This window comes from Streptomyces sp. NPDC045287, from assembly GCF_056432325.1.
The window spans coordinates 1-94,020 of the sequence record NZ_JBWKJG010000025.1 but is presented as its reverse complement, the minus strand read 5'-3'; the positions used below and the strand labels follow the sequence as shown (position 1 = coordinate 94,020).

Sequence of the window (94,020 nt, the reverse complement as noted above, 5' to 3'; positions counted from 1 at the left end):
CAGATCCGTTTTCCGTCTCCGCCACCCGCTGGACCGGGCTGCCGATCCGTTCTCCGCTTTCGCGTTTCCCTTTCCGGCGATTCCGACTCTATCAGGGATTTCCCGACCCTCTGACCACGCCCCGGCCAGCCACACACAGAGGTGTAGACCAGTAGTGGTGTAGACCAGTTAGGATCTCGCCCTGACAGGCGCCGCTGCCGAACCTCGGCGTCGTCGCGCCGGGCGTCAGGCAGGGCTACGACAGTACTCCTGCCCGGCAGTTGAGGCAAATCGTTCCCGCAACCCCGAGGTCTACCAACGGGGGCCTCTCGTGCGGAACCCGGACTTTCTATGACATACGCTCTGAATAGTACGCCGTCCAGGACAGGCAGCGACGGCGACACTCAATCTCCGCCCCCTGGGAGGCCCTCCATGACCACCGTGACGTCGCCCCTCGCCGGACGCGCCATCGGACTCGCCGCCGTACCCGACCCGGTGTTCTCCGGGGCCATGGTCGGACCGGGCACCGCCATCGACCCGGTGCGCGAGCCGTCGACGGCCGTCGCGCCCGTCGACGGGGTCGTGGTCTCCCTCCACCCGCACGCCTTCGTCGTCGTCGACGGCGAGGGGCACGGCGTGCTCACGCACCTCGGCATCGACACCGTCCAGCTCAACGGCGAGGGCTTCGAGCTGCTCGTCAACAAGGGCGACACCGTCACGCGCGGCCAGGAGATCGTCCGCTGGGACCCGGCCGCCGTGGAGGAGGCCGGCAAGTCCCCGATCTGCCCGGTCGTCGCGCTGGAGGCCACGCCGGACGCCCTCGGTGAGCTGCGCGAGGACGGTGACCTGAAGGCCGGCGAGACGCTCTTCGTATGGCAGTGACGTCACCGCCGTCCACGTGGCGGCGTTGAACGGGATGTTCCCTAAACGGTGGCTTCGGCCGCCGCTCGATCGGAGACGGGTGAAGATGGAGACAACGCTGCGCGGCGTCGGTGTGAGCCACGGTGTGGCGATCGGCGAGGTACGGCACATGGGCACGGCGGTGCTGGAGCCGCCGGCCAAGCAGATTCCCGCCGAGGAGGCGGAGCGGGAGCAGGGGCGCGCCCGCCAGGCCGTCGAGGCGGTGGCCGCCGACCTGATAGCGCGGGGCAACCTCGCCGGCGGTGAGGCCCAGCACGTCCTTGAGGCGCAGGCCATGATGGCGCAGGACCCCGAGCTGATGGCCGACGTGGAGCGGCGCATCGCCGTGGGTTCCACCGCCGAGCGGGCCGTGTACGACGCGTTCGCCGCGTACCGGGCGCTGCTGGCGGGTGCCGGGGAGTACCTGGCCGGGCGGGTCGCGGACCTCGACGACGTACGGAACCGGATCGTGGCGCGGCTGCTGGGCGTGCCGATGCCGGGCGTGCCGGACAGTGACGAGCCGTACGTGCTGATCGCGCGGGACCTGGCGCCGGCGGACACGGCGCTGCTGGACCCGTCGCTGGTGCTCGGGTTCGTGACCGAGGAGGGCGGGCCGACCAGTCACAGCGCGATCCTGGCGCGGGCGCTCGGCGTGCCGGCCGTGGTGGCGCTGCCGGGGGCGTGCGAGCTGGCGGAGGGCACCGTGATCGCGGTGGACGGCAGCACGGGTGAGGTCTTCGTCGACCCCGGCGTCGAGAAGCGTGCCGAGATGGAGCGGGCCGCGCAGGAGCGCAAGGCCGCTCTGGCGGCGTCGACCGGTCCCGGCGCCACGTCGGACGGGCACAAGGTGCCGCTGCTGGCGAACGTCGGCGGTCCGGCGGACGTGCCCGCGGCGGTGGAGGCCGGGGCCGAGGGCGTCGGGCTGTTCCGTACGGAGTTCCTGTTCCTGGACGACAGTGAGCGGGCGCCGTCCGAGGAGAAGCAGGTCGAGGCGTACCGGAAGGTGCTGGAGGCGTTTCCGGAGGGCCGGGTCGTCGTGCGCGTGCTGGACGCGGGCGCGGACAAGCCGCTGGCGTTCCTGACGCCCGCGGACGAGCCGAACCCCGCGCTGGGCGTGCGGGGCCTGCGGACGCTGCTGGACCACCCGGAGGTGCTGCGGACGCAGCTGACCGCGCTGGCGAAGGCGGCCGAGGGGCTGCCGGTGTACCTCGAGGTCATGGCGCCGATGGTGGCGGACCGGGCGGACGCGAAGGCGTTCGCGGACGCCTGCCGCGAGGCGGGGCTGCGGGCCAAGTTCGGCGCGATGGTGGAGATCCCGTCGGCGGCGCTGCGGGCGCGGTCGATCCTGCGGGAGGTGGAGTTCCTGTCGCTGGGCACGAACGACCTCGCGCAGTACGCGTTCGCGGCGGACCGGCAGGTGGGCGCGGTGTCGCGGCTCCAGGACCCGTGGCAACCGGCGCTGCTGGACCTGATCGCGATGGCTGCCGAGGCGGCGCGTGCCGAGGGCAAGAGCTGCGGCGTGTGCGGTGAGGCCGCGTCCGATCCGCTGCTGGCGTGCGTGCTGACGGGTCTGGGCGTCACTTCCCTGTCGATGGGTGCGGCGTCGATTCCTTACGTGCGGGCGACGCTGGCGAAGTACACGCTCGCGCAGTGCGAGCGTGCGGCCGCCGCGGCGCGCGCGGCCGACTCGGCGGAGGAGGCGCGGGTCGCCGCGCAGGCGGTGCTGTCCGGCGAGTGAGGCCGGTGTGCCGCCGGTGAACCGGGGTGAGGGGCCTTCCCGTGGTGCGGGAGGGCCCCTTTCGCCTTTCTCCCGGTCAGTGGGTCTGTCTCCCGGTCAGTGGTGGTGGGTGGAGCGGCCGTCGTCGGGGGCAAGGTCGAAGCCCGCGCGGTATTCGACGCCCGGTTCGGGCGGGAGGGGTTCGCCGGTGTCGGCGTCGGTGCAGTAGGCGCTGAAGACCTCGGCCTCGGTGAGGGGGACGAGGCGGCCGTGGTCGAGGCGCCAGCCGCGGAGGCGGTCGGGGGCGTCGGGGCCGCTGGTGCGCAGGACGAGTCCGCCGGGGGTGGCGCGCGCGATGCCGGCGGCGAGGACGGTGAGGAACTCCGTGGCCTCGGCGGAGTCGAGGCGGGCGGGCTCGGTGGCCGTGCGGTCGGTGCGGAGGACGGCCAGGAGGTGTTCGTCGGCGACGGGGACGCTGCAGACGAGTTGGTGCGCGCCGGGTCCCGCCTGGTCGAGGATGCGCAGGACGGCGCGGGACGCCTGGTCGAAGGCGGCGCGGCCGATGTCCTGGCCGCAGTCGGCGCACTGGCCGGTGTCGTCGAGGAGGAGGGCGGCGTACTCGCGGGTGGCGTGGCGTACGGCGGCGTCGACGAGGAGGGGGACGAGTTCGCCGATGGGCTGCCCGGTGTAGGTGACGCGGGCGCCCCGGGCGGCGGTCACGGCGGTGTACCGGGTACGGCTGGCGCGGGTGTCGGGGTCGAGGCCGGTCTCGGCGCAGTAGGCGGCGTAGTCCTCGGGGTCGAAGAGGGTGACGGTGGTGTGGGTGCCGCCGGCGGCGAGGGTCTTGAGGAGGCGCTCGGCCTCGCGGAGGTAGGTGGTGTGGTCGTCGAAGGTGAAGGAGCGGTAGCGGCGCATGGCCGCGAAGTCCTGCTCGTCGGTGAGGAGGCCGAGCGTGCTCGGTGCTTCGCGGCGCAGCGCCTGCCGCAGGGATGCGGTGTTCGTGGTGTGGGCCATCGGTCCCCCTGGTGATCAGTTGTTGCCAGATGCTCACTCAGCGTAATCAGGGGGACTGACAGTGGCGGGTGGGCCGGTCAGTTCGCGGGGCGCTGGGCGCGCCGGCGGGCGAGGTCCTCGTAGAAGCGGAGGAGGTCGGCGTCGTCGATGGAGCCGGGGTTGACGGCCTTGTCGAGGGGGGTGCCCTGGAAGAGGCGTTTGACGGGGACCTCGATGCGCTTGCCGGTGAGGGTGTGGGGGACGCCGGGGACTTCGATGATCTCGTCGGGGACGTGGCGGGGTGAGAGTTCGGTGCGGATGGTCCCCTTGATGCGGTCGGTCAGGGCGTCGTCGAGGGCGGCGCCGTCGGCGAGGTGGACGAAGAGGGGCATCCAGTAGCCGCCGTCGGGCTCCTCCAGACCGATGACGAGGGACTCCTTGATCTCGGGGAGGCGTTCGACGGCTTCGTAGATGTCGGCGCTGCCCATGCGGACGCCCTGGCGGTTGAGGGTGGAGTCGGAGCGGCCGTGGATGACGACGGAGCCGTGGTCGGTGAGGGTGATCCAGTCGCCGTGGCGCCAGACGCCGGGGTACATGTCGAAGTAGCTGCCGTGGTAGCGGCTGCCGTCGGGGTCGTTCCAGAAGCGGATCGGCATGGACGGCATGGGGTTGGTGACGACGAGTTCGCCGACCTCGCCGACGAGGGGCTTGCCGTGGGGGTCCCACGCCTGGAGGTCGGTGCCGAGACAGGGGGCCTGGAGTTCGCCGATGTGGACGGGGAGGGTGGGGACGGCCCCGGCGAAGCAGCTGCACACGTCGGTGCCGCCGCTGACGGAGGCGACGTACAGGTCGGCGCCGTTCTCGGCGAACTCGTCGTGGAGCCAGCGGAAGCCGTCGGGCGGGAGGGGCGAGCCGGTGGTGGCGACGCACTTGATCCGGGACAGGTCGTGGTCGCGGGAGGGGTGGACGCCGGCCTTGCGGCAGGCCATGACGTAGGCGGCGGAGGTGCCGTAGAGGGTGGCTCCGGTGCGTTCGGCGACGCGCCACTGGGCGTCGGTGGCGGGGTAGCCGGGGCTGCCGTCGTAGAGGACGACGGTGGTGCCGGTGAGGAGGCCGGAGACGAGGAAGTTCCACATCATCCAGCCGGTGGAGGTGTACCAGAAGAACACGTCGTCGGGGCCGAGGTCGCAGTGGAGGCCGAGCTGCTTGAAGTGTTCGAGGAGGATGCCGCCCTGGGACTGGACGATGGCCTTGGGGAGGCCGGTCGTCCCGGAGGAGTAGAGGATCCACAGGGGGTGGTCGAAGGGGACCTGCTCGTACTGGGGGGCGGCGGTGCCCGCGGTGAGGGCGTCCCACTCCAGGGTGCCCTCGGGGGCGGCGGTGCCGAGGAGGGGGATGTGGACGACCGCGCGGAGCGTGGGAAGTTCGCGGCGGAGTTCGGCGACGGTGTCGCGCCGGTCGTGTTCCCTGCCTCCGTAGCGGTAGCCGTCGACGGTGAACAGGACGACGGGTTCGACCTGTTGGAAGCGGTCGAGGACGCTGCGGGCGCCGAAGTCGGGGGCGCAGGAGGTCCAGACGCCGCCGACGGCGGCGGTGGCGAGGAGGGCGGTGACGGCCTGCGGGATGTTGGGCAGGTAGCCGCTGACGCGGTCGCCGGGGCGTACGCCGATGGCGCGGAGCTCGGCGGCGAGGGCGGCGACCTGGCGGCGGAGTTCGGCCCAGGTGACGGGGGTCGGCTCGTGGGTCTCGTCGACGTGGAGGAGTGCGGGCGCGTCGGGGCGTTCGTCGGTGGCGCGGAGGGCGTGTTCGGCGTAGTTGAGGGTGGCGCCCGGGAACCATCGGGCGCCGGGCATGGAGCGGTCGCCCAGTACGCGCGCGTAGGGGGCGGTGAAGTGGACGTCGAACCACTCGGTGACGGCTTGCCAGAAGGTGTCGAGGTGGTCGATGGACCAGCGGTGGAGTGCCGGGTATCCGCCGTTCGCGGGGGCCCCGTGGCGCTCCGCGGCCCACGCCTGGAAGCGGGTGACCGCGGCGGAGGCGATGCGGTCCTGGTCCGGCTGCCAGAGCGGCTCGGGTGGCTCGGAGTGCGCTGTCGCTGACGTCGATGTCATGGGGTGTGCTCCCTGGCTGTACGCGGATCTGCGTGTGTCCCGCGCTCGGGCTGGATGTGCGCGTGACGCGGCTGACAGGGACGATGCCACGGGAGTGTGTTTCGCACCAGGTGTCCCCACCCATGGTCGGCGGACTGAACATGTGGTGTCACCACGGGTGAACGGTTGTTGAACGTCTCACGGGGGCGCCTCGGCGGGTGGCAGGGTGCTCGGCATGGACGGTCGCGAGTTGGTGCGTTCGATGTGGGTGTTCGGCAGGGTGCGGGGGCCTCGGGCCCTGCGTTCGGAGTGGCGGCGGCGGAGGGCGGACGCCGCGGGGCTGCCGCGGCGGGGTCCGGAGCGGGCGCGGGTGCCGGGCCGGGTGGTGGGGGTGGAGCCGCTGCCGGGCGGGGGGATCGTACGGTTCGCGCGGTCGGAGCTGCGGGTGTGCGTGACGGGTGGGGCCGCGGTGTTCTGGGGGTGGGACGGGGCGGAGCCGTCGCCGTCGTACGCGCTGGCGGGTGAGGTGCCGGAGCCGGACGCGCGCGTGGTGCTGGAGCCGGACACGGAGGGCGGCTGGCGGGTGGTGGCCGAACGGGTGACGGTCGCCGTGTCGCGCAACGGGGCGGTGGAGGTGCGCACGCCGGGCGGGGTGGTGCTGCGGCGGGACCTGCCGCCGCGGTGGTGGGAGCCGGTGGACGGGGGCGGGGCGCGGTGGGTGCAGCGGTCGGAGGTGCCGGCGGACGCGCGGTTCTTTGGACTCGGGGGGCGGGCGACGGGGCCGCGGCTGCCGGACGGGACGTACCGGCTGTGGAACACCGATCCGCGGGGGGCCTTCGGGCCGGGGACCGACCCGCTGTACATCACGATGCCGGTGCAGTGGGTGGTGGCGGACGCGGGGACGCACCTGGCGTTCTACGACAGCACGTGGGACGGGCACGTGTCGCTGCGGGAGGGCGAGGAGGGCGCCGGGTCGGGGCACGACCGTCCGGGGCTGAGCGAGGTGCGGATGAGCGGGGGCCCGCTGCGCTGCTGGGTGGTGGTGGGTTCTCCGGCGCGGATCGCGCACGGCTGGACGCAGCTGACGGGGGCGCCCGCGGTGCCGCCGTCGTGGGCGCTGGGGCCGCAGCACGCGCGGTGGGGGTTCGGGAGCGCCGAGGAGGTGCGGCGGGTGGTGGCCGGCTACCGGGAGCGGGGGCTGCCGCTGTCGGCGCTGCACCTGGACATCGACCACTACGACGGGCACCGGGTGTTCACGGTGGACCGGGAGCGGTTCCCGGACCTGCCGGGCCTGGCGGCGGAGCTGCGGGAGCGGGGCGTGCGGCTGGTGTCGATCGTGGACCCGGCGGTGAAGGCGGAGCCGGGCGGGTCGGTGTACGAGAGCGGGGCGCGGGTGGGGGCGCGGGGCGCGTTCGTGCGGGACGCGCGCGGACGGGTGGTGCGGGGGGTCGTGTGGCCGGGTGAGTGCGTGTACCCGGACTTCACGGACCCGGCGGTGCGGGAGTGGTGGGGCGGGCTGTACGGGGAGCGGCTGGCGCAGGGCTTCTCGGGGGTGTGGCACGACATGAACGAGCCGGTGTCGTTCACCCCGTTCGGTGACATGACGCTGCCCCGGTCCGCGCGGCACGCGCTGGAGGGCCGGGGCGGTGACCACCGGGAGGCGCACAACGTGTACGGGCTGGCGATGGCGCGCGCCGGGTACGAGGGGCTGGTGCGGGCGCGGCCCGAGGAGCGGCCGTTCCTGTTCTCCCGGTCGGGCTGGGCGGGGATGCAGCGGTACGGCGGGACGTGGTCGGGGGACGTGGCGACGGGCTGGGCGGGGCTGCGGGCGTCGCTGGCGCTGGTGCTGGGGCTGGGGCTGTGCGGGGTGCCGTACTCGGGGCCCGACGTGGGCGGTTTCGACGGGCACCCGTCGCCGGAGCTGTACCTGCGGTGGTTCCAGTTGGGGGCGTGGCTGCCGCTGTTCCGTACGCACGCGGCGATCGACGCGGGGCGGCGGGAGCCGTGGGAGTTCGGGCCGAAGGTGCTGGAGTACGCGCGCGCGGCGCTGGAGGAGCGGGAACGGCTGCGCCCGTACTTCGTGACGCTAGCGCGGCTGGCCCGGCTGACGGGGGCGCCCTACGCGCGGCCGCTGTGGTGGGCGGCGCCGGAGGACCGGCTGCTGCGGGAGTGCGGGGACGCGTTCCTGCTGGGGGACGCGCTGCTGGTGGCGCCGGTGCTGGTGCGGGGCGCGGAGCGGCGGGAGGTGCTGCTGCCGCGGGGCCGCTGGTACGACAGGGTGACGGGGCGGGCGTACGAGGGGCCGGGGCAGGCGCTGGTGGAGGCGCCGCTGTCGCGGGTGCCGGTGCTGGTGCGGGCGGGTGCGGTGATTCCGGTGCGGGGTGGGGACGGGGCGGTGGAGCTGGAGGTGTGGGCGCCGGCGCCCGGCCGGTCGGGCGGTGGCCTCACCGTGCGGGACGCGGGTGACGGGTGGGAGCAGGCGGAGGTGGAGCGGTACGTGTCGCGGTGGGAGGGGGACGAGGTGCGGGTGGAGCGCGTGACGGACGAGGGTGCCGTGACGGTCGGGCCCGAGGGGGTGCGGGTGCGCGGCCTGGGCGGGCGGACCTAGGCCGTGCGGAGCCGGTCGTACTCGCCGGCGAACCATCTGCGGACGGCCTCGGTGTGCAGCGGGAAGGCGAGGGGCGCCGGGGCGTACAGGACGTGGTGGCCGGTGGTCTCGGCGGTGGGCGCGGAGGGCGGGAGGGAGCTCGCGGGGCGTTCCGGGAGGAGGCCGAAGAGGAGGAGGTGGCCGCCGGGCGAGCTCATGGCGTCGGCCAGGCGCACGTCGCGGGCGAAGGCCCCGACGCCGGTCTCCTCGCGCAGTTCGCGTACGACGGCGTCCCGCCAGTCCTCGGCGTGGTCGATGAAGCCGCCGGGGAGGGCGGTGCCGCCGCGTTCGGGTTCGACGTCGCGGGTGATGACTAGGAGGCCGGTGCCCCGCGGGCCCGTGGCGGGGAGGAGGGCGACCGCGACGGGAAGGGGGTTGCGGTAGGTGACGGCGGCGCAGGCGGGGCAGGTGCGGGGCCAGGAGCCGGCGGGGTCGGCGAAGGGGGCGCCGCACTGGGCGCAATGGGTGTTCTGCACGGGGCGCACTGTACCGATCGGCGCGGGACTGGTAGACGGTGTGTGTGACGGGACGTACCGCCGGTGCGCGGAGGGTGGCCGCCGCCCTCGCCGCGGGGGCCCTGGCCCTCTCCCCCGCCGTCCCCCCGGACGTGGTGCCGGCCGCCGCGGCGCGCGGGGAGCCGCCGGTGCCGCGGGAGTTCACGGAGCTGCGGGCGGTGGACCCGACGATCCTCCAGGAGATGCGGTACGCGACGGAGCACACCTTCGTGGGCGGGCCGGTGGACGGGTACCGCGAGCCGGTGTGCCTGCTGACCCGGCCGGCGGCGCGGGCGCTGCACCGGGCGCAGACGCGGCTGCTGCGGCGGGGCCACTCGCTGAAGGTGTACGACTGCTACCGGCCGCAGCGGGCCGTCGACCACTTCGTCCGGTGGGCGAAGGACCCGGCGGACGAGCGGATGAAGGCCGAGTTCCACCCGCGCGTGGACAAGTCCCGGCTCTTCGCGGACGGGTACGTCGCGGAACGGTCCGGGCACAGCCGCGGGTCGACGGTCGACGTGACGCTGGTGCGGCTGCCGGCGGCACCGACGCGGCCGTACGTACCGGGCGAGCCGCTGGTGGACTGCGCGGCGCCGCGGGAGGAGCGGTTCCCGGACAACTCGGTGGACATGGGGACGGGGTTCGACTGCTTCGACACGCTGTCGCACACGGACGACCCGCGCGTGCGGGGGGCGGCGCGGGCCAACCGGGACCTGCTGCGGGGGGTGCTCGCGGCGGAGGGGTTCGTGAACCTGCCGGAGGAGTGGTGGCACTTCACGTACGAGCCAGAGGAGTTCCCGGACACGTACTTCGACTTCCCCGTCGAGGCCCTCAGGTGGCGGCCGGCTCCGGGGTCGGCTCCGTGAACGTCATCGCGTGCCGGACGACCGCTACCAGGACCTCCTTGACGGACTCGCGCAGCCGCGCGTCGGTCATCAGCAGCGGTACGCCCGCGTCGAGGTCGAGGGCGGCCCGTACCGTCTCGGCGGGGTGGACGTCGGCTCCCTCGAAGCAGTTGACGGCGACCGCGAACGGTATGCGGCGCCGCTCGAAGTAGTCGATGCAGGCGAAGGAGTCCTCCAGGCGGCGCGTGTCGACCAGGACCACCGCGCCGAGGGCGCCCTGCGCGAGCTCGTCCCACAGGAACCAGAAGCGGTCCTGTCCGGGGGTGCCGAACAGGTACAGCACCAGGTCCTCGCGGAGGGTGATCCGGCCGAAGTCCATGGCGACGGTCGTCGTGGACTTGGACTCGACGCCGGCCAGGTCGTCGACCGGCCGGCTCGCCTCGGTCAGGTCCTCCTCGGTGCGCAGCGGCCGGATCTCGCTCACCGCCCCGACGAGCGTGGTCTTGCCCACCCCGAACCCGCCCGCTACCAGGATCTTCAGCGTCACCGGCTCGACCGGTGGCGGACCCTTGCGGCTAGAGCGCCCGAAGGCCATTGATCACCTCACGCAGAATGCTCTCGTCCGGCAGTTCGGCCGGCGGAACGGGACGGGTTACGTGGACGAGCTCCTCCTCGACGAGGTCGCCGACCAGGACGCGGACCACGCCCACGGGCAGGTCCATCCCGGCGGCGAGCTCGGCGATCGACTGGGGGAACTCGCTGCAGCGTTCGACGATCTCCACGTGCTCCGGGGAGAGCGTCTGGTCGCGGCCCGGGTCGTCCGCGGCGGGTTCGGGCACGACCACCGCGATCAGGTCGAGTCGGTGACGGGCGGGGGTGGTGGTGCGTCCGCGGGTCATCGCGTACGGGCGCACCACCGGTCCCGCCTCGTCGTCGAACCAGTGGTGCGCGTCGCCGGCGGGGCGTCCGCGACGCATCTGTCCGACCGCTGCGTCGCTCATCGCATCCCCCCTCACCCGCCGGTGGTCAGACCGGACCGGGGGGCGGTCGCCAGGTGGGCGCCGACGCGCTTGACCATCAGCGTCATCTCGTAGGCGACGAGGCCCACGTCGGAGTCGGAGTCCGCGAGGACCGCGAGGCAGCTTCCGTCGCCGGCGGCGGTGACGAAGAGGAAGGCGTCGTCCAGCTCGACGACGGTCTGGCGGACCTGGCCGGCGTCGAAGTGGCGGCCCACGCCCTTGGCGAGGCTGTGGAAGCCGGACGCGACGGCCGCGAGGTGCTCGCTGTCCTCGCGGCTGAGGTCCCTGGAGCCGCCCGTCGGCAGGCCGTCGCTGGAGAGGACCAGGGCCTTGCGGATGGAGCCGACCCGCTCGACCAGTTCGTCGAGGAGCCAGTTGAGCTCGCCGGTTGAGTTGGATGGTGCGGCGTTCGGTGCGGTCATCGACCGTCCCCCTCCGGTGTCGTTCCTGGTGCTGTCTCACTGCGGGCGCGCTGCCAGCCTCGCTGCATCGCGGCCATGCGGTCGCGTACCTGTTCGGCGTCGCGCTCCGTGTCCTGGGGGTCCGCGGGGCCGGGGCCGGCCGGGGCGGGGGGCCGGTCGGCCTGGTCCCTCAGCTGGGGGACCAGGCTCGCCTGGCGTACGCGGCGGGGAAGGCCGCCGAGGGTCGGGGTGGTCCCGTCGGGCGCGGTGCCGGGGGCGCCGGGGCCGGGGGCGGTGCCCGGGGCGCCGGGGGTGCCGGCGGGGGCGCCGGGGGCGCCGACGCGGCGGCCGTGGCGGGCGACGAGGGCCGGCTTGCGGCGGGGCAGCGGGACCGGGCGCGCGAGGTGGTCGGCGGGCGCGTCGGGCACCTGCCCGTACGGGGCGTGCTCCTCGCGCTGCCCGTACCGTTCGCGCTGCTCGCGCGCGGGGGTGTCGGCGGGACGCAGGGGCGGGCGGGGGCGGAAGAGGCCGTGCCCGTCGTCCTCGTCGTCCTTGCGGTCGAAGCCGCCGGCCGGTTCCCCGAGGAGGTCGAGCGGGCCGTCCGGTCCGATCGGACCGTCGGAGGCGGAGGACACCCGCGTGAGCGCGGCCCGCCGGGCGGCGGGCTCGGTGCCGGAGCGGCCGGGGGTCCCGCGGTCCAGCCGGAAGCCGGCGCCCTGCGTGTCGGGAGCCTCGGTGAGCAGCGCGGCCGGGAGGAACACGACGGCGGTCGTGCCGCCGTACGGGGAGGGCTGGAGCGAGACCCGGACGTTCTGGCGCCGGGCGAGGCGGCTGACGACGAAGAGGCCCAGCCGGTCGGTGTCGGACAGCTCGAACTCGGGGGTCTCGGCGAGGCGGAGGTTCGCGTCGAAGAGGTCTTCCGGCGACATGCCGAGGCCCCGGTCGTGGATCTCCAGGGTGAAGCCGTTGGTGACGCGTTCGCCGTGCACCTGGACCACCGTGTGGGGCGGCGAGAAGGCCGTGGCGTTCTCCAGGAGTTCGGCGATGAGGTGGGTCAGGTCCGCGACGGCGGGGCCGGCGACGCCGATGCGCGGCAGGCGGCGCACCTCGACGCGCTCGTAGTCCTCGACCTCCGCGACCGCCGCGCGGACCACGTCCATGAGCTGGACGGGCCTGCGCCACTGCCGGGAGGGGGCGGCTCCGGAGAGGATCACCAGGCCCTCGGCGTGACGGCGCATGCGGGTGGTCAGGTGGTCGAGGCGGAACAGGTCGGCGAGTTCCTCGGCGTCCTCGGTGCGCCGCTCCATCGTGTCGAGGAGGGTGAGCTGGCGGTGGAGGAGGACCTGGTTGCGGCGGGCGAGGTTGACGAAGACCTCGGAGACGCCGCGGCGCATCCCGGCCTGTTTGACGGCGGCTTCGACGGCGGCCCGCTGGAGGGTGTTGAGGGCCTTGCCGACCTGGCCGATCTCGTCCTTGTCGTACTCCAGCCGCGGGACCTCGGTCTCGACGTCGACGTGCTCGCCGGCGGCGAGGCGGCGCATCACGCTGGGGAGCCGGACGCCGGAGACCTCCTGGGCCTCCTTGCGGAGCCGGGTCAGGTCGCGGACGAGGCCGCGGCCGACGCGTACGGAGACGACGAGGGAGCACAGGACCGCGAGGAAGCCGAGGATGCCGGCGATGCCCGCCTTGAGGAGGACGCTGTACGCGGCGGGCTCGACGCGGTCCTGGTAGCGGTCCCCCGCCAGGCGGTTCTCGGCGGCGAGGCCGCCGAGGACGGTGTTCGCGGCGTCCTGCCAGCGGGCGGTGTCGGTGGCGCGCGGGTCGTCGGCGGGCCCGGCGGTGATGACGGCTTCCTCGGCCTGGCGCAGCGGCTGCGTCTCGGGGCTGCTCCAGTACGCCTGGTAGGCGTCGCGCTCGGCCAGGGGCAGCACTTCGAGGCTGGTCTCGTAGAACTGCCGGCGGCGGGCGACGAGGTCGGAGACGAGGCGGACCTCCTCGGCGGTGAGGCGGTCGCTGACGAGGGAGGAGACGACGAGGGCGTCCTCCCGGGCGAGCATCTCGCGCGCGCGGGCGAGGCCGACGAGGGCGCGACCCTGCTTCTCCATCTCGACGTTGTCGATGGCGTGGAGGTGGACGAGGAAGCTGTAGCAAGGGTCGATGAGCCGGTTGTAGAACTCCAGGGCCTGGAGGCGGCCGACCGCCCTCGTGTCGATGGAGTGGCGCAGCGTCGCCAGCCCGTCGAACGCCGCGAGGAGGGAGGTGAACCGCTGGGCCGCGGTGTCGTGCATGGCGTCGACGACGCGCGGGTCGCGGGCGTGGGCGCGGATGGCGGCGACGGTGCGGTCGGTGGCCGCGCGGTCGCGGCGCAGGGTGCCGAGGGCGTCGGCGGTGCGCGGGTCGGCCAGGTAGAGGAGGCTCTGGCGGCGTTCCCGCTGGATGACGTGGACGGTTTCCTCCAGGGGGTAGCCGACCTTCTGCATGATCTGGCCGACGTCGAGGAGGTGGTCGGCCTCGCGGCCGGTGATGAAGGTCGCGAACCCCCACAGGCCGGTGAGGGACAGGAGCGGGACGAGCAGCAGCGCCACGATCTTCCTGCGGATCGACTTCCCGCGAAAGCCCATGGCCTCCCCCAGCCCGCCCGGCCGCCCGGCGCGGCGCGAGGTGCACACATCGACTCACCAGCAAACGGAGCGAGCCTACTACTGCCGCCAGGCCGTCTCGAAGGCCCGTCCGGTCGTTTTTCGGCCTCCGCGCACACTGTTGATCACGCCTTGCCCCGGTATCAAGGGAGTTGACAAACCGGACCGTGACGGAGGACACCTGGCGAGGTGTCACTTCTCGCGATGTGTCGGTTGGCTGGAATTGCACCTTCCGGGAATCTTCCCGTGCGCCAACGCGTCTAGTCGTACGGGGCGGCGGGTTCTGTCGGCGTACATCGGTCCGAGGCGGGCAGTCACCCTGATGTCGGTCGAGTGGCGGGGAGGGACGGCGGATGAGCACGGGGCGGCGCGAGCTGTGGGTGGAGGAGCCGGTGGGTCGGCGCAGGTTGCCGGACCCGGTGCGCACGGTGGCGGTGCGGGCCTGGCTGATCGCCGCGCTGACGCTGATCCAGGCGGTCGCGGCGTACCTGCTGACGCTCGCCGGGTCCTGGCTGGCGCTCCCCCTGGTGCTGAGCAGCATCGGCAGCACGGTGGTGGCGACCTGGTCGGTCCTCGACGTGTGGGTGACGCGGCAGGTGTGGAAGCAGCGGTACGGGGTGGTGTCCGAGCCGAGCAGCACGGCGCGGCAGTTGCGGCGGGAGCGGCGCACGGCCCGGCGGGCCGCCCGGCGCGCCGAGCGCATACGGAGGCGGCAGGCGCGGTCGGCGCGCGGTGCGGACGGGCCGGCCCCCGCGACCCCGGCCGTCGACGTGCCGGCTGTGGAGGTGCCGGCCGTCGACGTGCCCCGGGGGGCCGCGCGGGACGTGCCGGGGCGGCGGGGCGCGCGTGCCCCGCAGCCGGGACGGGGAGAGCTGTCCCGGGCGTGACGGCCGCGGTGCCCGGCGCCGCGGCCGGGCCGGGCGGCGCGGCGCCGCCGGTCAGCCGGCGCTCGGCTGGGGCGCCGGGGCCGTGCTCCGCTTGAACATGCGGGTCGCGGTGATCTCGCCGTGCACCGCCGGCTCGCCCTCCTGCGCGGGCTGCGGCAGGCCGGGCCGCAGGTGCTCCTCGACGCTGATGTACTTCAGGCCGGCCCGCAGGTCCGCGTCGTTGCGCAGCCGGATCACCAGCGGGAACTCGGCGAGCGCCGTCGTGTCGAACAGGCCCGTCGTGTACAGCAGTTGGACCCCGAGCGCGTCGGACACGGCGCGCTGGAGCTCCAGCAGGTAGGTGGCGTTGGCGCGGCCGATGGGGTTGTCGAGGAACAACGTGCCGGCGTGCCGGTGCTTGTCGCGGCCCCGATCGTTGCTGCGGAGCGCGGCCATCGTGCAGTACAGGGCGATGGCGGCGGTGAGCAACTGGCCGCCGGAGAACACGTCGCCCATCTGCCCGACGGGGACGCGCTCGGCGCGCAGCACCGCGTCCGGCTTGAGGATCTCGACGGCGACGCCCTTGGGCTGGAGGGCCGCGTGGACGCCGCGCAGCAGCAGGGACACGCCGTCGCGGCGCAGGTCGGAGTTCTTCCTGACGGCGGCGCGGGTGGCCTCGTCGACGACCTCGCCCAGCCGTTCGACGAGCGTCGTCTGGTCCGGCTCCTCGAAGCGGATGCGGAGGAACTCCTGGCCCGACCACTCGCCGAGCCCCTCGGGGAGGCGGGACAGCCGCTGGGCCGAGCGGAGCGTCGTCAGCGCCGACTCGACGAGGCCGCGCAGCCGGTCGACGATCGAGTCGCGGTTGCGTTCGAGCTGGGCCAGTTCGTCGGTGAGGACGCGCAGGCGCGGCGCGAACGCCTCGGCCCACCGGGCGGCGTGCTCCGGCAGCGCGGACGCCGGCAGCTCGCGGATCTGCTGCCGGGCCGGGGTGCGCACCTGCTCGTAGCGGGTGGAGTTGGCGTGCCGTACGAGGACGTCGCACGCCTCCCGCACGGCGGTGTCGGCGGCGGACAGGTCGGCGGCGCAGCCGCGCAGGGAACGCCGGGCCTCGGCGGCGGCGCGGCGGGCCTCCTCCAGGGAGTCGGCGTAGGGCTGCGGCTCCTGCGGGTCGTCGTCGGCCTGGTCGCGCAACAGGTCGCGCAGGAGCGCCGCCAGCTCGTCGAAGGCGCTCGCGGCGTCCTCGGCGGCGCGGTGGGCCCGCAGGAGGTGCGCGTGGGTGGCGCGGGCCGTCTCCAGGTCGTCGGTGCGGGCGGCGAGGTCACCGGTGGCCGTGCGCAGCAGGGACTGGGCCTGCTCGGCGTCGGCGGGGACCAGTTCCTCGGGCAGGTCGGTGTGCGCGTCGCCGTCCGTGGGGGCGAGCCGCTCGGCCTCGCCGCGCAGCCGGCCCAGTTTCTCGCTGGCCTCGGACGCCCGGGACTCCAGCAGTTGGACGAGCGCCTCGGCGCGGGCCGCGGCGGCCTGGCGGGACGGGCCGTCGGCGCCCTCGGGGCTGTCGAGGAGCTGGGCGGCACGGGTGCGGACCTTGTTGGTGAGCCGGTCCAGTTCGGCGAGGGCGGCGCTCTCGTCGCTCTCGGCACGGGCCTGCTCGGCGCGCAGGTCGGCACCGACGCCCACCTTCTCGTACAGCTGCGACGCGGCCCGGTACGCCTCGCGGAGGGCCGGCAGGGAGGGGCGGGGGACGCCGCCGTCGAGGAGGGCGGTGCCGTCCGGCTTCTCCTCGGGGAGGTTCTCGGGGGCGCCGGCGATCTCGGCGCGTTCGGCGCGCAGGGCGCGGGCGGTGCGGTGGGCGTCGTCGGCGGCGCGCTGGGCGGTGCGGCGGTCCTCGTCGGCGGCGCGGGCCCGTTCGAGGCACACCTGGGCCCGGGCCTCGGCTTCGGCGGCCTCGTCGGCGAGCTCCCGGAGGCGGGCCTGCCAGCCGGCCCGTTCGCGGAGGCGGAAGGCGAGGCCGGAGAGGGCGTCGGCGGCGCGGCGGGCGCGCTGGGCGGCCTCCTGGCGCTCGTCCCGTACGCGGGCGGTCTCGGCGGCGGCCTCGTCGGCCTCGGCACGGGCGGTGCGGGCCTCGGCGAGGGCGGCCCGGGCGGTCTCGGCGGCTTCGCGCGCGGTGGCGGCGGCCTCCGCGAGTTCGGCGAGCATGCCGGGCGGGCAGTCGGCGCGCCAGGAGCCGATGCGGGCGGCCAGCGACCGGTCGCCGGCGAGGCGGGCGGCGAGGGCGCGGATCTCCTCGTCGCGGGCGGCGGCGCGGGCGCGCAGGGCCTGGCGCTCCTCGTCGGCGGCGTGTTCGTCGTGCATGGCCGGGTTCGGCGGGACGAGGAACACCTCGCTGTCGCCGTCCCCGGCCCGGGGCACCGGGGCGAGAAGCGCGGCGGCGGTGCCGACGGCGACGGCGGAGCGCGGGAGGAGGGCGGCGCCGGCCAGCGCCTCGCGGGCGCGGACGTACGACTGGGGGTCGGTGACGACGACGCCGTCGACCAGTTCGGGGCGGGCGGCGAGGACCGCCGCGTGGTCGGCCGGGTCGACGGACTGGGCGAGGTAGCGCCAGCCGGGCAGGGCGGGGACGCCGTGCTCGCCGAGGAACTCGACGGTGGCGAGGACGTCGGGGCCCGGCGGCAGGAGGCCGCCGTCGCCGAGGGCGCCGAGGATGCGGGCGTCGTCGGCGGCGGCCGTGCGCAGGTCGAACAGCTTGCGTTCGGCCGAGGCGATGTGCTGGTCGAGGAGTTCGCGCAGCTCGTCGGCGTACCGGTCGAGGTCCTCGGCGGTCAGCCCGCCCTGGGCGGTGCCGGACGGCGCGGCGGCGCCGGGGGCCGCCGGGGCGTCCTCGCCGGTGTTCTGCCGGGGGACCTGGGGCGCCTTCCGGGCCCCGGGGAGGCCGAGGAGTTCGGCGAGGCGCTCGTCGGCGGCGATGGACCCGGCGGCGCGCCGCTCGGCCTGGTGGGCGTGCTCGGCGGCCTGGGCGGCGTCGGCGGCGCGGGCGGCGGCCAGTTCGGCGCGGGACTCGTCGGCGGCGGCCTCGCGGGCCCGTTCGGCGGCGAGACGGGCGGCTTCGCGGGCGGTGTCCCAGGCGGCGACGGCGGTCTTCTCGGCGTCGCTGGCGGCGAGGGCGGCGCGCGCGGGGTCCGCGTCGGGGGCCGTGTCGTCGAGCCAGCCGGCCCGTACGGCCTCGGCGGTCTCCTGTTCGACCTCGGCGAGGCGCTGGCGCAGGTGGCCGGCCTCGCTGCGGGCGCGCTGGGCCTCGGTGGCGGCGGCGGTGGCGTCGCGGTGCGCGGTCTCCGCGGTCTCCTGGAGGACGGCGGAGCGCCGCTCCTCCTCGTCGGCGTGGCGTTCGCCGTCCTCGGCGGCGGCGTGGAGGGCCCGTACGAGGTCGGCGGCGGCCTTGGCGCGGGCCGCGAGGGCGGGGGCGGCGTCCCGTTCCGCCTCCTGGATGGCGGCGGCCACGCGCGCGGAGCGGTCGGCTGCGGCGCGGTGCCGGAGGACGGCTTCGGCGGCCTGCCAGGCCGCGTGGAGGGTACGGGCGTCGGACAGCTCGCGGCGCTGGGCGGCCGCGCCCTTCTCGGCGGCGGCCAGGGCCAGGGAGGCGTGCCGGTAGGCGAGCTCGGCGGCGACGAGGGAGCTGCGGGCGCGGGCCCGTTCGGCGGCGGTGACCGTGTCGGCGGCGGTGGTGACCTGCTCGGCGAGTTCGGCGGAACGGCCGCGTTCCTCGGCGGCGCGGGCGGAGAGGCGGCGGGCGAGGGTGCGGGTGCGGCGCTCGGCGGCGGCGTGGACGTCGCGGGCGCGGGCGCGGGTGTCGGCGGCTTCGACAATGCGGCCGAGGAGGTCGACGGAGCCGGCGGTGAAGTCGCGTTCGGCGGTGAGTTCGGCGCGGCGGCCGAGCTTGCTGCCGAAGCCGCTGACGAGGTCGGCGAGGCCGTCCGTGTCGCGGGTGTCGGTGACGGCGCGCAGGAGGAGGTCGGTGAAGTCGGAGTCCTTCTTGACCGCGAAGAGGCCGGCGGCCTCGCCCTCGTCGGCGTTCATCTCGCGCTGGTAGCGGAAGAGTTCGGGGTCGAGGCCGAGGTCGCCGAGGTGCTCGTTCCAGCGGTCGTGGATCTCCTCCCAGTACACCTCCAGGTGCGGGTAGGCCCTGCCGGCCTCGGTGAGGGCGTCGCGGAAGCCCTTCATCGTGCGTCGGCGCCCCCGGGCGCCGGAGGCCCCCTCGCCGGGCGGGCGGACGGAGGTGGACTCGGCGACGGGGAGGTTGTCGAGGCTGAGGCCCGGGCCGGGGCGGAAGGAGTACCAGGCCTCGGCGAACTTGCGGGGGTCGTTGGAGACCTGGCGGCCGCGCCACTCGCTGACCTTGCCGACGACGACGAGTTCCCCGGTGAGGGTGTGCTGCCACTCCAGGGCGACGTGTCCGCAGTCGTCGGCGAGGAGGAACTTGCGGAGCACGCCGGAGCTGGCGCCGCCGAGGGTGTTGCGGTGGCCGGGGAGCATCACCGAGAAGATCAGCTTGAGGAGGACGGACTTGCCGCCGCCGTTCTCCAGGAACAGCACGCCCGCGGGGGCGGGGCGGCGGGGCGGGCCGACCGGCTCGTCCTCGAAGAACTCCGCCTGGGTGGGGGCGGGACGGGGCACGGGCGCGCCCACTCCGCGCAGGTCCAGAACGGTGTCGGCGTAACGCGCACCGGCGGGTCCGATGGAGTAGAGGCGGACCCGGGACAGCTCGTACATGGCGGCGGACTCTCGTCGGTGGTTCGGAGGTGCGGTTGTCGGGTTGCCCGGGGGCGGGCGGTGCGGGCGGCGTCAGCCGTGGAACGGAAGGCCCGCGTCGGCGACCAGCTCCAGGTCGTCGCCGTCCGGCGGGGGCAGGAGGGTGGCGGAGCCGTCCGTGACGGGGACGACGCCCAGGTCGAGGAGTTCGGCCAGGGCGGCGCTGCCGGCCATGTCGCGGACCTGGAGCTGGTAGCGGGCGGTCGTGCGGTACGTGCCTCCCGCGTCGTCCCCGGTGCGCTGGAGGAAGCCGGAGTCGGTGAGGAAGGCGACGGCCTTGCCGATGATGCCGGTGGTGGAGCCGGCGAGGCGGCGGGCGTCCTTGGTGGCGCCGGTGGCGCTGCGGCGCGTGTAGACCCGCCAGGCGGCTTCGAGGCCGGGGGCGTCGGAGGCGGGATCGGTGTTCTCGCCCTCCTGCTCGGCGCGCTCCTCCAGGAGGCGGCACGCCTGCCGTACGAAGGCGTCGACGCCGTTGACGGTGACGCGGCCGATGTAGCCGTCGTCGGCGAGGTCCTCGGGGCGGGGGAAGGCCAGTGCGGCGATCGCCAGGTGGGCGAGGCCGTGCAGGAAGCGGTCGGCGGAGTCGGCGGAGGCGCGGCGCGCGTAGTCGCCCATGCGGACGGCGAAGACGGAGTCCTCGCCCGCGGTGACGGCCATGCCCGCGCGCGGGGAGACCTCCAGGACGACGAGGCCGAGGCCGGTGGCGACGGCGTCGGCGAGCCGGGCGAAGGCCGGGTCCTCGCGGTAGCGGCGGAGCAGCTCGGCGTACTCGGCGTCGCGGGCGGGGAGCAGCTTGGGCTGGAGGCCGAAGGAGACGAGCCGGGCGGCGTCGGCCGCGTCGGCGGGGGTGACGCCGCCGGACGGGGCGGGCCCGGGGGCCCGCTCGGCTACGGGCTCGCTCCACGCGTCGGTGTGCTCGGCGTGGTGGTCGCTCACGGCTGGTGCTCCTCGGTGCTGCTGGTGGTCGCGGTCATGTCGGGTCCGTGCGGTCGGCGGCCATGCCCGCCGCGTCGAGCAGGGCCGTGCCGACGATCAGGTCGGCGCCGCCGAACTCGGGGTCGTCCAGCTCCGTGCCGTCGTCGACGGCGAACAGGAGGCGCTCCTCGCCCTGGCGGTAGGCCGTGCCGACCGGGGGGCTGGCGGCGTGGACGGCGAGGAGGGCGACGAGGTACGGCAGGTCGGGGTCGCGGAGGCGGGCCTCGGCGAGGAGGCCGGAGAGGCGTCGGGGCGCGTCGTGCTCCAGGTCGAGCAGGTCCATGGCGGCGGTCAGCTGCTCCTCGCTGAAGCGGCTGTCGTCGGGCGTGGCGATCAGGTCGGGCTCGGGCATCTCGGCGCCGAGGTGCTCGCGCTCCGCGGGCGGGGTGAGGAGCAGGTCGACGAGGTCGCCGACGCGGACGGCGCCGGGGGTGCGCAGGCCCGTGCCGTGCGCGAAATACGCGTCGGTGACGCGGGTGGCCCGCTCGACGGGGAGCGGCAGCAGCGGGGCGACGAGCTGGCCGTACAGGTCGAGGCCGGCGCGGGCGGCGGGTCGCGCGAAGGCCTGGCGGTCCTGTTCGGCGCGGAACAGCGGGCCGGCTTCCAGGAGGCGGGACTGGAGCTGCGTGTGGCGGCGGATGCAGTCCTTGACTATGTCGACGAGTTCGGCGGCGCGCCGCTTGTGCTCGGGGTCCTCGGCCTCGTCCCGGGCCTTGCGGATGTTGGTGAGGATCGCGTTCTCGTGGCGGTACCGGTCCGCCACGTGCGCGAGGGCCTCGTCGATCATGTCGGGGACGGTCTTGAGCCAGTCGACGGCGCGGACGTCGCGCCGGGTCGCCTCCAGGGTCTTGCGGAGGGTCTCGGCGTACTGGACCGTGCGATAGCGGGCCTGCTCGGCGGCGAGCTGGGCGTCGGCGAGCCGGCCGCGGCTGATCAGCACCTCGAGCTTGACCTCGGCGGCGATCTGGGCGCTGGTGACGTCCGTGTCGAGGGCGCCCACCAGGACGTTGACGGCTTCGTCGGTGGTGCGGAGGTAGACGCCGCCGCCGTAGCCGGGGACTTCCTCGACGAGCTTGAAGTCGTAGTCCCTGCGGACGTACACGCCGTCGGGGCCGAAGGTGCCGTAGACGGCGCGGAAGCCGCGGTCGACGCTGCCGACGTTGATCAGGTTCTCCAGGACCCAGCGGGCGACGCGCTCGTGTTCGGCGGCGGGGCGCTCGGGGGCCTGGGCGGCGACGCGGGGCAGCAGGCGGGCGACGATCTGCTCGTGGTCGGCGCCCGTGTCGAAGTCCATGTTGAGCGTGACGAGGTCGATCGCGGCGAGGGCGACCTCCGCCATGGCGTAGACCGAGTACTCCCCCGCCAGGTTCGCCTTGCGGGCGTCCAGGTCGTGCAGGGGCGCGGTGCAGGCGAGCGCGCGGAGGCGCCGCGCCAGTCCTTCGTCGGCGGCCGGGCCCTGCGCGGGCCGCGGCCCCGCGCTGAGCTGGGGCGGAACGAGTTCCGTCGGTTCCGTCGGGGCAGGCGAGGTCACGCTGCACAGAGTAGGTCCTCGCAGTGACAGCGGTCGAAACGGCGCGGGAGGGGCCGGGGGTGGGAGCGCAGGGGCGGGGGCGCGGGAGCGGGAGGGCGGGAGCTCAGGAGCGCGGGGGCGCGGGGGCGCGGGAGCGCAGGGGTGGGGCAGCGGGCGGGCGGCTCAGGCCGGTGCGCCGTCCGCCACGCGGCGGGCGTAGACCTCGACGAGCTGGGCGCGCGAATCGTCGAGGTAGTCGGCGAGGAGGCGCTCGGCCGTGGTGCGCTCCCCGGCCCGCAACGCGTCCAGGATCTCCCGGTTCCGTACGAGGTACGGCTCGTGGAGGGCGTGCGGGTCGTCCACCACGTGGAAGGCGAGGCGGAGTTCGGCGAGGACGCCGCGCATCAGTTCGTCGGTGCGTTCGCTCCCGGCGAGGGCGACGAGTTCGCGGTGGAAGTGGATGTTGGCGGTCGAGACGCCCCTCCAGTCGCCGGCGCGGGCGTGGCGCTCGCCCTCCGCCACGGCGGCGGCCAGGCCGTCGAGGGCGAAGGGCGGGTCGCCCAGGTCGTGCACGACGGCGCACTCGACGAGGTGCCGGGTGCGGTAGATGTCGACGACGTCGTCGACGGCGAGGACCCGTACGAACACCCCGCGGTTGAGCTCGTGGACGAGCAGCCGCTCGTGGGTGAGCAGGCGGAACGCCTCGCGCAGCGTGTTGCGGGAGACGCCCAGCGCGCCGCCGACGCCGTCCTCGGACAGCCGGGTGCCCGGCGGGAAGTACCCCTCGGCGATACGGGTACGCAGGATGTCCGCGACCCGCTCGGCCGTGCTCGTGCGCCCCAGCAGGACCCGGTCGTCCGCCAGTCCACCGCTCGTCGTCACCGGCACCCCTTCCCTCCGTTCGACCCCGGCTCCCGCCCCGGCCCCGCGCCGGGCCGTCCGCGGGGCCCTCGCCGCGGACCCCGTCCGCCGCCGTGGCCATCGTAGAGAACGGGTTGTCCACAGGCCTTGTGGGATCGTTCAACGATCCCCTACCTTCGTCGTCACCGCACGGCTCCACTCAGGCACGCTCCTCACCCCCTGCGAGGTGCAGATGGGTACGACCCGGTCCGAACCGGCCACGACCCCCCGGAAGGCGGGCGGCGAGCCGCCGCTCACCTGGCTGCGCGCCCTCGGGCCACGCGGCCGGCGGGCCTTCACCGGCGCGTTCGGCGGCTACGCCCTGGACTCCTACGACTTCTTCACGCTGCCGCTGAGCATGGTGGCCGTCGCCGCATACTTCGGCCTGGACAGCGGCCGGACCGGGCTCCTCACCACCGTCACGCTGGTGGTGTCGGCGGTCGGCGGCGCGCTCGCGGGAATACTCGCCGACCGGATCGGCCGGGTGCGCGCGCTGATGGTCACGGTCGTCACGTACGCGGTGTTCACCGTCGCGTGCGGCTTCGCGCCGAACTACGAGACGCTGCTGGTCTTCCGCGCCCTGCAGGGCCTGGGCTTCGGCGGCGAGTGGGCGGTCGGGGCGATCCTGGTCGCCGAGTACGCGTCGGCGCGGCACCGGGGGCGCACGCTGGGCGGCGTCCAGAGCGCGTGGGCGGCGGGCTGGGCGCTCGCCGTGGTCGTCTACACACTGGTGTTCCACCTCCTCGACCCCGACACGGCGTGGCGGGTGATGTTCTGGACGGGCGCGCTGCCCGCGCTGCTGGTGGTGTACGTGAGGCGGCACGTCGAGGACGCCCCGGAGGCGGCCCGCGTGCGGCGGGAGAGCGCCGGGCGCGGCTCGTTCGCGGGGATATTCCGGTCGGGGCTGGCGCGGACGACGCTGTTCGCGGTGCTGCTGTCGACCGGTGTGCAGGGCGGCTACTACACCCTGGCCACGTGGGTACCCACGTACCTGAAGGCGGAGCGCGGCCTGACGGTCGTCGGTACGGGCGGCTACCTCACGTTCCTCATATCGGGGGCGTTCCTCGGCTACCTGACCGGGGGGTACCTCACGGACCGGCTGGGTCGGAAGCGCAACATCGTGCTGTTCGCCGTCCTGTCGGCGGTGTGCACCGTGGCGTACGCGAACATCCCGGCAGGGGCGGACGGGCTGGTGCTCGTCCTCGGGTTCCCGCTGGGCTTCTGCATGTCGGCCATCTTCAGCGGCTTCGGGTCCTTCCTGGCCGAGCTCTACCCGACGGCGGTGCGCGGCACGGGGCAGGGGTTCACGTACAACACGGGCCGTGCCGTGGGAGCGTTCTTCCCGGCGCTGGTCGGCTTCCTGGCGGACGGCTGGGGGGTGGGCGGGGCCCTGGTGTTCGGGGCGGCCGGGTACGGCATCGCCGTGGTGGCGCTGCTCGGGCTGCCCGAGACGCGGGGGCGGGAGCTGTGGTGACGGCCGGCGGAGCACGATCCGCTCCGGCGGGTGCGGACAGGGATTTCGAAGGAGTCGACGGACGTGACCCGGGCATCGATCGATCTCAACGCCGACCTCGGCGAGGGCTTCGGCCGCTGGCGGCTGACCGACGACGAACAGTTGCTGTCCGTCGTCAGCAGCGCCAACGTGGCGTGCGGCTTCCACGCCGGGGACGCGGCCACCATGCGCCGTGTGTGCGCCCTCGCCGCCGAGCGGGGGGTCCGGATCGGCGCCCAGGTCTCCTACCGCGACCTGGCCGGATTCGGGCGGCGCGCCATGGACGTGCCGGCGGACGAGCTGGCGGCCGAAGTGGCCTACCAGATCGGCGCCCTGGAGGTGTTCGCACGGGCCGCCGGGGCGCGGGTGTCGTACGTGAAGCCGCACGGCGCCCTGTACAACCGGGTCGTGCGCGACGAGGAGCAGGCGCGGGCCGTGGTCGAGGGGGTGCTGCTGACCGGTGAGCGGCTGCCGCTGCTGGGACTGCCGGACTCGCGGCTGCACGCGTGCGCGCGGGAGGCGGGCCTCCCGGTCGTCACGGAGGCCTTCGCGGACCGGGCCTACGCGGCGGACGGGACGCTCGTGCCGCGGGGGCGGGAGGGCGCGGTCCTCCACGACCCGGAGACGGTCGTCGAGCGGTCGGTGTCCATGGCCCGGTTCGGGACGGTGACGTCGCACTGCGGACGGACCCTGTCCGTCCGGGCCCGGTCGCTGTGCCTGCACGGAGACACGCCGGGGTCGGTGGAGCTGGCCCGGCGGGTGCGGGCCCGGCTGGAGGCGGCCGGTGTGCGGGTGGAGGCGTTCACGTGAGGGCCCTGGAGGTGGGTGGGCGGGCGCTGCTGCTGGAGTTCGACGGCGGCGAGGAGGCGCGGGCGTTCCACGCCGAGCTGCTGCGGAGGCGGGCGGCCGGCACGCTGCCCGCCGTCCGCGAGATCGTGCCGGCCGCGCGGACGGTGCTGCTCGACGGGGTGGCCGATCCGGGGCGGCTGGCCGCGGAGGCCGCCGGGTGGGAGGTGCCACCGCTCGACGCGCACGCGGGCCCCCTGGTGGAGGTGCCGGTCCGGTACGACGGGCCGGACCTGGCGGAGGTCGCCGCGGTGTGGGGGGTGGCGCCCGGGGAGGTCGGCCGTATCCACGCGGCGGCCGAGTACCGGGTGGCGTTCTGCGGGTTCGCGCCGGGCTTCGGATACCTCACCGGGCTGCCGGAGCGGTACGGCGTTCCGCGCCGGGCCACGCCGCGCACGGCCGTCCCGGCGGGCGCGGTCGCCCTGGCGGGCCCGTACACGGGTGTCTATCCGCGCTCGTCGCCCGGCGGGTGGCAGTTGGTCGGGACGACCGACGCGGTGCTGTGGGACCCCGCGCGGGAGCCGGCGGCACTGCTGTCGCCGGGGGTGCGGGTGCGGTTCGTCGAGGAGGGCGCGTGACGGACCGGGCCTTCACCGTCGTACGGGCCGGGGCGCTGACCACGGTGCAGGACCGGGGCCGGTCCGGGCACGCGCACCTGGGGGTGCCGCGGTCCGGGGCGCTCGACCCGTACGCGGCCGCGCTGGTCAACCGGCTGGTCGGCAACGACGAGGGGGCGGCGGTGCTGGAGACGACGCTCACCGGCTGCGCGCTGCGGCCGTGGTGCGGGGTGACCGTGGCGGTGGGCGGAGCGCCCTGCCCGGTCACCGTCGACGGGCGGCCGGTGGCGTGGGGCGCGGCGGTCCGGGTCGCGGCGGGTGCCGTCCTGGAGGTGGGCGCGGCGGTGCGGGGCGTCCGGTCGTACGTGGCGTTCGCGGGGGGTGTGGCGGCCGAGCCGGTGCTGGGGAGCCGGTCCACGGACCTGTTGTCGGGGCTCGGGCCCGCGCCGCTCGCGGACGGCATGACGCTGCCGTTGGGTGCCCCGCCGGAGGATGCCGCCCACTACGAGGGGGCGCCCTGGTGGGGCGTGCCGGAGGAGGTGGTGCTGGGGGTGCGGTTCGGGCCGCGGGACGACTGGTTCACGGGTGGGGCGCTGCGGACGCTCACCACGTGCCCGTACCGGGTCTCGGCGGCGTCCAACCGGGTCGGGCTGCGCACCGAGGGCCCGCCTCTGGAGCGGGCGCGGTCGGGGGAACTGCCCAGCGAGGGCATGGTGCTGGGGGCCGTGCAGGTGCCGCCGGACGGCCGGCCCGTGGTGTTCCTGGCGGACCATCCGACGACCGGCGGGTACCCGGTGGTGGCCGTGGTCCGGGAGGCGGACCTGGTGGCGGCCGCGCAGGCCGTGCCGGGGGTGCGTGTGCGGTTCGTGCGCGTCCGGTGACGCCCGCCGCAGCGTACCGCGCGTACCGCCGCTGCCGGGACGCGCCCAGGCGGGGCGTCCGCTCGAAGTACCGGCCCCCGGCGACGTCCGGTGGGTGCGCCCAGGCACGGCAGGCGCGGCCGGGTGCGACAGGCGCGGCCAGGCTCCGGCAGGCGTGACCGGACTCCCGCGGGTGGGCGGCCAGGGCCACCGCCCGGTGGCGTCCGGTGGGTGCGCCCGGGCCCGGCGGGTGCGCCCAGGCCCGGCAGGCGCGGCCGGGTGCGGCAGGCGTGACCGGACTCCCGCGGGTGGGCGGCCAGGGCCACCGCCCGAAGCATCCGCCACGGGCCACCGCCCGACGACGTCCGGTGGGTGCGCCCGGGCCCGGCGGGCGCGCCCAGGCACGGCAGGCGTGACCGGGCTCCGGCGGGTGCGCCCAGGCACGGCAGGCGCGGCCGGGCTCTGGCGGGCGCGGCCGGACTCCGGCGGGTGGGCGGCCGGGGCCGCCGCCCGGGGCATCCGCCACGGGTCACCGCCCGGCCCGCCTCGACCGCGCCGGCGCCGGCGGGGAGGGGACTGTCGGCGCCGGTGGGGAGGGGGCCGTTGGCGCCGGAGGGGAGGGGGCCGTCGGCGCCGGGGCCCGCCGGGTCAGACGGCCGGCGTGTCGGGGCCGATGCGGCTGCGCACGGCGGTCTGCACCTCGTCCTCCTCCACCGGGTCGGCGGCGAGCCTGCGCAGCCGCTCGGCGACGCGTACGTCCCCGGTCTCGGCGTGCCGGGCGGCGACCTCCCGCGTGGTCTCCTCGCAGTCCCACAGGCACTCGACGGCGAGGCCGGTCGGGAAGGTCGGGTCGGTCGCGGCGAGGGCGCGGGCGGTGCGGCCGCGCAGTTCGGAGGAGGCGGTCTCGCGGTAGACGTGCCGCAGTACGGGGGCGGCGCAGCCGATGCCGAGGCGGCCGGCGCCGTCGACGAGCGGGTACAGCGACGGCGCGTCGGGGCCGTCCGTGCGGACGGCCTGGCGCAGCGCGTCGAGGACGAGGGGGGCGTCCTGTTCGCCGCCGCGGGCGGCCAGGACGCCGCCGGCGGACGTGCCGAGCGCGTCGGGCCGGTGCACCCAGCCGCGCGCGCGGTCGACGGCCGCCTCGCCGCACATCCGCTCGAAGGCGGCGACGGCCGCCTCGGCGACGGTGCGGGACGGGCTGCTCGCGGCGGCCTCGATCAGGTCGAGTACGGCGGGGTCGCGGCCCTCGGCGAGGTAGTGCAGGGCGGCGCAGCGGGCGCCGTCGGGGCCGCCGCGGGCGGCCTCCAGGATCAGCTCGCGGTCGTCGGGGCCCGCCACGGCGGTGAGGCAGCGGGCGGCCGGCACGTGCAGGGCGGTGCCGCGCTCCAGTCCCTGCTGGGCCCAGTCGAAGACGGCCTGGACGCTCCAGCCGGGGCGGGGCCCGGTCGGCCGCATCTGGCGCTGCCAGCGGTCGAAGGAGCCCTGTTCGCGGGCGGCGCGCACGCGGCCGCCCACGGTATCGCGCGGATCCTCGCCCCACAGCCGCCAGGGGCGGGGCTCGTAGGCGTCGCGGACGGCGGCGGCCAGCGCGGCGTCGCCCTCGGGGGTGGTGGGGAAGCGGGCCAGGACGACGTCGGCGAGGCCGCGCAGCGCGGTGTCGTCGTCGCGGAGGGCCAGCTCGTCGAGGGCCCACGCCCAGTTGCTGCCGGTCGCGGTGTAGCGGCGCAGCAGCAACAGGGCGTCACGGCGGCCGTACGAGGCGAGGTGGCCGAGCACGGACAGCGCGAGGCCGGTCCGGCACTCCTCGGTGTCGAGGTGGTCGTCGACACCGAACAGGTGCTCCTCGATCGCCTCGAGTCCGCCGTGCAGGTCCAGGTAGAGGCGCGCGTAGTAGAGGGAGCGGTTCTCCACCTGCCAGTCCTGACGGGGGTCGTGGAGGACGCAGTGGTCGAGGGCGGCGAGCGCTTCGGCGCGTGGCGCGGCCAGCGCGTGCAGCGTGCCGTCGCCGCGGCCCCTCTGCAGCAGGCCGAGCAGGGTGCCGCTCGGCGCTATGACGGGTTCGAACATGGAAAACGCCTCACATCAAGCTGTCGACGCAACGGGCGCGGTCGGGTGTCCCGAAGCAACCGGGTGGGTTGATTGCCGGTGATCGGCTAGGCCGCGCGGCGCCATGGGAGACCGCCCGTCGTCTTCTGCTTGGTGTCGACCATCTTCCTCTGCCTCTGCCTTCTCATCGGTGGCCCCCTGCGGGCCCGTCGTCATGATGACCCAGCGTTTTCGCCGCCGCGACCACATTTACGGCACCGTGTCCGTCCGGGGTTCGCTGCCCGTTCCCGGCTCGTTCACCGGGCGCCGAACAGCTCCAGGAGGTCCGTCTTGCCGAACATCCGGGCGGTGTCCACGGCGGACGGAGTTCCGGCTTCCGGATCGGCTCCGCCGGCCAGCAGGGCGCGGACGACGGCGTCCTCGCCCTTGAAGACGGCGCCGGCAAGGGGGGTCTGACCGCGGTCGTTGGCGGCGTTCGGGTCGGCGCCGCGCGCGAGGAGGGCCTCCACGGCAGAGGCGTGGCCGTGGTAGGCGGCGAGCATCACGAGGGAGTCGCCCTTGTCGTTGGTGAGGTTCGCGGGGGCTCCCGCGTCGACGTAGGCGGCGAGGGCGTCGGTGTCGCCGCGCCGCGCCAGGTCGAAGATCTTCGACGCGAGGTCGACGACCTCGGGGTCGGGGGTTTCGCTCATCGGGGGCCGCCTTTCCTGCTGTTTCCGCTCCGTTGCCGCACGTACGGCGAGGTCAGCCGTACGAGTGAACCGACAGGGTACTGCCCCGTGAGGGCAGAGCCCGACGTGCGCCGGTCAAGTGAAAACGCCGCTAATTCACTCTTTTGCACCTTTTATCACATAGATGCTTCCTGTGAGCCTGGAATGACTCATGGTGACCGTCCCTCCAACCGGGAGAAACTCTCATGATCCTGTCTATCTCCGGCGTGGTACTGCTCGGCGTCATCGTCTTCCTCTTCTTCAAGAAGGACGGGCTCAAGGCGTCCCACGCCCTCGTGTGCGCGCTGTTCGGCTTCTACCTCGCGGGCACCGCGATCGCGCCGAGCATCACCGCGGGCGGGCAGAGCCTCGCCAGCCTCCTCGGCGGCATCAACTTCTGACGCCGCCCGGCCCCCTCCCCTCCGCGGCCCCGCGGCTCCGCACGACTCCGCCCACCTTCCACGACCCCAGGAGACGACGTGGCCCGTCGACCACTCCCCCGCATCCTGAGCAGCGGCAGCGCCTCGATCTCCCGCGGTCGGGAGATCGCACGCACGGCCGCCGACGGCGCCACGGACGTCCTCCATCCTCTGATCACGGTCTCGCGCGGCCTGCGGAGGCTGGCGGTGGCCGGGCGCGCCAGATGGGCGGCGACCCCCCGGGAGCGGCGCGGCCCCACGCTGCTCCTGGCCGCCGTGTGCGTCCTGGGGGTCGTGCTGATGCCGTACGGGCCGCTGCTGGCGCTCGTGTCGGTGATGGGCGCGGCGGCGTGGAAGGGCCGGGAGCGCCCCGCCGCCCGGCCGGGCCCCGACGAGGTCGGGGCGGAGCGGCTGCGGGCGCTGTACGAAGCCCTGGTCCCGCACTTCTCGGTGCCCGACGACCCGAGCCCGCTGTTCGCCCACGGCGGGGAGTGGAAGCGGGCCTTCGGGGACTTCGCGTTCGACGCGGACGGCCGGCCGACCCGGCTGCGCGTCTCGTACCCGGCGTACTTCCCGGACGGCGATCCGGGTTCGCGCGCCCGGATCGAGCGGCTGCTGCACGCCAAGTCGGGCCGTGGCCGCGAGTACCGCTTCGACTGGGACGAGGAGGGGAACCAACTGCTGATGACCGTGCTGCCCGCGCTCCCCGCGTCGGTCGCGGCGCAGCGGTTCGTGACGGTGCCCGGCGAGACGGTGCTGGGCTTCACGGACGCCGACGCCGTGCAGCGGACGGTCCCGGTCCACGACGGCGACGCGACGCGGGACGCCCCGGCGGTGGTGTGGCGCACCGGGCCGCGCTCGACGGAGCCGCACCTGCTGGTGGTGGGCCAGCCCGGCGGGGGCGTCAGCACCCTGCTGCGGTCCGTCGCGCTCCAGGCCCTCCAGCACGGCGGGGAGGTGCTGGTCCTGGAGGGCTTCGGGACCGGCGAGTACGCGTGCCTGACCGGCCGGCGGGGCGTGCTGGGCGTCGAGTGCGGCCCGGCCGGCGCGCTGAACGCCCTGGAGTGGGCGGCCCACGAGACGGAGCGGCGCCTGGCCGCCGCGCACGAGGCCCGGCGGGCGGGCGAACCGGCGCCGGTGGAGGTGCGGCGCCCGCTGTGGATCCTGCTGGACCGGCCGTCCGTCCTCGCCGACCTGGCGGCCGCCGAGGGCCGCACGGGCCCGCAGGACCTCCTCCAGGTGCCGCTGCGGCACGGGCGGGCGGCGTACGTGACGGTGGTGGTGGCCGAGCAGTTCGACACCGTCGACGCGCTCGGCGACGCCGTACGGACCCACACCCGCGCGCGCGTGACGCTCGGTTCGGCCCCCGCCGACCAGCTCGCGGCGGTCCTGGGCACCCCGCCCCACACGACGCCGCCGCCCGAGGTCCCCCCGGGCCGGGGCTACGCGCGCCTGGGCACCGGGCGGGTCGTGCGCCTCCAGGTGCCGGCCACCCCCGACCCGTACGACGAGACGTCGCCGGAGGCCCACCGCCGGGCGGTGCTCGACCTCCTCCCGGAGCGGCCCGTGCGGGAGGCCCCGCTCCCGGCGGACGGGGCGGCCGTCCCCGGCTGACCTCCCCGGATCAGACCACGACCGGATCAGGCCACGAACGTCCGCGGCTCCTCCACCGCCGGCCCGCCGGCCGCCCCCGACCGGACCGCGCGGGCGGCGGCGGCCAGGCGTGCGGCGGCCTCGTCGGCGACCGCCCCGCCCACCGTGAACGGCAGCCGCACGTACCCCTCGAAGGCTCCGTCCACGCCGAAGCGGGGCCCGGACGGGACGCGTACGCCGACGCGCTCCCCGACCTCCGCCAGGCGCGAGCCGGACAGGCCCCCGGTGCGCACCCACAGGGTGAGCCCGCCGAGCGGCACCTCGAACTCCCAGCCCGGCAGCTCGCGGCGGACGGCGGCGACCAGCGCGTCCCGGTTCTCGCGGGCCTGGGCGCGGCGGAGCCCGACCGCCTCCTCCCAGCCGCCCCCGCCCATCAGCCAGTTGACGGCCAGTTGCTCCAGGACCGGCGTCCCCAGGTCGGCGTAGGCGCGGGCAGCGACGAGCGAGCGGATCACGTCGGGCGCGGCGCGCACCCAGCCGATCCGCATGCCGGCCCAGAACACCTTGCTCGCCGAGCCGACCGTCAGCACCGTGCTGCCCGCCGGGTCGAAGGCGCAGACGGGGCGCGGCATCTCCATGCCGTCCTCCAGGCGCAGCTCCGACATGGTCTCGTCGACCACGAGGACCGTGCCCGCCGACCGGGCCGCGTCGACCAGCGCCCGCCGCTGGTCCTCGTCCGCGAGCGCGCCGGTCGGGTTGTGGAAGTCGGCCACGACGTACGCGAGCCGGGGCGCGGCGTCCCGCAGGACCTGCCGCCAGCGGGGCAGGTCCCAGCCGGACAGGTCCTCGGCCATGGCGACGGGCACCAGCCGGGCGCCGGCCTCCCGCATGAGCTGGAGGATGTTGGCGTACGACGGCGACTCCACGGCGACGCGCTCGCCGCGCCCGGCGAACAGGTGGCAGATCGCGTCCATCGCGCCCATCGCCCCGGTCGTCACCATGATCTGCTCGGGCATCGTGGGGATGCCGCGCGCCGTGTACCGGTCGGCGAGGGTGCGGCGCAGCGCGGGCAGGCCCGCCGGGTAGTCGCCGTGCGTGTGCGCGTAGGGCGGCAGCTCCTCCAGGGCGCCCTGGAAGCCGCGGCTGAGCCAGGGCTCGGGCGCGGGGAGCGCCGCGCAGCCGAGGTCGATCATCGAACCGAGCGCCTCGGGCGGCAGCGGTTCGAGGCCGCGGGCGGGCAGGGGGTTGCCGGCGGGCACGGTCGTCCAGCTCCCGGCGCCGCGCCGGGACTCCAGGAAGCCCTCCGCGCGCAGCGCCTCGTACGCCGCGGCGACCGTGGTGCGGCTCACGGAGAGGGCGAGGGCCAGCTCCCGTTCGGCGGGGAGCCGGGCGGCGACCGGGACGCGGCCCTCCAGGACGAGGAGGCGGATCCCGTCGGCCAGGGCCCGGTAGGCGGGCGGCCTGCGCGTCCCGGGACCGGCGGGCCCGGACTGCTGCGCGGTCAACTGACGGGCCAGTTGGGCGGCCCCCACAGCCGAAGTCCACTGAGTCATGATCTCAGTCCACCTTCCTCGAATTGGCCATGGTCGGCATCCAATCGCACGCAAGAGAGTGACACAGGTCAGTCCACCACACCAGCACACCGGGGGTACCCCTTGTCCCGCTCGTCGTCCGCGTCGCACTCCGCGTCCGCCGGCCCGCCACGGGGGCGGCGACTTCCGCGCCGGCTCGTGCAGCTCACCGCCGGGCTCCTCCTGTACGGCGCCAGCTCGGCGCTCCTCGTCCGCAGCGGTCTCGGCCTGGAGCCGTGGAACGTCCTCCACCAGGGCCTGTCGCGGCTCACCGGCCTGTCGATCGGCGCCGTCGTGACGATCATGGGGGCCGTCGTCCTGCTGCTGTGGATCCCGCTCCGGCAGCGGCCGGGCCTCGGCACCGTCGCGAACGTCCTGCTCATCGGGGCGGCGATGGACGCCACCCTCGCCGTCGTCCCGGACGTCGGGGGCCTGCCCGCCCGGATCGCGCTCATGGTGTCCGGCGTGGTCCTCAACGGCCTGGCGACCGGCCTCTACATCGCCGCGCGCTTCGGGCCGGGCCCGCGCGACGGCCTGATGACCGGCCTGCACCGGCTGACCGGCCGCTCGATCCGGCTGATCCGCACGTCCCTGGAGATCGGCGTCGTCGCCGCCGGCTTCCTCCTCGGCGGCTCCCTCGGCGTCGGCACGGTGTTGTACGCCCTGGCGATCGGACCGCTCGCCCAGCTCTCGCTGCGCCTGTTCGCCGTGCCCGGCGCCGCCCCCGGTACGGCGTCCGGCAGCACCGTGGTCGCCTCGGGGACACCCGAACGAGTGATACTGCCGCGGTGACTCGCCTACCGGGCCCCCGACCGGGCCACCCGTACCTGGACCACCCCTCCCCCATTCCGTTCGCCCACCGCGGCGGTGCGGCGGACGGGCTGGAGAACACCGCGGCCGCGTTCCGGCGGGCCGCCGACGCCGGGTACCGCTACTTCGAGACGGACGTGCACACCACGGCGGACGGCCGGCTCGTCGCGTTCCACGACGCCACCCTCGACCGGGTCACCGACGCGCGGGGACGGATCGCCCGGCTGCCGTGGAGCGAGGTCCGGCGGGCGCGCGTGGCGGGCCGCGAGCCGCTGCCCCTCTTCGAGGAGCTCCTGGAGGAGTTCCCCGGGGCCCACTGGAACGTGGACCTGAAGGCCGAGTCGGCGCTCGCCCCGCTGGTCGCGCTGATCCGCCGGACGAACGCCTGGGACCGGGTGTGCGTGGGCTCGTTCGACGAGGGCCGGGTGGCCCGGGCCCGCAGGGCGGCGGGCGAGCGGCTGGCCACGTCGCTCGGGGTGCGGGGCGTCGTCGGGCTGCGGCTGCGCTCGTACGGGATACCGGCGGCGCTGCGCGCCGGCGCCGTCGCCGCGCAGGTGCCGGAGGCGTGGGGCGGCGTCCGCGTCGTCGACCGGCGCTTCGTCCGCGAGGCGCACGCGCGCGGACTCCAGGTGCACGTCTGGACGGTCAACGATCCGGCGCGGATGGACTCTCTCCTGGACCTGGGCGTCGATGGCATCATGACCGATCATCTGGAGACGCTGCGCGCGGTGCTCACCGGCCGGGGAGCGTGGGTCTGACCCGGCGCGGGCCGGGGCCGGGACGAACGAGGGGGCGCGGGTGACCGCCGAGACCGCCGACCGGGGCGCGAACGCCGCCGCGCCGCCGCCCGACCGCGGGCGCGAGCGACGCGGCTGGTACTTCTACGACTTCGCGTGCTCGGTGTACTCGACGAGCGTCCTGACCGTCTTCCTCGGGCCGTACCTGACGTCGGTGGCGAAGGCGGCGGCCGACGCGGACGGTTTCGTGCACCCGCTGGGCGTCCCGGTGCGGGCCGGGTCGGTCTTCGCGTACTCCGTCTCCCTGTCGATCGTCCTCGCGGTGCTGGTGATGCCGCTGGCGGGGGCGGCGGCGGACCGCACGGGGCGGAAGAAGCCGCTGCTGGCGGCCGCCGCGTACACGGGGGCCGGCGCCACGGCGGGGATGTTCTTCCTGGACGGCGACCGGTACCTGCTCGGCGCGCTCCTGCTGATCCTGGCGAACGCGTCGCTGGCCGTGTCGATGGCCCTCTACAACGCGTACCTGCCGCAGATCGCCGAGCCGGAGGAGCGCGACGCGGTCTCGTCGCGGGGGTGGGCGTTCGGGTACGCGTCGGGCGCGCTGGTCCTCGTGCTGAACCTGGTGCTGTACACCGGGCACGCGTCGTTCGGGCTCTCGGAGTCGGCCGCGGTGCGGATCTGCCTGGCGTCGGCCGGCCTGTGGTGGGGCGCCTTCACGCTCGTGCCGCTGAGGCGGCTGCGGGACCGCCGGATGCCGCCGGGCGGCGCGGGCGCGGTCGGGTCGGGATGGCGGCAGCTTGCGGCGACGCTGCGGGACATGCGGCGCCACCCGCTGACGCTGTCGTTCCTGCTGGCGTACCTCGTCTACAACGACGGCGTGCAGACCGTGATCTCCCAGGCGTCCGTGTACGGCTCGGAGGAGCTGGGGCTGGACCAGACGACGCTGATCACCGCGGTGCTCCTGGTGCAGGTGCTGGCGGTGGCGGGGGCGCTCGGCATGGGGCGGCTGGCCCGCGCGTACGGCGCGAAGCGGACGGTCCTGGCGTCGCTGGCCGTGTGGACGCTGATCCTGGCCGCCGGGTACCTCCTGCCCGCCGGGGCGCCGGTCTGGTTCTACGCGCTGGCGGCGGCCATCGGGCTGGTGCTGGGCGGCAGCCAGGCGCTGTCGCGGTCGCTGTTCTCGCACCTGGTGCCGCGCGGCAAGGAGGCGGAGTACTTCTCGGCGTACGAGATGAGCGACCGCGGGCTGAGCTGGCTGGGGCCCCTGGTCTTCGGTCTCGCCTACCAACTGACCGGCAGCTATCGGGACGCGATCGTCTCGCTGGTGGTGTTCTTCGCGGCGGGTTTCGTGCTGCTCGCGCGGGTGCCGGTGCGGCGTGCGGTGGCCGCCGCGGGCAATCCGGTACCCGAACGGATCTGATCGAATGGAGGACCGGTTTAGACGGCGGAGCGAAAGGCCGGTAGTATACGCCTTTGGCCTACCAGGCGGACCGTTACTGCGTGCTCAGATGACGGAAGCACTGGGTGACATCTCCTTTCAGATGTGACAAACCGGGCATTGGTGGGTACAAAAAGGGGCGGCACGACGGGCGACGCATGACCCGCAACGGGAATCTTTACCGCCGACCGGACGTTGACCGGATGACGACGACAGCGACACCTGTCCTGTGGGCGACAAGCCCGGGAGGCACGATTCATGAGTGAGCGAGCTCTTCGCGGCACGCGCCTCGTGGTGACCAGCTACGAGACCGACCGCGGCATCGATCTGGCCCCGCGCCAGGCGGTGGAGTACGCATGCGAGAAGGGGCATCGTTTCGAGATGCCGTTCTCGGTCGAGGCGGAAATCCCGCCGGAGTGGGAGTGCAAGGTCTGCGGGAGCCAGGCGCTCCTGGTGGACGGCGACGGCCCCGAGGAGAAGAAGGCGAAGCCCGCGCGTACGCACTGGGACATGCTGATGGAGCGGCGCACGCGCGAGGAGCTGGAGGAGGTGCTGGCCGAGCGGCTGGCGGTCCTGCGCTCCGGCGCCATGAACATCGCCGTGCATCCGCGCGACAGCAGGAAGTCCGCGTGACGGGTTAGTCCCCGGCCGCACGGGAAAGCCGCGGGGCGCGGTACGCATCGGCGTACCGCGCCCCGCGGCTTTCCCGTGCCTGCGGGCGCCCGGCCGCGCCCCGCCGGGCACACCCGGTGCCGGACGGGCCGCACCCGGTGCCGGGCGGATGCCCGGCCGCGGTGCGGCGCCCCGGTCGTCAGGGGGTGAGCGGCGGGCGGGTGCCCCGGGGGTCCGCCGGGTCCCCGGAGGCGTCGCGGATCACCTCGCCCGGAACCACCTTGCCGTCCGGGCGGTGGATGCGGGCCTGCCGGAGGACCGTGCCCACGCGGCGGTCCAGGGCGCGTTCCGCGAAGCGGGCCGCGGCCGTGCGGACCGGCGGGAGGAGGAGGAGCAGGCCCAGCACGTCGGAGACCAGGCCCGGCAGCATCAGCAGCAGCCCGCCGAGCATCAGCATGCCGTTGCCGGTGCCGCCCTTCCCGTCCGCGGCCGGCGCACCGCCCGTCCGCTGCTGCTGGAGCGTCTCGGTGAGCGCCGTGAACGCCCGGCGCCCGGCCCGCTTCACCACGGCCGCGCCGAGCGCCCCGGCGGCCACCAGCAGGGCGAGCACCGCGAGGGCGCTCGCGGCGTCCGCCACCAGGGCCAGCAGCCAGATCTCCAGCACCAGCCAGGCGGCCAGGCCGAGGGGTATGAGGGTGCGGGCGCGGGAACGCCCACGGGTCGGGGGCAGCAGGGGTGCACCGGTCGTCATGCCTCCAGTGTGCCCGGGGCCGCGGCAGGACGGCGTAAAGGCCCGTCCCCGTCCCGCGTCAGCGGCGCTCGCGGCCCGTCAGGCGACCGGCGCGGGCGGTCACGCCCCAGGCGGTGACCCTCCACAGCGCCTCGACGATGATGTCCCGGCTCATCTTGGAGTCGCCGTGCTCGCGCTCCACGAAGGTGATGGGCACCTCGACCACGTGGAAGCCGGCGGCGACCGCGCGGCGGGCGAGGTCGATCTGGAAGCAGTACCCCTGCGACGCCACGTCCCTCAGCCCCAGCCCCCGCAGCGTCTCCGTGCGGAACGCCCGGAACCCGCCGGTGACGTCCCGGATCGGCACGCCCAGCAGCAGCCGCGAGTAGACGCTGGCGCCCCGGGAGAGGTACTCCCGCGACTTCGGCCAGTTCACGATCCGCCCGCCGGGGATCCAACGGGAGCCGAGCACCAGGTCCGCGCCCTTCAGGGCGGTGAGGAGCCGGGGCAGTTCCTCGGGCCGGTGGGAACCGTCGGCGTCCATCTCGACGAGGACGCCGTAGCCGTGGTCCATGCCCCAGCGGAAGCCCGCGAGGTAGGCCGCGCCGAGGCCCTCCTTGCCCTTGCGGTGCAGCACGTGGACGTGCGCGTCCTCGGCGGACAGCTCGTCGGCGATCTTGCCGGTGCCGTCCGGACTGTTGTCGTCGGCGACGAGGATGTCCGCGTCCGGCACGGCGGCCCGCACCCGGGAGACGATCGGCCCGATGTTCTCCGCCTCGTTGTAGGTCGGAATGATCACCAAGGCTCTGCCCAGCGGTCCGTACCGCCGCTGACTCTGACCGTCGTCTTTCACTACTGCCCCTTACGTCCTAGCGCGGATGCCCACCTTAGCGAGCCTGCGGCGCGGACGACCGGCGGCATCGGGCGGAGCCGGACGGGGTGGCGCGTACCGGTCCGCACGGGGGCCCGGCGTCCTTCGGGCCGACCTTGGGGCCCGCTGGCTGCGGGTCGTCCGAGAGCCGTTGTCTACTGAACGTCCGGGCCCCACCCGGGTCGCACCCCGCCCCGGCTCCCGGGAGCCGGGGGGACGCCCGTCCGGAGACCTCCACCGCCGCGGGGCGCTGGCGCTGAACCTGGCTCCCAGCGGTGGCGCGCCGGTGCGGCGCGCCACCCCGCGATCCAGCGGCGCTCCGCGGCGGCGGGAAGGCTCTGCTCGGCCGGTCGGACGTCCGTGGTGGACGCGGCCGAACCTACCCGCCGTTCACCGTTGCCTGTCAACACCCGTGCCACCTGCGGCGTTTGGGCGAACGCCCAGGTCAGCGACGAAGATCCGCAGGTCGTGGCGGAGCATCCGGCCCGCCGCCCGGGCGGCCGGACCGCCTCCGACTCACTCGTTCGGCCGCACGAAGACCGTGTGCCCGCCGACCACCGTGCGCAGGCACACCGGCAGCGGGGTGCCTGGGGTCAGGTCGGGCAGGCCGGGCGTGCCCGAGCGGGGGTCGGTGGACCAGCGGGCCACCCGGTCGTCGGGTGCCTGGACGACCAGGTCACCGGCCTGCCAGACGGCGTAGTCGGCGGGCGCGCCGGGCACGAGGACGCCGGCGTCGTCGCGGCCGACCGCCCGCCAGCCGCCGCGGGTGTGGGCGGTGAAGGCGGCGCGGACGGAGACGCGGTGCTCGGGCGTCCGGTGGAAGGCGGCGGCGCGGACGGTGCCCCAGGGGTCCAGGGGGGTGACCGGGCTGTCGGAGCCGAAGGCGAGGGGAACACCGGCGCGCAGCAGCGCCGCGTACGGGTTGAGGGTGCGGGCGCGCTCGACGCCCAGCCGCTCGGCGTACATGCCGTCCTCGCCGCCCCAGGCCGCGTCGAAGGCGGGCTGGACGGAGGCGGTGAGGCCCAGTTCGGCGAAGGCGGCGACGGTCTCGGGGGTGAGCATCTCGGCGTGCTCGACGCGGTGCCGGGCGGCGCGGATCCGGTGCAGGCCGACCGTCTCGGCGGCGGCCCGGACGCCCTCCACGACGGCGGTCACCGCGGCGTCGCCGATGGCGTGGAAACCGGCCTGGAGCCCGGCCTCGGTGCAGGCGGCGACGTGGGCGGCGACGGCGTCCGCGTCGAGGTGGGCGGTGCCGGTGTGCGGGGCGTCGGCGTACGGCTCGTGCAGGCAGGCCGTGTGGGAGCCGAGCGACCCGTCGACGAAGAGGTCGCCGGCGGCGCCGACGGCGCCCAGTTCACGGATCCGCCGCGCGTCCGCGGCGCCCGCGACGGCCTCGGCCCAGTAGCCGACGACCCGGGGCAGCCCCTCCTCCCCGGCGAGCCCCAGCAGCGCGGCGAAGTCCTCCTCGTCGGAGATGTCCGGGCCGCCGCACTCGTGGACGGTGCCGATGCCGAGGGACGCGGCGTGGCGGAGGGCGGCGCGCTGGGCCTCGGCGCGCTGGGCCGGGGTGATCGCGCCGTGCGCGGCGGCCCGTACGGCGTGGTGGGCGGCGCCGGTGAGGGGCGCGTCGGGGTGGTGGCCGTCGAGGTCCGCGACGCCGGGGACGAGGTCGAGGAGCGCGGTGGTGACGACGGCGGAGTGCACGTCGATCCGCGGGAGGTAGAGGGGACGGCCGCCGGCCGCCTCGTCGAGTTCGGCGCGGCTCGGGTGGCGCCGCTCGGGCCAGCGCGCGGCGTCCCAGCCGTGCCCCAGCAGGACCCGGTCGCCCGGCCGGGCGGCGGCGAAGTCCCGTACGAGCGCGAGCGCCTCGCCGAGGGTGCGGGCGCCGGACAGGTCGAGGCCGGTCAGGGCGAGCCCGGTGGCGGTCGTGTGCACATGGGCGTCGGTGAACGCGGGGGTGACCAGGGCGCCTTCCAGGTCGATGACCTCGTCCACACCGGAGGCGAAGGCGTCGGCCGCGCCCTCGGACCCCACCCAGGCGACGTGTCCGCGCTCGACGACCATCGCGGTGGCGAAGGGGTCGGCGGGGCTGTGGACGTCTCCGCCGCGCAGCAGCACGGTGGGGGCTCCCCCTGTTCGAGCGGGGTCGGCGGCAGGGGGGAGGTGTTCGCGCTCGGTCATGGTGACCAGCGTAGACAGCGCCGGCGGCCGCGTCCGGCCGGGGGCGGACGCGACCGCCGGGGCGGTCGTGCGGCGGGGTCAGACGCGGGGCGGCCTCGCCTCGTACGGGGTGGAGAGGACCACCGTGGTGCGCGTGGAGACCCCGGACTGGGAGCGGATCCTGGTGAGCAGGTGCTCCAGCTCCAGCGGCGTCGCCACCCGCACCTTGAGGATGTAGTTCTCGTCACCGGCCACGCTGTGGCACGCCTCGATCTCGGGGATGTCGGCGAGCCGGTCGGCGATGTCGTCGGGGGCGCTGGGGTCGAAGGGTTTCACCGAGATGAACGCGGTCAGCGGCAGGCCGACCGCCTCGGGGTCGACGACGGCGGCGTAGCCGCGGATGACGCCGCGCTGTTCGAGGCGGCGGACGCGCTGATGCACCGCCGAGGTGGACAGGCCCGTGGCCTTGCCCAGGTCGGTGTAGCTCATGCGCCCGTCCTTGACGAGCAACTCGACGATCTGACGATCCAGCTCCTCCATGCGGTCAACCTATTGCCCCGGAACCCCTCCGGCCCAGTCGTCCGGTCACCCCGCGGGCACCTGCGGGCGGCATGTGACCAACACCACACGCTTTTGGCCACGGACGTCCGTGACCGGACGGTTATCCGGCGGGCGCGCCGGGAAGTGCTTGGGGTGGTCGGGGCCGCATGCCTGGTCGGCCCGCCTGAGGGGGAGATTCTCCATGCAGGAGCCTGTTGATTCGGTCGAGGCCGATGAGCTCGACGCATACGACATGTTCGAGATGTTCCGGGTCGTCTGCCCGGACTGCGCGCAGCCCATCGCGCTGCTCGCGGACGAGGACACCCTGCCGGAGCACGCGCTGTGCCCGACGCCGTGGAACCCGTTCGTCCTGACGGTGTGCACCGGCTCCGGGCGGCCCGTGGCGGAGGCGCGGCCCGTCGACGACGGGTCGGGGCCGCAGGAGCAGGATATGGGGCTGCTGCTGACGCTCCCCCAGGAGCTCGACTGGCGTACGCAGCCGTTCTCGCACGTGGGCGGGCCGGGGTCCCGCCCGATCAAGGTCCCGCAGATGCGCGGCACCGCCTCGCGGATGGGGCGCGCCGCCTGACCTCCCGCTGATCCGACACCCCGCCCCGGTGCGCACGAGCGCGGCCGGGGCGGCTGCCGTCGGACCCGGGGTACGGCGCGGCACGCCGGCGGGCGGTCCCGCCCGGCCCGCCGCGCGCCGGGGAGCCGCGCCCCGCAACGCGGCGGGCGAGGCCCCGCCGCGGGGCCTCAGCGGCTCTCGGGGCCCACGAGGTGGCGGGCGACGACCACGCGCTGGATCTGGTTGGTGCCCTCGACGATCTGCAGCACCTTCGCCTCGCGCATGTGGCGTTCCACGGGGAAGTCGGCGGTGTAGCCGTACCCGCCGAGCACCTGGACGGCGTCGGTGGTGACCTTCATCGCGGCGTCCGTGCAGAACAGCTTCGCCATCGCCGCCTGCCGGGAGAACGGCCGGCCCGCGTCCCGCAGCCGGGCGGCGGCCAGGTACAGGGAGCGGCCCGCCTCGACCTGCGTGGCCATGTCGGCGAGCAGGAAGCGCAGCCCCTGGAAGTCCGCGACGGGCCGGCCGAACTGGCGCCGCTCCCGCGCGTACGCGACGGCCTCGTCGAGCGCCGCCTGGGCGACGCCGACGGCGCAGGCCGCGATGCCCAGCCGCCCGGAGTCCAGCGCCGACAGGGCGATCGTGAAGCCCTCCCCCTCCTCGCCGATCCGGCGGGAGTCGGGGACGCGGACGCCGTCGAAGTGGAGCTGGGCGGTGGGCGAGCCCTTCAACCCCATCTTCTTCTCGGGCGCGGCGGCGGTGAGCCCCTCCGCGTCGCCGGGGACGAGGAACGCCGTGATGCCGCGCGGGCCCTCGGCGCCGGTGCGGGCCATCACCGTGTAGAAGTCGGCGACGCCGCCGTGGGTGATCCACGCCTTGGTCCCCGTGATGACCCAGTCGTCGCCGTCGCGGACGGCCTTGGTGCGCAGGGAGGCCGCGTCGGAGCCGGAGGACGGCTCGGAGAGGCAGTAGCCGCCGAGGAGACCGCCGCCCAGCATCGCGGGCAGGTGCTCGGCCCGCTGCTCCTTCGTGCCGAACCCGGCGAGGCCGTGACAGGCGAGGGTGTGGACGCTGGCGCCGAGGCCGACGGTGAGGCGGGCGGCCGCCAGCTCCTCCAGGACCTGGAGGTACACCTCGTACGGCTGGTCGCCGCCGCCGTGGGCGGAGTCGTAGGGCAGGCCGAGCAGGCCCGCTTCGGAGAGGACGGAGAAGACCTCGCGCGGGAAGCGCCCGGCTTCCTCCTCCTCGGCCGCCCGGGGAGCGATCTCCCCCTGGACGATGTCGCGCACCAGGGTGATCAGATCCCTGGCCTCCTCCGTGGGCAGCTGGCGGTCCACCGGCTGCGGGGCGCGGTCGGGCATTGCGGCGCTCTCCTCCCTGTCGGGCGCTGCGGCGGGCGCGCGCGAAGGGTTGGGCGGCGCCGCCGGGTCACACTGCTTCGCCGATGCTGCCCCTCCGGGTCACGGAAACGGCAGTTCAGCGGCTGTGGCGGCACGAGTATGCCCGATCGGGTGCCTCCCGTCACCAGCGGAAAGACACCCTTCGGTAACGCTCGTTCACGTCCCGGCGGGAGGGTGCGCCGGGGAACTCAGAGGAGGCCGGCCTGGGTGACGAACATGGCGACGACGACGACGAGGACCCAGCCGAGGACGTGTTCGAGCACCTTGGGGCCGTCGTCCTGGGGGCCTCCGGTGCGGGCACGGAGGAAGGGGGCGGCGGCTGCGTTCGCGGTCATGGCATCTCGCTGTCGTCGTACGGCTGTGACTGTCCCCCCGGCCCCTCCACAGTGCCAGCGGGAAGGCCCCCGTGGGGAGAGACGTTGCTCACTCCCGGCCGCCGCCCCGCATCTCCTGTCCCACGCCGGCGTCCGCGAGCGCCCGGCGCTGGGCCGGGGTCGCCTCGTCGGGCCAGTACAGGTAGCAGACGCCGCCCGTCCCGGAGACGACCCCGCCGGTGGCGTCGCGGCGCCTGGTGCGCAGCCAGACCGTCTCCCACTCGCGCCGCCGGTAGACGCGGCGGACGGCCTGGTTGGTCGGGGACGCCGGGTCGTTGGCGATCACGTCGCCGTCGGCCGTGAAGCCGATCACCGTCATCAGGTGACCGGCGGTCCCGTAGCCGGCCCCCGTCAGCTCGCCCTCCAGGAAGGACTGGGAGGTGATCACGGGGATGCCGGCCCCGACGAGGTTCTCCAGGTCGGTGAGCGAGCGCAGCCGGGTCACGACGGCGTTCATGCCGTCGTAGGTCGCGGCGTAGGCGGCGTTGAAGGACCAGTTGCCGCAGCCCTCGTACTGGCTGTCGTACGTGGCGCGGGCGGCGTGGCAGACCTGCGGATCGGCGTAGGCGGGATCGACCCAGGCCAGTTGACGGGCGGTGGGGCGGCGGCCCCAGTACTCGACGACCATCTGCGAGGAGGTGGGGCTGCACCACGCCTCGCCGCCGTTGTCGTACTCGGGGTACTGGCCGATGTGGGTGTTCTGGGAGTAGCGCGGCACGCTCAGCTCGCGGACCACGCGGTGCTCGGCGGCGGGGACGGTGAAGCGGTCCGGCACGTCGGAGGCCATGGCGCCCAGCCGCCACACGGTCGGCGTGCGGTCGCTCCCGGGTGCGCGGTGGAGGGTGACGCGGAGCCGGTACGACGTGGGGCGCGGCCCGTTCGCCGGGTCGTCGACCGCGACGGTGTCGGTCCAGACGCGGGTCCGGCCGTCGCCCTGGCCGTCGACCGAGGCGCGGCGGATGTCGCCGTCGCCGGCGGCCCAGTGGGCCATCACGTACCACGGCGAGTCGGTGCCGTCCGGGTAGCCGGCGGACAGCTCGACGGTGATCCAGGTCCCGGGGGGCGTGTCGGCGTTCCAGGAGGCGACCAGCTCGGTCGCGGGGGCGGCCGTGGCGTGGCGGGGGGAGGTCCAGGAGGCGTACTCCCAGCGGGCGGTGGTGCCGGTGTGCGGGTCGGTGCGGTCGGCGCTGCCGACGGGGACGTCGATGGCGATGCCGGGGCGGGGGCCCGCGACGGCGCGGACGCCCTCGGCGGTGCCGGAGCGCCAGTCGGCGGGGGTGGTCCAGAAGCGGTTGTCGATCAGCGGGCCGGTCGTGTCCCCGCCGGCGGGGTGCGGGGCGGTGACGGGGCCGGCGGGCGCGGCCGGGGCGGCGGAGGCCGCGACGGTGGCGGCGGAGGCCGTGGCGAGGGCGGCGGCGAGCACGGTCCTGCGCGAGGTCGGTTCGGGCATGCGGGTGGTCCCCCTGTCGGGTCGGCTGCGGTCCGGGCGCACGGGTGGGCGCGGAAGACGGGTCGGCGCCGCCCACTATCGCCGGCGGACCCCGCCTCCGCCAGGCAATCCGCGCCCGCGTCCCCCGGGCGGCCCCCGATGCGCCCGCCGGGGCGTCGGTAGGGTGGCGGCATGTCCCAGGCCGCCACCGAACGCCCCGGCCGCCCCGGCCTCGGGGCGCTCGCCGCCGAGCTGCGCGCCCTCGCGCCGTCGTGCGGGCCCGTGCGGCTCGTCGCCGTGGACGGGCACGCGGGGTCCGGCAAGTCGACGTTCGCCGCGCGGCTCGCGGAGGCCCTCGGCGGGGCTCCGGTCCTCCACCTCGACGACATCGCCACGCACGACGAGCCGTTCGCCTGGACGGGCCGTCTGCGCGCGCAGGTCCTCGACCGGTTCGCGCGCGGCGAGGCGGCGGAGTACCGCCCGTACGACTGGGGCGCCCGCCGGTTCGGGCCGGCGCGGCGGCTGCCGCCCGCTCCGGTCGTCCTGGTCGAGGGCGTGGGCGCCGGGCGCCGCGCGCTCCGGCCCCGCCTGGCGCGGCTGATGTGGATGGAGCGCGCCGCCGAGGAGTCCTGGCGGCGGGGGCGGCACCGCGACGGACCCGCGCAGTCCGCTTTCTGGGACGGATGGACAGTGGCGGAGACCCGCCATTTCGCCCACGACCCCTCCCTGCCGTTCGCGGACACCCTGATACGTGAGTGCCAGGGGGGATACCTGTGGCTGCCGAGGCACTTTTCAGCCGCCGATTCGAAGCCAATCCGTCACACACCGTGACGATCAACGGGGGTCTTCCGCGGGAGTCGGAAATCGGCCGCCCAGACTGCCTCAACTTCGCTTGACCGAGGGGCCGTACAGGTCTTACGTTCTCAATGTGCGGCTTTTCGGAGTCGCCGCAGACGCGAAGCCCCCGGTTGTTCCCCCGTGATCGGGGGCTTCGTTCTGCCCTCGCCGCTCCGGTTCACCCCATGGTTCGGCCGCTTGGCGCTACCCTCAGTAACTGTCGCCGGCGCGCCCGTGAACGCCTCCCGAGCACTGGTCGCGCCCTTAGTCGCGCACCCCGCGCGCGGGTACGATGCACCCCGGTGCGGTCAAAGCCCGTCCACGGGAAGGCGGTCGAAAAGCCTCCGGCGGGCGCCCGCCCGGCGGGACGGCTCCGGGGACACGTGTTGTGGGGGGACCCGATGGACATCGGCACGCAGGGCCCGCAGGCCCCCGCCGACCTCGCCTGGCTGCGCGGTGTCGACGCCTACACCATGGGCGCGTACCCCCAGGCCGAGGAGGAGTTCCGCACCGCCGTGCGGATCGACCCCGGCATGGCCGACGCCTGGCTCGGGCTGCACGCCCTGCGGGTCGACACGACGACCGCGCTGCTGCGGATGTACCACCACCGCGCCCGGTTCGGCGAGCAGCGGCGGCGCCACCGGCGGACGCTGAACTCCTGGTACTGGCTGGGCTGGTGGGTGCAGCCGGTGTTGGAGAGCTCCCGCGACCTGCTGCTCGCCCACGCCTCCCACTGGCTCGACGGCCGGCACGTCCCGGAGCTCGACCGGGCGCTGGCGGGGCTGCCGCCCGTGGACACCGACCCGCAGGTGCGGTTCCTGCACGCCTGCCGGGCCTACCTCGTCAAGGACTGGGACCAGCTCGTCCGGCACACCGAGCCCCTCGTCGACGACCCGCTGCTGGGCATCGAGGCCGGGCTGTTCGGCGGCATGGCGCGGGTGCGGCTGGAGATGTACGGGCAGGCCGAGCCGCTGCTGTCGGCGGCGCTGATGCGGTGCCGCAGCGAGCAGCCCCAGCGCAAGGAGCTGCGCTACTGGCTCGCCCGGGCGCACGAGGGCACCGGGCGCACCGCCGCCGCGCTGCCCCTGTACCGGGCGGTGCACCGGGTGGACCCGGCGTTCATGGACACGGCGGCGCGGCTCGCGGCCATCGCCGAGTACGACGGTTTCGACGGGACGCCCGAGGAGACCGCGGGCCTCGCGGCGGTCTCCCTGGCGGGCGGCGCCGGGGTCGGGGGCGGGGCGGACGGCGGGCCGGGCGCCGACCTGCTGGACCCGGGGTTCGACGACGTCGCGGGCCCCGGCCTCCCGCAGCAGTCCGGGCCGGCCGCGGGGCCGGGCGGGCCCGTGCCGGGGGCGCCGCCCGCCGCGCCCGCACCGCCCGGCGGGGCGCGGGAGAAGGCGGGCGGGGCCGTGCCGGGGCGGCCGGCGCCGCCGTTCCCGGCGAGCCCGACGGACCCGGAGCTGCTGGCGAAGGCGCTCGCCGAACTGGAGCGGATGGTCGGCCTCGATCCGGTGAAACGGCAGGTCAAGGCGCTCTCCGCGCAGTTGGAGATGGCCCGGTTACGGGCGGGCCAGGGGCTCCCCGTCCAGCCGCCGAAGCGGCACTTCGTCTTCTCCGGCCCCTCCGGCACGGGGAAGACCACCGTCGCCCGCATCCTCGGCCGGGTGTTCTACGCCCTGGGGCTGCTCGGCGGCGACCACCTCGTGGAGGCCCAGCGCGCCGACCTCGTCGGGGAGTTCCTGGGACAGACGGCGGTGAAGGCCAACGAGCTGATCGACTCCGCGCTCGGCGGCGTCCTCTTCGTCGACGAGGCGTACTCGCTCTCCAACTCCGGCTACAGCAAGGGCGACGCGTACGGCGACGAGGCGCTGCAGGTCCTGCTGAAGCGCGCCGAGGACAACCGCGACCACCTGGTGGTGATCCTCGCCGGCTACCCGGAGGGCATGGACCGGCTGCTCGCCGCCAACCCGGGGCTGTCGTCCCGGTTCACCACGCGCGTCGACTTCCCGTCGTACCGGCCGCTGGAGCTCACCGAGATCGGGAAGGTGCTGGCGGCGGCCAACGGCGACGTGTGGGACGAGGAGTCGCTCGACGAACTGCACTCGATCAGCGGCCACGTCGTGGAGCAGGGCTGGATCGACGAGCTGGGCAACGGCAGGTTCCTGCGGACCCTGTACGAGAAGTCGTGCGCCTACCGCGACCTGCGGCTCTCCGGGTACGCCGGGACGCCGACGCGGGAGGACCTGGCGACGCTGCGGCTGCCGGACCTGATGCAGGCGTACGGCGAGGTCCTCTCGGGCCGCGGCCCGGGCGGCCGCGGCCCGCAGGATCCCCTGCCCCCGGCGTACTGACCGCACGGCCGCCGGGCACCTCCGCTACGCCGGGAGGGCGTCCGCCTCCGGGGACGGGCGCGGACCCGCGACGCGGACGCGGTGCGCCGGGTCCCGCACCTCCCCCACCAGCATCTCCAGCACGTCCTCCAGTGCGACCAGGCCCAGTACCCGGCCCGACACGTCCGCGACCTGCGCCAGGTGGGCCGCCGCGCGCCGCATCACGGCCAGCGCCTCGTCCAGCGGCAGCTCGGCCCGCAGCGTGGCCATGGGCCGCCAGACGTGCTGCGGCACGGCCCGGTCCGGGTCCTCCAGGTCCAGGACGTCCTTGACGTGCAGGAAGCCGAGGAACGCGCCCCCGCCCTCCGGACGCACCGGGAACCGCGAGTAGCCGGTGCGCACGGTGAGCGCCTCGAGCTGGGCCGGCGTGACCGACGGGGGGACGGTCACCACCGCCGTACGGGGGATCATCACCTCCCGCACGGGCCGCGTGCCCAGCTCCAGGGCGTCCTCCAGGCGCTCCTGCTCGGCCGGGGCGAGCAGGCCCGCCTGGCCGGCGTCCTCGACGAGGCGGTTGAGCTGCTCGCTGGTGAAGACGGCCTCCACCTCGTCCTTCGGCTCGACCCCGAAGACCCTGAGCACGGCTCCGGAACAGGCGCCGAGGGCCGCGGTGACGGGCCGGCACAGCCGGGCGAAGCCGACCAGGGCCGGGCTCAGCCACAGCGCGGTCCTCTCCGGCGCGGCCATCGCCAGGTTCTTCGGGACCATCTCCCCCACCACGAGGTGCAGGAAGACGACCACGGCGAGGGCGATGACGTAGCCCAGGGGGTGGACCAGGCCCTCGGGGAGGCGCGCGGCGTGGAACACCGGCTCCAGCAGCCGCGCCACGGTGGGCTCCGCGACCGCGCCGAGGGTGAGCGAGCAGACGGTGATGCCGAACTGCGCGGCGGCCATCATCTGCGGCAGGTTCTCCAGGCCGTGCAGGACCGTGCGGGCCCGGGGGGAGCCGAGCTGCTCGACCTGGCTGCGGCGGACGGAGACGAGGGCGAACTCGGCGCCCACGAAGAAGCCGTTCGCGAGCACCAGCAGGGCAGCGAAGAGGAGTTGGAGCGCGCTCACCGGGCGGCCTCCGCCACGTCCGCCGTGCGGACCAGCCGGACGCGCCCGGCGCGGTACCGGTCCACCCGGCGGACGAGGAGCCGCCAGCCGGGCAGTTCGGCGCGGTCGCCGGGGGCGGGGATGCGGCCCAGCAGGTCGGCGACGAGCCCGGCGACGGTCTCGTACGGGCCCTCGGGGACCTCCAGCCCTATCCGCTTCAGCTCGTGCACCCGGCAGCTGCCGTTCGCCTCCCAGGCGGGCCGGCCGTCCTCCGGCGCGACGGCGGCGAGTTCGGGCTCGCCGTCCGCGACCGCGTCGTGCTCGTCGCGGACCTCGCCGACCAGTTCCTCGACGATGTCCTCCAGGGTGACCACGCCCGCCGTACCGCCGTACTCGTCGACGACGACGGCGATGGGCTGCTCGCTGCGGAGCCGTTCCAGCAGCGCCTGCGCGGGCAGCGTCTCGGGGACGAGGAGGGGCGGGACGGCGATCCGGCCCACCGGGGTCCGCGGTCGCGCGGGCGCGGGGACCGCGAGGGCGTCCTTCAGGTGGACCATGCCGACGATCTCGTCGATGCGGTCCCGGTACACGGGGAAGCGGGACAGGCCCGTCGCCCGCGTGAGGTTGAGGACGTCCGCGGCGGTCGCGTCGGACCGCAGGGCGTTGACCTTCACCCGGGGCGTCATCACGTGCTGCGCGGTGAGCCCGCCCAGGGACAGGGTCCGTACGAAGAGGTCGGCGGTGTCCTGTTCGAGGGCGCCGGCCCGGGCGGAGTGCCGCGCGAGGGCGACGAGCTCGCCGGGCGTACGGGCGGAGGCCAGCTCCTCGGCGGGCTCCACGCCCATGAGCCGCACCAGCCGGTTGGCGACGGCGTTCAGCAGCGCGATCACGGGGCGGAGGGCCGCCGAGAACGCGTACTGCGGGCCGGCGACGAACCGGGCCACCTGGAGCGGCCGGGACACCGCCCAGTTCTTCGGGACGAGCTCGCCGACCACCATCTGCAGGGCGGAGGCGGCGAGCATGCCGACGGCCACGGCGAGGCCGGACACGGCGCCCGCGGGCAGTCCGGTCGCGGTGAGCGGGCCGCTCAGCAGCCGGGCGAGCGCCGGCTGCGCGAGCATGCCGACGACGAGCGAGGTGAGGGTGATGCCGAGCTGCGTGCCGGAGAGCTGGAAGGACAGCTCCCGCAGGGCCTTGACGACCGTACGGGCGCGCCGGTCGCCGTCCGAGGCGGCGCGTTCGGCGTCGGCCCGCTCCACGGTCACCAGGCCGAACTCGGCGGCGACGAAGAAGCCGTTGGCGAGGATCAGGACGAAGGCCGCGCAGAGCAGCAGGAGGGGGAGGGTCATGCCGCCGCCTCCTCGGGTGCGGAGGGGGCGGCGGAGGTACTACAGGACGATCCGTCCATTGCTGGAGGGGGTCACTCCTCGGGTCGCAGGTGCCCCGCCGGCCCGGTCGCTGCCGTGGGTGCGGGGCGGGGCGCTCCGGGCGCCACCGCGACAAGAGTAATCACGCCGCCCCGGCCCGGGCAGGGTGCCGCGGGCCGGGCGGGGGCCGTCAGCGCTGCTCGGGGCCCGTGCCGCGGTTCTCGGCGAGGGCGCGCAGGGCGCGCGCGTCGCGGATGGCCTGCGCCTTGCCGATGCCCGGCTGGATGCCGAGGGCGGGCAGGCTGGTGCCGTCGCTGAGGTCGAGGAACACCCACGGGTCGCCGACGCGCAGGTTGACGCGGAGGATCTCCGGCCAGGCCAGGCGGCGGCTGCGGGTCAGGTTGACGACGGTGACGCCGTCCTCGTCGGCCACGACCTTCGGGCGGCTCAGCAGGATGAGCACGCCGTAGAAGAGCGCGGCCGTGAGGACGAAGCTCATCCGCTCGCCGGGGTGGAGCCGCTCCAGGACCAGGGCGACCACGGTGATGACGGCGAACATGACGGCGCCGGTGGCGAGGAGCACCGCGCGGGTGCGCCGCGGCCGGAAGGTGACGGGGAGGGCGGGGGCTTCGCTGGGCACGTCGGGCATGGCGGGGCGTTCGGCTTCCGGCTCAGAGGCGGCAGGCGTGGATCTCGGTGGTGAGGATGGCCCGGGCGCCGAGGGCGTACAGGTCGTCCATGACGCGCTGCGCGTCCTTGGCGGGGACCATCGCGCGGACGGCGACCCAGCCCTCGTTGTGCAGCGGCGAGACGGTCGGGGACTCCAGGCCCGGCGTGAGGGCGACGGCCTGCTCCAGGTGCTCGGCGCGGCAGTCGTAGTCCATCATCACGTAGCTGCGGGCGACGAGGACGCCCTGGAGGCGGCGGAGGAACCGCTGCACCTCGGGGTCGTCGGCGGGGGCGCCCGTGCGGCGGACGACGACGGCCTCGGAGGTGAGGATCGGCTCGCCGATGACCTCCAGGCCGGCGTTGCGCAGGGAGGTGCCGGTCTCCACGACGTCGGCGATGACCTGGGCGACGCCGAGCTGGATGGCGGTCTCCACGGCGCCGTCGAGGTGCACGACGGAGGCGTCGATGCCCTGGTCGGCGAGGTGCTTGGCGACGATGCCCTCGTACGACGTGGCGATCGTCATGCCGTGGAAGTCGGCGGGGCCGCTCGCCGTGCCCGGCCGGGTCGCGTAGCGGAAGGTGGAGCGGGCGAAGCCGAGCTCCAGGATCTCCTCGGCGTTGGCGCCGGAGTCCAGCAGCAGGTCGCGGCCGGTGATGCCGATGTCGAGCTTGCCGGAGCTGACGTAGATGGCGATGTCCCGGGGGCGGAGGTAGAAGAACTCGACCTCGTTGTCCGGGTCGACCAGGACCAGCTCCTTGGACTCCTTGCGCTGCTTGTAGCCGGCCTCATGGAGCATCGCCGACGCAGGCCCGGACAGTGAACCCTTGTTGGGGACGGCGATGCGCAGCATGGGACGGGCTTCCTTTGCCTCGGAGTGGTTCTGGTGGGGTGCGGGGTGCGTGCGGGAGGGGCGGGTCAGAGGTGGGCGTAGACGTCGTCGAGGGAGATCCCGCGCGCGACCATCATCACCTGGACGTGGTACAGGAGCTGCGAGATCTCCTCGGCGGCGGCTTCCTTGCCCTCGTACTCGGCGGCCATCCAGACTTCGGCGGCCTCCTCGACGATCTTCTTGCCGATGGCATGGACCCCCTTGTCCACCAGCTCGGCGGTGCGGGAGGTGGCGGGGTCGCCGGCCTTGGCCTTGAGCTCCAGCTCGGCGAAGAGGTCTTCGAAGGTTTTGTTCGCCATGATGACCCAAGAGTACGGGGTGGGGCGCACCCACTCAGCGCCAGGGTTCGCTGACCGTGCGCAGCGTCATGGCGGTGGCGACGGCGGCGGTGACCGCTTCGTGGCCCTTGTCCTCGTTCGAGCCCTCCAGGCCGGCGCGGTCGAGGGCCTGCTCCTCCGTGTCGCAGGTGAGGACGCCGAAGCCGACGGGGACGCCGGTGTCGACGGAGACCTGGACGAGGCCCTGGGTGACGCCCTGGCACACGTAGTCGAAGTGGGGCGTCCCGCCGCGGATGACGACGCCGAGGGCGACGACCGCGTCGTAGCCGCGGCCGGCGAGGACCTTGGCGACGACGGGCAGCTCGAAGCTGCCGGGGACGCGCAGGACGGTCGGCTCGTCGATGCCCAGCTCGTGCAGGGCGCGCAGGGCGCCGTCGACCAGGCCGGTCATGACCTTCTCGTGCCACTGGGCGGCGATGACGGCGACGCGGAGGTCGCCGCAGTTGCTGACGGTCAGTTCGGGTGCGCCCTTGCCGCTCACGTTTCTCCTCGGGTGGTGCGATCGCTCGCTCGGTGGTGGGTGGGGTGGTGCGGTGGTGCTACTGGGTGACGCAGGGGGACACGTCGGCCGGGCCGTCGAGCCAGGGCAGGTCGTGGCCCATGCGGTCGCGCTTGGTGCGCAGGTACCGGACGTTGTGCTCGCCGGCCTGGACGGGCATGGGCTCCCGGCCCGCCACGGTGAGGCCGTGGTGGGCGAGGGCGGCGGTCTTCTCCGGGTTGTTGGTCATCAGCCGGACGCTGCGGACGCCGAGGTCGGCGAGCATGCGGGCGCCGGCGGCGTAGTCGCGGGCGTCGGCGGGCAGGCCGAGCTCCAGGTTGGCGTCGAGGGTGTCGCGGCCCCGCTCCTGGAGCTCGTACGCCCGGAGCTTGGAGAGCAGGCCGATGCCGCGGCCCTCGTGGCCGCGCAGGTAGACGACGACGCCGCGGCCGGCCTCGGTGATGCGGTCCATGGCGGCGTGCAGCTGGGGGCCGCAGTCGCAGCGCAGGGAGTGGAAGACGTCGCCGGTGAGGCATTCGGAGTGGACGCGGACGAGGACGTCCTCGCCGTCGCCGAGGTCGCCGTGGACGAGGGCGACGTGCTCGACGCCGTCGGCCGTGGAGCGGTAGCCGTACGCGGTGAAGTCGCCGTGCGCGGTCGGCAGCCGCACCTCGGCCTCGCGGTGGACGGCCGGGGCCGGGGCGGTCGCGGTGTCGTGGCGGGCGGCGGGGGCGGTGCCGCGGCGGTAGGCGACCAGGTCCTCGATGGAGATGATCGTCAGGCCGTGCTTGCGGGCGAAGGGGACGAGCTCCGGGAGCCGGAGCATGACGCCGTCCTCCCCGGCGATCTCGACGATGGCGCCGGCCGGGCGGAGTCCGGCGAGGCGGGCCAGGTCGACGGCGGCCTCCGTGTGGCCGTTGCGGGCCAGGACGCCGCCGGGGCGGGCGCGCAGCGGGAAGACGTGGCCGGGCCGGACGAAGTCGGACGGCTCCGCGGCGCCGCTCGCCAGGAGCTGGAGGGTGGTGGCGCGGTCGGCGGCGGAGATGCCGGTGGTGACGCCGTGGGCGGGGGCCGCGTCGACCGAGACGGTGAACGCCGTCCGCATCGACTCGGTGTTCTCCTCGACCATCTGCGGGAGGCGGAGCCGGTCGAGCTCGTCGCCCTCCATGGGGGCGCAGATGAGGCCGCGGCACTCGCTCATCATGAAGGCGACGATCTCGGGCGTGGCCTTCTCGGCGGCGACGACGAGGTCGCCCTCGTTCTCGCGGTCCTCGTCGTCGACGACCACGACGGGCCGGCCGGCGGCGATGTCGCGGACGGCCTGCTCGACGGGGTCGAGGGTGAGGTCGGCGGTGTCCCACAGGGGCAGTTCGGGCGCGGTGGTCATGCCGGGGCTCCTTCCAGGGCCTGGGCCGGGGTGCGCGTGCGCAGCCACCAGTCGCGCATGCCCCACAGCACGAGGGCGAAGTAGACGACGTAGACGAGCCCGGAGAAGGCGAGGCCGCTGCTGAAGGCGAGCGGGACGCCGACGACGTCGACGAGCAGCCAGGCGAACCAGAACTCGACCAGCCCGCGGGCCTGGGCGACCATCGCGACGAGGGTGCCGACGAAGATGTACGCGTCGGCCCAGGGGCTCCACGACAGCGACGGGTACAGCGTGAACAGGCCGCCGACGGCGAGCGTGCCGAGGACGGCGCCGGCCAGGAGGAGGCCGCGCTCCCTCCAGGTGGCGAAGCGGACGGCGATGGAGCCGTCCTGGGCCTGGCCGCGGCCGAGGTGCCACTGGCGCCAGCCCCACAGGGCGACGGCGATGACCAGGAGCTGCTTGCCGACGCCGCCGGAGAGCTGGGCGGAGGCGTAGGCGGCGACGAGGACGACGCCGGAGAGCAACTGGGCGGGCCAGGTGAGGATGGAGCGGCGCCAGCCGAGGGCGAGGGCGGCGAGGCCGATCGTGTTGCCGAGCATGTCGGACCAGATGATGCGCTGGCCGAAGGCGGTGAACGCCTCGCCGCCCAGCCAGGTGAGGGCGCTCATCGGGCGGCCCCCCGGGTGCCGAGGAGGCGCTCGACGTACTTGGCGATGACGTCGACCTCGAGGTTGACGGGGTCGCCGGGCTGCTTGTGGCCCAGGGTGGTGAGGGCGAGCGTGGTGGGGATGAGGCTGACGGTGAAGTGGTCGGCGCCGGCCTCGACGACGGTGAGGCTGACGCCGTCGACGGTGATGGAGCCCTTCTCGACCACGTAGCGGGCGAGTTCGGCCGGGAGGGAGATCCTGACGACCTCCCAGTGCTCGGAGGGGGTGCGCTCGACGACGGTGCCGGTGCCGTCGACGTGGCCCTGGACGACGTGCCCGCCGAAGCGGCCGTCGGCGGGCACGGGCCGCTCCAGGTTGACGCGGGAGCCGGCGGTGAGCGCGCCGAGGCTGGAGCGCTTGAGGGTCTCGGCCATCACGTCGGCGGTGAACTCGTCGCCCTCGTGCTCGACGACCGTGAGGCAGACGCCGTTGACGGCGATCGAGTCGCCGTGCTTCGCGCCCCGGGTGACCACGGGGCCGCGGACGCGGAAGCGGGAGGCGTCGCCGAGGGTCTCGACGGCGGTGACCTCGCCCAGTTCTTCGACGATTCCGGTGAACACTCAGTGCTCCTTGGGGGTGGGGAGGGAGGCGGGGCGGGCGGTGACGCGGAGGTCCGGGCCGATGCGGGTGGTGTCGGTGACGCGCAGCCGCAGGGCGTCGGCGACGGTGGTGATCCCGGCGTCGCCGAGCGCGGCGGGGCCGGCGCCGAGGAGGACCGGGGCGAGGTAGCCGACGACCTCGTCGACGGCGCCCTCGGCGGCGAAGGCGCCCGCGAGGGTGGGGCCGCCTTCGAGGAGTACGGAGCGGACGCCCCGCTCGTGCAGGGCGGCCAGCAGGGCCGGTACCGCCAGGCCGCGCCCGGTGGCGGCCCTGGGGAGCCGTACGACGTCGGCGCCGGCGAGGTGGTCGGCGGCGGCGTCCTCGGCGACGGCGATCAGCGTGGGGGCGGCGTCGTCGAGGACGCGGGCACCGGGCCTGACGGCACTCGCCCCGGTGTCGACGACGACCCGCAGCGGCTGGACGGCGCCGTCCACGCCGCGTACGGCGAGGTGGGGGTCGTCGGCGCGGGCGGTGCCGGAGCCGACGACGACGGCGTCCGCCTCGGCGCGCAGCCGGTGGACGTCGGCGCGGGCCTCGGGCGAGGTGATCCAGCGGCTGGTGCCGTCGGCGGCCGCGACGCGGCCGTCCAGGGTGGCGGCGTACTTCCACCGGACGTGGGGCCGGCCGAGGCGCACGGAGGTGAGCCAGGCGGCGTTGCCGGCCGCGGCCTCGTCGGCGAGGAGGCCGCCCTCGACCTCGACGCCGGCCGCGCGGAGCGTGTCGGCGCCGCCGCTGGCCTGCGGGTTCGGGTCGGCGACGGCGTAGACGACGCGTGCGATCCCGGCCTCGGCGAGCGCCTGGGCGCAGGGGCCGGTGCGGCCCGTGTGATTGCAGGGTTCGAGGGTGACGTAGGCGGTGCCGCCGCGGGCGCGGGCGCCCGCCTCGCGCAGGGCGTGGACCTCCGCGTGGGGGCCGCCGGCGCGCTCGTGGTACCCGGCGCCGACCTCGTGGCCGGAGGCGTCGAGGACGACGCACCCGACGACCGGGTTGGGGCTGGTGGAGCCGAGTCCACGGGCGGCGAGCGCGACGGCTCGGCGCATGGCGGTCGTGTCGGCCGCTGTGGCCACCGGGTCCTCCTGCCTCGTCGGGCACGGACTCCGGGGCCTGTCGGTGGCGACAGGAAGCGGGAACGGCGCCTCGCGGGGGTACGCCGCCACGGCGCCGGCCGGCCTCCGGGGGACGCCCGGCCGCCGGCAGACGACGGCGCGCCCCGAGAAGGGTCGCCCGCCGCGCACTGCCTCCCATCCGGACTTTCACCGTCGGTCCAGGAGTTTCACCTGGTCAACCGGCCACTGGATGCGGCCGGGTCGCGGACTGTAACCGCCGGTTCGGAATTGCACCGACCCCGGAGTGCGCTGCTGCTGATACAGGGCCAGTGTGCCACGGCTCCGCGCCGCCCACGCGGGTGATCTCTGTGGGCTGACTCACAGCGGGGGCCGGGCCTCCCTCCCGCGCGCCCCCCGGTTCCTTCTTCCCGCCCCCGTGGAACCAGATTGGTCCAGACCTATTGACGCTTTGGTCTAGTCCTCTTAATGTCTGCGTCACCTCTCCGCGGAGACGGCCCTCCGGTGTGCGCACACCTGGGCCGGGCACGACCCCAACCCCCTGCCAGAAGCCGCACGTTGTGTGAAGCCCGACTCCCCAGGAGGAGCCGACCGTGCTGTCATCCCCCCGTGCGAGAGCCTCGCTGCTCGCATCCGGCGCCGCCGTCGCCGGACTGCTGCTCAGCTCGCTCTCCGGTGGCGTCTCGTACGCCGCCGACCACGAGTCCTGTCGCCCCGACGGCCTGTACAAGACGCCCGGCGTGGACGTCCCCTACTGCTCCGTGTACGACGCCGAAGGCCGCGAGAAGATGGGCGCCGACCACCAGCGCCGCGTCATCGGCTACTTCACCGGCTGGCGCACCGGCAAGGACGGCACACCCGCCTACCTCGCCAGCAACATCCCGTGGGACAAGATCACCCACATCAACTACGCCTTCGCCCACGTGGGCGCCGGCAACAAGATCTCCGTGGGCACCGACGGCCCGAACAACGCCGCCACCGGCATGACCTGGCCGGGCGTGGCGGGCGCCGAGATGGACCCGACCCTGCCCTACAAGGGCCACTTCAACCTGCTGAACAAGTTCAAGAAGCAGCACCCGGACGTCAAGACGCTGATCTCGGTCGGCGGCTGGGCGGAGACCGGCGGCTACTTCGACGACAGCGGCAAGCGCGTGGCCTCCGGCGGCTTCTACTCGATGGCCACCAACGCGGACGGTTCCGTCAACCAGGCGGGCATCAACACCTTCGCCGACTCGGCGGTCGAGTTCATCAAGAAGTACGGCTTCAACGGCGTCGACATCGACTACGAGTACCCGACGACCATGAAGGACGCCGGCAACCCGCTCGACTGGTCGATCGCCAACGGCCGCCGCGCCGGCCTCGTCCAGGGCTACACGGCGCTGATGAAGACCCTGCGCGAGAAGCTCGACCGCGCCGGCGCCGCCGACGGCAAGCACTACATGCTGACCGTCGCCGCCCCCTCCTCGGGCTACCTGCTGCGCGGCATGGAGACGTACCAGCAGCAGAAGTACCTCGACTACGTCAACATCATGTCGTACGACCTGCACGGCGCCTGGAACGAGCACGTGGGCCCGAACGCCTCGCTGTTCGACGACGGCAAGGACTCCGAGCTGGCCGCGGCGAACGTGTACGGCAGCCAGCAGTACGGCGGGATCGGCTACCTCAACACCGACTGGGCGTACCACTACTTCCGCGGCTCGATGCCGGCCGGCCGCATCAACATCGGCCTGCCGTACTACACCCGCGGCTTCAAGAACGTCCAGGGCGGCACGGACGGCCTGTGGGGCAAGGCGGCGGCGGCCAGCTGCCCGGCCGGCTCCGGCCTGACCAAGTGCGGTGACGGCGCGGTCGGCATCGACAACCTCTGGCACGACAAGGACGACAACGGCAAGGAGTCCCCGGCGGGCTCCAACCCGATGTGGCACGCCAAGAACCTGGAGAAGGGCGTCGTCGGCGACTACCTCACCACGTACGGCTTCCCGGCCGGCACGAAGCTGACCGGCACCTACGCCCGCAAGTACGACTCCACGCTGGTCGCGCCGTGGCTGTGGAACGCCGAGAAGAAGGTCTTCCTGTCGACGGAGGACGAGCAGTCGGTGGCCCGCAAGGCCGACTACGTGGTCGACCGCGGCATCGGCGGCACCATGGTGTGGGAGCTCGCCGGCGACTACGGCTGGAACGCCGCGAAGGGCCAGTACGAGCCCGGCTCGACGCTGACGTCGCTGATGTACGACAAGTTCAAGGCGGCCTCCCCCTACGGCGCGAAGGTCTCGAACAAGGCGCTGCCCACCAAGGCCGTGAACATCGGCGTGCAGTTCGGCGAGTTCAAGCTCGGCGACTCCAACTACCCGATCACCCCCAAGGTGAAGATCACCAACAACACGAAGACGACGCTCCCGGGCGGCACGGAGTTCCAGTTCGACTACGCCACCTCGGCCCCGGCCAACGCCTCCGACCAGTCCGGCTTCGGCACGAAGGTGATCAGCAGCGACCACACGGGCGGCAACGTGGGCGGGCTGAAGGGCGACTTCCACCGCGTCTCGCTGAAGCTGCCGGCGTGGCAGACCCTCGCGCCGGGCGCCTCGGTGGAGCTGTCCTTCAACTACTACCTGCCGGTGTCGACCCCGTCGAACTGGACGGTCAACATCGCGGGCACGACCTACGCGCTCGCCGGCGACCTCGCCCGCGGCACCACGGTCGTCGAGCCCGGCACGGGCCCGACGCCGAACCCGACCGACCCGCCGCCGAGCCCGGGCGCCTGCACGGCCCCGGCGTGGGACGCCTCGGCCTCCTACGGCAGCGGCACCACCGTCTCCCACAAGTCCCACACGTGGAAGGCGAAGTGGTGGACGAAGGGCGAGGAGCCCGGTACGACGGGCGAGTGGGGCGTGTGGCAGGACCTCGGCACCTGCTGACGCGTCCGGCCGGGCGTCGGGCGGTCCGCGCCTGACGCCCGGCGGCCGGAACGGAGACCCGGCGGCGGTGGGGGAAGGCCCCTGCCCGCCGCCGGGTCTCCTCCGTGCGTGCCGTGGCAGGCTGTGAACGTGAGTGTCGTGACAGAGACCGTCGAAGAGTTCGAGAGTCACCGCCCGCGCATGTTCGGCCTCGCCTACCGCATGCTCGGTTCCGCGGCGGAGGCCGAGGACGTGGTGCAGGACGCGTACCTGCGGTGGAGCGGGACCGAGCGGGACCGCATCGACCGGCCGGGGGCGTGGCTGGCGAAGGTGGTCACCAACCTGTGCCTGAACCGGCTCACCTCGGCGCGCGCCCGGCGCGAGCAGTACCCGGGCCCCTGGCTGCCGGAGCCGGTCGTCACCGAGGAGGGCGCACTGGGCCCCCTGGAGTCGGCCGAGCGGCGCGAGGCCGTGTCGACGGCGCTGCTGGTGCTGCTGGAGCGGCTGACGCCGACCGAGCGGGCCGTCTACGTGCTGCGCGAGGCGTTCGCGTACAGCCACCGCGAGATCGCCGGGGTCCTCGACATCAGCGAGGCCAACAGCCGCCAGCTCCACCGCAGGGCCGCCGCGCGCGTCGCCGCGGCCGAGACCCGGTTCACCGAGCGGGACGAGCGGCGCCACCGGGAACTCGTCGAGTCGTTCGTCGCCGCGGCGCGCGACGGGGACCTGGCGTCCCTGGAGAAGACGCTCGCCGCCGACGTCGTGTGGTGGGGCGACGGCGGGGGCGTCGTGTCGGCGGCGCGGCGGCCGATCGAGGGCCGGGAGAAGGTGCTGCGGTTCCTGGCCGGGCTGGTGGCGCGCCACGCGGGCCGGCTGCGCCTGGCGAGCGTGCGGATCAACGGCGAGCCGGCGCTGGTGGCGTGGGCGGGCCCCACCCTGGTCGCGGTCGCGTCGTTCGTGGTGCGCGACGGGGCCATCGCGGCCGTGCACAACGTGGTCAACCCGGAGAAGCTCGCCTTCGCGGGGCGGCAGCTGTCACATCCCGGGGACCCCGCCGGTTCGTAGCCGTCGAGGGACACCGGCGACGGAAGGACGGACGGGACCATGGGCACGATCGTGGTGACGGGCGGTACGGGAACGCTCGGGCGGCACGTCACCGAGCGGCTGCGCGAGGCCGGGCACGAGGTGCGGGTGGTGAGCCGCCGCTCCGCGCCGTACGCGGTCGACCTGCGCGACGGCAAGGGCCTGGACGCGGCGCTGGCGGGCGCCGGGACGGTGGTGCACTGCGCCAGCACGCCGAGCGGGGGCGACGAGCGGGCGGCCCGCCGGCTGGTCGACGCGGCGCTGCGGGCCGGCGTCTCCCACCTCGCCTACATATCGATCGTCGGCGTCGACCGGGTCCCGCTCGGCTACTACCGGACGAAGCTGGCCGTGGAGGGGCTGGTCGAGCGGTCCGGCCTCGGCTGGACGGTCCTGCGGACGACACAGTTCCACGACCTGGTGCTGCGCCTCCTGGAAGGCTGCGCCCGGCTGCCGGTGCTCCCGGTCCCGGCGGGCGTCCTCGACCAGCCGGTCGAGGTCCGGGAGGTGGCGGCGCGGCTCGCGGAGCTCGCCCTGGCGGGCCCGGCCGGACGCGTACCGGACATGGGCGGGCCCGAGGTCCGGGCGTTCGAGGACCTGGCGGAGGCGTACCTGCGGGCGGCCGGGCGGCGGCGCCGGGTGGTGCCCGTACGGCTCGCCGGCAGGACGTACCGGGCGCTGCGCGCGGGCGGGCACCTGACGCCGGGGCGCGCGGTGGGCACGGGGACGTTCGAGGAGTACCTGGAGCGGCGCTTCGCGCGCGGGGCGCGGGCCTGAACGACGGCCGCGCGCCGGCCCGCTCGGCGGACGGGCGGGGGCCCACCGCCCCCCGCCCGCGTCACCGCCGGGAGCACGGCCCGCTCAGGGGACGGGCGGGGACCCGAAGAGGGCGTCCTGGGCGGTGTCGCGGGCGGTGAGGAGGGCGCCGCGCAGGACCGCCGCGCCCCCCAGCGCGCTCGCCCGGACCTCGGTGCGCAGCGGGGAGAGGGCGGCGAGCCGTTCCTCGACGCGGGCGGCCAGGGCGGCGCCGCCCGCGTGGCCGAGTTCGCCGCCCAGGACGACGCAGCCGGGGTCCAGTACGGCGCCGACGGCCGCCGCGCCCAGGGCGACGCGCCCGGCGAGGGCGTCCAGGAACGCGTCCGCGGCGTCCGCAGCGGCTCCCCGCGCGGCCAGGTGCTCCAGGGCGGCGCGTACCGCCCGCGCGCCGGCCGGTTCGCCCCCGCCGTCTCCCCCGCCCCCACCCCCGCCGCCGTCGCCCGCGGCCTCGATGCCGTGCTCGGCGGCCAGGGCCCGGACGGCAGCCGAGCCGACCAGGGCGTGGAGGCCGCCGGAGCAGTCGGTCGCGGACGGCAGCCTGCCCGTGCCCGGCACGGGCAGGAAGCCGATCTCGCCCGCGCCGCCCGACGCGCCGCGCCGCAGGGCGCCGTCCAGGACGACGGCGGCGCCGACGCCGTGGCCGAGCCAGAGCAGGACGAACGTGCCGCGGTCGCGGGCGGCGCCTTCGCGCAGCTCGGCGACGGCGGCGAGGTTGGTCTCGTTCTCGACGAGGACGGCCGCGGGCACCCGGGCGCGCAGGGCGGCCACCAGCCGGCGGTGCCAGGCCGGCAGGCCGGCCGCGTCGCGCGGTGCCCCGGTGGCGGGGTCGATCAGGCCGGGCGCGCCCAGGCAGACCGTGTGGAGCCGGGTCGCGCCCGCCTCCCGGACGGCGCGTTCCAGCAGGGCGGCGGCCCGGTCGGCGGCCCGGTCCGGGTCCGTGTCGCCGCCGACGGGGGCGGTCGCCCGCGCGAGCGGGGCGCCCAGCAGGTCGGTGACGGTGACGGTCACGCCCCGGAGCCGTACGTCGAGGGCGGCCAGGTGGGCGCGGTCCGCGACGATCCCGTACAGCCGGGCGTTCGGGCCGCGCCGCTCGGTGCCGGACTCCCCCACGACCCGGACCAGGCCCGCGCCCTGGAGCCGCTCGACGAGGTCGGCGACGGTGGGCCGGGACAGCCCGGTCAGCCTCGTCAGCCGGCCCGCCGTCAGGGGCCCCTCCTCCTGGAGCAGACGCAGGGCGAGCCGGTCGTTGACGGCCCGGGCGGTGCGGGGGGACGCGGGGGTGGGGGACATGCCGCGGGTCCTTCCGATCTTACTTTCAGGCAGGGTTCCTGATAATTTACGGCGGCGGGTGCCCGGCAGGGGCCCGGACACCGTGGGAACACCGATGCGGGGAGGGCCAGTGCCGTACGGCAAGGAGAGGGTGAGGCGGGCGCGGTACGCCGTGGCCGCCGTGTTCTGCGTGCACGGCGCGGTCGCCGGCAGCTTCGCCACCCGCATCCCGTGGATCCAGGACCACACGGGGGCGAGCCCCGGGCAACTGGGCCTGGCCCTCGCCTTCCCCGCGCTCGGCGCGTCGCTGGCGATGCCGCTCGCGAGCGCGATCGGACACCGCCTCGGGGCCCGTACGGCGCTGCGCGCGCTGCTGGCCCTGTGGACGCTGTCGCTGGTCCTGCCCTCGCTCGCGCCCAACGTCTACGGCCTGTGCGGCGCGCTGTTCGTGTACGGCGCGTCCTCCGGCATGTCCGACGTGGTGATGAACGCGCAGGGCGTCGAGGTGGAGGACCGGTTCGGCCGCTCCATCATGTCCAGCCTGCACGGCATGTGGAGCGTCGGCGCCCTGATCGGCTCGGCCACCGGCACGCTCGCCGCGCACCTGGGCAGCGACGCGCGCCTCCACCACCTGCTGGCCGCCGCCGCCCTGACGGTGCTGGGGCTGGTGTTCTGCCAGGGGGTCCTGGACCTGCGCAGCGCGCCCGACGAGGAGCCGCCGCCGCGGTTCGCGCTGCCGCCGCGCTCGGCGCTGGTGATCGGGGCGATCGGCTTCTGCGGGGTCTTCGCGGAGGGCGCGAGCCTCGACTGGTCGGCGGTCTACCTGAAGGACGAGCTGGGCGCCTCGCCGGGCGCGGCGGCGGCCTCCACGACGGCGTTCGCCCTGACCATGGCGGTGGCGCGGCTGGTCGGCGACCGGATAGTGGACCGGTTCGGCGCGACCCGCACGGTACGGGCCGGGGGCCTCGCGGCGACGGCGGGCGGCGCGCTGGTCGTCGCCGCGCCGCACCCGGTGGCCGCGATGGCCGGTTTCGGACTCATGGGGCTGGGCGTGGCCGCCGTCGTCCCGCTGGCCTTCGCCGCGGCCGCCCGCAGCGGTCCGAACCCGAGCCAGGCCATCGCGGGGGTCGCCACCATCACGTACACCTCCGGTCTGGTCGCCCCCTCGCTGATCGGCGGTCTCGCCGACCTGACGTCGCTGACCGTGTCGTTCGGGGTGGTCACGGTGCTGGCGTTCGGCCTGGTGGCCGGGGCGGGCGTGCTGGCCCCGGGCCGCCGGGCCCGGGCCGGCGGAGCGGGCCCGGACGCGGCGGCCGGGGGCGGCCGGGGGGCCTGAACGGGCGAGCGACGGGTCCGTACCGCCGTCCCCGTACCATGGCGGTCGTCCATTTTCGGCCGATCGCCCACCCGCCCGGCCGCCCTCCCGCCCCGCACCGCCGGGGCGCGATCGACAGAACGGGAGCGACCCACCCATGAACCTCGGCGTGCGCTGGACCCTGCACGGCGACGGGCGGACCCCCGCGCCCGGCGCCGTGGTGCGCCCGGACGAGCGGCTGTCGTGGCCGCGGACGGCCGGGCTCGGAGCCCAGCACGTGGTCGCCATGTTCGGCGCGTCATTCGTGGCGCCCGTCCTCATGGGCCTCGACCCCAACCTGGCGATCATGATGTCGGGCGTCGCGACGATGGTCTTCCTCCTCGCGACGCGCGGCCGGGTGCCCAGCTACCTCGGGTGCTCGCTGTCGTTCGTGGGCGTCGCCGCCGCGATCCGCGCGTCCGGCGGGGACAGCTCGACGGTCACCGGGGCGGTCCTCGTCGTCGGGCTCGCCCTGTTCCTGGCGGGCCTGGCGGTACGGCGGTTCGGCGCGCGGATCATCCACGCGGCGATGCCGCCGATCGTGACGGGCGCCGTCGTGATGCTGATCGGCTTCAACCTGGCGCCGGTGACGGCGTCCACGTACTGGCCGCAGGACCAGTGGACCGCGCTGCTCGTGATGCTGTTCACGGGCCTGGCCGTGGTCTGCCTGCGGGGCTTCTGGTCCCGTGTGGCGATCTTCCTGGGGCTGGTCTTCGGGTACGCCCTGTCGTGGGTCCTCGACCTGGTCTTCGGGAAGATCCACTCCCCCGCCGGCGGCGCCGAGGCGGTCGACCACTGGCGGCTGGACCTGTCGGGCGTCGCCAAGGCCGACTGGATCGGGCTGCCGACGTTCCACGCCCCGAGCTTCGAGTGGTCGGCGGTCCTCGTCGCCCTGCCGGTCGTGATCGCCCTGATCGCGGAGAACGCCGGCCACGTCAAGGCGGTCGGCGAGATGACCGGTGACCCGCTCGACGACCAGCTCGGCACGGCCATCGCCGCCGACGGCGCCGCGTCGATGCTGTCCACGGCGGTCGGCGGCCCGCCGAACACCACGTACTCCGAGAACATCGGCGTCATGGCCGCGACCCGCGTCTACTCGACCGCCGCCTACTGGGCCGCCGCCGGCTTCGCCCTCCTCTTCGGGCTCTGCCCCAAGTTCGGCGCGGTCGTCGCGGCGATCCCCGGCGGCGTCCTGGGCGGCATCACGGTCATCCTGTACGGCATGATCGGCCTGCTCGGCGCCCAGATCTGGATCAACGCCAAGGTCGACCTGCGCAACCCGCTCAACCTGGTTCCGGCCGCCGCCGGCATCATCATCGGCGTCGGCGGCGTCAGCCTGAAGATCACCGACACGTTCGAGCTCGGCGGGATCGCGCTGGGCACCATCGTCGTCATCACCGGCTACCACACGCTGCGCGCCTTCGCCCCCGCCCACCTGAAGGAGCAGGAGCCGCTGCTGGACGCGGGCACCTCGGCGTACGACGACCACGCGGCCGACGGGGCGACCACGAAGGGCGACGGCCGCCCCACCGGCTCCTAGGCACGGGCCGGGTACGGCCCGCCGCCCGGCCGCCGCGGCATCCGCGCCGGGCGGCAGGTCCGCGGGGGCGGATGCCGGCCGGGGGGTGCGGATGCCGGCCGGGGGGTGGCCGAACGCCTCGACCGCTCCGTGGGGCCGGCGGGGCGCCCGACCGCTCCCCTGGGGCCGGTGGGGCGGGGGCCGGTGGGGCCGCCGGGACGTCAGTCCTCCGGCAGCTCCACCGGGGCGATCTCGTCGTAGACGTCGCCCGGGCCCGGGTTGGACGGGTCGGTCGCGCCGCCCAGGTGGTGCATGACGCCCCACACGGCGTTCAGCGCGGTCTGCACGGCGCCCTCGGCCCAGCCGGCCGTCCACGAGATGTCGTCGCCGGCGAGGAAGATGCCGCGCTTGTCCTCGGGGAGCCGGTCCTGCATGAAGTGGGTGTACAGGCGGCGCTGGTAGCGGTAGTGGCCCGGCAGGTTGGCCTTGAACGCGCCCATGAAGTAGGGCTCGTTCTCCCAGGAGACGGTCACCGGGTTGCCGATGATGTGCTTCCGGATGTCGACCTTCGGGTAGATCTCGCCGAGCGACTTCAGCATGACCTCCATCCGCTCGTTCGCGGACAGCGGCAGCCACTTCAGGCTGTCGTCGCACCAGGTGTACGACAGGCAGATGACGGCCGGCTTGTCCGGGCCGTTGTCCAGCAGGTACGTGCCGCGGGTCATCCGGTCGGTCAGCGTCATCGACATGACGTCGCGGCCGGTCTCCTCGTCCTTGTCCAGCCAGAACGGCCGGTCGACGGGGACGAACAGCTTCGAGGACTCCATGTAGTGGGTGCGCTCGATCGCCGTCCAGTGGTCGATCGGGAACAGCGAGTCGTCGCACTCGATCTTCGACAGCAGCATCCACGACTGGGCGGTGAAGATCGCCGCGCGGTAGGTGCGGATGTCGCCGTTGGCGTCGGTGACCGTGATGCGGTTGCCGGCGGTGCGGTGCAGCCGGGTCACGGCCGGCTTGGGCTCGCCGCCGTGGAGGGACTTCAGCGAGGTGCCGAGCGGCCAGTGGACGATCTTCCCCGGCTTGCGCTCCCACAGCCGCAGCGGGAGCTGCTGGCTGCCGCCGACGATGCCGCGGTGGTAGTCGTCGGCCTCGGTGTAGACGACGCGGAGGATCTCCAGGATGGAGTTGGGGAAGTCGGTGTCCCAGCCCCCGGTGCCGAAGCCGACCTGGCCGAAGATCTCGCGGTGGCGGAACGACTTGAACGCCTCGGACTCGCAGAGGAAGCCGTAGAAGGTCTGGTTGTCGAGCTTCTCGACGAGCTTCGCCCAGATCTCCCGGATGCGGGGCACGTCGCGCTCCCGCATGGCGCGGTTCATGTCGGAGAAGTCCGCGCCCTCCTCCAGGCAGGCGCTCCAGGCGGCCGCGACGTCGCGGTACACCTGCGGCAGGTCGTCGATCGTCTCCGCGTAGTGCGTCTCGCCCTTGAGGTCCACGACGGTGGACGGGGTCGACTCGGCGAGCGGGTTCGGGAACGGCTTGGTCTCCAGGCCTACCAGGTCGATGTAGTGCTGCAGGGCGGTGGAGGACGGCGGGAAGCGCATCGCGCCCAGCTCGCAGTTGAGCTCCGGGTCGCAGCCGTCGAAACCGACGGTGCGCAACCGGCCGCCGAGCTGGTCGGCCTCGTACACGACGGGCTTGAGGCCCATCTTCATCAGCTCGTACGCGGCGACGATGCCGGACAGGCCGCCGCCGATGACGGCGACCTCGGTGCCGTGCTCGGTGGCGGGTATCTGGCCGAGGCCGGCCGGGTGGGCCAGGAAGTCGTCGTACGCGTACGGGAAGTCCGGGCCGAACATGGTGATCGGCGGCTGGGCGTCGGTGTGCTGGACGGCGGTGGGCACCGTGGACGTCATGGGGTACGGACTCCTTGCACGGGTGAAGACGAGGGGGGTGCTGGGCGGGGGGCGCTCAGGCGAGGGGTGCCGGGTGCGGGGGCGCTCAGGCGAGGGTGGTGTAGAGGGCGGGACGGCGGTCCCGGAGGTACGGGTTCTCGCCGCGCGACCGCCGCAGCAGCTCGGGGTCGGCGTCGCCGACGACGAGGTCCTCGCCGCGGCCGGCGCGGGCCCGGGCGGTGCCGTCGGGGCCGGCGAGCGCGGACAGGCCGACGAATTCGAAGCCGCCCTCGGGCCCGGTCCGGTTGGCGTACGCGATGTAGAGCTGGTTCTCGAAGGCGCGGACCGGCACGACGGAGTCGGCGACGATCCGCGCGGGGTGCATCAGCGCGGTCGGTACGAGGAGGAGGTCCGTACCGGCGAGGGCGTGCGCCCGGACGTTCTCCGGGAACTCCACGTCGTAGCAGATCATCAGGCCGACCCGGACGCCGCCGACCTCGGCCTGGACGACGGGTTGGTCGCCGGGGGTGAACCACTCCTGCTCGAAGCCTCCGTAGAGGTGGGTCTTGCGGTAGTTCGCCAGGAGCGCGCCGTCGGCGCCGACGAGACGCGCGGAGTTGTACACCGCGTCCCCGTCGCGCTCCGGGTAGCCGTAGGCGATGGCCAGGCCGTGGCGTGCGGCCACGGCGGCGGCCTCGCGGGCGGACGGGCCGTCCGCGGGCTCGGCGAGCCGGGCGACGTCCGCGCCGATCGCGTACCCGGTGAGGAACATCTCGGGGGCGACCAGCAGCCCCGCGCCGGCAGCCGCCGCGCGGGCGGCGGCCTCGTCGAGGGCCTTGAGGTTGGCGGCCACGTCACCGAGCTGTCCGGAGCTCTGGAGCAGGGCGGTGCGCAGCGGCGGCATGGGCGGACCTCGTCGGGTGCGGGGGGGTGGAGAGAGACGCAAAAAAGGTACGGTCCGGACTTCTGCCCGGACAAGCCGTGACCGTTGCGGACCGACCGCCGAAACGTTGCGCGCTCACCGGGTGGGGCGGCGATTCGTTGCGCGTCGGTCCGACCGGGGGCGGAGGGGCGCCTCCGGCGCGGGGAGGGCGGGACGCGGCACGAAGCGCGGGGGCGGGGGCGCGGGAGGCCCGGAGCCGTCCGGTTCGGCAGGGCCCCGGGGAGGAACGGCCCCTGCGGAACGTCGTACGAGGACCACCACCGTCGCCGCCGTGCTGCCGCCGGGCGGACCGGCGGGCGCGGGCGGGGCGGCGGGCGCGAGCGGGACGGCGGACCCCGCCCGTCGAGGCGGGCGCCCTGTGGCCGACAGGCCGACAGGCCGACAGGCCCACAGGCCCACAGGCCCACAGGCCCACAGGCCCACAGGCCCACAGGCCAGGGTCGCCGTCCACGACCCGGGCGGAGGGACCGGCTGGGCCGCAGCCGGCCGGCCCGCGGCCCGGAGCGGGGCGATGCGCCGCCGGGTGAGGGCTCGACGCCCTTCGGGAAGGCCGACGGGCGTACGGACGGCTTCCGGGTCGCCTCCTGGCGGCCCGGGGCCGGTGAGCGGCCTGGAAGCCGGTGGGCGGCCCGGAAGCCGGTGAGCGGCCCGGAAGCCGGTGAGCGGCCCGGAGCGAGCTCAGGCGGGCGAGCCGGAGGAGAACCGCCGCAGCAGCGGGGAGAGCACCAGCACCGACTTGGTGCGCTCCACGAACGGCTCGCCCGCGATGCGCTCCAGCACGCGCTCGAAGTGGCGCATGTCGGAGGCGAAGACCTGGACGATCGCGTCCGCCTCCCCCGTCACGGTGGAGGCGGACGCGATCTCCGGGTAGCGCTCCAGGCCGCGCTGGATCGTCTCGGGCGAGGTGTTGCCCCGCGCGTAGATCTCGATGAACCCCTCCGTCTCCCAGCCGAGCGCCGCCGGGTCCACGCGGACGGTGAAGCCGGTGATGGCCCCCTCGGCCCGGAGCCGGTCGACGCGCCGCTTCACGGCCGGCGCGGACAGTCCGACCAGCGAGCCGATGTCGGCGTAGCTGCGGCGGGCGTCTTCGGCCAGGGCGTGGACGATGCGTTCGTCGAGGTCGTTGAGTCGCACGGGGAGGGGGTCACTTCTCTGCGGTGGCCAATCGGGAGCGGCGCATGCCGTACAGGAAGTAGAACACGAGGCCCACGGCCATCCAGAGTCCGAAGACCACCCAGGTGATCATGTCGAGGCTGTACATGCTGTAGCCGCAGAACAGGAAGCCCAGGATCGGGAAGAGCGGGCCGAAGGGGACCTTGAAGCTGCGCTCCAGCTCCGGGCGGGTGAGGCGCAGGACGACGACCGCGACGTTGACCAGCGCGAACGCGAACAGCGTGCCGATGCTGGTGGCGTTGACGAGTTCGCCGAGCGGGACGGCGGCGGCGAGGAGGCCGCAGAACAGCGAGACGATCACGGTGTTGGCGCGGGGGGCGCCGGTCTTCGGGTCGACCTTGGCGAAGACCTTGGGCACGAGGCCGTCGCGGGACATCGCGAAGAGGATGCGGGTCTGGCCGTAGAGGACGGTCAGGACGACGCTGGCGATGGAGATGACCGCGCCGGCCGCGAGCAGGGTGCCCCAGAAGCTCTGGCCGGTGACGTCGTTCATGATCGCGCTGAGCGACGCCTCGGAGCCCGCGAACTTCTTCCAGTCCCAGGCACCCACGGCGACGGCCGCGACGAGGACGTACAGCGCGGTGACGACGACCAGCGACAGCATGATCGCGCGGGGCAGGTCGCGCTTGGGGTTCTTGGCCTCCTCGCCGGCCGTGGAGGCCGCGTCGAAGCCGATGTACGAGAAGAACAGGATGGCGCCCGCCGCGCCGACGCTGGAGACGCCGAGCGGCATGAAGTCGGAGTAGTTGCCCGACGAGAAGCCCGTGAAGCCGACGGCGCAGAAGAGGGCGAGCGCGGCGATCTTCACGATGACCATGATCGTGTTGGCGCGTGCGGACTCCTTGGCGCCGCCGAGCAGGAAGACCATCGCCAGCATCACGACGATCAGCGCGGGCAGGTTGAACACGCCGCCGTCGCCGGGGGGCGCGGTGAGCGCCTCGGGGAGGGTGACGCCGATCGTGCCGCTGAGGAGCTCGTTGAGGTAGTCGCCCCAGCCGACCGCCACGGCGGCGACGGACACGCCGTACTCCAGGAGCAGGCACCAGCCGCACACCCAGGCGACGAGTTCGCCCATCGTTGCGTACGCGTACGAGTACGAGGAGCCGGCGACGGGAATGGTGCCGGCCAGCTCGGCGTAGGAGAGCGCCGAGAAGAGCGCCGTCAGGCCCGCGAAGACGAACGCCAGGGTGACGGCCGGGCCCGCCTCGGGAACGGCCTCGCCGAGGACGACGAAGATGCCCGTGCCGAGCGTGGCGCCGATGCTGATCATGGTCAGCTGCCACATGGACAGCGAGCGGCGGAGCGAGCCGCCCTCACCCTGACCACCCTCCGCGACCAGGTCTTCCACCGGCTTGCGGCGGCCGAGGGCGGAGAGGGCGGAGGCTCCGGCGGCCATCCGGGCAGAGGGCTCGGTGGCCGGTGGGGCTGCGCCTTGATCGAGCACTGCGGGGCTCCTTCATCGCTGCGGTCGGGGGTACGGCGGAACCGGCGGCGGCGCGCGGGCGGAGAGAGCCCACAGGGAACCCACGGGGGAAGGGGGAGACCGCCGAGCCGGCGGACACCGCCACTCCAGGTACGGGCCCCGAGCCTACGGGGAGAGCTTCGCATTCTGAAATGCAGCGTTGTTGCGCATCGACGGATGATCATTGCGCACTTCGGGCACGGACGGGGAAACATTGCGCGCTGCCGCATGAATCGACACATCGGGGCACACGGACGGCAGGGGGCGCACAGGCGGGCGGAGGGCGCCCGGAGGGGCGTGCGGAGGGGGTGCGGATGAGGCGGACGGGTGACGGGCCGTGGCTGGACCCGGTGCCGTTCCTGCGGGGCACGGCGTGGTGGGACGGCACGCGGCCGGTGCGGACGGACCCCTCGGTGGTGGGCGTCCTGCCGTGGGAGCTCGTCGAGCGGGCCGCGCTGCCGGTCGGCGTACGGCTGGAGTTCACCGCCTCGCCGGGGACGCGGGCGGTGGAGGTCCGCTACCGGGCGCGGACGCCCGGGCGGGACGGCGCGCCGCCCGTGCCGGTGCACTGCTTCGGGCTGTGGCGGGACGGACGGCGCGTCGGCGAGGCGTACGGCGCGCCGTCCGCCGGGGAGGCGACGGCGACCCTGACGCTGCCGCCGGTGACGAGGCGGGGCGCCGTGTTCACCGTGTACCTGCCGGAGGGGGCGGCGCCGGTGGTGCTCGGCCTGCGCGCGGTGGGCGGCGCGGTCGCGGCGGCGCCGCGCCGCCCGCGCTGGGTCGTGTACGGCGACTCGATCACCGAGGGCTGGTGGGCCACGCGGCCCGCGCACGCCTGGCCCGCCGCCGCCGGGCGGGCCCTCGGACTGGACCCGGTGAACCTGGGCTACGCGGGCTCGGCGCGCGGTGAGCTGCCCGTCGCGCGGCAGCTGGCCGCGCTGCCCGCCGCGCTGCTCACGCTCGCCTTCGGCACGAACTGCTGGGGCCCCGTGCCGACCACCGCGCCCTTCCTGTACGAGCTGACCCGCGCCTTCGTCGCCACGGTCCGGGAGGGCCACCCCGACACGCCCCTGCTGGTCGTGTCGCCGCTGCTGCGCCCGGACGCCGAGACGACGGCGAACGCCTCGGGCGCGACGCTGGCGGAGCTGCGCGCGGCGATGGAGGAGGCCGTACGGGAGCTGCGCGCGGCCGGCGACCTACGCCTGGTCCTGCTGCCGGGCCGCCCCCTGCTGCGCCCGGAGCACCTGTGGGACGGCCTGCACCCCGACGACGCGGGCCACGCGCGGCTCGCGGCGGCGGTCGCGGGCGCGGTGCGCGCGCACGGCCTGGCCCCGGTGGGTGGCGCGGGGTCCGTGTACGGCGACCGGGCGACACGGCGGCATGGGGTCTTCACGCGCGGGTAGGGGCGCACCGGAACGTCGCGGCGGGCGTGACACACGGCGGTTCGCGTTCGCGACCCGGCGGACCCTACGATTCCGTCTGCGTTGTCCGAAGGCAAGAGGGCCCGGCCAAGTCCCGTGCGCCACCGGTGCGTTCACGATGCACGGCCGGGGCCCCCTCCGTCGAATGCGAGAGGTACGTGTGAACACCAGCGAATCGAGTGTGCGGGACCGCCTCTGCGAGGCGCTGCGCGACCGCGAGGAGGAGATCGCGGACCGCTGGGTCCGGCTCCAGCTGGAACAGGCCGTGCTCAGCACGGACATGAGCGAGCACGAGGTCCGCGAGGAAGCCGACCTGCTGATCTCCGCGCTGGCCGCCGGGCTCGCCAGCGACGTTCCCGTGGAGCGGCTGGTGACCTCGCGCAACGACCTGCGGCGCACGGTGATAGAGCTCTCGCTGCGCCGCGCCCGCGCGGGGGCGTCGCCGACGGCGACCTCGCTCGCCGTCCTGTCGCTGAAGGAGGCGCTGCTGACGGCGGTCCAGCACACCACCCGCGACTCCGCCGAGCTGTTCTCCGCCGCGATCCTGATCAACCGGCTCCTCGACGCGGCGGGCGTGCTGTCCTTCGAGACGTACGTGGAGGGCCGCGAGGAGGTCATCCAGCGGCAGAGCCGGCAGTTGCTGGAGGTGTCCACGCCGGTGGTGCGGCTGTGGCGGCACGTCCTGGCCGTGCCGCTCATCGGGACGCTGGACACGGCGCGGACGCAGGTGGTCATGGAGAGCCTCCTCCAGGCGATCCAGGACAACGAGGCGCAGGTCGCGATCATCGACATCACCGGCGTCCCGGCCGTCGACACGGCCGTGGCCCAGCACCTGATGCACACGGTCAACGCGGTGCGGCTGATGGGCGCCGACTGCGTCATCAGCGGCATCCGCCCGCCGATCGCGCAGACCATCGCCCAGTTGGGCATCGACCTGTCGACGATCCTGACGCGGGCGACCCTGGCGGACGCCCTGGCCGCCGCCATCCGCCTCACCGACCAGCCCGCCGTCGGCGCCGGCGCGGTCGCCTCCCCCGACCGGCCGGTGACCGAGTGACGCCGCCCCGCCCCACGGGCGTGCCCATCCTGCGGCTGGGCGACGTACTGGTGACCGGCCTGCTGAACGAGCTCGACGACACCTCGGCGCTGGCGTTCACCGCCGAGCTGACCGAGCGCATCGTGGCGGACGGCGCGCGGGGCGTACTCATCGACATCTCCCGGCTGGAGATCATCGACTCCTTCGTCGCGCGGACGCTCACGGAGCTGACCACGATGGCGCGGCTCCTCGGCGCGCGGGTCATCGTCGCGGGGATGCGCCCGGCCGTGGCGATCACGCTGGTCGAACTGGGGCTGCGGCTGACCGGCGTGGAGACGGCGCTCAACGCCGAGCAGGGGCTGACCGCCCTCGGCTGGCAGCGGATGCCGCACCCGCCCGGCCCCCGCGGGGAGGGCCGGCCATGACGCCGGGCGACGCCCTGACCGCGGGCGGCCAGGTGAGATGGCCGCGCACCCCGGTGCACGACGGCGCGCGGGTGGCCGTGCCGCCCCCGGACCCCGTCCCGAGGCGCGGGGCGGCGGGGGCCGGGCCCGACGTCCCGGACGTCGACGAGAGCCGGTGCTCCCGGTACGAGGTGCGCTCCGAGGAGGACCTGCTGACCGTCCGGCACGCGGTGCGGGCGGCCACCGTCCAGGCCGGGTTCGGGATCGTCGACCAGACCCGCATCGTCACCGCCGCCAGCGAACTGGCCCGCAACGCCTACGTCCACGGCGGCGGCGGAACGCTGGAGGTGCGGCTGCTGACCCCGGGAGGGCGGCGCGGCCTGCGGCTGACGGTCCGCGACGAGGGGCCCGGCATCCCGGACGTGGAGGCCGCGCTCCAGGACGGCTTCACCACCGGCAGCGGTCTCGGCCACGGTCTGGGCGGGGCCCGCAGGCTCATGCACGACTTCCAGATCCGCACCGCCCCCGGCCGGGGCACGACGGTGGTGGTGACGCGGTGGAACGACCGGTGACCGCGGTGACCGCGCGCGTGCGCGTCCACGACGACGGCGCCGTCCTGCTGGCGGCCGGCGCCGCGCGCCGGGCGGCCGTGGAGCAGGGGCTGTCCGGGGCGCTGCCGGAGCGGGCCGCCGAGTGCGCCGGCGAGCTGGCCCGCGGCCTCGCCCTGCACTCCGTGCGGGGCGCGGTGTACATACAGCCGCTGGCGCTGCGCCCGGGGCTGGACATCGTGGCGGTCGGCGCGGCACCCGACCCCGGGGACCCGCCCGGCGCCGGGCCGGACGGCGACGGGCCGGACGGCGACGGGCTGGGGCGGTGGCCGGCCGCCGCGTCGCCCGGCGGGACCGCGCCGGCCGATCCGGGGCCCCTGCCCGGCCTGGGAACCGTACGGCGGCTGGCCGACGACTTCGTGCTGCGCGTCGCGCCGGGGCGCGGGACGGCGGTGTGCGCCCGGCTGCGCGCCCCCGCTGCCGGGCCGCCGGACGGCTCGCGGCAGGCCGCCGCACCGGAGGTCGGGACGCTGCGGCTGCCCGTCGACGGCGAGTCGTCGTGCGGCGACGCCTGGGCCCTGGAGGCGGCACCCGGCGACGGGACGCTGACCGCCATGGTGGCGGACGGCCTGGGCCACGGCCCGGCCGCCGCGGCGGCCGCGGAGCTCGCCGTACGAACGCTCCGCCACTCCCCCGGCCTGCCGCTGCCGCGGCTGATGTGCGCGGTGCACGAGGCGCTGCGGAGCACCCGCGGCGCGGCGGTGGGGCTGCTGCGGCGGACACCGGACGGCGCGGTCGAGCACTGCGCCGTCGGCAACGTACGGGCGTACGTCGTCGGGCACGACGGCGTGCGGCACCGGTTCGGCGCGCAGCCCGGCGTGGTCGGCTGGAACATGCCGGCCCCGGTCGCGCAGCGGCTGCCGGACGCGCGCGGCGGCACGCTGCTGCTGCACAGCGACGGCGTCGACGGAGGCTGGGCGCGCTCGCCCGGGCCGGAGCTCACCCGCCTCCCCGCCCCCCTCCTCCCCGTCGTACTGGCCCACGAGCACCGGGCGGCGCGGGACGACGTCACCGTGCTGGCCGTGGCCCCGGCCCGGAGAACCCCATGAGACCCCAGTCCACCACCCACCACTCACTGGACGAACTGCGCACGACCCTCCGCCGGGTGGCGCACCGGGCCGGTGTCGGCCCGGACCTGCGCTCCCGGCTGGTGCTGTCGGCGAGCCGGCTCGCGGCGGCGGAGCTGGCCGCCGGGCGGGCCGTCTCGCTGGAGGTCGTACCGCCCCCGCGGGACGCCGGGACGGCCCTGACGGTACGCCTGTCGCTGCCGCACTCCCCCTCCCCGCCCGCTCTGGACGCCCTGCCCCTGCCCGCCCTGCCGGCGCCCGCCGGGGCCGCCTGGACGGTCCCCCTGCCGGACCCCGGGGCGGCCGTCCCGGACGGCGGCGGCCCGCCGGACCCGCCGGACCCGGTGGCGCTGCTGGAGGAGGAGGCGGCCTTCCTCACGGAGCGCCTGGACTGCCTGGCCCGCGAGCACCAGCGGCTCAAGGACGAACTGGCCGAGACCAACAGCGGCGTCCTCGCCCTCTACGTACAGCTGGAGGAGCGCGACGAGCAGCTGCGGAAGGCGCACGGCCGGATGCTGCGCCAGTTGGAGGACGCGCTGCGCCCGCCGCCGGTCGAGGTGCGCGGGCTGGAGATGGCCGTGCGGTACGAGCCGGCCGAGAAGCACGCGCCGACCGGCGGCGACCTGTACGACTGGTTCGCGCTGCCCGACGGCACGGTGCACATCACCATCGTGGACGCGCTCGGCCACGGGCTGACCAGCACCCGCAGCGCCCTCAACGTCACCCACGCCGTCCGCACCCTGGCGCTGGAGGGCCACGAGCTGGGGACGCTGGTCGCCCGGGCCGCCGACGCGCTGGCCGCCTTCGACCAGGAGCTGATGGCGACGGTGCAGGTGGTGCGGATCGACCCGCGGACCGGAGAGCTGTGCCTGGCGAACGGCAGCCACCCGCCGGCCCTGCTCGTGCGCCGGGACGGCGCCACCCGGTTCCTGGAGGCCCCCGGGCGGGGCGTCGGCTTCCCCCTGCCGGGCAGCGAGGTGCTGCTCCGGGACCGGCTGGACCCCGGCGACCTCCTGGTCCTGTACACGGACGGGCTGACCGAGAGCCGCCGCGACCCGCGCGAGGGCGAGCAGCGCCTCGCCCTGGCGGCCCGCCGCCACCGGCACCTCCCCATGGAGGAGGTGCCGGGCGCCCTCGCGGAGGAGATGCACACCGTGATCCTCCACCCGGACGACACGGTGGCCCTGACGGTCCGGCGCACGGAGGAGGGGTACTGAAGTCGGCGGTGAGCGGGTACGCGAAGCGGGGAAGGAGGCGCTCGTGCTTGTTCTGGACTCACGTACCGTCGACAGCGCCGAGGTCAGGGAGACCGTCACCGGCTTCGTCACCGACCGCTGCCCCTGGGCGGATCTGACCGCCGTGCGCCTGGTGGTCACCGAGCTCTTGGCGAACGCGCTGCACCACACCGACGGGGAGTGGTGCCTGCGCCTGCACGCCCAGGAGCAGCGGCTCACCCTGGAAGTGGAGGACACGAGTCCCGCCCTGCCCTCCGCGCGGCAGCCCGACTTCGGCGGCGGCGGGGGCTTCGGCTGGCGGCTGGTGGAGCAGCTCGCCGACCGGGTCGACGTGCGCCCGGGGCCGGCGGGAAAGACCGTGCGCGCCGAGTGGTGGGCCCCGGCGGACCGCCGGCCGGAGGTGGGCCCCGGGAAGCGGGGGAGCCACCGGCCGACGCGTCCCGACGCCCCGGAGTCCAGGTCGCGCCTCGTCGACCACGCCGGGTCCGCGGCGTCCTGACCCGGCGCCCCGGCCGGCCCGGCACGGCCCCCGGAGCCCTGCGCCGGCCCGTTCCTCAGCCCTCGCTCAGCAGGCCCTCGCGCATCCGCGCCGTCATCCGCGCCAGCAGCCGGGACACGTGCATCTGCGACACGCCCAGCCGCTCGCCGATCTCCGCCTGGGTCATCTCCTCGGCGAACCGCATCCGCAGGATCGCCCGGTCGCGGTCGTCGAGCTGCTCCACGATCGGCTTGAGCGCCTGGACGTTCTCCGTCAACTGGATGTCGCGGTCCTCCTCGCCGATGAGGTCCGCCAGGGTGGCCGACGCCGGCTCCCCCGACTCGTCGAGCGGCATGTCCAGCGAGGCGGCCGTGTACCCGTTGGCCGCCACCAGTCCCTCGATCACCTCGTCCTCCCCGATGCCGAGGCGGGCGGCGAGCTCCGCCGCGGTCGGGGACCGGTCCAGCTCCTGGAAGAGTTCGTCGGTCGCCCGGGCGATGTCGATGCGCAGCTCCTGGAGGCGCCGGGGCACGTGCACCGACCAGCTCGTGTCCCGGAAGAAACGCTTGATCTCGCCGATCACGCACGGCATGGCGAAGGTCGCGAACTCGACCTGCCGGCTCAGCTCGAACCGGTCGATGGCCTTGATCAGACCGATCGTGCCGACCTGGACGATGTCCTCCATCTGGTCGGCGCGGCTGCGGAACCGGGCTGCCGCGTACTTGACCAGGGACAGGTTCAGTTCGATCAGCGTGTTGCGGACGTACTGGTACTCCTCGGTCCCCTCCTCGAGGACCGCGAGCCGCGCGAAGAACTGCTTCGAGAGCTCCTTGGCGTCCTGAGGTGCGACCTCGGTGGGCTCTGGGACCCGCGGCAGGGTCGTCGCGGGTGCCGCCGCCGTCGGGGTCGTGGTCGCCGTGGACACGTTGCCCTCCCTTCGTCTCGACATTGCCGGAGGCGCGTCTACCCCGTAACGCGCCGGGCACTCCTCCCGGATTCCGTTTTCCGCCGGACGGCTCCGCGCCGCCCGTAGGGGCGGACGAAGACGGGCCGCCCCCGTCCGCGTACGGGACGGGGGCGGCCTCGGCGCATCAGCTCCAGCTGGCGTGGAGCGGCTTGCCCTCGGCGTAGCCGGCGGCGCTCTGCACGCCGACGACGGCCTTCTCGGCGAACTCCTCCAGCGAGGCGGCGCCCGCGTAGGTGCAGGAGGAACGGACACCGGCGATGATCGAGTCGATCAGGTCCTCGACGCCGGGGCGGGCCGGGTCGAGGTACATCCGCGAGGTGGAGATGCCCTCCTCGAACAGCGCCTTGCGGGCCCGGTCGTACGCGGACTCCTCGCTGGTGCGGTTGCGCACGGCGCGCGCGGAGGCCATGCCGAAGGACTCCTTGTACAGGCGGCCGTCCGCGTCCTGCTGGAGGTCGCCGGGCGACTCGTACGTACCGGCGAACCAGGAGCCGATCATGACGTTGGACGCGCCGGCGGCGAGCGCCATGGCCACGTCGCGGGGGTGCCGGACGCCGCCGTCCGCCCAGACGTGCTTGCCGTACTTCTTCGCCTCGGCGGCGCACTCCAGGACGGCCGAGAACTGCGGGCGACCCACGCCGGTCATCATGCGCGTGGTGCACATGGCGCCGGGGCCCACGCCGACCTTGATGATGTCCGCGCCGGCCTCGATGAGGTCGCGGACGCCCTCGGCGGCGACGATGTTGCCGGCGACGATCGGGACGTGCGGGTCGAGGCCGCGGACCACGCGGATCGCGCTGATCATCGATTCCTGGTGGCCGTGGGCCGTGTCGATGACGAGCGTGTCGACGCCCGCGTCGAGGAGCTGCTTGGCCTTGCCGGCCACGTCGCCGTTGATGCCGACGGCGGCGGCGATGCGCAGCCGGCCGCGGTCGTCGACGGCGGGGGTGTACAGCGTGGCGCGCAGGGCGCCCTTGCGGGTGAGGATGCCGGCGAGCCGCCCGTCGCCGTCGACCGCCGGGGCGTAGCGCCGGTTGTGGTGGTCGAGGGTGTTGAACGCCTCGATCGGGTCGATGTCCGCGTCGAGGAGGAGCAGGTCCTTCGACATGACCTCGGAGAGCTGGGTGAAGCGGTCGACGCCGGTCAGGTCCCGGTCGGTGACGACGCCGACGGGCTTGTGGTCGGCGTCGACGACGACGCCGGCGTTGTGCGCCCGCTTGGTCAGCAGCGACAGCGCGTCGGCGACGGTCTGGGCCGGGTCGAGGACGATCGGCGTGTCGAGGACGTGGTGGCGGCTCTTGACCCAGGAGACGACGTCGGCGACGACGTCGATCGGGATGTCCTGGGGGATGACCACCAGGCCGCCGCGGCGGGCGACGGTCTCGGCCATCCGACGGCCGGCGATGGCGGTCATGTTGGCCACGACCAGCGGGATGGTGGTCCCGGTGCCGTCGGGGGTGGTGAGGTCGACGCCCTGGCGGGAGCCCACGGCCGAGCGGCTAGGCACCATGAACACATCGTCGTACGTGAGGTCGTACGGCGGCTTCAGGTCATTGAGGAAACGCACGTGCTGAACATCCCAGTCGTTCGGAGTTGGCCCCCGGGCATCTCAGCCGGGGGGAAAACGCACGTACTTCATTCTCCCATGCCGACACGCGTTCGACCCCCAGGAGAAACCTCCAGGTCACGCGGGGTGACCTGGGAGGTTCCTCCAAAGAGGGCCGGGCGGGCGGTTCAGTTGTCCGGGTCGAAGCGCTCCAGGGCGGGCCGCGGGCCCGGCTCGGACTCGGTCAGCAGGTAGTCGGCGGCGGACGTGTCCGTGACGAGGCTGGTGACCAGACCGGAGCGGAGCACGGCGCCGATGGCCGCGGCCTTGCGGGAGCCGCCCGCGATGGCGACGACCTCCGGGATGCGGCGCAGCCGGTCGGCCTCGACGGTGATGCACCGCTCGCCCAGGTCGCGTCCGACGCGGCGGCCGGAGGCGTCGAAGAGGTGGGCGGACATCTCGGCGGCGACGCCGAGGGAGGCGTAGTGGGCGCGCTCCTCGTCGCTGAGCATGTCGTGGACGGTGGAGATGCCCGGCTCCCACGAGCCGATGGACACCGCGGCGACGGTGACCTTGTCGAAGTACTCGAAGGCGCGGGCGATGCCGGTCTGGTTGCGCAGCGCGGCGGCGGTGGCCGGGTCGGGCAGCAGCATCGGCGCGTAGATCGGGTGCGCCTCGCCGCCGGAGACCTGGGCGGCGCGGCGGACGGCCTCGACCGAACCGCGCTCGGCGGTGCCCGCGTCGTACACGCCGGTCAGCTGGACGACCGTGCACGGCGGGAGCCGGTCGAGGGCGGCGGCCATGTGGATGGTGGACCGGCCCCAGGCCAGGCCGAGGACGTCGCCCTCGGTCACCAGCTCGCCGAGCAGGTCGGCCGCGACCTCGCCCAGGTTCTCCGGGTCGGGCGACTCGTCCTCGCCCTCGGCGGGGGATTCGACGACGACGGCGTGGCGCAGGCCGTAGCGGGCCCGGAGCGCGTCGGACCGCTCCGCGTCCAGCTCCGCCGGCACGCGGATCTCGATCCGCACGAGGTCCCGCTCCAGGGCCGTCTCCAGGACGCGGGCGACCTTGAAGCGGCTGACGCCGAACTCCTCGGCAATCTGGATCTTGGACTTGCCCTCCAGGTAGAAGCGACGGGCCATGGCCGCCGCCTGCACCAGCTCCGCGGGTCCCATCCGCAGGGCTGGACGTCCCGCCGACATTGCAGACACCGCGTTCTCCTCACTGCTGTTCACTCCGGATCGCCATCCTTGCAGATCCGGCGACCCTTGATCAGTCCTGTTGGTTTGCGTTCATCTCCCGGTGACCCACCGGTGGCTCAGTGTCCGCACGCCCACGCGGCGGAGGCCGTCGCCCGGTCGGCCCGGTCGCGCAGCGCCCGCACGGCCCCGGCCGGGTCGTCGGCCCCGTACACGGCGGAACCGGCGACGAAGACGTCCGCGCCGGCCTCGGCGCAGCGCTCGATCGTGGACGCCGAGACGCCGCCGTCGACCTGGAGCCACAGCTCCAGGCCGTGCTTGGAGATCAGCTCACGGGTGCGGCGGATCTTCGGCAGCATGATGTCGAGGAAGGCCTGCCCGCCGAACCCCGGCTCGACGGTCATGATCAGCAGCATGTCCAGCTCGGGCAGCAGGTCCTCGAACGGCTCGATGGGCGTGGCGGGCTTGAGCGCCATGGAGGCGCGCGCGCCCTTGGCCCGGATCTCCCGCGCCAGCCGTACGGGCGCGGCGGCGGCCTCCACGTGGAACGTGACGGACCCGGCGCCGGCCTCCACGTACTGCGGAGCCCAGCGGTCGGGGTCCTCGATCATGAGGTGGCAGTCCAGCGGGGTGTCGGTCGCCCGGCTGAGCGACTCGACGACCGGCACGCCCAGGGTGAGGTTGGGCACGAAGTGGTTGTCCATGACGTCGACGTGGAGCCAGTCGGCGCCTTCGACGGCCCTGGCCTCCTCGGCGAGGCGGGCGAAGTCGGCGGACAGGATGCTGGGGTTGATCTGGGCCATGTGCCAAGCCTGCCATGCCGCGTGGCCCTTCCTCGCCCCGATCCCCCGGCCCGGCCGCACCGGCGGCGGAACAGTCCGCCCGAAACCCCGCAAAACCCGGGTGGACCGTCGCCGGCGGGGTCCGGGGCGGCGCGGCGGCCGGCCGGCCCGGGGTCAGGCGGTGCGGCGGAGCAGCGCCAGGTACATGGCGTCGGTGCCGTGCAGGTGCGGCCAGAGCTGCACGTCCGGGCCGTCGCCGAGCGCGGGGACGCCGGGCATCAGGGGACGCGCGTCGATCCACTCGGCGGTCACGTCCTGCGCTCCCCCGCGCCCCTTGAGCACGTCGTCCACGACGGCGCGGGTCTCGGCGAGGTGCGGCGAGCAGGTCGCGTACCCGACGACACCGCCGACCCGTACGGCCTTCAGCGCCTCGGCGAGCAGGGAGCGCTGCAGCGGCGCGAAGCCGTCCAGGTCCTCGGGCCGGCGGCGCCAGCGCGCCTCGGGACGGCGCCGCAGGGCGCCGAGGCCGGAGCAGGGCACGTCGACCAGGACGCGGTCGAAGGAGCCGGGGCGCCACGGCGGGCGGGTGCCGTCGGCGGTGACGACCTCGTACGGACCGGGGTTCCCGGCGAGGGCGCGCTGGACGAGGCGGGCGCGGTGGGGCTGCTTCTCGGCGGCGAGCAGGGCGGCGCCGCGCCGGGCCGCGAGGGCGCCCAGCAGAGCGGCCTTGCCGCCGGGGCCGGCGCAGCCGTCGAGCCACCGCTCGTCGGGGCCGTCGAGGGGCGCGTCGGCCAGGGCGAGGGCGACGAGCTGGCTGCCCTCGTCCTGGACGCCGGCGCGGCCTTCCCGTACGGCGTCGAGGGCGCCCGGCTCGCCGCCCTCCGCGAGCCGCACCGCATACGGCGACCAGCGCCCGGGCTCCCCCGCGCCCTCCCCCAGCGCGTCCAGCAGCTCGGCCCGCGTGGCGCGGCCGGGGCGGGCCACGAGGGTCACCTCGGGGCGCTCGTTGTCGGCCTCCAGCAGGTCCTCGATGCCGGCGCGGCCACCGCCGAGGGCGTCCCACAGGGCGGAGACGATCCAGCGGGGGTGGGAGTGCACCACGGCCAGGTGGTCCTCGGGGTCCTCCTCGTAGGGCGGCGCGACCTCCGCCAGCCAGCCGTCCAGGTCGTGCCGGGCGACGCGGCGCAGGACGGCGTTGACGAACTTGGCCCGCCCGTCGCCCAGCACGACGCGCGCGAGCTCGACGCTCGCGGACACGGCGGCGTGCGTCGGGATGCGCGTGCCGAGCAGTTGGTGCGCGCCGAGCGCCAGCACGTCCAGCACCGGCGGGTCGACCTCGCGCAGCGGCCGGTCGACGCAGGCGGCGACGATCGCGTCGTACGTGCCCTGCCGGCGCAGCGTGCCGTACACCAGCTCCGTGGCGAGCGCGGCGTCCCGCGCGTCGAAGCCGTCCTCCTCGCGGGCCTTCCTCAGCAGCGGCGGCAGCACGAGGTTCGCGTACGCGTCCCGCTCGTCCACGGCGCGCAGCGCCTCGAAGGCCAGGACGCGCACCGGGTCCTTCCGGGGACGCCGGTACGGCTTGGAGGGACGGCGACGGCCTTGCTCGCTCAAAAGGTGCTCCGCTTCCAGTGGGGTCGAACCCTTCCAGCGTAGTCCCCGCCCGGGCGGGCCCTTCCCGGAGGCGTCAGGCGCCGAGGCGCTCGCCCGCCGCGATGCGGACGCCGCGGGCCCAGTCCGCCGCGCGCATCGGCTTCTTGCCCTGGGCCTGGACCCAGAGCAGCTCCACCGCGTGGGAGCCGGTGCCGACGTACACGTTGTTCTTGCCGGCCGACAGCTCGCCCGGCGCCAGGTCCGCGCGGTCCGGGGCCGGCACCGCCTGGACGAGCTTCAGCCGCTCGCCGCGGAAGACGGTCCACGCCCCGGGGGCGGGCGTGCAGCCCCGCACCACCCGGTCGACGCGGAGCGCCGGCGCCGTCCAGTCGACGCGGGCGTCCTCGACGGTGATCTTCGGGGCGAGGGTGACGCCCTCCGCGGGCTGCGGCACCGCCTTGAGCGTGCCGTCCTCGATGCCGTCCATCGTCGCCGCGAGCAGCCCGGCGCCCGCGAAGGCGAGCCGGGTGAGCAGGTCGCCGCTCGTGTCCGTGGGGCGGATCTCCTCGGTGACGACGCCGTAGACGGGACCCGAGTCGAGCCCCTCCTCGATCTGGAAGGTCGACGCCCCGGTGACCTCGTCCCCGGCCATCAGCGCGTGCTGGACGGGCGCGGCGCCGCGCCACGCGGGCAGCAGGGAGAAGTGCAGGTTCACCCAGCCGTGGACCGGGACGTCCAGCGCCACCCTCGGCAGGAGCGCCCCGTACGCGACGACGGGGCAGCAGTCCGGCGCGATCTCGCGGAGCCGGGCGAGGAACTCCTCGTCGCGCGGCTTCGCGGGCTTGAGGACCTCGATGCCCGCCTCGGCGGCCCGCTCCGCGACCGGGCTCGCGACCAGGCGCCGGCCCCGCCCGGCCGGGGCGTCGGGCCGGGTGACGACGGCGGCCACCTCGTGCCGACCGGAGGCGAGCAGGGCGTCCAGGGCGGGGACGGCGACCTCGGGGGTGCCTGCGAAGACGAGCTTCACTCCGTGTTACCTCGCTTGTTCGTCGGATGCGCCGGAGTCGCGGCGGGAGGGGCCCTGCCGGGTCGGTCCGCGGGGCGGTCGGGCAGCGCACCAGTCTAGGGCCCGGCGTCCCGGGGGGCGTACGCGTGCCCGCGCGCCTTGCGCATATGCGGATACGCCCCTGCCGCGTGACCCGGCGACGGGTGCCGCGTTGTCAAAGGAGATTGACCTCATCGGGCCGCCCTCGGATGCGGCCCGCCCCTTTTCAACGCCGGTTCGAGAGGCTTGTAAATGGCCGACCACGCAACCCACGACGCCCAAGCCCGGGCAAGCCTGCACCTGTTGGTGCGGGACATCGAGCGGGTCCGCCGGCAGGTGGACGCCCTGCGCACGCTCACCGCCCAGCTGGGCAACGTCTACCGCCCGCGTCGCTCCGGCCCGTCGACGGGCTTCGTCGTCTACGGCAGGGCCCCGGCCCCGACCGTCCGGCTCGCGCAGGAGCTGCGGGACAGCGTCGAGACCCTGGTCACCGCGGCCGTCGACTTCGACCGCTCGCTCGGCTTCTCGTGGGACGCGGTCGGCTCGGCGCTGGGCGTCACGAAGCAGGCGGTGCACCGCCGGTACGGGGCGCGCCGCGCGGCGGCCCGGCAGCCGGCCGCGGCCGAGCGCCCGGGGCAGGCGCGCACGGTGCCTGCGGCGCAGGTGCCGGCGCCACAGGTCCCGGCGGCGCGGTCGATGGCGCCGCAGCCGACGGCGCAGGCGCTCAGGGACCAGCCCCACCGGGAGGAGGTCCGCCCGAGCGCCTTCCCCGCCCCGCGCAACGGCTGACCCCCTCCCCGGCGTGCGGGGCGGCTCCGCCTCACCGTCCCGCACACCGCCCGCGCCGCCCTCCCCGCCCGCCGGCGGTGGGTCCGCCCCCACCCGGGGAAACCGGCGCGCCGCCTCCCCTTCCCCCCTCTCGCCCCGCCCGCTCCCCCTCACCGCACGGACCGCCGCCGAGGACCGGGACGCCCGCGGGGCCCCTCAGCCGATGTCCGGCGGGTCCATCCTGACGCGGACCGGCGGCACGCCGCCCCTGGCCAGGCGGGCGGCCTGGGCCTTCTTCAGGGCGGACGCCAGGGCCGCGCCCGTCCCCGGGGGGACCCGTACCAGAGCGCGTTCCCACGGTTCCCCGGCGGGCGGGTCGCCCGGGCGCCGCGGGCCGCCGGGGGCCGCGGGCCGGAGCGGTACCGGCCCCAGGACCTCCGCGTCCGGCGGGAACTCCGCCGCCGCCAGGAACTCGGCCACGGCCTCCGGGCGGCCCGCCACCGAGGCCATCCGGGAGACCGGCGGGAAACCCAGCTCCGCGCGCTCGGCCAGCTCCCGCTGGGCGTGGCCCACCGGGTCCCACCGCACCAGCGCCTGCACGGGCCGCAGCGTCGGCTCGGCGACGACCACCACCGTGCCGCCCTCGTCCTGGCCGCGCACCAGCGACGCGGCGTCGATCCAGCGGCGCAGCGCCTCCTCGCCGGCTCGCAGGTCGGGCCGGGCCAGCAGGGCCCAGCCGTCCAGCAGCAGCGCGGCCGCGTACCCGCCCTCGGCGACCGGTTCGGCGCCCGGTGTGCTCACCACCAGCGCGGGTCTGCCCGGCACGGAGTCCAGGACGTGGTCGCGCCCGGAGGTGCGCACCGGCACGGCGGGGAAGGCCCGCCCCAGCTCCTCCGCGGTGCGCCGGGCGCCCACGACCTGCGCGCGCAGCCGGGTGGAACCGCACTCGGCGCAGTGCCAGTCCGGTTCGCCCCGCCCGCACCAGCCGCACCTCAACTCCCGCTGCTCCGGCGCCTCCAGGGGCCCGGCGCAGTGCCGGCACCGGGCGGGCGTACGGCACCGCTCGCACGCCAGCCGGGGCACGTAGCCGCGCCGGGGCACCTGCACCAGCACCGGGCCGGACCTCAGCCCCTCCCGTACGGCCTGCCACGCGAGGGACGGCAGCCGCGCGGCCCGCGCCGCCTCGTCGCGCGCCAACTCCCCGTCGCCCACGGTCCGTACGAGCGGCGCGGCGGCCCGCACCCGCTCGCGCGGCGCCACCAGGGGCCGTGCCCAGCCGCTCCGGACGAGCTGGGCGGCCTCCACCGTGCAGCTCGTGCCGCCCAGCAGGAAGCCGCATCCGTCGTGCGCGGCACGCAGCAGCAGCACGTCGCGCGCGTGCGGCTGCGGGGCGTGCGGCTCGCTGTGGCTGCCGTCGCCGTCGTCCCAGACGGCGACGAGCCCCAGGTCCCGTACGGGCGCGAACATGGCGGCCCGCGTCCCCACGACCGCGCGCACCGAGCCGCGCCGCACGGCCAGCCACTGCCGGTAGCGCTTCTCGGGCCCGGCCTCGGCGGTCAGCAGCGCGTGGTGCCCCTCCCCGAGGACGGCCGTCAGGGCGGCGTCCACCCGCGCGGCGGCACGCCCGTCGGGGACGACGACGAGGGCGCCGCGCCCGGAGGCGAGCGTCGCGGCCACCGCCCGCGCCAGCTCCTCCGCCCAGTGCGGGCCGGGCAGCGCGGTCCACACGGCGCGCGGCGCGCCCCCGCGCGCGAGGGCGTCCAAGAACGCCTCCCCGTGCGCGTACCGCGCCCACGTGCCGGCCCCGGGCGCGGGCGGCGGGGGCAGCGGCTCGGGCGACGGCCTGCCCTCCACGCGGGCGCTGCGCGGCGGCACGGCCAGTTGCAGGACGTCGGCGAGGCTGCCCGCGTACCGGTCGGCGACCGCCCGCGCCAGCCCCAGCAGCTCGGGGCCGAGGACGGGCTCGGGGGACACGACGTCGGCGAGCGCGGCCAGCGGCCCCGCGTAGTCCGTGTCGGCGCGCCGCTCGACGAGGAACCCGTCGATGAGCCGCCCGCCCTCGCGCCGCCCGTCCCGCACCTGGTGCGCCCCGGCCCCGAACCGCACCCGCACCCGCACTCCGGGCCTGGCCACGGCGTCGAGCTCCTCCGGGACCGCGTAGTCGAAGTACTGGTCGAGGTGGAGCACGCCCTTGTTCACGACGACCCGCGCGACGGGCAGCTCCTTCGCCAGCGCGGCCCCCCGCCACGTCCGCGGCTTGGCCCGCGGCGCCTTCGCCTTCCGCACGGACTCCCGGATGAGCGCGAGCTGCTCCGGCCCCTCGCCCGGCCGCCCTTCCCGTTTCCCGCTCCCGCTGCTCACAGCCCCATGCCTACCAGACCCCACCGACACCGCGCCCCGGCCGCGGGGACGCGGGCGGGGCGCGGAAACGCCGCAGTCCGGCTCCGTACGGGACGGGGCCGGACTGCCGGTGCTCGCCGGGCGGGCGGGTCCTACAGACCCGCGGCCTTGCGGAGGGCGTCGACGCGGTCGGTGCGCTCCCAGGTGAAGTCGGGCAGCTCGCGGCCGAAGTGGCCGTAGGCCGCGGTCTGGGAGTAGATCGGCCGCAGCAGGTCCAGGTCGCGGATGATCGCAGCCGGGCGCAGGTCGAAGACCTCGGCGATGGCGTTCTCGATCCGCTCCACCTCGGCCTTGGCGGTGCCGAAGGTCTCCACGAAGAGGCCGACCGGCTCGGCCTTGCCGATGGCGTAGGCGACCTGGACCTCGCAACGGGAGGCGAGCCCGGCGGCCACGACGTTCTTGGCGACCCAGCGCATCGCGTACGCGGCCGACCGGTCGACCTTGGAGGGGTCCTTGCCGGAGAACGCGCCGCCGCCGTGGCGGGCCATGCCGCCGTACGTGTCGATGATGATCTTCCGACCGGTGAGCCCCGCGTCACCCATCGGACCGCCGATCTCGAACCGGCCCGTGGGGTTGACCAGGAGCCGGTAGCCCTCGGTCTCCAGCTTGATGCCGTCGTCCAGGAGCTGCTTGAGGACGTGCTCGACGACGAACTCGCGGATGTCGGGGGCCAGCAGCGAGTCCAGGTCGATGTCGCTGGCGTGCTGCGAGGAGACGACGACCGTGTCGAGACGGACGGCCTTGTCACCGTCGTACTCGATGGTCACCTGCGTCTTGCCGTCGGGGCGCAGGTAGGGGATCGTGCCGTTCTTGCGGACCTCGGTCAGGCGCCGGGACAGCCGGTGGGCGAGGTGGATCGGCAGCGGCATCAGCTCGGGCGTCTCGTCCGTGGCGTACCCGAACATCAGGCCCTGGTCACCGGCGCCCTGCTGGTCCAGCTCGTCCTCGTCGCCCTCGACGCGCTGCTCGTAGGCGGCGTCCACACCCTGGGCGATGTCCGGGGACTGGGCGCCGATGGACACCGAAACGCCGCAGGACGCCCCGTCGAAGCCCTTCTTCGAGGAGTCGTAACCGATTTCGAGGATCTTCTCGCGCACCAGCGTGGGGATGTCGGCGTACGCCTGGGTGGTCACCTCACCGGCCACGTGCACCAGGCCGGTGGTGATCAGCGTCTCCACGGCGACGCGGGAGGTGGGGTCCTCCCGCAGCAACGCGTCGAGAATCGTGTCGCTGATCTGGTCAGCGATCTTGTCGGGGTGACCTTCGGTCACGGACTCCGAGGTGAAGAGACGACGGGACACAACGCTCCCTGGGTTTGCAGCGGCTGCTGGCTGATCGTGGGTGGACCGGCAGGGGGCTGCGCCCCGCGTCGTTCCGCGAACAGTTTATCGGGCACTCTCGGGCGTGGGGCCAGGCGTCTCGCACAGCGGGAGGCTGATTGGCCACATCGGCCCCACCGCCGACGGCAAGATCACCTTTTTGTACGGGGGGAGTTGCCCGGCTTGCGGGGGTGGGCCGACTGTGAGGGGAATCACGGGATTCACCCTCATGGCAGACGCGGCACCACCAGGTCCCACACGGTGTCCGCGAGGGCCTCCTTCGGGCCGTACGGGACGGGGGTCTCGGTGCCGTCGGAGCCGAGGACGACGGCCTCGTTCTCTTCGGAGCCGAAGGTCTTGCGCTCCCCCACCTCGTTGACGACGAGCAGGTCGCAGCCTTTGCGGCGGAGCTTGTCGCGGCCGTTCGCGAGGACGTCGTCGGTCTCGGCGGCGAAGCCGACGACGACCTGGCCGGGGCGGGCGCGGTCGGCGGAGAGCTCCGCGAGGACGTCCGGGTTGCGGACGAGGACGACGGGCGCGGGCTCCTCCCCCTCCCGCTTCTTGATCTTGCCTTCGGCGTACGCGGCGGGGCGGAAGTCCGCCACGGCCGCGGCCATGACGACGGCGTCGGCGTCGGCGGCGGCCTTCAGGACGGCTTCGCGCAGCTGGACGGCCGTGCCGACGTGGACGACGTCGACCCCGGCCGGGTCGGGCATGCCGGTGTTGGCCTCGACGAGCGTGACGCGGGCGCCGCGCGCGGCGGCGGTGCGGGCGAGGGCGTAGCCCTGCTTGCCGGAGGAGCGGTTCCCCAGGTAGCGGACGGGGTCGAGCGGCTCGCGGGTGCCGCCGGCGCTGACCACGACGTGGCGGCCCGCGAGGTCGGGCGCGGCGGCGCCGCGGGCGAGGACCCGGCGGCAGACCTCGAAGATCTCGGCGGGGTCGGGGAGCCGGCCCTTGCCCGTGTCGACGCCGGTGAGGCGGCCGACGGCGGGCTCGATGACCACGGCGCCGCGGCGGCGCAGCGTGGCGACGTTCTCCTGGGTGGCCGGGTGCTCCCACATCTCGGTGTGCATGGCGGGGGCGAAGACGACCGGGCAGCGGGCGGTGAGCAGCGTGTTGGTGAGGAGGTCGTCGGCGAGGCCGTGGGCGGCCTTGGCGAGCATGTCGGCGGTGCAGGGGGCGACGACGACGAGGTCGGCGGTCTGTCCGATGCGGACGTGCGGGACCTCGTGGACGTCGTCCCAGACCTGGTCGGAGACCGGGTTGCCGGAGAGCGCGGACCAGGTCGCGGCGCCGACGAAGTGGAGGGCCGACGCGGTCGGGACGACCCGTACGTCATGGCCCGACTCGGTCAGCCGACGCAGCAGTTCGCACGCCTTGTAGGCGGCGATGCCGCCGCTGACTCCGAGGACGACCTTGGGCTTGGGCTCGGGCACTGCGCCTCCCGCTCTGAGGGTTGGTACGGCGTCCCGGATTCCGGGACTGCGCGCCTTCCGGGCCGGACGCTCACCGGGCCCCGCGGCTTCCAGGACACACCGCAGGCCCGGCGGACGCCCGCCGGGCCTGGTGATGACGGGGAGCGCTTACTGCGCCGGGCCCTCGACGGCCTCGGAGGTCAGCAGGCCCGCGTTGATCTCCCGCAGGGCGATCGAGAGGGGCTTCTCGTGGACGTGGGTGTCCACCAGCGGACCGACGTACTCGAGCAGGCCCTCACCGAGCTGCGAGTAGTACGCGTTGATCTGCCGCGCGCGCTTGGCCGCGTAGATCACGAGGCTGTACTTCGAGTCCGTGGCCTCGAGCAGCTCGTCGATCGGCGGGTTGATGATGCCCTCGGGCGCGGTGATGGAAGAGGACACGCTCTACCTTCCGAAAAAGTGGACAAAGAGAATCAGACAACGTCCATCAAGGCTAGCAGCTCACGCGCCACGTCCTCGACGGAGGTGTTGACCAGGGTGGCGTCGAACTCGGACTCGGCCGCGAGCTCCACCTTGGCCGCCGCCAGGCGCCGCTCGATGACCTCGGGCGACTCGGTGCCGCGACCGGTGAGGCGGCGGACCAGCTCGTCCCAGCTCGGCGGGGCGAGGAAGACCAGCTGGGCGTCGGGCATGGACTCGCGGACCAGGCGGGCGCCCTGGAGGTCGATCTCCAGGAGGACGGGCTCGCCGGCCTCCAGCCGGTCCTGGACGGCCCGGCGCGGCGTGCCGTAGCGGTTGCCGGCGAACTCGGCCCACTCCAGCAGCTCGCCGTTGGCGATGAGCTTGTCGAACTCGTCGTCCGTGACGAAGTAGTACTGCACGCCGTCCTGCTCGCCGGGGCGCGGCTTGCGGGTCGTGGCCGACACCGAGAGCCAGACCTCCGGGTGGACCTTGCGCATATGGGCGACGACCGTGCTCTTGCCGACCCCGGAGGGGCCGGAGAGCACGGTCAGCCGCGGACGTACGTCCGGGGGCTCGGGGGTCGTCCCCCGGGATGTTGCAGCCATGGGGCGATTATTCCAGCTTCCGGGAGTGCCCTGGACGCCAGGTATCGGCCGTCAGGCCTTGGAGCCGCCGAACTCGCGCTCCAGGGAGGCGATCTGGTTGGAGCCGAGTCCGCGGACGCGGCGGCTCTCGGAGATGCCCAGCCGCTCCATGATCTGCTTGGCGCGGACCTTGCCCACGCCCGGCAGGGACTCCAGGAGGGCGGAGACCTTCATCTTGCCGATGACGTCGTTCTCCTGGCCCTGCTTGATGACCTCGTGGAGCGAGGCGCCGGAGTGCTTGAGTCGATTCTTGACCTCGGCCCGCTCCCGGCGAGCCGCGGCGGCCTTTTCGAGCGCGGCTGCGCGCTGTTCAGGGGTAAGGGGCGGAAGAGCCACGCCTACGTCACCTCGGATGTCGAACTGTCGGATACGGACCGGTGAGGAACCTAGTCGGCCCACACCAAGGGAGCAACGAGCAACGCAGTGACCGCTGCGAACGCTGACTCTCGTCGGAGACTAGCGGCCGAGGCCGCCAGAGTCAGCGAGAACAGCGGAAAAGTCCTGGTCAGCATCGATCCTGCCAGACAAACAAGACATAACGCCCTCGTTTGGGGCCCGATTCCGTCAACAACCGTCACGGGCCGTTCCGCGGACGACACGCCGGAGCGGGGCCGGGCGCCCGCCGGCGGGGCGGGCGCCCGTGAGGTACGTCACAGTCACCGTGGGCTCAGCCGCCGACGGCGGCCCGCACCTCGTCCGCGTACCGCTCCGCCGCGCCCCGCAGGGCCGCCGCGTCCGGGCCGTGCCGCAGGACGCCGCGGCTGACGTTCGGGACGACGTTGCGCACGGCGGCGCCGAAGACCACCGGGAGGTCGGCCGGGGTGGCGCCCTGCGCGCCGATGCCCGGCGCCAGGAGGGGGCCGTTGACGTCGAGGTCGAAGGAGGACAGGTCGCCGAGGGTGGCACCGACCACCGCGCCGAAGGAGCCCATGGGGGTCTCCCCCGCGTTCTCCTCGGCGAGGTGCGCCAGCACGGTCGCCCCGACGGTCCGCCCGTCCGCGCGCACGGCCCGCTGGACCTCGGCGCCCTCCGGGTTGGAGGTCAGGGCGAGGACGAACAGGCCGGCGCCGCTCTCGCGCGCGAGGTCGACGGCCGGCTTCAGCGAGCCGTAGCCCAGGTACGGGGAGACGGTCAGCGCGTCCGAGAACAGGGGCGCGTCCTTCCGCAGGAACGTCTCGGCGTACGCGGCCATGGTGGAGCCGATGTCGCCGCGCTTGGCGTCCATGACGACGAGGGCGCCGGCGTCCCGCAGATCGGCGACGGCCCTTTCCAGGACCGCGACGCCGCGCGAGCCGAACCGCTCGAAGAAGGCGCTCTGCGGCTTGAAGACGGCGACGGTGCCGGCCAGCGCGTCCACGACGGTGCGGGTGAAGGTCTCCAGGCCGCCGACGTCGTCCGCGAGGCCCCAGGCGGAGAGCAGGGAGGCGTGCGGGTCGATGCCGACGCAGAGCGGGCCGCGCGCGTCCATCGCCTCGCGGAGGCGGGCGCCGAAGGGTACGGGGGTCACTGGGCGGCCTTTCGGGTGTCCGCGCCGACGGCGTCGGCGAGGGTGGCGTACGGGGATGCCTTGAGCCGGGCCGCGAGGCCCTTGTGGACGGCGCGGGCGTAGAAGGGGCCCTCGTAGATGAAGGCGCTGTAGCCCTGGACGAGGGTGGCGCCGGCGAGGATGCGCTGCCAGGCGTCCTCGGCGTTCTCGATGCCGCCGACGCCGACGAGGACGAGCCGGTCGCCCACGCGCGCGTAGAGGCGGCGCAGGACCTCCAGGGACCGCTCCTTGAGCGGGGCGCCGGACAGGCCGCCGGTCTCCGCGACGAGCGCCGGGTCGGACACGAGGCCGAGGCCGTCGCGGGCGATGGTCGTGTTGGTGGCGATGATCCCGTCCAGGCCCAGTTCCACGGCGAGGTCGGCGACGGCGTCGACGTCCTCGTCGGCCAGGTCGGGGGCGATCTTCACCAGGAGCGGGACGCGGCGGCCGGCGACCGCGCGGTCGGCGGCCTCCCGGACGGCGGTGAGCAGCGGGCGGAGCGCCTCCGTGGCCTGGAGGTCGCGCAGACCGGGCGTGTTGGGCGAGGAGACGTTGACGACGAGGTAGTCGGCGTGGCGGGCCAGGCGCTCGGTGGACTTCACGTAGTCCGCGACGGCCTCGGCCTCGGGGACGGCCTTGGTCTTGCCGATGTTGACGCCGACGACCGTCTTGAAGACCGGCACGCGTGCGCGCAGCCGGCGCGCGACGGCGGCGGAGCCCTCGTTGTTGAAGCCCATGCGGTTGATCAGGGCGCGGTCCGGCACGAGGCGGAAGAGGCGCTTCTTGGGGTTGCCGGGCTGCGGCTCGCCGGTGACCGTGCCGATCTCGACGTGGTCGAAGCCGAGCATCGCCATGCCGTCGATCGCGACGGCGTTCTTGTCGAAGCCCGCGGCGAGGCCGAAGGGGCCGTGCATGCGCAGGCCGAGGGCCTCGGTGCGCAGCTCCCTGTGGCGGGGTGCCAGGACGGCGGCGGCGAAGGTGCGCAGCACGGGGACGGCGGCCAGGAGCCGGATCCAGCGGACGGCCAGGTGGTGGGCGCGCTCCGGGTCCATCCGCTTGAAGACGAGGCGGAAGAAGAGTTCGTACATCTCGGTGGGTGTCCTCATGAGGAGGGGGACACCGTGGTGACGGTGTCCCCCTCGTGGGCTGCTAGTCGCGGGCCGCGATCAGGCGTTCGGCGTGTTCCTGGAGGGAGCGGACGCCGACCCCTCCGTGGTTGAGGGCGTCGATGCCCTGGACGGCTGCGGCCAGTGCCTGGACCGTGGTCAGGCACGGGACGCCGCGGGCCACGGCGGCGGTACGGATCTCGTAGCCGTCCAGCCGGCCCCCCGTGCCGTAGGGAGTGTTGACGATGAGGTCGACCTCACCGGCATGGATCAACTGGACGATCGTCTTCTCCCCACCGGGCCCCTCGCCCTCGGA

82 protein-coding genes and 1 riboswitch are annotated in these 94,020 nt (G+C 74.9%); of the genes, 31 read left to right on the top strand and 51 right to left on the bottom strand.

Annotated features, from left to right (window positions below; genetic code table 11):
• Positions 1 to 411 precede the first annotated feature (411 nt).
• Entirely contained in the window at positions 412 to 861 is a 450-nt protein-coding gene (locus AC07D6_RS30325; RefSeq protein ID WP_315881278.1) for a PTS sugar transporter subunit IIA, read from the top strand.
• A gap of 85 nt (positions 862 to 946) precedes the next feature.
• Positions 947 to 2,617, top strand: coding sequence for a phosphoenolpyruvate--protein phosphotransferase (gene ptsP / locus AC07D6_RS30320; RefSeq protein WP_315881303.1), 1,671 nt, complete (start codon positions 947 to 949; stop codon positions 2,615 to 2,617).
• A gap of 96 nt (positions 2,618 to 2,713) precedes the next feature.
• Here the strand turns inward: ptsP and AC07D6_RS30315 are convergent, their stop codons facing one another.
• Positions 2,714 to 3,610, bottom strand: a complete 897-nt coding sequence (locus AC07D6_RS30315; RefSeq protein WP_479049683.1) for a hypothetical protein — start codon at positions 3,608 to 3,610, stop codon at positions 2,714 to 2,716.
• A 77-nt stretch (positions 3,611 to 3,687) separates the two neighbouring features.
• Entirely contained in the window at positions 3,688 to 5,700 is a 2,013-nt protein-coding gene (locus AC07D6_RS30310; RefSeq protein WP_479049681.1) for an acetoacetate--CoA ligase, read from the bottom strand.
• A 214-nt stretch (positions 5,701 to 5,914) separates the two neighbouring features.
• Between AC07D6_RS30310 and AC07D6_RS30305 the strand changes: the two genes are divergently transcribed.
• Complete coding sequence (locus AC07D6_RS30305) at positions 5,915 to 8,287, top strand: glycoside hydrolase family 31 protein (RefSeq protein ID WP_479049679.1); 2,373 nt, start codon at positions 5,915 to 5,917, stop codon at positions 8,285 to 8,287.
• On the opposite strand, the gene AC07D6_RS30300 is transcribed toward AC07D6_RS30305, so the two are convergent.
• Positions 8,284 to 8,802: an NUDIX domain-containing protein gene (locus AC07D6_RS30300; protein ID WP_479049676.1), complete on the bottom strand. Its 519-nt coding sequence runs from the start codon at positions 8,800 to 8,802 to the stop codon at positions 8,284 to 8,286. The genes AC07D6_RS30305 and AC07D6_RS30300 overlap by 4 nt on opposite strands.
• A 44-nt stretch (positions 8,803 to 8,846) precedes the next feature.
• Here AC07D6_RS30300 and AC07D6_RS30295 point away from each other — a divergent pair, with 44 nt between their 5' ends.
• Complete coding sequence (locus AC07D6_RS30295) at positions 8,847 to 9,686, top strand: M15 family metallopeptidase (RefSeq protein ID WP_391654439.1); 840 nt, start codon at positions 8,847 to 8,849, stop codon at positions 9,684 to 9,686.
• Here AC07D6_RS30295 and AC07D6_RS30290 read toward each other — a convergent pair.
• Genes AC07D6_RS30290 through AC07D6_RS30275 form a run of 4 tightly spaced genes read right to left on the bottom strand, consistent with a single transcriptional unit; the run spans position 9,652 to position 13,706 of the window.
• A complete protein-coding gene (locus AC07D6_RS30290; protein ID WP_315881283.1) occupies positions 9,652 to 10,260 on the bottom strand; it encodes a GTP-binding protein in 609 nt (202 codons plus the stop codon). The two genes, AC07D6_RS30295 and AC07D6_RS30290, sit on opposite strands and share 35 nt — an antisense overlap.
• Positions 10,241 to 10,666 carry a DUF742 domain-containing protein gene (locus tag AC07D6_RS30285; protein ID WP_479049673.1) on the bottom strand — a complete coding sequence of 142 codons (426 nt, stop codon included), beginning with the start codon at positions 10,664 to 10,666 and terminating at the stop codon, positions 10,241 to 10,243. The genes AC07D6_RS30290 and AC07D6_RS30285 overlap by 20 nt, the downstream gene beginning before the upstream one ends.
• A gap of 11 nt (positions 10,667 to 10,677) precedes the next feature.
• Entirely contained in the window at positions 10,678 to 11,106 is a 429-nt protein-coding gene (locus AC07D6_RS30280) for a roadblock/LC7 domain-containing protein (RefSeq protein ID WP_315881285.1), read from the bottom strand.
• A complete protein-coding gene (locus AC07D6_RS30275) occupies positions 11,103 to 13,706 on the bottom strand; it encodes a sensor histidine kinase (RefSeq protein WP_479049670.1) in 2,604 nt (867 codons plus the stop codon). Before AC07D6_RS30275 ends, AC07D6_RS30280 begins: the two co-directional genes overlap by 4 nt.
• Positions 13,707 to 14,077: 371 nt before the next feature.
• On the opposite strand from AC07D6_RS30275, the gene AC07D6_RS30270 reads away from it, so the two are divergent.
• Positions 14,078 to 14,611 carry a hypothetical protein gene (locus tag AC07D6_RS30270; RefSeq protein WP_479049668.1) on the top strand — a complete coding sequence of 178 codons (534 nt, stop codon included), beginning with the start codon at positions 14,078 to 14,080 and terminating at the stop codon, positions 14,609 to 14,611.
• 51 nt (positions 14,612 to 14,662) lie between these two features.
• Here the strand turns inward: AC07D6_RS30270 and AC07D6_RS30265 are convergent, their stop codons facing one another.
• The 4 genes from AC07D6_RS30265 to AC07D6_RS30250 all read right to left on the bottom strand — a co-directional run bounded on the left by AC07D6_RS30265 (position 14,663) and on the right by AC07D6_RS30250 (position 22,766).
• Positions 14,663 to 19,354, bottom strand: a complete 4,692-nt coding sequence (locus AC07D6_RS30265) for a hypothetical protein (RefSeq protein WP_479049666.1) — start codon at positions 19,352 to 19,354, stop codon at positions 14,663 to 14,665.
• A gap of 72 nt (positions 19,355 to 19,426) precedes the next feature.
• Complete coding sequence (locus AC07D6_RS30260) at positions 19,427 to 20,329, bottom strand: hypothetical protein (RefSeq protein WP_479049664.1); 903 nt, start codon at positions 20,327 to 20,329, stop codon at positions 19,427 to 19,429.
• A gap of 34 nt (positions 20,330 to 20,363) precedes the next feature.
• Complete coding sequence (locus AC07D6_RS30255) at positions 20,364 to 21,899, bottom strand: hypothetical protein (RefSeq protein WP_315881290.1); 1,536 nt, start codon at positions 21,897 to 21,899, stop codon at positions 20,364 to 20,366.
• A 162-nt stretch (positions 21,900 to 22,061) separates the two neighbouring features.
• The gene (locus AC07D6_RS30250; protein WP_391654444.1) at positions 22,062 to 22,766 is read right to left on the bottom strand and encodes a GntR family transcriptional regulator; all 705 of its coding nucleotides are present in this window, start codon (positions 22,764 to 22,766) and stop codon (positions 22,062 to 22,064) included.
• Between the two features lie 205 nt (positions 22,767 to 22,971).
• On the opposite strand from AC07D6_RS30250, the gene AC07D6_RS30245 reads away from it, so the two are divergent.
• The 4 genes from AC07D6_RS30245 to AC07D6_RS30230 all read left to right on the top strand — a co-directional run bounded on the left by AC07D6_RS30245 (position 22,972) and on the right by AC07D6_RS30230 (position 26,554).
• The gene (locus AC07D6_RS30245) at positions 22,972 to 24,252 is read left to right on the top strand and encodes an MFS transporter (protein ID WP_479049661.1); all 1,281 of its coding nucleotides are present in this window, start codon (positions 22,972 to 22,974) and stop codon (positions 24,250 to 24,252) included.
• 63 nt (positions 24,253 to 24,315) lie between these two features.
• Complete coding sequence (locus tag AC07D6_RS30240) at positions 24,316 to 25,080, top strand: LamB/YcsF family protein (RefSeq protein ID WP_315881293.1); 765 nt, start codon at positions 24,316 to 24,318, stop codon at positions 25,078 to 25,080.
• Positions 25,077 to 25,694, top strand: a complete 618-nt coding sequence (locus tag AC07D6_RS30235) for a 5-oxoprolinase subunit B family protein (protein WP_315881294.1) — start codon at positions 25,077 to 25,079, stop codon at positions 25,692 to 25,694. The genes AC07D6_RS30240 and AC07D6_RS30235 overlap by 4 nt, the downstream gene beginning before the upstream one ends.
• Positions 25,691 to 26,554, top strand: a complete 864-nt coding sequence (locus AC07D6_RS30230; RefSeq protein ID WP_479049658.1) for a 5-oxoprolinase subunit C family protein — start codon at positions 25,691 to 25,693, stop codon at positions 26,552 to 26,554. Before AC07D6_RS30235 ends, AC07D6_RS30230 begins: the two co-directional genes overlap by 4 nt.
• Before the next feature lie 627 nt (positions 26,555 to 27,181).
• Here AC07D6_RS30230 and AC07D6_RS30225 read toward each other — a convergent pair.
• Both AC07D6_RS30225 and AC07D6_RS30220 read right to left on the bottom strand, forming a co-directional pair.
• Positions 27,182 to 28,600, bottom strand: a complete 1,419-nt coding sequence (locus AC07D6_RS30225) for a HEAT repeat domain-containing protein (RefSeq protein WP_479049656.1) — start codon at positions 28,598 to 28,600, stop codon at positions 27,182 to 27,184.
• Positions 28,601 to 28,875: 275 nt separating this feature from the next.
• A complete protein-coding gene (locus AC07D6_RS30220; RefSeq protein ID WP_315881297.1) occupies positions 28,876 to 29,268 on the bottom strand; it encodes an ankyrin repeat domain-containing protein in 393 nt (130 codons plus the stop codon).
• Positions 29,269 to 29,492: 224 nt separating this feature from the next.
• Here AC07D6_RS30220 and AC07D6_RS30215 point away from each other — a divergent pair, with 224 nt between their 5' ends.
• Together AC07D6_RS30215 and AC07D6_RS30210 are read left to right on the top strand one after the other, a co-directional pair.
• Positions 29,493 to 29,687 (top strand): hypothetical protein, encoded by a 195-nt coding sequence (locus tag AC07D6_RS30215; protein ID WP_189538194.1) that lies wholly within the window; start codon positions 29,493 to 29,495, stop codon positions 29,685 to 29,687.
• A gap of 78 nt (positions 29,688 to 29,765) precedes the next feature.
• On the top strand, positions 29,766 to 31,319 hold the full coding sequence (locus AC07D6_RS30210; RefSeq protein ID WP_479049653.1) for a hypothetical protein: 1,554 nt from the start codon (positions 29,766 to 29,768) through the stop codon (positions 31,317 to 31,319).
• Between the two features lie 26 nt (positions 31,320 to 31,345).
• Here the strand turns inward: AC07D6_RS30210 and AC07D6_RS30205 are convergent, their stop codons facing one another.
• The gene (locus AC07D6_RS30205) at positions 31,346 to 32,851 is read right to left on the bottom strand and encodes an SCO1417 family PLP biosynthesis transcription factor (protein ID WP_315881299.1); all 1,506 of its coding nucleotides are present in this window, start codon (positions 32,849 to 32,851) and stop codon (positions 31,346 to 31,348) included.
• A 102-nt stretch (positions 32,852 to 32,953) separates the two neighbouring features.
• Between AC07D6_RS30205 and yczE the strand changes: the two genes are divergently transcribed.
• The 4 genes from yczE (at position 32,954) to AC07D6_RS30185 (ending at position 36,487) form a co-directional block, all read left to right on the top strand.
• Positions 32,954 to 33,661: a membrane protein YczE gene (gene yczE, locus AC07D6_RS30200; RefSeq protein WP_479049651.1), complete on the top strand. Its 708-nt coding sequence runs from the start codon at positions 32,954 to 32,956 to the stop codon at positions 33,659 to 33,661.
• Positions 33,658 to 34,437 carry a glycerophosphodiester phosphodiesterase family protein gene (locus tag AC07D6_RS30195; protein WP_479049649.1) on the top strand — a complete coding sequence of 260 codons (780 nt, stop codon included), beginning with the start codon at positions 33,658 to 33,660 and terminating at the stop codon, positions 34,435 to 34,437. Before yczE ends, AC07D6_RS30195 begins: the two co-directional genes overlap by 4 nt.
• 40 nt (positions 34,438 to 34,477) lie before the next feature.
• Positions 34,478 to 35,836, top strand: coding sequence for an MFS transporter (locus AC07D6_RS30190; RefSeq protein ID WP_315881302.1), 1,359 nt, complete (start codon positions 34,478 to 34,480; stop codon positions 35,834 to 35,836).
• A 276-nt stretch (positions 35,837 to 36,112) separates the two neighbouring features.
• A complete protein-coding gene (locus AC07D6_RS30185; RefSeq protein WP_010468770.1) occupies positions 36,113 to 36,487 on the top strand; it encodes an RNA polymerase-binding protein RbpA in 375 nt (124 codons plus the stop codon).
• 178 nt (positions 36,488 to 36,665) lie between these two features.
• On the opposite strand, the gene fxsA is transcribed toward AC07D6_RS30185, so the two are convergent.
• From fxsA to AC07D6_RS30165, 4 genes are all read right to left on the bottom strand, one after another.
• Positions 36,666 to 37,217 carry an FxsA family membrane protein gene (fxsA, locus tag AC07D6_RS30180; RefSeq protein WP_315881000.1) on the bottom strand — a complete coding sequence of 184 codons (552 nt, stop codon included), beginning with the start codon at positions 37,215 to 37,217 and terminating at the stop codon, positions 36,666 to 36,668.
• A 58-nt stretch (positions 37,218 to 37,275) separates the two neighbouring features.
• On the bottom strand, positions 37,276 to 37,995 hold the full coding sequence (locus AC07D6_RS30175) for a polyprenol monophosphomannose synthase (RefSeq protein ID WP_391654326.1): 720 nt from the start codon (positions 37,993 to 37,995) through the stop codon (positions 37,276 to 37,278).
• 588 nt (positions 37,996 to 38,583) lie between these two features.
• The gene (locus AC07D6_RS30170; protein ID WP_479049645.1) at positions 38,584 to 40,248 is read right to left on the bottom strand and encodes an amidohydrolase; all 1,665 of its coding nucleotides are present in this window, start codon (positions 40,246 to 40,248) and stop codon (positions 38,584 to 38,586) included.
• Between the two features lie 78 nt (positions 40,249 to 40,326).
• On the bottom strand, positions 40,327 to 40,767 hold the full coding sequence (locus AC07D6_RS30165; protein ID WP_236239047.1) for an Lrp/AsnC family transcriptional regulator: 441 nt from the start codon (positions 40,765 to 40,767) through the stop codon (positions 40,327 to 40,329).
• Between the two features lie 202 nt (positions 40,768 to 40,969).
• On the opposite strand from AC07D6_RS30165, the gene AC07D6_RS30160 reads away from it, so the two are divergent.
• Entirely contained in the window at positions 40,970 to 41,356 is a 387-nt protein-coding gene (locus tag AC07D6_RS30160; RefSeq protein ID WP_479049642.1) for a hypothetical protein, read from the top strand.
• A gap of 167 nt (positions 41,357 to 41,523) precedes the next feature.
• Here AC07D6_RS30160 and AC07D6_RS30155 read toward each other — a convergent pair whose 3' ends face one another.
• The 3 genes from AC07D6_RS30155 to AC07D6_RS30145 all read right to left on the bottom strand — a co-directional run bounded on the left by AC07D6_RS30155 (position 41,524) and on the right by AC07D6_RS30145 (position 44,559).
• Complete coding sequence (locus tag AC07D6_RS30155; protein ID WP_479049640.1) at positions 41,524 to 42,696, bottom strand: acyl-CoA dehydrogenase family protein; 1,173 nt, start codon at positions 42,694 to 42,696, stop codon at positions 41,524 to 41,526.
• A 227-nt stretch (positions 42,697 to 42,923) separates the two neighbouring features.
• Positions 42,924 to 43,070, bottom strand: a complete 147-nt coding sequence (locus tag AC07D6_RS30150) for an SCO1431 family membrane protein (protein WP_315880995.1) — start codon at positions 43,068 to 43,070, stop codon at positions 42,924 to 42,926.
• A gap of 88 nt (positions 43,071 to 43,158) precedes the next feature.
• Entirely contained in the window at positions 43,159 to 44,559 is a 1,401-nt protein-coding gene (locus AC07D6_RS30145) for a peptidase C39 family protein (protein WP_479049637.1), read from the bottom strand.
• Between the two features lie 171 nt (positions 44,560 to 44,730).
• Between AC07D6_RS30145 and AC07D6_RS30140 the strand changes: the two genes are divergently transcribed.
• Complete coding sequence (locus AC07D6_RS30140) at positions 44,731 to 45,369, top strand: uridine kinase family protein (RefSeq protein ID WP_315880993.1); 639 nt, start codon at positions 44,731 to 44,733, stop codon at positions 45,367 to 45,369.
• Positions 45,370 to 45,776: 407 nt separating this feature from the next.
• On the top strand, positions 45,777 to 47,729 hold the full coding sequence (locus AC07D6_RS30135; protein WP_315880992.1) for an AAA family ATPase: 1,953 nt from the start codon (positions 45,777 to 45,779) through the stop codon (positions 47,727 to 47,729).
• A 24-nt stretch (positions 47,730 to 47,753) separates the two neighbouring features.
• Here AC07D6_RS30135 and AC07D6_RS30130 read toward each other — a convergent pair whose 3' ends face one another.
• The 10 genes from AC07D6_RS30130 to ribD all read right to left on the bottom strand — a co-directional run bounded on the left by AC07D6_RS30130 (position 47,754) and on the right by ribD (position 56,288).
• Entirely contained in the window at positions 47,754 to 48,827 is a 1,074-nt protein-coding gene (locus AC07D6_RS30130) for a hemolysin family protein (protein WP_479049635.1), read from the bottom strand.
• The gene (locus tag AC07D6_RS30125; RefSeq protein ID WP_479049633.1) at positions 48,824 to 50,155 is read right to left on the bottom strand and encodes a hemolysin family protein; all 1,332 of its coding nucleotides are present in this window, start codon (positions 50,153 to 50,155) and stop codon (positions 48,824 to 48,826) included. Before AC07D6_RS30125 ends, AC07D6_RS30130 begins: the two co-directional genes overlap by 4 nt.
• 208 nt (positions 50,156 to 50,363) lie before the next feature.
• Complete coding sequence (locus AC07D6_RS30120) at positions 50,364 to 50,822, bottom strand: PH domain-containing protein (RefSeq protein WP_479049632.1); 459 nt, start codon at positions 50,820 to 50,822, stop codon at positions 50,364 to 50,366.
• A 22-nt stretch (positions 50,823 to 50,844) separates the two neighbouring features.
• On the bottom strand, positions 50,845 to 51,693 hold the full coding sequence (hisG, locus tag AC07D6_RS30115) for an ATP phosphoribosyltransferase (RefSeq protein WP_479049630.1): 849 nt from the start codon (positions 51,691 to 51,693) through the stop codon (positions 50,845 to 50,847).
• Between the two features lie 65 nt (positions 51,694 to 51,758).
• The gene (locus AC07D6_RS30110) at positions 51,759 to 52,031 is read right to left on the bottom strand and encodes a phosphoribosyl-ATP diphosphatase (protein WP_315880987.1); all 273 of its coding nucleotides are present in this window, start codon (positions 52,029 to 52,031) and stop codon (positions 51,759 to 51,761) included.
• 34 nt (positions 52,032 to 52,065) lie between these two features.
• Positions 52,066 to 52,551, bottom strand: a complete 486-nt coding sequence (gene ribH / locus AC07D6_RS30105) for a 6,7-dimethyl-8-ribityllumazine synthase (protein ID WP_315880986.1) — start codon at positions 52,549 to 52,551, stop codon at positions 52,066 to 52,068.
• A gap of 58 nt (positions 52,552 to 52,609) precedes the next feature.
• On the bottom strand, positions 52,610 to 53,935 hold the full coding sequence (locus AC07D6_RS30100; RefSeq protein ID WP_315880985.1) for a bifunctional 3,4-dihydroxy-2-butanone-4-phosphate synthase/GTP cyclohydrolase II: 1,326 nt from the start codon (positions 53,933 to 53,935) through the stop codon (positions 52,610 to 52,612).
• Positions 53,932 to 54,582 (bottom strand): nicotinamide mononucleotide transporter family protein, encoded by a 651-nt coding sequence (locus tag AC07D6_RS30095; RefSeq protein ID WP_315880984.1) that lies wholly within the window; start codon positions 54,580 to 54,582, stop codon positions 53,932 to 53,934. The genes AC07D6_RS30100 and AC07D6_RS30095 overlap by 4 nt, the downstream gene beginning before the upstream one ends.
• Positions 54,579 to 55,181, bottom strand: a complete 603-nt coding sequence (locus AC07D6_RS30090) for a riboflavin synthase (protein ID WP_315880983.1) — start codon at positions 55,179 to 55,181, stop codon at positions 54,579 to 54,581. The genes AC07D6_RS30095 and AC07D6_RS30090 overlap by 4 nt, the downstream gene beginning before the upstream one ends.
• A complete protein-coding gene (gene ribD, locus AC07D6_RS30085; RefSeq protein ID WP_315880982.1) occupies positions 55,182 to 56,288 on the bottom strand; it encodes a bifunctional diaminohydroxyphosphoribosylaminopyrimidine deaminase/5-amino-6-(5-phosphoribosylamino)uracil reductase RibD in 1,107 nt (368 codons plus the stop codon).
• Positions 56,289 to 56,448: 160 nt separating this feature from the next.
• Positions 56,449 to 56,579, bottom strand: a riboswitch (FMN riboswitch).
• A 302-nt stretch (positions 56,580 to 56,881) separates the two neighbouring features.
• Here ribD and AC07D6_RS30080 point away from each other — a divergent pair.
• The 3 genes from AC07D6_RS30080 to AC07D6_RS30070 all read left to right on the top strand — a co-directional run bounded on the left by AC07D6_RS30080 (position 56,882) and on the right by AC07D6_RS30070 (position 61,036).
• A complete protein-coding gene (locus AC07D6_RS30080; RefSeq protein ID WP_315881001.1) occupies positions 56,882 to 59,200 on the top strand; it encodes a chitinase C-terminal domain-containing protein in 2,319 nt (772 codons plus the stop codon).
• Positions 59,201 to 59,329: 129 nt separating this feature from the next.
• Positions 59,330 to 60,244 (top strand): RNA polymerase sigma-70 factor, encoded by a 915-nt coding sequence (locus AC07D6_RS30075; RefSeq protein ID WP_479049625.1) that lies wholly within the window; start codon positions 59,330 to 59,332, stop codon positions 60,242 to 60,244.
• Between the two features lie 39 nt (positions 60,245 to 60,283).
• Positions 60,284 to 61,036 (top strand): SDR family oxidoreductase, encoded by a 753-nt coding sequence (locus AC07D6_RS30070; RefSeq protein WP_315880980.1) that lies wholly within the window; start codon positions 60,284 to 60,286, stop codon positions 61,034 to 61,036.
• 84 nt (positions 61,037 to 61,120) lie between these two features.
• Here AC07D6_RS30070 and AC07D6_RS30065 read toward each other — a convergent pair whose 3' ends face one another.
• Positions 61,121 to 62,365, bottom strand: a complete 1,245-nt coding sequence (locus tag AC07D6_RS30065) for an ROK family transcriptional regulator (protein WP_479049622.1) — start codon at positions 62,363 to 62,365, stop codon at positions 61,121 to 61,123.
• 94 nt (positions 62,366 to 62,459) lie between these two features.
• On the opposite strand from AC07D6_RS30065, the gene AC07D6_RS30060 reads away from it, so the two are divergent.
• Complete coding sequence (locus AC07D6_RS30060; protein ID WP_479049620.1) at positions 62,460 to 63,680, top strand: MFS transporter; 1,221 nt, start codon at positions 62,460 to 62,462, stop codon at positions 63,678 to 63,680.
• A 136-nt stretch (positions 63,681 to 63,816) separates the two neighbouring features.
• A complete protein-coding gene (locus tag AC07D6_RS30055) occupies positions 63,817 to 65,238 on the top strand; it encodes a uracil-xanthine permease family protein (protein WP_479049618.1) in 1,422 nt (473 codons plus the stop codon).
• A gap of 200 nt (positions 65,239 to 65,438) precedes the next feature.
• Here AC07D6_RS30055 and AC07D6_RS30050 read toward each other — a convergent pair whose 3' ends face one another.
• From AC07D6_RS30050 to AC07D6_RS30035, 4 genes are all read right to left on the bottom strand, one after another.
• Positions 65,439 to 67,130: a flavin monoamine oxidase family protein gene (locus tag AC07D6_RS30050; RefSeq protein ID WP_479049616.1), complete on the bottom strand. Its 1,692-nt coding sequence runs from the start codon at positions 67,128 to 67,130 to the stop codon at positions 65,439 to 65,441.
• 85 nt (positions 67,131 to 67,215) lie between these two features.
• Complete coding sequence (locus tag AC07D6_RS30045) at positions 67,216 to 68,013, bottom strand: carbon-nitrogen hydrolase family protein (protein WP_479049614.1); 798 nt, start codon at positions 68,011 to 68,013, stop codon at positions 67,216 to 67,218.
• A gap of 717 nt (positions 68,014 to 68,730) precedes the next feature.
• The gene (locus AC07D6_RS30040) at positions 68,731 to 69,186 is read right to left on the bottom strand and encodes an Lrp/AsnC family transcriptional regulator (protein WP_023589679.1); all 456 of its coding nucleotides are present in this window, start codon (positions 69,184 to 69,186) and stop codon (positions 68,731 to 68,733) included.
• Positions 69,187 to 69,196: 10 nt separating this feature from the next.
• A complete protein-coding gene (locus AC07D6_RS30035) occupies positions 69,197 to 70,669 on the bottom strand; it encodes an amino acid permease (RefSeq protein WP_315880974.1) in 1,473 nt (490 codons plus the stop codon).
• A gap of 332 nt (positions 70,670 to 71,001) precedes the next feature.
• On the opposite strand from AC07D6_RS30035, the gene AC07D6_RS30030 reads away from it, so the two are divergent.
• The 7 genes from AC07D6_RS30030 (at position 71,002) to AC07D6_RS30000 (ending at position 76,957) form a co-directional block, all read left to right on the top strand.
• Entirely contained in the window at positions 71,002 to 72,090 is a 1,089-nt protein-coding gene (locus AC07D6_RS30030; RefSeq protein WP_479049611.1) for a GDSL-type esterase/lipase family protein, read from the top strand.
• Between the two features lie 178 nt (positions 72,091 to 72,268).
• Positions 72,269 to 73,165 carry an STAS domain-containing protein gene (locus AC07D6_RS30025; protein WP_315880972.1) on the top strand — a complete coding sequence of 299 codons (897 nt, stop codon included), beginning with the start codon at positions 72,269 to 72,271 and terminating at the stop codon, positions 73,163 to 73,165.
• Positions 73,162 to 73,569, top strand: a complete 408-nt coding sequence (locus AC07D6_RS30020; RefSeq protein ID WP_315880971.1) for an STAS domain-containing protein — start codon at positions 73,162 to 73,164, stop codon at positions 73,567 to 73,569. Before AC07D6_RS30025 ends, AC07D6_RS30020 begins: the two co-directional genes overlap by 4 nt.
• Entirely contained in the window at positions 73,566 to 74,120 is a 555-nt protein-coding gene (locus tag AC07D6_RS30015; RefSeq protein ID WP_315880970.1) for an anti-sigma regulatory factor, read from the top strand. The genes AC07D6_RS30020 and AC07D6_RS30015 overlap by 4 nt, the downstream gene beginning before the upstream one ends.
• Positions 74,117 to 75,205, top strand: coding sequence for a SpoIIE family protein phosphatase (locus tag AC07D6_RS30010; protein ID WP_479049607.1), 1,089 nt, complete (start codon positions 74,117 to 74,119; stop codon positions 75,203 to 75,205). Before AC07D6_RS30015 ends, AC07D6_RS30010 begins: the two co-directional genes overlap by 4 nt.
• Complete coding sequence (locus tag AC07D6_RS30005; protein ID WP_479049605.1) at positions 75,202 to 76,440, top strand: PP2C family protein-serine/threonine phosphatase; 1,239 nt, start codon at positions 75,202 to 75,204, stop codon at positions 76,438 to 76,440. Before AC07D6_RS30010 ends, AC07D6_RS30005 begins: the two co-directional genes overlap by 4 nt.
• A gap of 43 nt (positions 76,441 to 76,483) precedes the next feature.
• Positions 76,484 to 76,957, top strand: coding sequence for an ATP-binding protein (locus tag AC07D6_RS30000; RefSeq protein ID WP_315880967.1), 474 nt, complete (start codon positions 76,484 to 76,486; stop codon positions 76,955 to 76,957).
• Between the two features lie 55 nt (positions 76,958 to 77,012).
• Here AC07D6_RS30000 and AC07D6_RS29995 read toward each other — a convergent pair whose 3' ends face one another.
• The 6 genes from AC07D6_RS29995 to fmt all read right to left on the bottom strand — a co-directional run bounded on the left by AC07D6_RS29995 (position 77,013) and on the right by fmt (position 84,047).
• Entirely contained in the window at positions 77,013 to 77,885 is an 873-nt protein-coding gene (locus AC07D6_RS29995; RefSeq protein WP_479049602.1) for an RNA polymerase sigma factor SigF, read from the bottom strand.
• A 142-nt stretch (positions 77,886 to 78,027) separates the two neighbouring features.
• On the bottom strand, positions 78,028 to 79,470 hold the full coding sequence (locus tag AC07D6_RS29990) for a GuaB1 family IMP dehydrogenase-related protein (protein ID WP_315880965.1): 1,443 nt from the start codon (positions 79,468 to 79,470) through the stop codon (positions 78,028 to 78,030).
• A gap of 167 nt (positions 79,471 to 79,637) precedes the next feature.
• Positions 79,638 to 80,684, bottom strand: coding sequence for a sugar-binding transcriptional regulator (locus tag AC07D6_RS29985; RefSeq protein ID WP_315880964.1), 1,047 nt, complete (start codon positions 80,682 to 80,684; stop codon positions 79,638 to 79,640).
• Between the two features lie 83 nt (positions 80,685 to 80,767).
• Entirely contained in the window at positions 80,768 to 81,451 is a 684-nt protein-coding gene (gene rpe, locus AC07D6_RS29980; protein WP_315880963.1) for a ribulose-phosphate 3-epimerase, read from the bottom strand.
• 153 nt (positions 81,452 to 81,604) lie between these two features.
• On the bottom strand, positions 81,605 to 83,041 hold the full coding sequence (locus tag AC07D6_RS29975) for an RsmB/NOP family class I SAM-dependent RNA methyltransferase (protein ID WP_479049599.1): 1,437 nt from the start codon (positions 83,039 to 83,041) through the stop codon (positions 81,605 to 81,607).
• A 73-nt stretch (positions 83,042 to 83,114) separates the two neighbouring features.
• Complete coding sequence (gene fmt, locus AC07D6_RS29970) at positions 83,115 to 84,047, bottom strand: methionyl-tRNA formyltransferase (RefSeq protein ID WP_479049597.1); 933 nt, start codon at positions 84,045 to 84,047, stop codon at positions 83,115 to 83,117.
• A gap of 270 nt (positions 84,048 to 84,317) precedes the next feature.
• On the opposite strand from fmt, the gene AC07D6_RS29965 reads away from it, so the two are divergent.
• On the top strand, positions 84,318 to 84,854 hold the full coding sequence (locus tag AC07D6_RS29965) for a hypothetical protein (protein WP_315880960.1): 537 nt from the start codon (positions 84,318 to 84,320) through the stop codon (positions 84,852 to 84,854).
• A gap of 195 nt (positions 84,855 to 85,049) precedes the next feature.
• Here the strand turns inward: AC07D6_RS29965 and AC07D6_RS29960 are convergent, their stop codons facing one another.
• From AC07D6_RS29960 to AC07D6_RS29920, 9 genes are all read right to left on the bottom strand, one after another.
• Positions 85,050 to 87,194 (bottom strand): primosomal protein N', encoded by a 2,145-nt coding sequence (locus AC07D6_RS29960; protein WP_479049594.1) that lies wholly within the window; start codon positions 87,192 to 87,194, stop codon positions 85,050 to 85,052.
• 131 nt (positions 87,195 to 87,325) lie between these two features.
• A complete protein-coding gene (gene metK / locus AC07D6_RS29955; protein ID WP_479049592.1) occupies positions 87,326 to 88,534 on the bottom strand; it encodes a methionine adenosyltransferase in 1,209 nt (402 codons plus the stop codon).
• A 245-nt stretch (positions 88,535 to 88,779) separates the two neighbouring features.
• Positions 88,780 to 89,988: a bifunctional phosphopantothenoylcysteine decarboxylase/phosphopantothenate--cysteine ligase CoaBC gene (gene coaBC, locus AC07D6_RS29950; RefSeq protein WP_479049590.1), complete on the bottom strand. Its 1,209-nt coding sequence runs from the start codon at positions 89,986 to 89,988 to the stop codon at positions 88,780 to 88,782.
• A gap of 147 nt (positions 89,989 to 90,135) precedes the next feature.
• Entirely contained in the window at positions 90,136 to 90,408 is a 273-nt protein-coding gene (gene rpoZ, locus AC07D6_RS29945) for a DNA-directed RNA polymerase subunit omega (RefSeq protein WP_003982715.1), read from the bottom strand.
• Positions 90,409 to 90,440: 32 nt separating this feature from the next.
• Entirely contained in the window at positions 90,441 to 91,034 is a 594-nt protein-coding gene (gene gmk / locus AC07D6_RS29940) for a guanylate kinase (RefSeq protein WP_315881718.1), read from the bottom strand.
• 51 nt (positions 91,035 to 91,085) lie between these two features.
• Positions 91,086 to 91,409 (bottom strand): integration host factor, encoded by a 324-nt coding sequence (locus AC07D6_RS29935; RefSeq protein WP_010470436.1) that lies wholly within the window; start codon positions 91,407 to 91,409, stop codon positions 91,086 to 91,088.
• A gap of 331 nt (positions 91,410 to 91,740) precedes the next feature.
• The gene (gene pyrF, locus AC07D6_RS29930; protein ID WP_479049587.1) at positions 91,741 to 92,580 is read right to left on the bottom strand and encodes an orotidine-5'-phosphate decarboxylase; all 840 of its coding nucleotides are present in this window, start codon (positions 92,578 to 92,580) and stop codon (positions 91,741 to 91,743) included.
• A complete protein-coding gene (locus AC07D6_RS29925) occupies positions 92,577 to 93,686 on the bottom strand; it encodes a quinone-dependent dihydroorotate dehydrogenase (protein WP_315881720.1) in 1,110 nt (369 codons plus the stop codon). The genes pyrF and AC07D6_RS29925 overlap by 4 nt, the downstream gene beginning before the upstream one ends.
• Positions 93,687 to 93,747: 61 nt before the next feature.
• Positions 93,748 to 94,020: hypothetical protein (locus AC07D6_RS29920; RefSeq protein WP_479049585.1), on the bottom strand; the 273-nt coding region annotated here is incomplete at its 5' end.

Bases quoted from the DNA above. Each gene is read 5' to 3' on its own strand.
- AC07D6_RS30245 (WP_479049661.1), top strand. From the start codon at position 22,972: ATGGGTACGACCCGGTCCGAACCGGCCACGACCCCCCGGAAGGCGGGC.
- AC07D6_RS30290 (WP_315881283.1), bottom strand. From the start codon at position 10,260: ATGGCCTTCGGGCGCTCTAGCCGCAAGGGTCCGCCACCGGTCGAGCCG.
- AC07D6_RS30070 (WP_315880980.1), top strand. From the start codon at position 60,284: ATGGGCACGATCGTGGTGACGGGCGGTACGGGAACGCTCGGGCGGCAC.
- AC07D6_RS30315 (WP_479049683.1), bottom strand. From the start codon at position 3,610: ATGGCCCACACCACGAACACCGCATCCCTGCGGCAGGCGCTGCGCCGC.
- AC07D6_RS30045 (WP_479049614.1), bottom strand. From the start codon at position 68,013: ATGCCGCCGCTGCGCACCGCCCTGCTCCAGAGCTCCGGACAGCTCGGT.
- AC07D6_RS30135 (WP_315880992.1), top strand. From the start codon at position 45,777: ATGGACATCGGCACGCAGGGCCCGCAGGCCCCCGCCGACCTCGCCTGG.
- AC07D6_RS30005 (WP_479049605.1), top strand. From the start codon at position 75,202: ATGAGACCCCAGTCCACCACCCACCACTCACTGGACGAACTGCGCACG.
- AC07D6_RS30125 (WP_479049633.1), bottom strand. From the start codon at position 50,155: ATGACCCTCCCCCTCCTGCTGCTCTGCGCGGCCTTCGTCCTGATCCTC.
- AC07D6_RS30280 (WP_315881285.1), bottom strand. From the start codon at position 11,106: ATGACCGCACCGAACGCCGCACCATCCAACTCAACCGGCGAGCTCAAC.
- AC07D6_RS30225 (WP_479049656.1), bottom strand. From the start codon at position 28,600: ATGTTCGAACCCGTCATAGCGCCGAGCGGCACCCTGCTCGGCCTGCTG.
- AC07D6_RS30050 (WP_479049616.1), bottom strand. From the start codon at position 67,130: ATGACGTCCACGGTGCCCACCGCCGTCCAGCACACCGACGCCCAGCCG.
- AC07D6_RS30265 (WP_479049666.1), bottom strand. From the start codon at position 19,354: ATGTACGAGCTGTCCCGGGTCCGCCTCTACTCCATCGGACCCGCCGGT.
- AC07D6_RS29925 (WP_315881720.1), bottom strand. From the start codon at position 93,686: ATGTACGAACTCTTCTTCCGCCTCGTCTTCAAGCGGATGGACCCGGAG.
- AC07D6_RS30030 (WP_479049611.1), top strand. From the start codon at position 71,002: ATGAGGCGGACGGGTGACGGGCCGTGGCTGGACCCGGTGCCGTTCCTG.
- AC07D6_RS30165 (WP_236239047.1), bottom strand. From the start codon at position 40,767: ATGGAGGAGCTGGATCGTCAGATCGTCGAGTTGCTCGTCAAGGACGGG.
- AC07D6_RS30110 (WP_315880987.1), bottom strand. From the start codon at position 52,031: ATGGCGAACAAAACCTTCGAAGACCTCTTCGCCGAGCTGGAGCTCAAG.
- AC07D6_RS30285 (WP_479049673.1), bottom strand. From the start codon at position 10,666: ATGAGCGACGCAGCGGTCGGACAGATGCGTCGCGGACGCCCCGCCGGC.
- AC07D6_RS30060 (WP_479049620.1), top strand. From the start codon at position 62,460: ATGCGGGGAGGGCCAGTGCCGTACGGCAAGGAGAGGGTGAGGCGGGCG.
- AC07D6_RS29965 (WP_315880960.1), top strand. From the start codon at position 84,318: ATGGCCGACCACGCAACCCACGACGCCCAAGCCCGGGCAAGCCTGCAC.
- fxsA (WP_315881000.1), bottom strand. From the start codon at position 37,217: ATGACGACCGGTGCACCCCTGCTGCCCCCGACCCGTGGGCGTTCCCGC.
- AC07D6_RS30275 (WP_479049670.1), bottom strand. From the start codon at position 13,706: ATGGGCTTTCGCGGGAAGTCGATCCGCAGGAAGATCGTGGCGCTGCTG.
- AC07D6_RS30095 (WP_315880984.1), bottom strand. From the start codon at position 54,582: ATGAGCGCCCTCACCTGGCTGGGCGGCGAGGCGTTCACCGCCTTCGGC.
- AC07D6_RS30270 (WP_479049668.1), top strand. From the start codon at position 14,078: ATGAGCACGGGGCGGCGCGAGCTGTGGGTGGAGGAGCCGGTGGGTCGG.
- AC07D6_RS30155 (WP_479049640.1), bottom strand. From the start codon at position 42,696: ATGCCCGACCGCGCCCCGCAGCCGGTGGACCGCCAGCTGCCCACGGAG.
- AC07D6_RS29995 (WP_479049602.1), bottom strand. From the start codon at position 77,885: ATGTCGAGACGAAGGGAGGGCAACGTGTCCACGGCGACCACGACCCCG.
- AC07D6_RS30120 (WP_479049632.1), bottom strand. From the start codon at position 50,822: ATGCCCGACGTGCCCAGCGAAGCCCCCGCCCTCCCCGTCACCTTCCGG.
- hisG (WP_479049630.1), bottom strand. From the start codon at position 51,693: ATGCTGCGCATCGCCGTCCCCAACAAGGGTTCACTGTCCGGGCCTGCG.
- AC07D6_RS30310 (WP_479049681.1), bottom strand. From the start codon at position 5,700: ATGACATCGACGTCAGCGACAGCGCACTCCGAGCCACCCGAGCCGCTC.
- AC07D6_RS30220 (WP_315881297.1), bottom strand. From the start codon at position 29,268: ATGAGCGAAACCCCCGACCCCGAGGTCGTCGACCTCGCGTCGAAGATC.
- AC07D6_RS30015 (WP_315880970.1), top strand. From the start codon at position 73,566: ATGACGCCGGGCGACGCCCTGACCGCGGGCGGCCAGGTGAGATGGCCG.
- AC07D6_RS30055 (WP_479049618.1), top strand. From the start codon at position 63,817: ATGAACCTCGGCGTGCGCTGGACCCTGCACGGCGACGGGCGGACCCCC.
- AC07D6_RS30325 (WP_315881278.1), top strand. From the start codon at position 412: ATGACCACCGTGACGTCGCCCCTCGCCGGACGCGCCATCGGACTCGCC.
- AC07D6_RS30145 (WP_479049637.1), bottom strand. From the start codon at position 44,559: ATGCCCGAACCGACCTCGCGCAGGACCGTGCTCGCCGCCGCCCTCGCC.
- gmk (WP_315881718.1), bottom strand. From the start codon at position 91,034: ATGGCTGCAACATCCCGGGGGACGACCCCCGAGCCCCCGGACGTACGT.
- AC07D6_RS30100 (WP_315880985.1), bottom strand. From the start codon at position 53,935: ATGACCACCGCGCCCGAACTGCCCCTGTGGGACACCGCCGACCTCACC.
- ptsP (WP_315881303.1), top strand. From the start codon at position 947: ATGGAGACAACGCTGCGCGGCGTCGGTGTGAGCCACGGTGTGGCGATC.
- AC07D6_RS30205 (WP_315881299.1), bottom strand. From the start codon at position 32,851: ATGACTCAGTGGACTTCGGCTGTGGGGGCCGCCCAACTGGCCCGTCAG.
- AC07D6_RS30305 (WP_479049679.1), top strand. From the start codon at position 5,915: ATGGACGGTCGCGAGTTGGTGCGTTCGATGTGGGTGTTCGGCAGGGTG.
- AC07D6_RS30185 (WP_010468770.1), top strand. From the start codon at position 36,113: ATGAGTGAGCGAGCTCTTCGCGGCACGCGCCTCGTGGTGACCAGCTAC.
- AC07D6_RS30160 (WP_479049642.1), top strand. From the start codon at position 40,970: ATGCAGGAGCCTGTTGATTCGGTCGAGGCCGATGAGCTCGACGCATAC.
- AC07D6_RS30170 (WP_479049645.1), bottom strand. From the start codon at position 40,248: ATGACCGAGCGCGAACACCTCCCCCCTGCCGCCGACCCCGCTCGAACA.
- AC07D6_RS30150 (WP_315880995.1), bottom strand. From the start codon at position 43,070: ATGACCGCGAACGCAGCCGCCGCCCCCTTCCTCCGTGCCCGCACCGGA.
- AC07D6_RS30065 (WP_479049622.1), bottom strand. From the start codon at position 62,365: ATGTCCCCCACCCCCGCGTCCCCCCGCACCGCCCGGGCCGTCAACGAC.
- AC07D6_RS30140 (WP_315880993.1), top strand. From the start codon at position 44,731: ATGTCCCAGGCCGCCACCGAACGCCCCGGCCGCCCCGGCCTCGGGGCG.
- AC07D6_RS30215 (WP_189538194.1), top strand. From the start codon at position 29,493: ATGATCCTGTCTATCTCCGGCGTGGTACTGCTCGGCGTCATCGTCTTC.
- rpe (WP_315880963.1), bottom strand. From the start codon at position 81,451: ATGGCCCAGATCAACCCCAGCATCCTGTCCGCCGACTTCGCCCGCCTC.